This window comes from Thermanaerovibrio velox DSM 12556 (genome assembly GCF_000237825.1).
GTDB lineage: Bacteria > Synergistota > Synergistia > Synergistales > Synergistaceae > Thermanaerovibrio > Thermanaerovibrio velox.
The window spans coordinates 630,764-740,818 of sequence record NZ_CM001377.1; the positions used below are offsets into that span (position 1 = coordinate 630,764).

122 protein-coding genes, 1 tRNA gene, 1 other RNA gene, 2 pseudogenes and 1 riboswitch (2 of these 127 only partly in view) are annotated in these 110,055 nt (G+C 57.4%); of the genes and pseudogenes, 111 read left to right on the forward strand and 15 right to left on the reverse strand.

Going from position 1 to position 110,055, the window contains the following annotated elements; genetic code table 11:
- The 64 genes and pseudogenes from fusA (THEVEDRAFT_RS02900) to rd all read left to right on the forward strand — a co-directional run.
- Positions 1–836, forward strand: partial view of an elongation factor G gene (gene fusA, locus THEVEDRAFT_RS02900; protein WP_006583230.1) — the 3' portion only. The gene continues 1,231 nt to the left of window position 1, outside the view; only the last 836 of its 2,067 coding nucleotides appear in the window; its start codon lies off the left edge, out of view; its stop codon occupies positions 834–836.
- Between the two features lie 27 nt (positions 837–863).
- Positions 864–2,057, forward strand: coding sequence for an elongation factor Tu (gene tuf, locus THEVEDRAFT_RS02905; RefSeq protein ID WP_006582921.1), 1,194 nt, complete (start codon positions 864–866; stop codon positions 2,055–2,057).
- Positions 2,058–2,075: 18 nt separating this feature from the next.
- Complete coding sequence (gene rpsJ / locus THEVEDRAFT_RS02910) at positions 2,076–2,381, forward strand: 30S ribosomal protein S10 (RefSeq protein ID WP_006583231.1); 306 nt, start codon at positions 2,076–2,078, stop codon at positions 2,379–2,381.
- Positions 2,382–2,419: 38 nt separating this feature from the next.
- The gene (gene rplC, locus THEVEDRAFT_RS02915; protein WP_006583232.1) at positions 2,420–3,049 is read left to right on the forward strand and encodes a 50S ribosomal protein L3; all 630 of its coding nucleotides are present in this window, start codon (positions 2,420–2,422) and stop codon (positions 3,047–3,049) included.
- A 12-nt stretch (positions 3,050–3,061) separates the two neighbouring features.
- The gene (gene rplD / locus THEVEDRAFT_RS02920; protein WP_006583233.1) at positions 3,062–3,688 is read left to right on the forward strand and encodes a 50S ribosomal protein L4; all 627 of its coding nucleotides are present in this window, start codon (positions 3,062–3,064) and stop codon (positions 3,686–3,688) included.
- On the forward strand, positions 3,685–3,981 hold the full coding sequence (gene rplW / locus THEVEDRAFT_RS02925; protein WP_006583234.1) for a 50S ribosomal protein L23: 297 nt from the start codon (positions 3,685–3,687) through the stop codon (positions 3,979–3,981). The genes rplD and rplW overlap by 4 nt, the downstream gene beginning before the upstream one ends.
- 17 nt (positions 3,982–3,998) lie before the next feature.
- Positions 3,999–4,823, forward strand: a complete 825-nt coding sequence (rplB, locus tag THEVEDRAFT_RS02930; protein WP_006583235.1) for a 50S ribosomal protein L2 — start codon at positions 3,999–4,001, stop codon at positions 4,821–4,823.
- Between the two features lie 18 nt (positions 4,824–4,841).
- Positions 4,842–5,123 (forward strand): 30S ribosomal protein S19, encoded by a 282-nt coding sequence (gene rpsS / locus THEVEDRAFT_RS02935; protein WP_006583236.1) that lies wholly within the window; start codon positions 4,842–4,844, stop codon positions 5,121–5,123.
- 13 nt (positions 5,124–5,136) lie between these two features.
- The gene (gene rplV, locus THEVEDRAFT_RS02940) at positions 5,137–5,469 is read left to right on the forward strand and encodes a 50S ribosomal protein L22 (RefSeq protein WP_006583237.1); all 333 of its coding nucleotides are present in this window, start codon (positions 5,137–5,139) and stop codon (positions 5,467–5,469) included.
- 14 nt (positions 5,470–5,483) lie between these two features.
- Complete coding sequence (gene rpsC / locus THEVEDRAFT_RS02945) at positions 5,484–6,155, forward strand: 30S ribosomal protein S3 (RefSeq protein WP_006583238.1); 672 nt, start codon at positions 5,484–5,486, stop codon at positions 6,153–6,155.
- 7 nt (positions 6,156–6,162) lie between these two features.
- Positions 6,163–6,582 (forward strand): 50S ribosomal protein L16, encoded by a 420-nt coding sequence (gene rplP, locus THEVEDRAFT_RS02950; RefSeq protein ID WP_006583239.1) that lies wholly within the window; start codon positions 6,163–6,165, stop codon positions 6,580–6,582.
- Positions 6,583–6,584: 2 nt separating this feature from the next.
- A complete protein-coding gene (rpmC, locus tag THEVEDRAFT_RS02955; protein ID WP_006583240.1) occupies positions 6,585–6,800 on the forward strand; it encodes a 50S ribosomal protein L29 in 216 nt (71 codons plus the stop codon).
- Positions 6,801–6,806: 6 nt separating this feature from the next.
- Positions 6,807–7,100, forward strand: coding sequence for a 30S ribosomal protein S17 (rpsQ, locus tag THEVEDRAFT_RS02960; protein ID WP_006583241.1), 294 nt, complete (start codon positions 6,807–6,809; stop codon positions 7,098–7,100).
- A 3-nt stretch (positions 7,101–7,103) separates the two neighbouring features.
- Positions 7,104–7,472 (forward strand): 50S ribosomal protein L14, encoded by a 369-nt coding sequence (rplN, locus tag THEVEDRAFT_RS02965; RefSeq protein ID WP_006583242.1) that lies wholly within the window; start codon positions 7,104–7,106, stop codon positions 7,470–7,472.
- A gap of 13 nt (positions 7,473–7,485) precedes the next feature.
- Positions 7,486–7,809, forward strand: coding sequence for a 50S ribosomal protein L24 (gene rplX / locus THEVEDRAFT_RS02970; protein ID WP_006583243.1), 324 nt, complete (start codon positions 7,486–7,488; stop codon positions 7,807–7,809).
- A gap of 14 nt (positions 7,810–7,823) precedes the next feature.
- Entirely contained in the window at positions 7,824–8,366 is a 543-nt protein-coding gene (gene rplE / locus THEVEDRAFT_RS02975) for a 50S ribosomal protein L5 (RefSeq protein WP_006583244.1), read from the forward strand.
- Positions 8,367–8,384: 18 nt separating this feature from the next.
- Positions 8,385–8,570: a type Z 30S ribosomal protein S14 gene (locus THEVEDRAFT_RS02980; protein ID WP_006583245.1), complete on the forward strand. Its 186-nt coding sequence runs from the start codon at positions 8,385–8,387 to the stop codon at positions 8,568–8,570.
- A gap of 24 nt (positions 8,571–8,594) precedes the next feature.
- Positions 8,595–8,999, forward strand: coding sequence for a 30S ribosomal protein S8 (gene rpsH / locus THEVEDRAFT_RS02985; RefSeq protein ID WP_040825254.1), 405 nt, complete (start codon positions 8,595–8,597; stop codon positions 8,997–8,999).
- Positions 9,000–9,012: 13 nt separating this feature from the next.
- On the forward strand, positions 9,013–9,552 hold the full coding sequence (gene rplF / locus THEVEDRAFT_RS02990) for a 50S ribosomal protein L6 (protein WP_006583247.1): 540 nt from the start codon (positions 9,013–9,015) through the stop codon (positions 9,550–9,552).
- A 42-nt stretch (positions 9,553–9,594) separates the two neighbouring features.
- Entirely contained in the window at positions 9,595–9,936 is a 342-nt protein-coding gene (gene rplR / locus THEVEDRAFT_RS02995; protein ID WP_006583248.1) for a 50S ribosomal protein L18, read from the forward strand.
- A gap of 20 nt (positions 9,937–9,956) precedes the next feature.
- Positions 9,957–10,472, forward strand: a complete 516-nt coding sequence (gene rpsE / locus THEVEDRAFT_RS03000) for a 30S ribosomal protein S5 (protein ID WP_040825659.1) — start codon at positions 9,957–9,959, stop codon at positions 10,470–10,472.
- Between the two features lie 6 nt (positions 10,473–10,478).
- Positions 10,479–10,661 carry a 50S ribosomal protein L30 gene (gene rpmD, locus THEVEDRAFT_RS03005; RefSeq protein WP_006583250.1) on the forward strand — a complete coding sequence of 61 codons (183 nt, stop codon included), beginning with the start codon at positions 10,479–10,481 and terminating at the stop codon, positions 10,659–10,661.
- Between the two features lie 12 nt (positions 10,662–10,673).
- Positions 10,674–11,120, forward strand: a complete 447-nt coding sequence (gene rplO, locus THEVEDRAFT_RS03010) for a 50S ribosomal protein L15 (protein ID WP_006583251.1) — start codon at positions 10,674–10,676, stop codon at positions 11,118–11,120.
- Position 11,121: 1 nt separating this feature from the next.
- Positions 11,122–12,417, forward strand: coding sequence for a preprotein translocase subunit SecY (secY, locus tag THEVEDRAFT_RS03015; RefSeq protein WP_006583252.1), 1,296 nt, complete (start codon positions 11,122–11,124; stop codon positions 12,415–12,417).
- A 13-nt stretch (positions 12,418–12,430) separates the two neighbouring features.
- A complete protein-coding gene (locus THEVEDRAFT_RS03020; RefSeq protein ID WP_006583253.1) occupies positions 12,431–13,066 on the forward strand; it encodes an adenylate kinase in 636 nt (211 codons plus the stop codon).
- Positions 13,067–13,076: 10 nt separating this feature from the next.
- Complete coding sequence (map, locus tag THEVEDRAFT_RS03025; RefSeq protein ID WP_006583254.1) at positions 13,077–13,850, forward strand: type I methionyl aminopeptidase; 774 nt, start codon at positions 13,077–13,079, stop codon at positions 13,848–13,850.
- Positions 13,838–14,134 carry a KOW domain-containing RNA-binding protein gene (locus THEVEDRAFT_RS03030; RefSeq protein ID WP_006583255.1) on the forward strand — a complete coding sequence of 99 codons (297 nt, stop codon included), beginning with the start codon at positions 13,838–13,840 and terminating at the stop codon, positions 14,132–14,134. Before map ends, THEVEDRAFT_RS03030 begins: the two co-directional genes overlap by 13 nt.
- Positions 14,135–14,156: 22 nt before the next feature.
- The gene (infA, locus tag THEVEDRAFT_RS03035) at positions 14,157–14,375 is read left to right on the forward strand and encodes a translation initiation factor IF-1 (RefSeq protein ID WP_006583256.1); all 219 of its coding nucleotides are present in this window, start codon (positions 14,157–14,159) and stop codon (positions 14,373–14,375) included.
- 67 nt (positions 14,376–14,442) lie between these two features.
- The gene (gene rpmJ, locus THEVEDRAFT_RS03040; protein WP_006583257.1) at positions 14,443–14,568 is read left to right on the forward strand and encodes a 50S ribosomal protein L36; all 126 of its coding nucleotides are present in this window, start codon (positions 14,443–14,445) and stop codon (positions 14,566–14,568) included.
- Positions 14,569–14,576: 8 nt separating this feature from the next.
- On the forward strand, positions 14,577–14,954 hold the full coding sequence (rpsM, locus tag THEVEDRAFT_RS03045) for a 30S ribosomal protein S13 (protein WP_006583258.1): 378 nt from the start codon (positions 14,577–14,579) through the stop codon (positions 14,952–14,954).
- A 27-nt stretch (positions 14,955–14,981) separates the two neighbouring features.
- On the forward strand, positions 14,982–15,374 hold the full coding sequence (gene rpsK / locus THEVEDRAFT_RS03050; protein ID WP_006583259.1) for a 30S ribosomal protein S11: 393 nt from the start codon (positions 14,982–14,984) through the stop codon (positions 15,372–15,374).
- Between the two features lie 30 nt (positions 15,375–15,404).
- Entirely contained in the window at positions 15,405–16,031 is a 627-nt protein-coding gene (rpsD, locus tag THEVEDRAFT_RS03055) for a 30S ribosomal protein S4 (protein ID WP_006583260.1), read from the forward strand.
- A gap of 22 nt (positions 16,032–16,053) precedes the next feature.
- Positions 16,054–17,076, forward strand: coding sequence for a DNA-directed RNA polymerase subunit alpha (locus tag THEVEDRAFT_RS03060; RefSeq protein WP_006583261.1), 1,023 nt, complete (start codon positions 16,054–16,056; stop codon positions 17,074–17,076).
- Positions 17,077–17,102: 26 nt separating this feature from the next.
- On the forward strand, positions 17,103–17,456 hold the full coding sequence (rplQ, locus tag THEVEDRAFT_RS03065) for a 50S ribosomal protein L17 (RefSeq protein WP_006583262.1): 354 nt from the start codon (positions 17,103–17,105) through the stop codon (positions 17,454–17,456).
- A 9-nt stretch (positions 17,457–17,465) separates the two neighbouring features.
- Complete coding sequence (locus tag THEVEDRAFT_RS03070; RefSeq protein WP_006583263.1) at positions 17,466–18,299, forward strand: energy-coupling factor transporter ATPase; 834 nt, start codon at positions 17,466–17,468, stop codon at positions 18,297–18,299.
- Complete coding sequence (locus THEVEDRAFT_RS03075) at positions 18,290–19,129, forward strand: ATP-binding cassette domain-containing protein (RefSeq protein ID WP_006583264.1); 840 nt, start codon at positions 18,290–18,292, stop codon at positions 19,127–19,129. The genes THEVEDRAFT_RS03070 and THEVEDRAFT_RS03075 overlap by 10 nt, the downstream gene beginning before the upstream one ends.
- Positions 19,126–20,694, forward strand: coding sequence for a tRNA pseudouridine(38-40) synthase TruA (truA, locus tag THEVEDRAFT_RS10210; protein ID WP_006583265.1), 1,569 nt, complete (start codon positions 19,126–19,128; stop codon positions 20,692–20,694). Before THEVEDRAFT_RS03075 ends, truA begins: the two co-directional genes overlap by 4 nt.
- Before the next feature lie 107 nt (positions 20,695–20,801).
- Positions 20,802–21,836: a rod shape-determining protein gene (gene mreB / locus THEVEDRAFT_RS03090; RefSeq protein ID WP_006583266.1), complete on the forward strand. Its 1,035-nt coding sequence runs from the start codon at positions 20,802–20,804 to the stop codon at positions 21,834–21,836.
- Between the two features lie 94 nt (positions 21,837–21,930).
- Positions 21,931–22,731: a flagellar basal-body rod protein FlgF gene (gene flgF / locus THEVEDRAFT_RS03095; protein ID WP_245522713.1), complete on the forward strand. Its 801-nt coding sequence runs from the start codon at positions 21,931–21,933 to the stop codon at positions 22,729–22,731.
- A 15-nt stretch (positions 22,732–22,746) separates the two neighbouring features.
- A complete protein-coding gene (gene flgG / locus THEVEDRAFT_RS03100; protein ID WP_006583268.1) occupies positions 22,747–23,535 on the forward strand; it encodes a flagellar basal-body rod protein FlgG in 789 nt (262 codons plus the stop codon).
- 7 nt (positions 23,536–23,542) lie between these two features.
- The gene (gene flgA / locus THEVEDRAFT_RS03105; RefSeq protein WP_006583269.1) at positions 23,543–24,487 is read left to right on the forward strand and encodes a flagellar basal body P-ring formation chaperone FlgA; all 945 of its coding nucleotides are present in this window, start codon (positions 23,543–23,545) and stop codon (positions 24,485–24,487) included.
- 32 nt (positions 24,488–24,519) lie between these two features.
- A complete protein-coding gene (locus tag THEVEDRAFT_RS03110) occupies positions 24,520–25,068 on the forward strand; it encodes a flagellar basal body L-ring protein FlgH (RefSeq protein WP_425358272.1) in 549 nt (182 codons plus the stop codon).
- A 28-nt stretch (positions 25,069–25,096) separates the two neighbouring features.
- Positions 25,097–26,188: a flagellar basal body P-ring protein FlgI gene (locus THEVEDRAFT_RS03115; RefSeq protein ID WP_006583271.1), complete on the forward strand. Its 1,092-nt coding sequence runs from the start codon at positions 25,097–25,099 to the stop codon at positions 26,186–26,188.
- Positions 26,189–26,244: 56 nt separating this feature from the next.
- A complete protein-coding gene (locus THEVEDRAFT_RS03120; protein WP_006583272.1) occupies positions 26,245–26,562 on the forward strand; it encodes a hypothetical protein in 318 nt (105 codons plus the stop codon).
- On the forward strand, positions 26,549–26,974 hold the full coding sequence (locus tag THEVEDRAFT_RS03125) for a YkgJ family cysteine cluster protein (RefSeq protein ID WP_006583273.1): 426 nt from the start codon (positions 26,549–26,551) through the stop codon (positions 26,972–26,974). The genes THEVEDRAFT_RS03120 and THEVEDRAFT_RS03125 overlap by 14 nt, the downstream gene beginning before the upstream one ends.
- Before the next feature lie 223 nt (positions 26,975–27,197).
- Positions 27,198–28,555: pseudogene (gene lat, locus THEVEDRAFT_RS03130) on the forward strand (L-lysine 6-transaminase).
- Between the two features lie 126 nt (positions 28,556–28,681).
- A riboswitch (glycine riboswitch) is annotated at positions 28,682–28,788 on the forward strand.
- A 221-nt stretch (positions 28,789–29,009) separates the two neighbouring features.
- The gene (locus THEVEDRAFT_RS03135; RefSeq protein ID WP_006583275.1) at positions 29,010–29,291 is read left to right on the forward strand and encodes a GrdX family protein; all 282 of its coding nucleotides are present in this window, start codon (positions 29,010–29,012) and stop codon (positions 29,289–29,291) included.
- 47 nt (positions 29,292–29,338) lie between these two features.
- Positions 29,339–29,659, forward strand: coding sequence for a thioredoxin family protein (locus THEVEDRAFT_RS03140; protein WP_006583276.1), 321 nt, complete (start codon positions 29,339–29,341; stop codon positions 29,657–29,659).
- A gap of 45 nt (positions 29,660–29,704) precedes the next feature.
- Positions 29,705–31,003, forward strand: coding sequence for a glycine/sarcosine/betaine reductase component B subunit (locus THEVEDRAFT_RS03145; protein WP_006583277.1), 1,299 nt, complete (start codon positions 29,705–29,707; stop codon positions 31,001–31,003).
- A gap of 98 nt (positions 31,004–31,101) precedes the next feature.
- Positions 31,102–31,578 (forward strand): glycine/sarcosine/betaine reductase complex selenoprotein A, encoded by a 477-nt coding sequence (grdA, locus tag THEVEDRAFT_RS03155; protein ID WP_083830689.1) that lies wholly within the window; start codon positions 31,102–31,104, stop codon positions 31,576–31,578.
- Positions 31,579–31,614: 36 nt separating this feature from the next.
- Positions 31,615–32,922: a glycine reductase complex selenoprotein B gene (gene grdB / locus THEVEDRAFT_RS03160; RefSeq protein WP_083830690.1), complete on the forward strand. Its 1,308-nt coding sequence runs from the start codon at positions 31,615–31,617 to the stop codon at positions 32,920–32,922.
- Positions 32,923–33,031: 109 nt separating this feature from the next.
- On the forward strand, positions 33,032–34,567 hold the full coding sequence (gene grdC, locus THEVEDRAFT_RS03170) for a glycine/sarcosine/betaine reductase complex component C subunit beta (protein ID WP_006583282.1): 1,536 nt from the start codon (positions 33,032–33,034) through the stop codon (positions 34,565–34,567).
- A gap of 15 nt (positions 34,568–34,582) precedes the next feature.
- Complete coding sequence (grdD, locus tag THEVEDRAFT_RS03175; protein WP_006583283.1) at positions 34,583–35,737, forward strand: glycine/sarcosine/betaine reductase complex component C subunit alpha; 1,155 nt, start codon at positions 34,583–34,585, stop codon at positions 35,735–35,737.
- 445 nt (positions 35,738–36,182) lie between these two features.
- Entirely contained in the window at positions 36,183–37,559 is a 1,377-nt protein-coding gene (locus tag THEVEDRAFT_RS03180; protein WP_006583284.1) for an alanine/glycine:cation symporter family protein, read from the forward strand.
- A gap of 52 nt (positions 37,560–37,611) precedes the next feature.
- Entirely contained in the window at positions 37,612–38,733 is a 1,122-nt protein-coding gene (alr, locus tag THEVEDRAFT_RS03185; protein WP_006583285.1) for an alanine racemase, read from the forward strand.
- Between the two features lie 103 nt (positions 38,734–38,836).
- A complete protein-coding gene (gene ald / locus THEVEDRAFT_RS03190; RefSeq protein WP_006583286.1) occupies positions 38,837–39,949 on the forward strand; it encodes an alanine dehydrogenase in 1,113 nt (370 codons plus the stop codon).
- 133 nt (positions 39,950–40,082) lie between these two features.
- On the forward strand, positions 40,083–40,955 hold the full coding sequence (locus THEVEDRAFT_RS09840) for a thiamine pyrophosphate-dependent enzyme (protein WP_006583287.1): 873 nt from the start codon (positions 40,083–40,085) through the stop codon (positions 40,953–40,955).
- Positions 40,921–42,033 (forward strand): transketolase C-terminal domain-containing protein, encoded by a 1,113-nt coding sequence (locus THEVEDRAFT_RS09845; RefSeq protein WP_245522715.1) that lies wholly within the window; start codon positions 40,921–40,923, stop codon positions 42,031–42,033. The genes THEVEDRAFT_RS09840 and THEVEDRAFT_RS09845 overlap by 35 nt, the downstream gene beginning before the upstream one ends.
- Positions 42,026–42,877 (forward strand): tRNA (adenine-N1)-methyltransferase, encoded by an 852-nt coding sequence (locus THEVEDRAFT_RS03200; RefSeq protein ID WP_006583289.1) that lies wholly within the window; start codon positions 42,026–42,028, stop codon positions 42,875–42,877. The genes THEVEDRAFT_RS09845 and THEVEDRAFT_RS03200 overlap by 8 nt, the downstream gene beginning before the upstream one ends.
- Positions 42,878–42,888: 11 nt before the next feature.
- On the forward strand, positions 42,889–43,434 hold the full coding sequence (locus THEVEDRAFT_RS03205) for an epoxyqueuosine reductase QueH (RefSeq protein WP_006583290.1): 546 nt from the start codon (positions 42,889–42,891) through the stop codon (positions 43,432–43,434).
- 21 nt (positions 43,435–43,455) lie between these two features.
- Entirely contained in the window at positions 43,456–43,857 is a 402-nt protein-coding gene (locus tag THEVEDRAFT_RS10215; protein ID WP_342610173.1) for an AIR synthase related protein, read from the forward strand.
- Positions 43,805–44,428, forward strand: coding sequence for an AIR synthase-related protein (locus THEVEDRAFT_RS10220; protein WP_342610174.1), 624 nt, complete (start codon positions 43,805–43,807; stop codon positions 44,426–44,428). Before THEVEDRAFT_RS10215 ends, THEVEDRAFT_RS10220 begins: the two co-directional genes overlap by 53 nt.
- Positions 44,429–44,449: 21 nt before the next feature.
- The gene (locus THEVEDRAFT_RS03215; protein ID WP_245522753.1) at positions 44,450–45,565 is read left to right on the forward strand and encodes a M24 family metallopeptidase; all 1,116 of its coding nucleotides are present in this window, start codon (positions 44,450–44,452) and stop codon (positions 45,563–45,565) included.
- Between the two features lie 99 nt (positions 45,566–45,664).
- The gene (gene rd, locus THEVEDRAFT_RS03220; protein ID WP_006583293.1) at positions 45,665–45,826 is read left to right on the forward strand and encodes a rubredoxin; all 162 of its coding nucleotides are present in this window, start codon (positions 45,665–45,667) and stop codon (positions 45,824–45,826) included.
- A 152-nt stretch (positions 45,827–45,978) separates the two neighbouring features.
- Here rd and THEVEDRAFT_RS03225 read toward each other — a convergent pair whose 3' ends face one another.
- Positions 45,979–46,404 (reverse strand): hypothetical protein, encoded by a 426-nt coding sequence (locus THEVEDRAFT_RS03225; protein WP_006583294.1) that lies wholly within the window; start codon positions 46,402–46,404, stop codon positions 45,979–45,981.
- Between the two features lie 106 nt (positions 46,405–46,510).
- On the opposite strand from THEVEDRAFT_RS03225, the gene miaB reads away from it, so the two are divergent.
- From miaB to THEVEDRAFT_RS03290, 12 genes are all read left to right on the forward strand, one after another.
- Positions 46,511–47,812 (forward strand): tRNA (N6-isopentenyl adenosine(37)-C2)-methylthiotransferase MiaB, encoded by a 1,302-nt coding sequence (miaB, locus tag THEVEDRAFT_RS03230; protein ID WP_006583295.1) that lies wholly within the window; start codon positions 46,511–46,513, stop codon positions 47,810–47,812.
- A 67-nt stretch (positions 47,813–47,879) separates the two neighbouring features.
- On the forward strand, positions 47,880–48,623 hold the full coding sequence (locus tag THEVEDRAFT_RS03235; RefSeq protein WP_006583296.1) for a helix-hairpin-helix domain-containing protein: 744 nt from the start codon (positions 47,880–47,882) through the stop codon (positions 48,621–48,623).
- A gap of 52 nt (positions 48,624–48,675) precedes the next feature.
- Complete coding sequence (locus tag THEVEDRAFT_RS03240) at positions 48,676–50,088, forward strand: ComEC/Rec2 family competence protein (RefSeq protein WP_172634018.1); 1,413 nt, start codon at positions 48,676–48,678, stop codon at positions 50,086–50,088.
- Positions 50,089–50,173: 85 nt separating this feature from the next.
- On the forward strand, positions 50,174–50,935 hold the full coding sequence (locus tag THEVEDRAFT_RS03245) for a type III pantothenate kinase (RefSeq protein WP_006583299.1): 762 nt from the start codon (positions 50,174–50,176) through the stop codon (positions 50,933–50,935).
- Positions 50,932–51,894 carry a tRNA dihydrouridine synthase gene (locus THEVEDRAFT_RS03250; RefSeq protein ID WP_040825266.1) on the forward strand — a complete coding sequence of 321 codons (963 nt, stop codon included), beginning with the start codon at positions 50,932–50,934 and terminating at the stop codon, positions 51,892–51,894. Before THEVEDRAFT_RS03245 ends, THEVEDRAFT_RS03250 begins: the two co-directional genes overlap by 4 nt.
- Before the next feature lie 131 nt (positions 51,895–52,025).
- Complete coding sequence (gene lysS / locus THEVEDRAFT_RS03255) at positions 52,026–53,546, forward strand: lysine--tRNA ligase (protein ID WP_006583301.1); 1,521 nt, start codon at positions 52,026–52,028, stop codon at positions 53,544–53,546.
- 13 nt (positions 53,547–53,559) lie between these two features.
- Entirely contained in the window at positions 53,560–55,557 is a 1,998-nt protein-coding gene (ligA, locus tag THEVEDRAFT_RS03260) for an NAD-dependent DNA ligase LigA (protein WP_006583302.1), read from the forward strand.
- Between the two features lie 20 nt (positions 55,558–55,577).
- A complete protein-coding gene (gene gatC, locus THEVEDRAFT_RS03265) occupies positions 55,578–55,868 on the forward strand; it encodes an Asp-tRNA(Asn)/Glu-tRNA(Gln) amidotransferase subunit GatC (protein ID WP_006583303.1) in 291 nt (96 codons plus the stop codon).
- A 7-nt stretch (positions 55,869–55,875) separates the two neighbouring features.
- Positions 55,876–57,345: an Asp-tRNA(Asn)/Glu-tRNA(Gln) amidotransferase subunit GatA gene (gatA, locus tag THEVEDRAFT_RS03270; RefSeq protein WP_006583304.1), complete on the forward strand. Its 1,470-nt coding sequence runs from the start codon at positions 55,876–55,878 to the stop codon at positions 57,343–57,345.
- A gap of 2 nt (positions 57,346–57,347) precedes the next feature.
- The gene (gene gatB / locus THEVEDRAFT_RS03275; RefSeq protein WP_006583305.1) at positions 57,348–58,799 is read left to right on the forward strand and encodes an Asp-tRNA(Asn)/Glu-tRNA(Gln) amidotransferase subunit GatB; all 1,452 of its coding nucleotides are present in this window, start codon (positions 57,348–57,350) and stop codon (positions 58,797–58,799) included.
- Positions 58,800–58,918: 119 nt separating this feature from the next.
- Positions 58,919–61,009 (forward strand): elongation factor G, encoded by a 2,091-nt coding sequence (gene fusA, locus THEVEDRAFT_RS03280; RefSeq protein WP_006583306.1) that lies wholly within the window; start codon positions 58,919–58,921, stop codon positions 61,007–61,009.
- 590 nt (positions 61,010–61,599) lie between these two features.
- Positions 61,600–63,114, forward strand: a complete 1,515-nt coding sequence (locus THEVEDRAFT_RS03290) for an S-layer homology domain-containing protein (protein WP_006583307.1) — start codon at positions 61,600–61,602, stop codon at positions 63,112–63,114.
- 250 nt (positions 63,115–63,364) lie between these two features.
- On the opposite strand, the gene THEVEDRAFT_RS03295 is transcribed toward THEVEDRAFT_RS03290, so the two are convergent.
- Genes THEVEDRAFT_RS03295 through THEVEDRAFT_RS03305 form a run of 3 tightly spaced genes read right to left on the reverse strand, consistent with a single transcriptional unit; the run spans position 63,365 to position 65,806 of the window.
- Complete coding sequence (locus tag THEVEDRAFT_RS03295) at positions 63,365–63,568, reverse strand: hypothetical protein (RefSeq protein WP_006583309.1); 204 nt, start codon at positions 63,566–63,568, stop codon at positions 63,365–63,367.
- Positions 63,561–64,973 carry an NADPH-dependent glutamate synthase gene (gene gltA / locus THEVEDRAFT_RS03300; protein ID WP_006583310.1) on the reverse strand — a complete coding sequence of 471 codons (1,413 nt, stop codon included), beginning with the start codon at positions 64,971–64,973 and terminating at the stop codon, positions 63,561–63,563. The genes THEVEDRAFT_RS03295 and gltA overlap by 8 nt, the downstream gene beginning before the upstream one ends.
- Entirely contained in the window at positions 64,964–65,806 is an 843-nt protein-coding gene (locus tag THEVEDRAFT_RS03305; protein ID WP_006583311.1) for a sulfide/dihydroorotate dehydrogenase-like FAD/NAD-binding protein, read from the reverse strand. Before THEVEDRAFT_RS03305 ends, gltA begins: the two co-directional genes overlap by 10 nt.
- A 258-nt stretch (positions 65,807–66,064) precedes the next feature.
- Here THEVEDRAFT_RS03305 and THEVEDRAFT_RS03310 point away from each other — a divergent pair, with 258 nt between their 5' ends.
- From THEVEDRAFT_RS03310 to THEVEDRAFT_RS03335, 6 genes are all read left to right on the forward strand, one after another.
- Positions 66,065–66,307 carry a glutaredoxin domain-containing protein gene (locus tag THEVEDRAFT_RS03310; protein ID WP_006583312.1) on the forward strand — a complete coding sequence of 81 codons (243 nt, stop codon included), beginning with the start codon at positions 66,065–66,067 and terminating at the stop codon, positions 66,305–66,307.
- 156 nt (positions 66,308–66,463) lie between these two features.
- Complete coding sequence (locus tag THEVEDRAFT_RS03315; RefSeq protein WP_006583313.1) at positions 66,464–66,841, forward strand: dihydroneopterin aldolase; 378 nt, start codon at positions 66,464–66,466, stop codon at positions 66,839–66,841.
- Between the two features lie 4 nt (positions 66,842–66,845).
- Complete coding sequence (locus tag THEVEDRAFT_RS03320) at positions 66,846–68,171, forward strand: glucose-6-phosphate isomerase (protein ID WP_006583314.1); 1,326 nt, start codon at positions 66,846–66,848, stop codon at positions 68,169–68,171.
- Positions 68,171–69,142 carry a glutaminase A gene (gene glsA / locus THEVEDRAFT_RS03325; protein ID WP_006583315.1) on the forward strand — a complete coding sequence of 324 codons (972 nt, stop codon included), beginning with the start codon at positions 68,171–68,173 and terminating at the stop codon, positions 69,140–69,142. Before THEVEDRAFT_RS03320 ends, glsA begins: the two co-directional genes overlap by 1 nt.
- Before the next feature lie 48 nt (positions 69,143–69,190).
- On the forward strand, positions 69,191–69,946 hold the full coding sequence (locus THEVEDRAFT_RS03330) for an ATP-binding cassette domain-containing protein (protein ID WP_006583316.1): 756 nt from the start codon (positions 69,191–69,193) through the stop codon (positions 69,944–69,946).
- Complete coding sequence (locus THEVEDRAFT_RS03335; protein ID WP_006583317.1) at positions 69,939–70,883, forward strand: SufB/SufD family protein; 945 nt, start codon at positions 69,939–69,941, stop codon at positions 70,881–70,883. The genes THEVEDRAFT_RS03330 and THEVEDRAFT_RS03335 overlap by 8 nt, the downstream gene beginning before the upstream one ends.
- A 125-nt stretch (positions 70,884–71,008) precedes the next feature.
- Here THEVEDRAFT_RS03335 and THEVEDRAFT_RS03340 read toward each other — a convergent pair whose 3' ends face one another.
- Together THEVEDRAFT_RS03340 and THEVEDRAFT_RS03345 are read right to left on the reverse strand one after the other, a co-directional pair.
- On the reverse strand, positions 71,009–72,766 hold the full coding sequence (locus THEVEDRAFT_RS03340) for a PEP/pyruvate-binding domain-containing protein (protein WP_006583318.1): 1,758 nt from the start codon (positions 72,764–72,766) through the stop codon (positions 71,009–71,011).
- A 15-nt stretch (positions 72,767–72,781) separates the two neighbouring features.
- Complete coding sequence (locus THEVEDRAFT_RS03345) at positions 72,782–73,540, reverse strand: tRNA 2-thiocytidine(32) synthetase TtcA (protein WP_006583319.1); 759 nt, start codon at positions 73,538–73,540, stop codon at positions 72,782–72,784.
- A gap of 82 nt (positions 73,541–73,622) precedes the next feature.
- Between THEVEDRAFT_RS03345 and THEVEDRAFT_RS03350 the strand changes: the two genes are divergently transcribed.
- Together THEVEDRAFT_RS03350 and THEVEDRAFT_RS03355 are read left to right on the forward strand one after the other, a co-directional pair.
- Positions 73,623–74,801: a sensor histidine kinase gene (locus tag THEVEDRAFT_RS03350; RefSeq protein ID WP_040825669.1), complete on the forward strand. Its 1,179-nt coding sequence runs from the start codon at positions 73,623–73,625 to the stop codon at positions 74,799–74,801.
- Entirely contained in the window at positions 74,770–75,456 is a 687-nt protein-coding gene (locus tag THEVEDRAFT_RS03355) for a response regulator (protein WP_006583321.1), read from the forward strand. The genes THEVEDRAFT_RS03350 and THEVEDRAFT_RS03355 overlap by 32 nt, the downstream gene beginning before the upstream one ends.
- Before the next feature lie 212 nt (positions 75,457–75,668).
- Here THEVEDRAFT_RS03355 and thiS read toward each other — a convergent pair whose 3' ends face one another.
- The 3 genes from thiS to THEVEDRAFT_RS03370 form a co-directional block, all read right to left on the reverse strand.
- A complete protein-coding gene (gene thiS / locus THEVEDRAFT_RS03360; RefSeq protein ID WP_006583322.1) occupies positions 75,669–75,875 on the reverse strand; it encodes a sulfur carrier protein ThiS in 207 nt (68 codons plus the stop codon).
- The gene (locus THEVEDRAFT_RS03365) at positions 75,875–78,070 is read right to left on the reverse strand and encodes an aldehyde ferredoxin oxidoreductase family protein (RefSeq protein ID WP_006583323.1); all 2,196 of its coding nucleotides are present in this window, start codon (positions 78,068–78,070) and stop codon (positions 75,875–75,877) included. The genes thiS and THEVEDRAFT_RS03365 overlap by 1 nt, the downstream gene beginning before the upstream one ends.
- A 130-nt stretch (positions 78,071–78,200) precedes the next feature.
- A complete protein-coding gene (locus THEVEDRAFT_RS03370; RefSeq protein WP_006583324.1) occupies positions 78,201–78,584 on the reverse strand; it encodes a 4Fe-4S binding protein in 384 nt (127 codons plus the stop codon).
- A gap of 297 nt (positions 78,585–78,881) precedes the next feature.
- Here THEVEDRAFT_RS03370 and THEVEDRAFT_RS03375 point away from each other — a divergent pair, with 297 nt between their 5' ends.
- The 8 genes from THEVEDRAFT_RS03375 (at position 78,882) to THEVEDRAFT_RS03400 (ending at position 83,980) form a co-directional block, all read left to right on the forward strand.
- Positions 78,882–80,036, forward strand: a complete 1,155-nt coding sequence (locus tag THEVEDRAFT_RS03375) for an ABC transporter substrate-binding protein (protein WP_006583325.1) — start codon at positions 78,882–78,884, stop codon at positions 80,034–80,036.
- 79 nt (positions 80,037–80,115) lie between these two features.
- A tRNA-Pro gene (locus THEVEDRAFT_RS03380) sits at positions 80,116–80,193 on the forward strand.
- Between the two features lie 281 nt (positions 80,194–80,474).
- A complete protein-coding gene (smpB, locus tag THEVEDRAFT_RS03385; RefSeq protein WP_006583326.1) occupies positions 80,475–80,930 on the forward strand; it encodes an SsrA-binding protein SmpB in 456 nt (151 codons plus the stop codon).
- A 104-nt stretch (positions 80,931–81,034) separates the two neighbouring features.
- Positions 81,035–81,386, forward strand: a transfer-messenger RNA (tmRNA) gene (gene ssrA / locus THEVEDRAFT_RS09320).
- A gap of 175 nt (positions 81,387–81,561) precedes the next feature.
- The gene (locus tag THEVEDRAFT_RS10300; protein WP_083830692.1) at positions 81,562–81,804 is read left to right on the forward strand and encodes a M48 metallopeptidase family protein; all 243 of its coding nucleotides are present in this window, start codon (positions 81,562–81,564) and stop codon (positions 81,802–81,804) included.
- A 115-nt stretch (positions 81,805–81,919) separates the two neighbouring features.
- Positions 81,920–82,399 carry a hypothetical protein gene (locus tag THEVEDRAFT_RS03390; RefSeq protein ID WP_006583327.1) on the forward strand — a complete coding sequence of 160 codons (480 nt, stop codon included), beginning with the start codon at positions 81,920–81,922 and terminating at the stop codon, positions 82,397–82,399.
- The gene (locus THEVEDRAFT_RS03395; protein ID WP_006583328.1) at positions 82,396–82,908 is read left to right on the forward strand and encodes a permease; all 513 of its coding nucleotides are present in this window, start codon (positions 82,396–82,398) and stop codon (positions 82,906–82,908) included. Before THEVEDRAFT_RS03390 ends, THEVEDRAFT_RS03395 begins: the two co-directional genes overlap by 4 nt.
- A gap of 100 nt (positions 82,909–83,008) precedes the next feature.
- The gene (locus THEVEDRAFT_RS03400) at positions 83,009–83,980 is read left to right on the forward strand and encodes a cation diffusion facilitator family transporter (RefSeq protein ID WP_006583329.1); all 972 of its coding nucleotides are present in this window, start codon (positions 83,009–83,011) and stop codon (positions 83,978–83,980) included.
- A 180-nt stretch (positions 83,981–84,160) separates the two neighbouring features.
- Here the strand turns inward: THEVEDRAFT_RS03400 and fliD are convergent, their stop codons facing one another.
- Positions 84,161–86,659, reverse strand: coding sequence for a flagellar filament capping protein FliD (fliD, locus tag THEVEDRAFT_RS03405; protein ID WP_006583330.1), 2,499 nt, complete (start codon positions 86,657–86,659; stop codon positions 84,161–84,163).
- A gap of 264 nt (positions 86,660–86,923) precedes the next feature.
- Positions 86,924–87,502 (reverse strand): hypothetical protein, encoded by a 579-nt coding sequence (locus THEVEDRAFT_RS03410; protein ID WP_006583331.1) that lies wholly within the window; start codon positions 87,500–87,502, stop codon positions 86,924–86,926.
- Between the two features lie 181 nt (positions 87,503–87,683).
- Here THEVEDRAFT_RS03410 and THEVEDRAFT_RS03415 point away from each other — a divergent pair, with 181 nt between their 5' ends.
- Together THEVEDRAFT_RS03415 and THEVEDRAFT_RS03420 are read left to right on the forward strand one after the other, a co-directional pair.
- Positions 87,684–88,532: an MBL fold metallo-hydrolase gene (locus THEVEDRAFT_RS03415; protein WP_281054557.1), complete on the forward strand. Its 849-nt coding sequence runs from the start codon at positions 87,684–87,686 to the stop codon at positions 88,530–88,532.
- Between the two features lie 22 nt (positions 88,533–88,554).
- A complete protein-coding gene (locus THEVEDRAFT_RS03420) occupies positions 88,555–89,799 on the forward strand; it encodes an NAD(P)-dependent malic enzyme (RefSeq protein ID WP_006583333.1) in 1,245 nt (414 codons plus the stop codon).
- Between the two features lie 37 nt (positions 89,800–89,836).
- Here the strand turns inward: THEVEDRAFT_RS03420 and selD are convergent, their stop codons facing one another.
- The gene (gene selD, locus THEVEDRAFT_RS03425) at positions 89,837–90,871 is read right to left on the reverse strand and encodes a selenide, water dikinase SelD (protein WP_083830693.1); all 1,035 of its coding nucleotides are present in this window, start codon (positions 90,869–90,871) and stop codon (positions 89,837–89,839) included.
- A gap of 5 nt (positions 90,872–90,876) precedes the next feature.
- Complete coding sequence (locus THEVEDRAFT_RS03430; RefSeq protein WP_040825671.1) at positions 90,877–91,881, reverse strand: biotin--[acetyl-CoA-carboxylase] ligase; 1,005 nt, start codon at positions 91,879–91,881, stop codon at positions 90,877–90,879.
- 91 nt (positions 91,882–91,972) lie between these two features.
- Between THEVEDRAFT_RS03430 and prfB the strand changes: the two genes are divergently transcribed.
- Positions 91,973–93,098 (forward strand): peptide chain release factor 2 gene (prfB, locus tag THEVEDRAFT_RS03435; RefSeq protein ID WP_006583336.1). Its coding sequence is split into 2 segments (ribosomal slippage): positions 91,973–92,044 and positions 92,046–93,098, totalling 1,125 coding nucleotides; the frame shifts between segments, so codons are not numbered across the junction.
- Positions 93,095–94,909, forward strand: a complete 1,815-nt coding sequence (locus THEVEDRAFT_RS03440; RefSeq protein ID WP_006583337.1) for a SpoIVB peptidase S55 domain-containing protein — start codon at positions 93,095–93,097, stop codon at positions 94,907–94,909. The genes prfB and THEVEDRAFT_RS03440 overlap by 4 nt, the downstream gene beginning before the upstream one ends.
- Before the next feature lie 48 nt (positions 94,910–94,957).
- Here the strand turns inward: THEVEDRAFT_RS03440 and THEVEDRAFT_RS03445 are convergent, their stop codons facing one another.
- The gene (locus THEVEDRAFT_RS03445) at positions 94,958–95,320 is read right to left on the reverse strand and encodes a diacylglycerol kinase (protein WP_006583338.1); all 363 of its coding nucleotides are present in this window, start codon (positions 95,318–95,320) and stop codon (positions 94,958–94,960) included.
- Positions 95,321–95,502: 182 nt separating this feature from the next.
- Between THEVEDRAFT_RS03445 and THEVEDRAFT_RS03450 the strand changes: the two genes are divergently transcribed.
- A complete protein-coding gene (locus THEVEDRAFT_RS03450) occupies positions 95,503–97,170 on the forward strand; it encodes a formate--tetrahydrofolate ligase (protein WP_006583339.1) in 1,668 nt (555 codons plus the stop codon).
- Between the two features lie 189 nt (positions 97,171–97,359).
- Here the strand turns inward: THEVEDRAFT_RS03450 and THEVEDRAFT_RS03455 are convergent, their stop codons facing one another.
- On the reverse strand, positions 97,360–98,310 hold the full coding sequence (locus tag THEVEDRAFT_RS03455) for a TAXI family TRAP transporter solute-binding subunit (RefSeq protein ID WP_006583340.1): 951 nt from the start codon (positions 98,308–98,310) through the stop codon (positions 97,360–97,362).
- 262 nt (positions 98,311–98,572) lie between these two features.
- Between THEVEDRAFT_RS03455 and rpmE the strand changes: the two genes are divergently transcribed.
- The 14 genes and pseudogenes from rpmE to dnaE all read left to right on the forward strand — a co-directional run.
- The gene (gene rpmE / locus THEVEDRAFT_RS03460) at positions 98,573–98,803 is read left to right on the forward strand and encodes a 50S ribosomal protein L31 (RefSeq protein ID WP_006583341.1); all 231 of its coding nucleotides are present in this window, start codon (positions 98,573–98,575) and stop codon (positions 98,801–98,803) included.
- A gap of 154 nt (positions 98,804–98,957) precedes the next feature.
- Entirely contained in the window at positions 98,958–99,656 is a 699-nt protein-coding gene (gene thyX, locus THEVEDRAFT_RS03465) for an FAD-dependent thymidylate synthase (RefSeq protein ID WP_006583342.1), read from the forward strand.
- Positions 99,641–100,615, forward strand: coding sequence for a DUF1385 domain-containing protein (locus THEVEDRAFT_RS03470; protein ID WP_006583343.1), 975 nt, complete (start codon positions 99,641–99,643; stop codon positions 100,613–100,615). Before thyX ends, THEVEDRAFT_RS03470 begins: the two co-directional genes overlap by 16 nt.
- 6 nt (positions 100,616–100,621) lie before the next feature.
- On the forward strand, positions 100,622–101,695 hold the full coding sequence (prfA, locus tag THEVEDRAFT_RS03475) for a peptide chain release factor 1 (RefSeq protein ID WP_006583344.1): 1,074 nt from the start codon (positions 100,622–100,624) through the stop codon (positions 101,693–101,695).
- Positions 101,696–101,731: 36 nt separating this feature from the next.
- Positions 101,732–102,577 carry a N5-glutamine methyltransferase family protein gene (locus tag THEVEDRAFT_RS03480; RefSeq protein WP_006583345.1) on the forward strand — a complete coding sequence of 282 codons (846 nt, stop codon included), beginning with the start codon at positions 101,732–101,734 and terminating at the stop codon, positions 102,575–102,577.
- A gap of 80 nt (positions 102,578–102,657) precedes the next feature.
- A complete protein-coding gene (trxB, locus tag THEVEDRAFT_RS03485) occupies positions 102,658–103,845 on the forward strand; it encodes a thioredoxin-disulfide reductase (RefSeq protein ID WP_006583346.1) in 1,188 nt (395 codons plus the stop codon).
- Between the two features lie 62 nt (positions 103,846–103,907).
- Positions 103,908–104,840, forward strand: coding sequence for a 1-phosphofructokinase family hexose kinase (locus tag THEVEDRAFT_RS03490; protein WP_006583347.1), 933 nt, complete (start codon positions 103,908–103,910; stop codon positions 104,838–104,840).
- A 14-nt stretch (positions 104,841–104,854) separates the two neighbouring features.
- Positions 104,855–105,301, forward strand: coding sequence for a CBS domain-containing protein (locus THEVEDRAFT_RS03495; RefSeq protein WP_006583348.1), 447 nt, complete (start codon positions 104,855–104,857; stop codon positions 105,299–105,301).
- Positions 105,302–105,303: 2 nt separating this feature from the next.
- A complete protein-coding gene (locus tag THEVEDRAFT_RS03500; RefSeq protein ID WP_006583349.1) occupies positions 105,304–105,762 on the forward strand; it encodes an arsenate reductase/protein-tyrosine-phosphatase family protein in 459 nt (152 codons plus the stop codon).
- 48 nt (positions 105,763–105,810) lie between these two features.
- Positions 105,811–106,299 carry a flagellar export chaperone FliS gene (gene fliS, locus THEVEDRAFT_RS03505; RefSeq protein WP_006583350.1) on the forward strand — a complete coding sequence of 163 codons (489 nt, stop codon included), beginning with the start codon at positions 105,811–105,813 and terminating at the stop codon, positions 106,297–106,299.
- Positions 106,280–106,747: a flagellar protein FlgN gene (locus tag THEVEDRAFT_RS03510; protein ID WP_245522719.1), complete on the forward strand. Its 468-nt coding sequence runs from the start codon at positions 106,280–106,282 to the stop codon at positions 106,745–106,747. Before fliS ends, THEVEDRAFT_RS03510 begins: the two co-directional genes overlap by 20 nt.
- Positions 106,748–106,821: 74 nt before the next feature.
- Complete coding sequence (locus tag THEVEDRAFT_RS03515) at positions 106,822–107,895, forward strand: M48 family metalloprotease (protein ID WP_172634019.1); 1,074 nt, start codon at positions 106,822–106,824, stop codon at positions 107,893–107,895.
- A gap of 36 nt (positions 107,896–107,931) precedes the next feature.
- A complete protein-coding gene (gene dnaX / locus THEVEDRAFT_RS03520) occupies positions 107,932–109,764 on the forward strand; it encodes a DNA polymerase III subunit gamma/tau (RefSeq protein ID WP_006583353.1) in 1,833 nt (610 codons plus the stop codon).
- Positions 109,761–110,055 (forward strand): annotated as a pseudogene (gene dnaE, locus THEVEDRAFT_RS03525) (DNA polymerase III subunit alpha) (it continues 3,108 nt past the right edge of the window). Before dnaX ends, dnaE begins: the two are co-directional and overlap by 4 nt.

The window sequence follows — 110,055 nt, forward strand, 5'->3', positions numbered from 1 at the left end:
TGGAGCCCGCCAGCAAGGCGGATCAGATCAAGCTTGCCAAGGGCTTGGAGGCTCTCTCCGAGGAGGATCCCACCTTCCGGGTTCGGGTGGACGAGGAGACCGGCCAGACCATCATCCAGGGCATGGGTGAGCTTCACCTGGAGATAATAGTGGACCGGCTCAAGAGGGAGTTCGGAGTGGACGTCAAGGTTGGCCGTCCTCAGGTGGCCTACCGGGAGGCCATACGGAAGCCCGCCCGTGCTCAGGGGCGTTTTGTGCGTCAGTCCGGAGGTCGCGGTCAGTACGGTGATGTGGTCCTGGAGATCGAGCCCATGGAGGGTCACAAGGGCTATGAGTTCTTGGACAAGATCGTGGGCGGTGTGGTTCCCAAGGAGTACATCCCCGCGGCCCAGAAGGGCGTGGAGGAGGCAATGAACAACGGCGTTCTCGGGGGTTACCCGGTGATAGGTGTCAGGGTCTCCATAGTGGATGGTAGCTATCACGAGGTTGACTCTTCTGAGATGGCGTTTAAAATAGCTGGGTCGATGGCTTTCAAGGAGGCCATGAGGAAGGCAGATCCGGTGTTGATGGAACCCATCGTCAGCGTGGAGGTTGTCACCCCCGAGGAGTACATGGGGGATGTCATAGGCGACCTTTCCTCCCGGCGCGGCAAGGTGGAGGGCATGGGAGAGAGGGGCAACGCCAGGGTCGTGAAGGCCTTTGTGCCGCTGGCGGAGATGTTTGGGTATGCCACGGACCTTAGGAGCAAGACCTCGGGTCGGGCTTCCTACACCATGGTGTTCAGCCACTATGAGGAAGTGCCCCGCGAGGTGGCGGAGAAGCTTCTTAAGGGTTAACAGAGTTTTTGAGGAGGTATGGGTAAGATGGCGAAGGAGAAGTTTACCAGGTCTAAGCCGCACCTTAACATTGGCACCATAGGTCACATAGACCACGGCAAGACCACGTTGACGGCGGCGATAACGAAGACGCTGTCGAAGAAGGGTTATGCGGACTTTACGCCCTTTGATCAGATAGACAAGGCGCCGGAGGAGCGGGAGCGCGGCATAACCATCAACATAGCGCACGTGGAGTATCAGACGGACAATCGTCACTATGCGCACATTGACTGCCCTGGGCACGCGGACTACATAAAGAACATGATAACCGGTGCGGCTCAGATGGACGGTGCTATTTTGGTGGTTTCTGCGGCGGATGGTCCGATGCCTCAGACCCGTGAGCACGTGTTGTTGGCCCGCCAGGTTAACGTTCCTGCGTTGGTGGTGTTCATGAACAAGTGCGACATGGTGGACGATCCGGAGCTTTTGGATCTGGTGGAGATGGAGATCCGGGATCTTTTGAACAAGTACAACTTCCCTGGGGACGAGGTTCCCATCGTTCGGGGTTCTGCGTTGAAGGCGTTGGAGGCGGAGGGCGAGGACGAGTGGACCGACAAGATCTGGGAGTTGATGAAGGCTTGCGACGAGTACATCCCGACTCCTGTTCGTGAGACCGACAAGCCGTTCCTGATGCCCATAGAGGACGTGTTCACGATCACCGGGCGCGGCACGGTTGTTACCGGTCGTGTGGAGCGTGGCATAATCAAGCCCGGCGATGAGGTTGAGATAGTGGGTATGAGGGACACCCAGAAGACGGTGGCCACGAGCCTTGAGATGTTCCGGAAGATATTGGACGAGGCAGTGGCTGGGGACAACGTGGGTGTTCTTTTGAGGGGGACTGGGAAGGACGAGGTTGAGCGTGGTCAGGTGTTGGCGAAGCCTGGCAGCATCAAGCCGCACAAGCACTTCAAGGCGGAGGTTTACGTGTTGAAGAAGGAGGAGGGTGGTCGTCACACGCCGTTCTTCTCTGGTTACAAGCCCCAGTTCTACTTCAGGACCACGGACGTGACGGGAGAGATAAAGCTTCCGGATGGTGTTGAGATGGTCATGCCTGGGGACAACAGCCAGTTTGAGGTGAAGTTGATAGTGCCGGTGGCTCTTGAGCCGGGTCTTAGGTTTGCGGTTCGCGAGGGCGGCCGCACCGTGGGCGCCGGGGTGGTCACCGAGATACTGGACAAGTAGGCCTTAGGGGGAATCGTCGTGGCCAAGAACATCAGGATAAAGCTGAAGGCCTTTGATCACAGGGTCTTGGATGCTTCGGCGGTCCAGATTGCGGAGACGGCGGAGAGGACTGGAGCTCGGGTTTCGGGCCCCATTCCCCTCCCCACCCAGATAAGGAAGTTCACCATCCTTAAGTCTCCTCACAAGGACAAGGACGCCAGGGAGCAGTTTGAGCAGCGGGTTCACAAGCGTCTCATCGACATTTTGGATCCGACCCAGAAGACCATGGAGGCTCTTATGCAATTGAACCTTCCCTCTGGGGTCGACATTCAGATCAAATTGTAGTAAGGTGAGCGCTTGGGGGAAAGGAGTTGAAGGTTGATATGAGCATGGGGATCTTGGGCCGCAAGGTCGGAATGACCCAGGTGTTCGACGCCGAGGGTAAGGCGGTCCCCGTAACCGTGGTTGAGGCGGGTCCCTGCCAGGTGGTGGAGGTCCGTACGATGGAGAAGAACGGATACAGTGCCGTTCAGCTGGGGTTTGGGGAGGCGAATCCTCGCAAGCTCAGCAAGCCCATGAAGGGTTACTTCGCCAAGAACGGCGTGGAGCCCAAGCGTTGGCTCAGGGAGTTCCGGGTTGACGAGGGCCACGGTTATGAGAAGGGGCAGGAGGTAAGGGCGGACCTCTTCTCTGAGGGAGAGGTTGTGGACGTCATCGGCGTAAGCAAGGGTAAGGGTTACGCGGGCGTCATGAAGCGGTTCAACTTTGGTGGCGGTCCCGCCAGCCATGGTTCTTCCAAGTTCCACCGGCAGCCCGGTTCCAGCGGGGCCAACAGCTATCCGGGGCACATCTTCAAGGGGAAGACCATGCCTGGCCGCATGGGAGGGGAGAGGGTTACCGTTAAGAACCTCCGGGTGTTCGCGGTGGACGTGGAGAACAACCTCATCCTCCTGCGGGGGGCTATTCCTGGGGCCAAGGACGGACTCGTCCTCATCCGCAAGGCTTCTGTTTAAGGAGGAAGGATCATGCCTCGGGTGAAGCAGGTCAATTTCAATGGAGAAGTGATAGGGGAGGTCGAGCTCAGCGAAGCGGTCTTCGGCGCTCCCGTCCACGTGCCCGCCATGCATCAGGTTGTGGTGGCTCATCTGGCTAATTGCCGGGTTGGTACCCATGACACCAAGGACAGGGGAGATGTGAGCGGCGGTGGAAGGAAGCCCTGGCGTCAGAAGCACACCGGCAGGGCCCGTCAGGGTAGCATCAGGTCGCCTTTGTGGGTTGGTGGTGGGGTTGCTCACGGTCCTCATCCCAGGGACTATCACCAGAAGGTCAACAAGAAGGTTCGCAGGCTTGCTCTTCGCAGCGCCCTCACCTTGAAGGCCAAGGAGGATAACATGTTGGTCATCGACGCCTTCCAGATGGAGGCTCCGAAGACCAAGGTCATGTTGGAGTTCCTTAACAAGGTGCAGGCTGGCAAGAAGCCTCTTTTGGTGGTGAACGACAAGGATCCTAACGTGAGGAAGTCCGCGGGCAACATTCCCGGTGCCATGGTGCTCCACGTGGACAGCCTGAACGTCTACGACATCCTTAACCACGACCGGCTGATAGTGACCGCTGATGCGGTTAGGAAGATCGAGGAGGTGTTTGGCCGATGAACCTGGTGGCCCACGACATCATTCTTCGTCCGGTCATAACGGAGAAGAGCAGCAGGCTGATGGAGCACAACCAGTACACCTTTGAGGTGCACCGGGGGGCCAACAAGATACAGGTCCGCAAGGCGGTGGAGGAGATCTTCAAGGTGAAGGTGGTGCGGGTTAACACCATCAACGTGAAGTCGAAGCCCAAGAGGCTTGGCGCGTACTTAGGACGCTCGCGCTCGTGGAAGAAGGCCATCGTGACCCTGGCTCCAGGGGAGCGGATAGAGTTCTTCGAGGGCGCTGGAGCCTAGGGCAGGAGGGAGCAGTCATGGGAATGAAGAAGTATAAGCCCATCACCCCCGGCCGGAGGTTCATGGTGACCCCCTCTTACGAGGAGGTGACCAAGAGCACCCCGGAGAGGAGTCTTGTGAGGGTGCTCAAGAAGCACGCGGGGCGGAACAACACGGGCCGCATAACAATGAGGCACCGGGGTGGCGGGGCGAAGATAAAGTACCGCATAGTGGATTTCAAGAGGGACAAGATAGGGGTTCCCGGCAGGGTGGCGGCCATCGAGTACGATCCCAACCGTTCCGCCCGGATTGCCCTCATCAACTACGTGGACGGGGAGAAGCGTTACATCCTTTGTCCGTCCGGGCTTAACGTGGGCGACATGGTGGAGGCGGGTCCCAATGCTGACATCAAGCCGGGCAACGCGTTGAAGCTCAAGGACATCCCGGTGGGTACTGTGATTCACAACATCGAGTTGGAGCCTGGTCGTGGCGGCGTCTTGGTTCGTTCTGCCGGGGTCAGCGCCCAGCTCATGGCCAAGGAGGGCAAGTACGCCTACGTCCGGATGCCCAGTGGTGAGCTGCGGTTGGTCCTTCAGGAGTGCTGCGCCACCGTTGGTCAGGTGGGCAACGAGGAGCATGAGAACGCGGTTTCCGGTAAGGCCGGCAGGACCCGTTGGATGGGCCGCAGGCCCCACGTGCGGGGAATGGTCATGAACCCGGTGGACCATCCCATGGGTGGAGGCGAGGGTCGGAGCAAGTCTAACAAGCATCCCGTGTCCCCCTGGGGTACCCCGGCGAAGGGCTACAGGACCAGGAAGCCCAAGCCTTCCGACAAGTTCATCATTCGCCGCAGGGATAAGTAAGGTAGGAGGGAGTAAGGAATGGCTCGATCGCTGAAGAAGGGGCCCTACGTTGACGCCAAGCTCCTCCGCAGGATAGAGGAGATGAATGAGTCGGGCAAGAAGAGGGTTTTGAAGACCTGGGCCAGGAGGTCCAGCATAACCCCCGAGATGGTTGGGCACACCATAGCGGTGCACAACGGGCGGACCCACGTTCCGGTGTACATCAGCGACAACATGGTGGGCCACAAGCTTGGAGAGTTCGCTCCCACCCGCAAGTTCGGAGGACATGCGGGGCAGGAGCGGTCCACCAAGTCCAGGTAGGAGGTCGCAGGCTATGGAAGCGAAGGCCGTTGCTAGGCGGGTCAGGATCGCCGCGTCCAAAGTTCGTCAGGTCCTTCCCCTGATAAGGGGCAAGGAAGTGGGAGAGGCCCTGATGATCCTGAGGTACACCCCCAAGAAGGGTGCTCGGGTGGTGGAGAAGGTGCTTAAGAGCGCCGTTGCTAACGCGGAGCACAACTATGGCCTTGACGTGGATAAGCTGGTGGTTGTCAGGGCCAGCGCCGATCAGGGTTCTTACATGAAGAGGTTCAGGCCGGTGTCCATGGGCAGGGCTCATGCTTACCGGCACCACACCAGCCACATCACAGTGGTAGTGGCGGAACGCTAGGAGGAGGGGTGACGGTGGGCCAGAAAGTTCACCCGATAGGGTACCGGCTTGGGGTCATATACGATTGGGAGTCTCGCTGGTATGCCGATAAGAAGGCTTACGCCAAGAATCTCCACGAGGACCTGGAGCTTAGGAAGTGGATCAAGGAGCGTTGGGGTCACGCGGGCATAAGCCGCGTGGAGATAGAGCGGATAGGTAACGTTATGCGTTTTACTGTTTGGACCGCCCGGCCTGGTGTTGTTATAGGCAAGGGAGGGGCGGAGATCCAGGTGGTGAGGGACGAGCTTCAGAGGAAGACCGGAAACCGGGTGATGATCAACATACAGGAGATCAAGAACCCGGATGCGGACGCCCAGGTGGTGTCCGAGGGGATAGCCTCGGCGCTGGAGAGGCGGGTCAGCTTCCGGAGGGCGATGAAGCAGTCCATATTCCGGGCCATGAAGGCCGGTGCCAAGGGGATAAAGATTCAGTGTTCCGGCCGTCTTGGTGGGGCGGAGATAGCCAGGAGCGAGTGGTACCTGGAGGGACAGCTTCCGCTTTCTACCTTGAGGGCGGACATAAGCTACGGGTACTCTGTGGCTCGCACCATCTACGGGGTCATAGGGGTGAAGGTCTGGATATACCGAGGCGAGGTAATAGGCGGAGCCAAGGCCCAGGCCGAGGTTGCTTCCAGGGACAGGGGGTAAGCGCAAGATGCTGTCGCCTAAGAGAGTTAAGTACCGCAAGCCTCACAGGACGCCCTTGAAGGGGGTTTCCAAGGGGGCCACTTCGGTGGACTTCGGGGAGTACGGCTTGCAGGCCCTGGAGAACGGCTGGATAACCGCTCGTCAGATTGAGGCGGTTCGTGTGGCCCTCTCCAGGAAGATGAAGAAGGGCGGGAAGATATGGATTCGGGTGTTCCCGGATCGTCCCGTTACCAGGAAGCCCTTGGAGACCAGGATGGGTAAGGGTAAGGGTAACGTGGAGTATTGGACCGCAGCGGTCAAGAGGGGCCGTGTCATGTTTGAGGTGGCTGGTGTTCCCAGGGAGGTAGTGATGGAGGCCTTCCGGACCGCGTCCTACAAGCTCCCCATCAAGGTGAAGATGCTGGTGCGGGAAGGGGCAGGTGAGTAGAAATGGACGCTAAGGAACTCCGCGAGCTTTCAGTTGAGGAGCTTAGGGAGAAGCACAGGCAGTATAAGGAGGAGCTTTTCAACCTGCGGTTTCAGAACGCGGTGGGTCAGCTTTCCAACACTGCCCGCATAAGAGAGGTAAGGCGTACCATCGCGCGGGTGCTCACCGTTCTTCGTGAGAAGGAGACCGCCGGTGGTTCAGTAGGTGCGAGGAGGTAACGGTCCATGGAGGAGCGCAAGCCCTATAGGAAGGTAAGGACCGGCGTGGTGGTGAGCGACAAGATGGACAAGACCGTGGTGGTCAAGGTCTCTCGGATGTCGAAGCACGCCCTTTACGGTAAGCCGGTTTTGAGGGTCAAGAAGTACATGGCCCACGACGAGGCCAACGACTGCAGGGTGGGTGACCGGGTCAAGATAGAGGAGACCAGGCCGCTGAGCCGGCACAAGCGTTGGCGGGTTGTGGAGATTTTGGAGCGGGCGCCCATCTTTGGCGCAGCTGGCGCCTCCGAGGAGGAATAAGCCATGATTCAGCTTCGCACGGTTCTTAACGTGGCGGACAACTCCGGGGCCAAGAAGATAATGTGCATTCAGGTCCGCGGCGGCAGCTACCGTAAGGTAGGTTCCGTGGGGGATGTGATAGTGGCCTCGGTGAAGGAGGCCATCCCCAACAGCAACATAAGCAAGGGGGACGTGGTCAAGGCGGTGATCGTTAGGACTCGCAAGGAGGTTCGTCGTAAGGACGGTTCCTACGTGAGGTTCGACGACAACGCGGCGGTCATAATAGACAACAACGGAGACCCGAAGGGTACTCGTATCTTCGGACCCGTGGCCCGGGAGCTCAGGGAGAAGCGGTACATGAGGATCGTATCCCTTGCTCCGGAAGTAATATAGGAGGCGAATTCCCATGGCCATGAGGATAAAGACCGGTGACAGGGTCTACGTGATATCCGGGAAGGACCGGGGTAAGGAGGGCAAGGTTTTAAGGCGCGATCTTGGTAAGGACCTGGTGGTGGTTGAGAACGTCAACATGGTCACCAAGAGCGTCAGGCCCTCTCAGAAGAACCCCAGGGGAGGTCTTGTTAAGCAGGAGGCTCCCCTTAGGGCCTGCAAGGTTATGTTGGTCTGTCCCGCCTGTGGCAAGCCCACCAGGGTGGGGCGGGCGTTTCTGGACGACGGCCGCAAGGTAAGGGTTTGCAAGAAGTGCGGCGAGATAGTGGACAAGGTTTAGGGGGTGGAACGAAGATGGAACCTCGTCTTCTGAGCAAGTATAGGTCCGAGGCCGTCCCCCGCCTGAAGTCGCGCTTCCAGTACAGCAATGTGATGGAAGTGCCCAAGCTGGTGAAGGTGGTCATCAACATAGGGGTAAACGAGGCCAAGCAGGACATGAAGTACATGGATGCCAGCATGAACGAGCTGGCCGCCATAACCGGGCAGAGGCCGATGATGAAGAGGGCCAAGAAGTCCGTGGCGGGCTTCAAGGTTCGTGAGGGCATGCCTGTTGCCTGCTACGTGACTCTCCGGGGTGCTAAGATGTGGGAGTTTGTGGACCGGCTTATAAGCCTTGCCCTTCCCAGGATAAAGGACTTCCAGGGCGTGTCCAAGCGGGGCTTCGACGGCCGGGGGAACTACAATCTTGGCCTGAAGGAGCAGCTCATATTCCCCGAGATAGATTATGACAAGGTCATTCGCCAGAGGGGCATGAACATCTCCTTTGTTACCACTGCGAAGACCGATGAGGAAGCCCAGGCTTTGCTTTCGGAGCTTGGGATGCCGTTCGCCCGCTGAGGAGGAGGTAAGGACTGAATGTCCCGTAAGTGTTTGGAGAACAAGGCCAAGCAAGAGCCTAAGTTCAAGGTACGTCGTTACAACCGTTGCCCCATATGTGGTCGCCCCCGGGGGTTCATGCGGTTGTTCAACATGTGCCGCTGCTGTTTCAGGAGCCTGGCCCGCGAGGGGAAGATCCCCGGCGTGGTCAAGTCCAGCTGGTAGCGGTTCTGGAGGGGGGATTTGCAGATGCATTTAACTGATCCCATAGCGGACATGCTGACTCGCATAAGGAACGCCAACACGGTGTGCCACGAGATGGTTGACGTTCCCATGTCGAAGGTGAAGGTGGAGATAGCCCGGATCCTCAAGGAGGAGGGCTACATCAAGAACTACAAGACCGTTACCGAGGGGGAGGGTTCCTTCCCGGTGCTTCGGATCTTCTTGAACTACGGACCTAACCGTGAGAGGGTGATCCAGGGCATAAGGCGGATAAGCAAGCCTGGCAGGCGGGTTTACGCGGGCCGGGATGAGCTCCCCAAGGTGATGGGTGGTCTTGGGGTGGCGGTGATCTCCACGTCCAAGGGCATGATGACCGACGCGCGGGCCCGTAGAGAGGGTTTGGGCGGCGAGGTCGTCTGCTACGTATGGTAGGAGGGTTAATGGGATGTCTCGTATAGGTCGCAAGCCCATTCCCCTTCCCAAGGGGGTTACGGTTGCAGTCGAAGGGGCGGAGGTCAAGGTTAAGGGCCCCAAGGGTTCTCTTGACTTCAAGGTATTGCCCGGGATATCCGTGGAGGTCCGGGACGACCAGGTGATGGTCAGCCGCTCCAGCGATGATAAGGCCATGAGGGCTGCTCACGGCATGACCAGGGCGATAATCAACAACATGGTGGTTGGTGTCAGTCAGGGTTTTGAGAAGCAGCTGGAGATAATCGGTGTGGGTTACAGGGCTCAGATGCAGGGGAAGAACCTTGTCCTGTCCCTGGGTTTTTCCCACCCGGTAGAGGTGGTTCCCCCGGCGGGGATAGAGTTGGCCACCGATGGTCCCACTAAGATCTTCGTTCGCGGCATAGACCGCCAGAAGGTGGGCCAGGTGGCGGCGGAGATCAGGGGTCATCGTCCGCCGGAGCCTTACAAGGGTAAGGGCATTCGGTACGTGGGCGAGTACGTTATTCGCAAGGCCGGTAAGGCTGGAAGCAAGTAAGGCGAGGTGAAGGCCGTGATATCAGAACGCAGCAGGAGCACCATGCGGGAACTGCGCCACCGCCGGCTTCGCCGGGAGCTAGCCGGCACCCCTGAGCGTCCCAGGCTGGCGGTTTTCCGCAGTCTAAAGCACATATACGCTCAGATAATAGACGATCAGGCGGGGCACACCCTGGTTTCCGCCTCCACCATGGAGAGGGATCTCCGTGGGGAGCTGAAGTCCACCGGTGATCAGAACGCCGCCCGCGAGGTTGGCAAGAGGATAGCCGAGAGGGCCCTCGCCAAGGGGATAACCGAGGTGGTCTTCGACAGGGGTGGCCACATGTACCATGGCCGGGTCAAGGCCTTGGCGGAGGCCGCTCGCGAAGCGGGCCTCAAGTTCTAAGGGGGGTACTTCCTGTGGCGATGAATGGCAAGAGTTCGCTTTCTAGGGGGGCGGAGCTTCAGGAGCGCGTTGTGGCCATCAACCGGGTTAGCAAGGTTGTTAAGGGCGGTAAGCGCTTCAAGTTCAGCGTCCTCGTGGTGGTAGGTGATGGAATGGGCCGGGTTGGCATGGGTCTTGGCAAGGCCAAGGAGGTCTCCGAGGCGGTGCGCAAGGGCATAGAGCACGCCAAGAAGGAGATGGTGACCTTGAAGCAGGTGGGTCACACCATTCCCCACCCGGTTACCGGCAAGCATGGGGCCGCGGAGGTGCTTTTGAAGCCCGCTTCCCCCGGTACGGGAGTTATCGCCGGTGGTGTGGTACGGGCCATAATGGAGCTCGGCGGGGTTAAGGACGTGCTCACCAAGGTGATCGGTAGGACCTCCAATCCCATCAACGTGGCCTATGCCACCTTGGCGGGGGTTAAGGCTTTGAGGACCCCTGAGGAGATCCTCCGGCTCCGGGGCAAGGAGCGCAAGGCGGCTTCCCAGGAGGCTTGATGAGAGATGGCTAAGCTTGTGATAACTTGGAAGAAGAGCCACATAGGCAGGCACTATCGGCAGGGTTTGACCATAAAGGCCCTTGGTTTGAAGAAGCTGAACCAGACGGTGGTGCACGAGGATACCCCTCAGATTAGGGGCATGATCCGCAAGGTGGAGCACCTTGTGGAGTGGACCCTTGAGGAGTAAGGAGGGTTTTCGATGAGGCTGCACGATCTTTCTCCGGTACCGGGGTCCAACAGGAAGCCCAAGAGGATAGGTTTTGGGCTTGGCAGCGGGCACGGCAAGACCGCTTGTAAGGGTACCAAGGGGCACAAGTCCCGCGCCGGCGGTGGCGTGCGTCCCGGCTTCGAGGGTGGTCAGATGCCCTTGGTGCGCCGGATCCCCAAGAGGGGGTTCAGCAATGCCAGGCATCGGGTGGATTTTCAGGGCATTAACGTTGGGGACATCAACGATCGCTTCGAGGCCGGAGCCGTGGTTGATCCCGCTGCCCTCTTGGCGGTGGGTCTTATCCGCAGGGCCGGCATGCCCGTGAAGATCCTGGGCGATGGGGAGCTCACGAAGGCCCTTACCGTCCGGGCTCATGGCTTTAGCGCCAGCGCCGCCAAGAAGATAGAGGCCGCGGGTGGCAAGTCCGAGGTGATATAAGTTGATCGACTCCTTCCGGGACGCGTTCCGTTTGCCGGATCTGAAGAATCGCTTTCTCTTCGTCCTGGCGGCGCTGTTCGTGTATCGTCTCGGGGCTCACATCCCCACTCCGGGGATTGACCCCGAGGCGATGGCCCGGCTCTTCGAGCGAGGAGGCGTTCTGGGGTTTTTGGATCTCTTTGCTGGGGGGGCCTTGAGCAGGTTTAGCATCTTCGCGTTGGGCGTTGTGCCCTATATCAACTCCAGCATAGTAATGCAGCTTTTGACCGTCGTGGTTCCCTCCTTGGAGAAGATGCAGAAGGAGGGGGAGGACGGCCGGAAGAAGATAACCCAGTACACCCGTTACGGCACGGTGATCTTCGCCTTGGTCCAGTCCATAGGCATGGTGAGCTGGCTTAGGGGTCTTGGGGTCTTCTATGGTGGCTTCCTGGATGGTGTGTTGGCGGTAGCCACTGTTACTACCGGTTCTCTGGCGGTGATGTGGCTTGGGGAGGTCATGTCCGATCACGGCATAGGGAACGGCATCTCCATGCTGATCTTCGCTGGTATCGTGGCCAGGATTCCCGGTGCCATAGCCCAGACCTTCACCATGGTGAGGATGGGGGAGATGAACATCCTGGTGGTCCTGCTGGCGTTGGTCATAATGGTGGCGGTGGTGGCGGGTTGCGTGATGCTCCAGGAGGGGCAGCGGAAGCTCCCTGTCCAGTACGCCAAGCGGGTGGTTGGCAACCGTGTGTACGGGGGTCAGAGCACGTACATCCCCCTCAGGGTTAACACCGCCGGTGTTATCCCGATAATATTCGCCTCCTCGGTGCTGCTGTTTCCTTATACCATAGCCCGTTTCTTCTCCGGCCCTGTGGCGGAGGCGGTGCAGCGGATCTTCTCGCCGGGAAGCGTGGTGTACATGATCCTTTATGTGGCTCTGATAGTGTTCTTCTCCTTCTTTTACACCGCGGTGGTGTTCAACCCCGCGGAGCTGGCGGAGAACATGAAGAAGTATGGGGGCTTCATCCTGGGCATAAGGCCTGGCAAGCCCACCGCGGACTACATAGAGAAGGTCATGTCCAGGATAACCTTGGGTGGTGCGTTAGCGCTGGCGGCGGTGGCCATTGTTCCTACCCTGATGTCCGGGCTCCTGAACGTGAACACCTTCTACTTCGGAGGCACCTCGGTCCTCATCGTGGTGGGGGTTGCCCTTGATACGGTTCATCAGTTGGAGGGACAGCTTCTCATGAGGCATTACGAGGGTATCCTCAAGCGCCGGGGAGGAAAGTCCGGCGGACTGCTAAAGCTGTAAGGGGGTGCTTCGGATGAGGGTTATCCTTTTGGGGCCTCCCGGTGCGGGGAAGGGCACCCAGGCGGCGGCGGTGAAGGAGAGGTTTCAGATCCCCCATATCTCCACTGGTGACATGTTGAGGGAGCATGTGAAGGAGGGCACCGAGCTGGGCCGCAAGGCCAAGGAGTACATGGACGGAGGCAAGCTGGTGCCGGACGACCTCATCATTGCCATGATGGAGGATAGGCTTTCCAAGGAGGACTGTGCTGGGGGTTTTCTTTTGGATGGATTCCCCAGGACGTTGCCTCAGGCGGAGGCGCTTGACCGGTTGCTCTCCAAGATGGGCATAAAGCTCGACGGGGTGGTCCTTTTGGACGTTTCGGACGATGTTGTGGTGGAGCGTCTTTCTGGCCGTCGGGTCTGTCGTTCCTGTGGGGCCATATACCACGTTTCGTTCCACCCGTCCTCCAGGGGGGATCTTTGCGAGGCCTGTGGCGGTGAGCTCTACCAGAGGGACGACGACAGGGAAGAGGTTATTCGTCGCAGGCTTAAGGTTTATCACGAGCAGACGGCCCCCCTTGAGTCTTACTACGAGGGCAAGGGGCTTCTCCGCAGGGTGAGCGGGGAAGGGGCCACCGACGCGGTGCTCAAGGTTCTCCAGGGGAACTAGGAGGCGTTGTATGATAACCTTCAAGGGCCCGGAGGATCTGGAGCAGATGCGCAGGGCCGGTAAGTTGGTGGCGGAAGTCCTTAGAGCTTTGCGGGAGTTGATCAAACCTGGGGTAGACACCTTGACCCTTGATCGTTTTGCGGAGGATCTCATTGTGAGATCCGGTGGCATTCCGGCTTTCAAGGGTTACAAGGTTCCGGGGATTAGGCGTCCTTTCCCGGGCACCATATGCGTCTCTATAAACGAAGAGGTGGTTCATGGGATCCCGTCAAGGGATAAGGTGCTGTCGGAGGGGGATATCCTGAGCGTCGATGTGGGGGTTTCCCTGGGTGGCTGGTATGGGGATGCCGCTTGTACCTACCCGGTTGGAGAGGTGTCTTTTGAGAGGCGCAGGCTTCTTGAGGTCACCCTTGGGGGGCTTAAGGCAGCCATAGCGGTCATCCGGGACGGTGCCACCCTTGGCGATGTGGGTCATGCGGTGGAGTCGGTGGTTAAGGGTGCTGGTATGGGGCTTGTAAGGGAGTATGCGGGTCACGGCATAGGCCGGCGGCTTCATGAGTCCCCTCAGATACCAAACTACGGGCGGCCTGGGGTTGGTATAACCCTGAAGGCTGGGATGACCATCTGCGTGGAGCCCATGGTTATGACCGGCGGGGAAGCGGTTAAGAGTCTCTCGGACGGCTGGACCGTGGTTACCGCGGATGGTTCCGACTCGGCCCATTTTGAGCACACCCTTCTGGTAACTCCGGAAGGATGCGAGGTGCTGACCCCATGGGAGGATTAGATGGGGAGGTCTTCGTCCCCGGAAGGCTCGTCCTGGTCAAGCGCGGGAGCTGCGCCGGCAAGTGGTGTGTGGTCTTGGGGATTGACCGGGACGGGCGGGTTCTCGTGGCTGACGGGAGGAGCAGGTCTGCCAGGAGACCCAAGAGGAAGAACCCGAGGCACCTTCAGCCCTCGGGGGTGGTTATAGAGGAGGTGGCCCGTCTTTTGTCTCAGGGGTCGGAGCTGGACGATGGCAGGCTTTCGTTTCTCATAGCCGCTGTGATTGAAGGGATCCCGCAGGTTTGATCGAGGAGGTTGATGGGACCGCATGTCTAAGGATGACGTCATCGAGATTAAGGGCAAGGTTGTTGAGCCGTTGCCCAACGCCATGTTTCGGGTGGAGCTGGACAACGGGCACAAGATTTTGGCCCACGTCTCTGGGAAGATGAGGATGCACTTCATCCGAATCCTTCCGGGGGACAAGGTTTTGGTTCAGATATCGCCTTACGACTTGACACGGGGACGAATAGTGTATAGATATAAATAGTTTGCCCTTAGTAATACGGCCGCGGGGGCGGCTTTTATACGTGTGGTTTTGAGGAGGATGTCCGGTCATGAAGGTTAGGACTTCGGTTAAGCCGATATGTGAGTATTGCCGCATAATAAAGAGGCATGGTGTGGTTATGGTGATATGCAGCCGGAACCCTCGGCATAAGCAGCGCCAGGGAGCGAGGAGGTAGTAGGTAGAATGGCACGTATCGCAGGTGTGGACCTTCCCAGGGAGAAGCGGATAGAGATAGCGCTGACCTACATTTACGGCATAGGGCTCACCACGTCCAGGAGGATCCTTGCTGCCACCGGGGTTAACCCGGACACGAGGACCAAGGACCTCACCGACGAGGAGGCCCAGCGGATAAGGAACGAGATAGAGAACAACTACAAGGTGGAAGGTGACCTTCGTCGGGAGGTGGCCATGAACATCAAGAGGTTGATGGACATTGGCTGCTACCGGGGGCTCCGTCATCGTTTGGGCCTTCCCGTCAGGGGTCAGAGGACCAGGACCAATGCTAGGACCAGGAAGGGTCCGAAGAGGACCGTGGCGGGCAAGAAGAAGGCAGTTAAGTAGGCCTTTGATTTAGGGAGGGAAAAAGGCGTGGCCAAGCGTGTACAGCGTAGGAGTAAGCGCAGGGACAGGAAGCATGTGAGCTACGGGGTGGCCCACATATATTCCACCTTCAACAACACGATAGTTACTTTGACGGATAAGCAGGGGAATGCCCTTTCGTGGGCATCTGGAGGGAACGTTGGCTTCAAGGGGACTCGTAAGTCCACTCCCTATGCGGCCCAGATGTCCGCTGCCCAGGCGGCCAAGCTGGCTCAGGAGTACGGGGTTACGGAGATCGACGTGGTGGTGAAGGGGCCTGGCCCTGGCCGGGAGTCCGCTATCCGTTCCCTGCAGGCGGCGGGTCTTCAGGTGAACCAGATAAAGGATGCCACCCCCATACCGCACAACGGTTGCCGGCCGCCCAAGCGGCGCCGGGTGTAAGTTTCGGCACTGAAGGAGGGCCTTTGCCAGATGAGCAGATATACCGGTCCCGTTTGCAGGCTCTGCCGGGCGGAGGGGACGAAGCTATTTCTTAAGGGAGATCGTTGCTACACCGAGAAGTGCGCCATGGCCAGGCGTAACAGCAGGCCGGGTCAGCACGGGGCTCGGAAGGGCAAGATGAGCGAGTACGGGATACGTCTGAGGGAGAAGCAGAAGCTTCGCCGTTTCTACGGTCTCAACGAGTCCCAGTTCGCCAAGATGTATGAGATGGCCACCAAGATGCCTGGCCAGACCGGCCACGACTTCCTGCAGCTTTTGGAGCGGCGGTTGGACAACGTGGTGTACAGGCTGGGCTTTGCGGTGAGCCGCAAGCAGGCCAGGGAGCTGGTGCGTCACGGTCATTTCCTGGTGAACGGCCGGAAGCTGGACATCCCAAGCGCCCTTCTCAAGGCGGGGGACGTGGTGTCCGTTAGGGAGAAGAGCCGTGACGTGGAGGTGTTGAAGCAGAACGCGGAGGTGGCTTCCCAGAGGGCGGTTCCCGCCTGGCTGGAGGTCAACCCGGAGGCCATGAGCGGCAGGGTGGTAAGCCTGCCCGCCCGGGATCAGATAGAGGTGCCGGTGAACGAACAGCTCGTGGTTGAGTTCTATGCCCGATAGGGCTGTGAAAGGTGGGGGAGCCTTGGAGCACGATCGTCACGAGATAATCGTGGAGGAAGAGTCCCCATCCCATGGCCGGGTGGTTCTGGAGCCCCTTGAGAGGGGCTACGGCACCACCCTGGGCAATGCCCTAAGGCGCGTCCTTCTCTCCTCCATCCCTGGGGCTGGGATAGTGGCGGTTCGCATAGACGGGGTTTTGCACGAGTTCAGCACCATACCGGGGGTTAGGGAGGACGTAATAGAGCTTCTGGTGAACCTTAAGCACGTTCCGGTCCGCATAAATGGTCAGTGCGGCGGGGACGTTAAGGTGCTTCGCCTGGAGGCGGAGGGTCCAAAGGTTGTCAAGGCCTCGGACATTCAGGGGGACGCGGACGTGGAGTTCGTGGACCCGGAGGCGGTGATCTGCACTTTGGACGAAGGGCACCGGGTGTCGATGGACCTATACTTGGAGAGGGGGGTGGGTTACGCCCCGATAGACAGGCCCAGGCCGGCCTACCTGCCGGTGGATGCTCTGTTGATCGATGCCATCTTCTCCCCCGTCAAGAGGGTTAAGTATGAGGTCCAAGACGTTAGGAGCGGCCAGAGGACCGACTATGACCGGTTGGTGCTGGAGGTTTGGACCAACGGGGCGGTGAGTTTCAAGGATGCGGTGGCGGAGGCGTCTTCCATCCTGTCCGGTTACTTCCGCGGCCTCTCCACGTTCCTGTGGGGGCAGAGCAGTGCCGTGAGCGCCGCTGATGAGGATTTCTTCGAGGAGGAGACCGGCGAGGAGGAGTCTTCTGCGGCCTCTTCCGAGGACTCCATCCTCATGAGGCCGATCAAGGATCTTGAGCTCTCGGTGAGGAGTGAGAACTGCCTTCTGAGGGGCGGGATTCACTTAATCGGTGATCTGGTGGGTCGGCCTCGGGAGGAGTTGCTTAAGATAAGGAACCTTGGAAAGATCTCCCTTAGGGAGATAGAGGAGAAGCTTGGGAAGTTCGGTTTGAGCCTTGGCGGGGAGGTCCCTGCCGACGACGAGGTGCAGGCCGAGGATTTTCCATCCTGAAGATCCTGAAGGAGGAATAGTATCCAATGAGACATCGCATGAGCATGCGCCGTCTGGGCCGTTATGGTTCCCATCGGCGCGCCATGTTGGGCAACATGGCGGCCAGCCTTTTCCTGGAGGGCCGGATAGAGACCACCGTGACCAGGGCTAAGGAGCTTCGCCGGGTGGCGGAGAGATTGATAACCAAGGCCAAGTCCGGCACGCTGGCGGATAGGCGTCTTGTGATAGCCCGGATGCCCCACAAGGCGGCGGTGCTGAGGCTCTTTAACGACATAGCGCCGAAGTTTGCCAACCGTCCCGGCGGTTACACCAGGATAGTGAAGCTTGGTCACCGCGCCGGGGACGCCTCTCCCATGGCTGTGATAGAGCTGGTGGATTAACCGGTAGGTATGAGTTTTGCACTAGGGGCGGCGTGCTCGTTCCGAGGGGTCGGGTACGCCTATCCCGGATCCTCGGTCCCCGCCTTGGAGGACCTGACCTTCTCGGTAGGAGAGGGAGAGTGGGTGGCCCTCTTGGGGGCCAACGGTTCCGGGAAGTCTACGGTGGCCCGGATTTGCAACGCCCTGCTGATTCCTACGCAGGGCGATTGTTCTGTTTTTGGGCTCAGCACGTCTGACCCGGCCAACGCCTTTGCCATAAGGTCAATGGTGGGGTTGGTGTTCCAGAACCCGGATAATCAGATAGTTGCCTCCGTGGTGGAGGAGGACGTGGCCTTTGGGCCCGAGAACCTGGGGTTGCCTCCCCAGGAGATAGAGGCCAGGGTGAGAGGGGCCCTTGAGGCGGTTGGTCTCTGGGACCGTAGGAGGTCCGCCACCTATGCCCTTTCCGGGGGGCAGAAGCAGCGTCTAGCCCTTGCGGGGGCTTTAGCGATGAATCCCAGGATGTTGGTATTGGACGAGGCCACGGCGATGATAGACCCCCTTGGCAGGAGGAAATTCGTGTCCCTTATAGGGGAGCTTAAGCGCAGCGGCAAGGCGATCCTGCAGATAACCCACAGGCTTGAGGAGATAGTGGGAGCTGACAGGGTGTTGGTCCTCAAGGGGGGACGTAAGGTGTTTGAGGGTACCCCGCGGGAGCTCTTCTCCTCAAGGAAGGAGCTTGGGTCTCTGGGGCTGGGGGTGCCTCCGCTGGTGGAGCTCCGGCAGGAGCTGGTTGAAAGGGGGCTTGTATCCCCGCAGGTGTCCCCCACCGTTGAGGCCCTGGCGGGGGAGATATGTCCATAGAGGTCTTCGATCTGCATCATACATATCACAAGGGCACCCCCTTGGAGTTTGAGTCCCTCAAGGGGGTGTCCTTCCAGTTGTCCCCCGGGGAGTGGATATCCGTGGTGGGACATACCGGGAGCGGTAAGTCCACCTTGGCACAGCACCTCAACGGTCTTATACAGCCCCAGCGCGGGAGGGTTGAGGTGGATGGGCTTAGCACCGGGGGGTCCAAGCGAGACCTCCGGGAGGTTCGTCGCAGGGTGGGATTGGTCTTTCAGTTCCCGGAGCAGCAGCTCTTTGCCGATACGGTTTACGAGGAGATAGCCTTTGGACCCAGGAACTGGGGTTTCTCCGATGAAGAGGTTCGGAGGTCGGTGGAGGATGCGGTTGAGGCTGTTGGGCTGGACGGTTCCCTTCTGGACCGAAACCCCATGGCGTTGTCCGGTGGTCAGAGGCGCCGGGTGGCCATAGGGTCCGTCATATCCTCCAATCCCCGTTATTTGGTGCTGGACGAGCCCACCGCGGGGCTTGATGCGAAGGGAGTGGAGGAGCTTTTGGTCCTGCTGGGGCGTCTCCGGGAAAAGGGGATCGGCATATGCCACATAACCCATGACCTGGAGATGGCGCTGGAGCACAGCTCCAGGATCTTGGTCTTGTCCAAGGGGGAGGTCGTGTTTTGGGGGACCCCTCAGGAGGCGGCGGGGTTTTTGTCCGAGCGGTCCGTTGATGGCTTGGTCCTGCCGGAGGTCTTGGAGCTATGCTCGAGGTTGAGGGCCCGGGGGTTTAATGTCCCGTTGACATGGGATCCCGGCAGGCTCTCAAGGGCCATAGAGGAGATGAGGTCATGAGTTTCGTCGATAAGATAGCCTTGGGGCAGTATGTGCCTTGCGAGTCCCCGGTGCACTCCCTGGATCCAAGGGTCAAGATCCTGTCAACCTTGATCCTGCTCTTCTCCCTTTTCGGCGTCAAGGATCCCGTTTTCTTCGCCGGTTGGGCCCTCCTCCTGGCGGGGATAGTGGTCTTATCCAGGATCAGCTTCTCGATGGTGTTGAGATCCGTTAGGCCCGTGCTTTGGCTTCTCCTGTTCACCGTGGTGCTTCATGTTTTTTTTACCCCCGGCGAGGCGATTTTCACTTTCCATTGGATAAAGGTCAGCCGGGAGGGGTTACACATGGCGTCCCTCATGGGGGTAAGGTTGCTTCTGTTGGTGGCCTTTGCGGGGCTTCTCACCCTTACCACCAGTCCCATGGAGTTGGCGGATGGCATGGAGCGTTTGATGTCTCCGTTTGGCAGATTGGGTTTCCCGGCCCACGAGATGGCCATGATGATGACCATAGCTTTGCGGTTCATACCCACCCTTTTGGAGGAGACCGACAGGATACTAAAGGCCCAGGTGTCCAGGGGTGCGGATCTTGAGGGGGGGAGCATAGTAAGGCGTCTTAGGGCCTTTGTGCCTGTCCTGGTGCCGCTGTTCATCATAGTGTTCCAGCGGGCGGAGGACCTGGCTTTGGCCATGGAGTCCCGGTGTTACGGTGGGGGGGCGCGGCAGGACCCGGATGAGACCTCTTCGCTGGAGGGTGAGGGATACCGTTGCCCTTGGGGCGGTGGTCTTGTTATCGTTTGGCCTTTTGGCGATGGAGCGGGTGATTCGGTGACGTTTCGTTACGTGGCGGAGGTTTCCTACGACGGGGGGGCCTTTTTCGGTTTTCAGCGTCAGAACGGCCTCATTACCGTTCAGGGGGCCCTGGAGGATGCCCTTTCGGTGCTGGCCAAAGGGGACGTGCGCTGCGTTGGTGCGGGTCGTACCGACCGGGGGGTTCATGCGAGGGGACAGGTGGTACACTTTGACATGCCCTCCCGCTGGGACCCGCGGAGGCTTAGGTTGGCCATCAAGGGATCATTGCCGCCGGGGATTGAGGTGATCCGGGTTGCCGAAGCCCCCCCGGGGTTTCATGCCCGTTATGGGGCGGTCTTTCGGGAGTATAGGTACTTCGTGTGGAACGCCCCTTGGCGTTATCCCCACCTTGGGGGTGTTACGTGGCACGTCAGGAGGCCCTTGGACCACCGGCGTCTTAGCGGGCTTGCGGGTTTTCTGGTAGGGGAGAGGGATTTTGGGGCCTTCTGCAGGTCCGCGGACAGGCGGGACAACACGGTTCGGCACATGATGAGGGCCTCGGTTAGGAGGAAGGGGCCGCTGCTTGTGTTCACCTTTAGGGCGGACGGTTTTCTGACCAACATGGTTCGCATACTGGTGGGCACCATGGTCGAGGTTGAGTCGGGTACGATGTCAGAGGGCGAGTTCGTTGGTCTGCTTGGCGGGGGGGACAGGTCCATGTCCGGCAGGACCGCTCCGCCGGAGGGGTTGTTCTTTTGGCGGGTTCATTACGACCCATCCCCTTGGTCATGCGGTTGAGGTGGTGCCCCTGTAGGGGATAAAATACGCTACGGTTCTCTTCTGCCCCTTCGCGGGGTTCTGAGGCAATAAAAGAGCCCCATGGGGGCGTTAAGGAGGAATCCTTCGTGTGGGGAAAGGATATAGGAATTGACCTCGGCACCGCCACGGTGATCATATTCATAAGGGATAAGGGCGTGGTCTTGAGGGAGCCGTCGGTGGTAGCCATGGATCAGAACAACGGTCGTATCTTGGCGGTTGGTGAGGATGCCAAGCAGATGCTTGGCAGGACCCCTGGCAACGTGGTGGCGGTTAGGCCCCTTCGGGACGGGGTTATAGCGGACTACACCATGACTGAGGTCATGTTGAGGCAGTTCATAAAGAAGGTCACCTCTGGCTTCGAGCGTTTGGTGAGGCACCGGGTTATGATATGCGTTCCCTCCGGTGCCACCGACGTGGAGAGGCGGGCGGTTTTGGAGGCCGCCATAGAGGTGGGGGCCAAGGAGGCCTATCTGATAGAGGAGCCCATGGCGGCGGCCATAGGGGCTGGGTTGGACATAGCGGAGCCCAGGGGCAACATGGTGGTGGACATAGGCGGCGGAACCACCGACATAGCGGTGATATCGCTTGGAGGCATAGTGGTGGCGGAGTCCCTCCGGGTTGGGGGAGACAAGTTCGATGAGGGCATATCCCGGTACGTCAGGAAGCAGTTCAACCTGGCCATAGGGGAGCAGACCGCGGAGGACCTGAAGATAAGCATAGGCACCTGTTATCCCCAGGGTGAGGAGATGTCCATGGAGATTAGGGGCAGGGACCTCATCCAGGGGCTTCCGAGGCAGATAAGGATAACCAGCTCCGATGTGGCCAAGGCCATAGAGGAGTCGGTGAACGCCATAGTTGGTGGGATAAGGCGGGTTCTTGAGCTAACGCCCCCGGAGTTGGCTGCCGATATAATAGACAGGGGTATAATCCTGACCGGTGGTGGCGCTCTTCTGCGGGGTCTTCCCCAGTTGGTCACGGAGCAGACGGAGATAAACACCATCGTGGCGGATCATCCTTTGGAGTGTGTGGCGTTGGGGACTGGCAAGGCCCTTTTGGAGCTGGACAAGCTCAAGGAATCGGGCACGGTGTTGTCCGCGTTCCGGAGGGGAAGGCGGAGGTAGGTTTTCCGGTGGCCCCGCGGGGAGGGACGTTATACTCTTAAGGAGTGTTTAGCGGTTCTTGTTGCCCTTGGAGGATCTGCCCTAGCTAGGAGGGATGGAGCTCGTGTTCAGGGGGATATATGCGGGTACGTCCGCCATGTTGGTTCAGGAGAAGATGCTGGACGTGGTGGGCAACAACCTTGCCAACGTTGATACGTCTGGATTCCGGGCCAGGATAGGGGTTAACAAGTCCTTCCCGGAGGAGCTGATGGACCGGATAGAGAAGGTGATGGACCCGGTTCTGAAGGAGTCCTTTGTGCCGGGTGGGAGGATAACCATAGGGGATCTGTCCTTGGCGAACGTTCTTCACGAGACCGCCATGAGGACCGCTAAGGGTGCTTTTGAGAGGACCGGATCGGTCTTCGATTTGGCCATAGATGGGGATGGGTTCTTCGTGGTGCAGGACGGAACGGGCAATACGTTCTACACTAGGTCCGGGCACTTTCAAAGGAACGATCAGGGGCAGTTGGTCACCCATGATGGCATGTTGGTCATGGGTGATGGGGGGCCCATAGAGATAGGCGAGGGAGTTGACGTTCACATAGGTGACGACGGACAGGTCTTCGTTGACGGGGAGGCCCAGGGTAGGATAAGGGTTGTTCGGTTTGCCACCCCTTCGAGGCTTAGGCATGAGGGGAAATCCCTGCTTTCCGAGACCCAGTACTCCGGAGCTCCTGAGGACGTAGAGGACGTGAAGCTGGCGGTGGGGTTCCTTGAGAGGTCCAACGTCAACGTGGTTGAGGAGATGACCAAGATGATAGAGGCCAACAGGGCCTACGAGGCGGCGGCCAAGACGGTGACGATACAGGACGAGCTGTCCTCTCGGCTGTCCAACTCCTTCGGCAGGCCCAGTTAAAGGAGGTAGAGAGGGATGATACGTTCCCTTTGGTCCGGTGCCACCGGCATGATAGCCCAGCAGACCAACCTGGACGTGGTGAGCCATAACCTGGCTAACGTCAACACCTCGGGGTTTAAGAAGCTTCGGGCGGATTTTCAGGACCTCATGTATCAGATAGATCGTGAGCCCGGGGCGCCGGTGGAGCCCGCGTCTATGATACCCAAGGGCATTCAGGTGGGGTTGGGTTCCCGGGTGGCGGGTACCAGCAGGATAATGGGGCAGGGGAACATGCAGGTGACTGGTAATCCCACCGATGTGGCCATAGAGGGGGACGGGTTTTTCCAGGTCACCATGCCGGACGGCACCGTGGCTTACACCCGGGATGGGTCTTGGCGTATCGACGGCAACGGCCAGATAGTCACCGCTGACGGTTACCTTTTAGAGCCTGCGGTGACGGTTCCCAACAACGCCAAGGAGATAATAATAAGCCCCACTGGTCAGGTATCGGTGCTGCTTCCGGGGGATCCCAACCCTCAGGAGATAGGGCAGATTCAGCTTGCTCGCTTCGTGAACCCCGGCGGTTTGAAGGCCCTGGGGAAGAACCTGTTCATAGAGACCCCTGCGAGCGGGGCTCCGATAGTTGGGAACCCCGGGGAGGAAGGGTTAGGCAACACGATCCAGAGGACCTTGGAGATGGCCAACGTTCAGGTGGTGGAGGAGATGGTGAACATGATAGTGGCCCAGCGGGCATATGAGGCCAACTCCAAGACCATATCCACCGCGGACGAGCTTTTGAGGATAGCGAACAACTTGAGGCGGTAGCTTTGATGTGGTGGTTTTGAGGAGGTACTTCCCCTTTTCTTTTGAGATCCGGCGGTGCCCTTTTGAGGTCCGCCGGCGTTGTTTTTGTCGGGTGTTTTCCCTCTTCATCCTCGTCCTTTCGCTTTCCCGTGAGGCCCTGGGCGGGGAGGTTTTAGTAAGGCTTCCTGGGGAGGTTGAGGCCCGGGATCTGAGGTTTTACCTTGGGGAGTACGGGGTGATAGAGGGGGAGAGAAGGGACTGTCTGTTGGCCGGGGGTGTTCTCGTAGATGCTCCGGGTGGGGTCATTTTGAGGGAGCGATTGGTGAGCGTCCTTGGCAAGCTTAAGGCCTTTGGCATATCGGTTAGGGTTGACATGCCGGGGGTGGTTAGGGTGAGGCGTAAGGGGGAGGACTCCTTGGAGGTACGGCTTGCCAGGCTTGCCAAGTGGCCTTGGCGGGTTGAGGTCTTGTCGGACATCCCTTCGGGGGAGGTTGTAGTGCCGTTTGGTTTCCGGGATGGCTTCCCGTTCGTGTACGTGAAGGTTCCTGGATTGGATGAGCCTAGGAAGGTCCTCCTTAAGTGGCATCAGCCGGTGGTGGTGGCGCTTTCTCCGCTTCGGCGCGGCCAGCGGGTGGATAGGTCTTCGGTGGCCCTTGGTCTTTCGGAGAAAACGGGTTTCGGCTATCTTCCCAGTTCCATCGAGCAGGTGGAAGGACGGACGGTTCGTCTTCCGATTCGGTCCGGCGGAGTGCTTAGGGGTTCCTCTTTGGATGGGGAGGTTGCGGTATCCGGGGGTCAGCAGGTGACGTTGGTGTGTGCGGTAGGGGGAGTTGAGGTCATGGCGTCCGGCAGGAGCGTGGATAGCGGTCGGATTGGAGAGAGGGTTAGGGTCATGAACCTTGCCAGCAGGAGGGTGGTCTCCGGTGTGGTGGAGGCCCCTGGGGTTGTGCGGGTGGAAGGGGGAGACGGCTGATGTTTCCTTGGGGCAGGTTTTTGGGGATTCCTGTGCTTTTGTGCTTGTTGTTTGGTTCCCCTGGTTTTTGTGAGTCCCTTTGGCAGGATGGCAACGGTGGTCTTTTTGCGGATCGGCGGCCCTCAAGGGTGGGGGACATAGTGACCGTTCAGGTCTCTGAGACCACGGACACCAAGGACGAGGGCAAGCTCACCACCAGCAAGAGCGACAGCAGCGGAATAAAGGACGGCACGGGCATCCTGGATTTCATAAAGGCCTTTTCTATAGGGGGGTCTTCTAACTCGTCGGGGAACAGCAAGACCGAGAGGAAGCACAACCTGACCACTTCCATAAGCTGTGTGGTTACGGAGGTGCTGCCAAACGGCAACATGGTTATAGTTGGGCAGAGGGACGTGGTCACCCAGGAGGAGAAGTTGAAGGTAAGCTTCACCGGTGTGATAAGGCCCGAGGACGTGGGGACTGGTAACACGATACCCAGCAACCGGGTGGCGAACGCGGAGATAAGGGTGGAGGGGAAGGGTTCTGTTAGCAGGGTTCAGCGGCCCGGGCTCTTTACCCAGATAATACAGGCGTTGTTTTAGCTGTTTTGACGTATTGGGGGTTTATCGAATGAGGCTTAAGGCCGTAGTTCCGATTTTATTGGTGTTTTTCTCGTGCTCTGCCGCTTTGGGGGTTGATGTTAGGATAAAGGACCTGGTGGACCTTGAGGGGGCGAGACCCAACCAGCTGGTGGGGATGGGATTGGTGGTGGGGCTTTCCGGCACCGGTGACAAGGGTGACATGGCCATGAGGATGTTATCGAACATGGCCATGAACTACGGTCTCAACGTGGATCCGAAGGTGATAAAGTCTAAGAACGCGGCGGTCGTATCGGTGACTTGTGAGCTGCCTGCCTTCGTATCCCCGGGGCAGACGCTGGACGTGCTCGTAAGCGCCTTGGGGGATGCCAAGAGCCTTCAGGGGGGGGTATTGCTTCAGACCCCGCTTAAGGCCGCCAACGGCAGGGTTTATGCGGTGGCCCAGGGGCCTGTTTCGATAGGGGGGTTCAGCGCCGGGGGGCAGGGGGCCCAGACGGTGAAGAACTTCCAGACGGTGGCTCGGATACCCGGTGGAGCCATAGTCGAGCAGGGGGTTGATTCGTCGGTGGCCCCGGCGGGACGGCTGGTGTTGTTGCTTAGGCGGCCGGACTTTACAACTGCCCAGCGGATTGCGGATGCCATAAACAAGAAGTACGGTGGGGTTGCCTTTCCTGTGGATGCCGGCAGGGTTGAGGTTCAGCCCCCTGGTGGGGTAAGGGGTGGGATAACGGGTTTCATATCCTCCATAGAGGGTCTGAGGGTTGCGCCGGACGTTGTGGCCCGGGTGGTGGTTAACGAGAGAACTGGGACCGTGGTCATGGGTGGGGAGGTTAAGCTTTCCCCTGCCGCGGTGGCTCACGGGAACCTCACTGTGAAGGTCTCTGAGAGGCCCGAGGCCAGCCAGCCGAATCCGCTGTCCGGGGGGAGGACCCAGGTGCTCCCCAGGACCGATGTGAGCGCCACGGAGGGTAGTGGGCAGGTGGTGATGTTGCCGGAGGCCTCTACGGTGTCTGATTTGGTGAAGGCGTTGAACGCCGTTGGGGCAAGCCCAAGGGACCTCATCCCCATCCTTCAGGCCCTGGATCAGGCTGGGGCTCTTCAGGGGCAGTTGGTTATACAGTAGTCGGGGTTTGACCTTTCCGGTGGTGTGGAGGTTGTTTTTCTTGGGGGTGATCTTCGGTGGCTGTGGAGAGGGTGGTCTCCGGTGCGATGGGGGCGGCCAAGGATGTAGCGGGGGATAAGCTGAAGAAGCTTGAGAGGGCTTGCAAGCAGTTCGAGGGCATATTCTTGTCCCAGTTGTGGAAGGAGATGCTGGCTTCCTCCAGGAGGATAGGGGGGGATGAGCGCAAGCGTCCTTTTGGTCCTTTGGAGGACACGGCGGTGGAGATGGCGTCGGAGGCCTTGAGCGAGGCTGGTGGAGTGGGGCTTTGGAGGGTTCTGTACGAGCAGATGAAGGGTGCGGTGAAAGCGGAGGGGGAAGGGGATGGAAGGGGGTAGGTGGTACTCTCTTGGGGTGAGGTTTACCTGTCTTGGTTGTGGCAGGTGCTGTCGTGGGGAGCCCGGGGCGATTTGGATGACCCCCCAGGAGGTCTTAGCGATGGCGGAGTATCTTGGCATGTCGGAGGAGGAGTTCCGGCGTCGCTACATGACCTTTCGCTGGGGAAGGCAAAGCCTGAGGGAGCGTCCCAACGGGGACTGTATCATGTTGGATCCTGAGGGCAATCGGTGTTTGGTTTATCCGGTGCGTCCTGCTCAGTGTTCGCTTTTCCCCTTTTGGCCCTCTGTGATGTCCTCCGAGGAGAACTGGGAGCGGGAGTCCCGCCGATGTCCAGGGATGGGGGAGGGCAGGTTGTGGTGTTTGGAGGAGATAGAGGAGCTTCTCAAGTCGTCTCCGTTTCCCGATCTGTAGCTGGCTTCGTAGTGGTGTAAACCACCGCTGTCCAAAGTAAACTCTGAAACACAAAGCCCCCCTTATTGATGAAACTTAGGTCAAAATAAAATGGTTAATAAAAACTAGTTTTTATTCTGAATTGTTAGATATTTTCGTTCTTCTCTGGCTTGTGTATGGGGCATAATAGTCGTAATATTTACCCACTAAACTTGGGGGCGCTGCCCCGGGAGGGTAGAGAAGAATGGTTAAGTGCTCTGTATCTGCGGCGGAGGTCTTCAGGGAGATCGAGTCTGTGATGCTCCGGGACGGTTTTGACATAGTGATAGACATGGAGAAGTCCCAGGGGAGCCGTATAGTTAACGCCATCAACGGGGAATCTTGGCTTGATTTCTATACCTTCTTCGCATCTGCGCCGTTCGGCATGAACCACCCCAAGTTGGCGAACGACGAGTTTAAGGAGAGGATATTCAGGGCCGCCATAAACAAGGTTGCCAACTCCGTATATACACCCAGGAGATGGGGGAGTTCGTTAAGACCTTTAGGGAGGTCGCGATGCCCAGGGGGTTCAACCACCTCTTCCTCATAGATTACGGGACTTTGGCGGTGGAGAACGCCTTCAAGGTGGCCATGGACTGGAAGGTCCGCAAGCTCCTTCAGGCGGGCAAGATAGGCAAGGGGGATGCGGTGGCGGGCCGCAGGGGTACCAAGGTAATCCACTTCCATGAGGCGTTTCACGGCCGCAGCGGCTACACCCTTTCGGTTACCAACACCCACGATCCCAATAAGTATCAGTTCTTTGCCAAGTATCAGTGGCCTCGGGTTCTGAATCCCAAGATAACGTTCCCCCTGGAGGAGCACCTCGGCGAGGTGGAGTGGCTGGAGTCGGTGGCGATAAAGCAGATAAAGCAGGCCATCGCGGACAACCCGGATGACATCTGCGCCATCATAATAGAGACCATCCAGGGTGAGGGTGGGGACAACCATTTCCGTACCGAGTTCTTCAAGGCCCTTCGTGAGATAGCGGACGAGAACGACATACTCCTGATATTCGACGAGGTCCAGTGCGGCATGGGCATCACCGGCAAGATGTGGGCCTTTGAGCACCACGGTGTCATGCCCGACATCTTCAGTTTCGGGAAGAAGGCCCAGGTGTGCGGCATAGTGGCGGGGCCCAGGATAGATGAGGTTCCGGAGAACTGCTTCTCCGTGTCAAGCCGCATAAACTCCACCTGGGGTGGTTCGGTGGTGGACATGGTGAGGGCCACCAGGTACCTGGAGATATACAGGGACGACAATATCCTTGACTACGTCTCTAACACCGCGGGGCCTGCGTTGCTCAGCGGTTTGGAGGAGATAGGACGGGAGTTCCCGGATGTGGTGTCCAACGTGAGGGGCAAGGGGCTGATGTGCGCCTACGACCTTAAGGACTCCCAGCTGAGGGACAAGTTCATCAGGGCCTGCTGGGCCAAGCGCATGCTGGTCCTCCCGTGCGGTGATAGGTCCGTGAGGTTCCGCCCGGCCCTCAACGTTCCTCTGGAGGACGTAAAAGAAGGGCTTGAGACAACCCGTAGCTGTCTTAAGGAGGTTCTTGGCCGTTAGCCTGTAAGCCCTGTTCTTTGGGGTAGAGGTACTTAGGTTATACGGGCCCTGGGTTGCCGGGGCTCGTATGTTTTTTAAAACCCTCTTGACCCCTATGGGGGGAGGTGTAAAATTCTATATGGCCGGATGATCGTCGCAAGAGAGTTCCCCGGATAGGATATCCTTGAGGGGACGCCGAAGGGGCAAGACCTTGGAAGGTTGAATCTCTCAGGCTAAAGGATTGCGGCGGGACGGTCCTCTGCAGATGGCCGGTTGGGGCCACCCCGGGGGCAAACGTCAGGCATGCGATGCCTGAGTGTGAATCCCCTCATCAGGGGCGAAGCCAGAGGAGACACCTCTTATTGAGTAGTGAAGGGGGGGCGTCCTTTTGCGGGCTTCGCTTTGCATCACTAACAACCCACTGGTGATCCGAAGGGTTCCTGGAGCGCTCTGAGTTTCAGGGCATGGCGGGGAGGTGCTCCTCGCGTCCCGGGACATGGTTCACAGGGGTCACAGACTCCTTTCCCATCCCCTTTATGGAAACATGAGGCCCCACCAGCAGCCTTTCAGGACCGTGCTCCTGGATGGTTCTTTGGGGCGGTTGGATTACGATTCCCTGAATCTCATAGAGGAGGCCCTTGGGGTCTACAGGTCCTATGGGGATCTTCCTTCCCCGGAGAGTTTCCCTCACAAGGACGACTTGGCTTACGTGGATCTTAAGCTCATAGAGCATACCCTGGACATCTACGGCCTTTAGGCGGTTGATGAAGTTCTGTCATTCCCCATGGAAGGGAGGTGATATGCATGATCGAGGTTAACAAGGACAACTACGAGGCGGAGGTTCTTGGTTCTTCCCTGCCCGTGGTGGTGGATTTCTGGGGGCCCTCCTGCGGTCCGTGTCTTGCGTTGATGCCGGAGGTCACCAAGATGGCGGAGGAGTTTGAAGGACGGGTTAAGTTCTGCAAGCTCAACGCCGCGGAGAACCGGAGGCTTTGTGCGGGTTTGAAGGTTATGGGGCTCCCCACCTTCCTGTTCTACAAGAACGGCGAGCTGGTAGACAGGATAACCGGGGCGGAGGTAACCCTCGAGGCCATAAGGGAGAGGGCTGAGAAGCTCCTGGGGTGATGGTGATGCCTGCGGGTTCTTCATGCAGTGGAAGGGAGGGATAACATGAGGCTGGAGCTTAACGAATTTTGCGTTAAAGCATTGGAGTGGGGGAGCTCGACTAGGCTTGAGGGCGGCACGCTCTACGTCTCCAAGGAGGAGATCATAGAGCACCTTAAGGGTGATGAGCGCCTTAAGTCTGTTGACGTGGACCTGGCTCGTCCGGGAGAGAAGGTTAGGATAACCCCGGTCAAGGATGCGGTGGAGCCCCGGTGCAAGCTGGAGGGCCCCGGGGAGGTGTTCCCCGGTTTCATCGGTGACGTGGAAACCGTTGGGAGCGGAAGGACCTTGGTTCTCAAAGGGGCGGCGGTGCTAACCTGTGGGCGTATAGTGGGCTTCCAGGAGGGCATCGTTGACATGAGCGGTCCTGGGGCGGAGTATACCCCCTTCTCGAAGACCTTCAACGTGGTGCTCGTCTTTGAGCCCCGGGATGGCCTGGAGAAACACGATTACGAAGCTGCCTGCCGTCTAGCGGGGTTGAAGTGTGCCCACTTCCTGGCGAGGAAGGCGATGGAATCGGTCGGTGGGGTTAAGCCTGACAACGTGGAGGTGTTTGAGCTGCCTTCCCTCAGGGAGGCCATGACGTCCCATCCGGGGCTTCCCAAGGTGGCCTACCTCTACATGCTTCAGACCCAGGGTTTGCTGCACGATACCTACGTTTATGGGGTGGATGCCAAGAGGATAATCCCCACCCTTATCCATCCTAATGAGGTTATGGACGGGGCCATAGTATCCGGGAACTGCGTCTCCGCCTGCGACAAGAACAGCACCTACGTACATCTCAACAACCCGGTGATAAGGGCCCTTTACGCCAGGCACGGGGTGGATCTCAACTTCGTGGGGTGCATAATCACCAACGAGAACGTGACCCTGGCGGATAAGAAGAGGAGCTCTTCGTATGCCACCAAGCTGGCCGCCATGTTGGGGGTTGACGGGGTGGTCATAAGCGAGGAGGGCTTTGGCAACCCTGACACGGATCTCATCATGAACTGCCGCAAGGCGGAGGCCCTTGGGATCAAGACGGTGCTCATAACCGACGAGTACGCCGGAAGGGACGGGGCAAGCCAGTCCCTGGCGGACGCCGCCAAGGAGGCGGATGCGGTTGTCACCGCGGGCAACGCCAACGCCATGATAGTGCTGCCTCCCATGGAGAAGGTGATAGGCTTCACCGAGTACGTGGATGTCATAGCCGGCGGCTTCTCCGGGTCCTTGCGGGAGGATGGCTCCATAGAAGTGGAGCTTCAGGCCATAACCGGGGCCACCTGCGAACTTGGTTTCGGTAAGCTTAGCGCCACCACGTACTAGCCTGGGGATAGTGGGGTTAGAGCCCGGTATTAGGGGCGTTGCTTTTAATTCGTGAGCTCTTTAGCGAACTTAACAAACTAGAAAGGGGAGGTGAGGACATGGGGAAGCTGGCTGGTAAGAAGCTCATTCTGTTGGGTGAGCGAGATGGAGTGCCCGGGCCCGCCATGGAGGCGTGCCTTAAGGACTGCGGGGCGGAGATAGCCTTTGCGGTCACCGAGTGCTTCGTCTGAACCGCCGCTGGAGCCATGGACCTGCAGAATCAGCAGAGGGTTAAGGACATCGCCGAGAAGTTCGGTGCGGAGAACGTGGTAGTCATCTTGGGTTCCTCCGATGCGGAGGGGGCTGAGATCTACGCGGAGACCGTAACCGCTGGTGATCCCACCTATGCGGGTCCGTTGGCGGGAGTCTCGTTGGGACTTCCCGTATATCACATCTTTGATCCAGAGATAAAGGCGGAGGCTGACCCAGCCCAGTGGGAGGAGCAGGTCAGCATGATGGAGATGGTCCTCGATCCGGAGGCCTTGTCCGAGGCGGTTAGGAAGATTAGGGAGACCCACAGCAAGCATACCCTCTAATCGGCGCTTACAGGAGAGGGAAAGGAGGGAGACAGAATGGCCTATAGAATAGTTCACTACCTCAACCAGTTCTTCGCCGGCTTAGGGGGAGAGGAAAAGGCGGACACCACGCCGCTCAAGAAGGACGGCCCCGTGGGGCCTGGCATGGCCCTTAACGCGGCCTTTGGCGGCGAGGCGGAGGTTGTGGGCACCGTGATATGCGGTGACGGTTACTTTGCGGAGCACATGGATGAGGCTACGGATCAGGTCCTCGAGCTCATCTCGTCCTTCTCCCCCGACGCGGTGGTCTTGGGGCCCGCTTTCAACGCGGGGCGTTACGGGACCGCATGCGGCGCCGTGGGGGATGCGGTTTCTAAGAGGCTTGGCATACCGGTAGTGGGTGGCATGTATCCCGAGAACCCGGGCGTTGAGATGTACCGTAAGAGTTTCCCCATAGTGAGGACCTCTGACAACGCCAGGGGGATAAAGGACGCGGTGCCCGCCATGGCGGGGATAGCCCTTAAGCTGCTAAAGGGTGAGCCCCTTGGTGCTCCTGCTGAGGAGGGCTACATCGAGCGTGGGGTGCGGGTTAACCTTTTCAGGGACGTTATAGGAGCAGAGCGGGCGGTGGAAATGTTGGTCCGCAAGCTCAAGGGTGAGCCCTTTACCACCGAGTATCCCATGCCGGTTTTTGACAGGGTGCCTCCTGCAGGGGCTCTCAAGGACCTGAAGAACGCCACCATAGCCCTTGTTACCTCCGGTGGGATAGTGCCCAAGGGTAATCCGGATCACATCGAGGCGTCCAGCGCCACGAAGTACGGCGAGTACTCCATAGACGGAGTTGCGAGCCTTACCAGCGATGGTTATGCCACTGCTCACGGTGGATATGATCCGACCTACGCCAACTCCGACCCCAACCGGGTGCTCCCGGTGGACGTGCTTCGCCAGATGGAGTCCGAAGGGGTGTTCAAGAAGCTGTACCCCTACTTCTACAGCACCGTTGGCAACGGTACCCCTGTGGCCAACGCCAAGAGGTTCGGGCAGGAGATAGCCTCAAAGCTTAAGAAGGATGGGGTGGATGCGGTCATCCTCACATCCACCTGAGGAACCTGTACTCGTTGCGGTGCAACGATGGTAAAGGAGATAGAGAGAGCGGGCATTCCGGTGGTGCACGTGTGTACCATCGTGCCGATATCCTTGACCGTGGGGGCTAACCGTATAGTTCCTGCGGTTGCCATACCGCACCCCCTGGGAGATCCCAACAGGACCAGGGAGGAGGAGCTGGACATCAGGCGCCGCCTGGTGGAGAAGGCCCTTAAGGCCCTTCAGACCGAGGTCAGCGACCAGACCGTGTTTGCCGACTGAGGTCCTTTGAAAAATGGGCGGTCCTGTCGTTCTCGTCTGAGGCGGTGGGACCGCCCTTTCACACATAAAAGGGGTCCTAAGATTGCCCACGAGGGAGGTTGTTTTAAAGATGGCTAACTGTTCTGTCCTGGGGACGTCGTACTGCCTCAATCACGTCCCCAACCTGGCTTATCATTACGGAAATACACCTTGGGTGGAGAGGGAGACCGCGGGGGAGACGGATTTTCTGAAGACCCTTAGGAATGCCATGTGCAGCCATCAGTTTGCTTGTTCCTACGCCCCCAACGGGGCTTACATAGGTGCCATGGACCTGTCTGAGCTTGAGGCACACCCTAAGCCGTGGGTGGAGAACCCCATGAAGGAGCCCAAGCGCTTTGGCCGCTACGGGGAGATAATGCCCGAGGACGAGTTCCTTGGTTTGATGGACCTCTGTGATGTGTTCGACCTCATATGGCTTGAGGAGTCCTTCGCGAGGGAGGTCCGGGAGAAGCTTTCCTCCCATCCCCTGATGAAGGATCATATGATCCAGCGTCTCGAGGCTGGACATCCCCTTGATGAGATTCAGGAGGAGACCTCCAAGGGGGCCCTTCCGCTGTACCTGGGAGACCGGGTTGTGGGATGTTGCAGGAAGGGGCACGAGATAGACGAGTGTTTGTCGTCTTACGTGCTTCTTGAGAACCTGGCCTGCAAGGCCGGGGGTGTTCTAGCCCTCTTGCACCTTTTGGACAAGACCGGCCTTGCCCCTGAGGAAGTGGACTTCGTAGTGGAGTGCTCCGAGGAGGCCTGCGGGGACATGAACCAGCGGGGTGGCGGTAACTTTGCCAAGGCGGTGGCGGAGATATGCGGGTGCGTCAATGCCAGCGGTTGTGACGTGAGGGGGTTCTGCGCCGGTCCGGTTAACGCCTTGATAGTGGGTGGATCCATGGTGGCCGCTGGGGCCAGGAAGAACGTGGTGGTTTTGGCTGGAGGAGCGGTGCCCAAGCTCTACATGAACAGCCGGGACCACGTTAAGAAGGGCCTGCCCCCCCTGGAGGACTGCCTTGGGAACTTTGCGGTGTTGTTGGGTCCTGAGGACGGTAAGAACCCGGTGATCCGGCTTGATGCCCTCGGTAAGCATTCTGTTGGTGCTGGGGCATCTCCTCAGGCGGTTACCACCGTTTTGGTTTACGACCCGCTGGTCAAGCTGGGGCTTGGTTTCCTGGACGTGGACAAGTATGCCGCGGAGCTCCACATACCGGAGATAACCCTGCCCGCAGGGGCTGGGGATCCCGCCAACGGGAACCTCAAGATGATAGCTGCGCTGGCGGCCATGAAGGGTCAGATAGAGAAGGCCAAGATGAATGACTTTGTTGTGGAGCGTGGGATGCCGGGTTTTGCCCATACCCAGGGGCACATTCCCTCTGGCGTGCCGTTCCTTGGGCATGCCAGGGATTGGATCTTGGAGGGGCGCATAAAGCGGGCCATGATAATAGGCAAGGGGAGTCTTTTCCTCGCCAGGATGACCAACCTATCCGATGGGGCTTCCTTTGTGCTTGAGGGTGCTTCGGGTGCGGGTACTTCCTCTGAGGGGCTAGGGAAGGAGCAGGTCAAGGCCATCATCCTGGAGGCCCTTGAGGAGGCCCTGTCCTCCCTCCGCAAGTCTTAAGGCTGGTGATCTTCGATGCTGCGTCATAAAGAGATTGTAGCGGAGGCCCTGGAGGAGATAATAGCCCTTGCCAAGGGTGAGGGGCGGAAGCCCGTCAGGATAGCGCTCATGGCCAGGGGCAATGAGGTTGGGGTGCAGGAGCTCTTGATGGGGGCCCGACGGGCCATGAGGGAGGACAGGGCCCTCAAGGTGGTGATGGTGGGTCCCCGGGTGAGCGGTTTTGACGACCTTGAGTGGATTGAGACCGAGGACTGCGAGGAGGCGGTCTCCTCTGCCATTGAGAAGGGGCTGTCGGATCCCGCGGGTTTTGACGGTGCGGTGGCGCTTCACTATCCGTTCCCCCTGGGTGTTGCGACCGTGGGTATGGTGGTGACCCCGGGGCGAGGTCGACCAATGCTCATATCCAGCACCACCGGAACCGCTTCTGCGGACCGGGTGGAGGCCATGGTCATCAACGGTGTGCTGGGTAGGGCGGTCGCCCGGTGTCTTGGAATTGAGGACCCCACATTGGGGGTGCTTAACGTTGAAGGGGCCGCATCTGCAGTGCGAGCTCTTGGGAGGCTGAAGGATGCGGGGTATCCGCTGAGGTTCGGCTCGAGTCTTAGGTCTGACGGGGGGGCGCTCCTCAGGGGAAACGACATACTTGCCGGTGCGGTGGACGTCTGTGTGTGCGACAGCCTGACCGGCAACGTGCTCAACAAGATGTTCTCCGCCTTCACCACCGGCGGTGCCTATGAGGCGGTGGGTTGGGGATACGGCCCCTCGGTTGGCATTGGTTGGGGGCGGGTGATATCCATAATATCCCGGGCATCCGGGGAGCCGGTGGTGGCGGGAGCCATTGCATACACCGCCAAGATGGTGAGAGGTTGTCTGCCCAAGGTGGTCGAGCAGGAGGTGGCCTGGGCTAAGGGAGCCGGTTTGGAGGATGTATTGACGAGTCTTAAGGGCACCGCAACGGTGCAGCCGGATGTTCAGTGTCCCCCTAAGGAGCCCACCGATGAGGAGATATCCGGAGTGGACGTCCTCGAGGTGGAGGTGGCCACAAGGGTCCTTTGGCGGGAGGGCATATATGCGGAGTCAGCCATGGGCTGTACCGGTCCGGTGATCAAGCTCGCCTCAAGGAACCACGCAAGGGCGGTGGAGCTGTTAAGATCCGCCGGGTACATTTAAAAAAATAAGATTATCACATGGGTCCTTTGTGTTTGATTTGAATGGTGTCTCTTTTATGTGAGAGGGCCTGTGTGGGATTGAGGGCAGGGATGGCACGGGATGCCGTCCCTGCCCTGATCTTTTGTGGTTTTGAGGGAGGCGTTGATATTCTGGCCATCGATTTGATGGGTTAGTTTCGGTTGAGGGATAGAGGGGTTTGTCTAAATTTAACTAAAAGCCAATGAGATTTAACTGAGGTTATCAATTTAGGTTGATGATTAATGATATATTCCCATCTTGACGAGGCTGCCTATGTTTTGCAAGAATGAGAACGGTTAGAATATTCATAGTGAAGCTTGTAACTTTTAGGGGGGATATGGGGCATAGGGTAACGTTTGTTAGCGGTTGCTGTTGGTGCAGGCGAGAGAACAGAGAAAGGGGCCTAAGACGAGGGGAGGGTGATGTGATGGAAGCCATAATGAAACTGAATGGCATAGTGAACGGCATCGTGTGGGGGCCTTGGATGTTGGTCCTTTTCGTGGGAACCGGGGTATATCTCACGGTCATCTTGGGTTTCCCGCAGCTGAGGTACTTCGGTTTCATGTTTAAAGAGGTTTTGGGTAAGATCGGCAAGGGGGGAGAAGGGGAGGGCAGCATATCGTCCTTCGCGGCCTTGGCCACCGCTCTCTCCGCCACCGTGGGAACTGGCAACATCGCCGGAGTCGCTACGGCCCTTCATCTTGGCGGTCCCGGAGCTCTGGTGTGGATGCTGATATCTGCCGTTTTCGGCATGACCACCAAGTTCTGTGAGGTCCTGCTGGCGGTTCGCTTCAGGGAGAAGGATTCCCTGGGCAACTGGCGGGGTGGGACCATGTACATCATAGAGAAGGCCCTGGGGCTCAAGTGGTTGGCGGTGCTCTTCGCGGTGTTCACTTTCTTCGCCTCCTTCGGGATCGGCAACATGGTTCAGGCCAACTCCACCGCGGAGGGATTGTCCTTGGGCTTTGGGATCCCCCACATATACACGGCGGTGATCCTGGCGGTGCTTACCGCTTTGGTCATATGGGGCGGTCTTGGCAGCATAGCTAAGGTCACGACCTACCTCACTCCCATAATGGCCCTCATATACATAGTAGGTGGGCTCTTGGTGATATTCACCAATATATCCGCCGTACCTGCGGCCATAGCCAACGCCATAAAGTATGCCTTCTCTGATCCCAGTGCCATGCCCGGCGCCATAGCGGGCTGGTCCATCAAGATAGCCATGACCAAGGGGGTTGCTCGGGGTGTGTTTTCCAATGAGGCGGGCCTTGGCTCTGCCCCCATGGTTCATGCCACGGCGGTGGTGGATCATCCGGTCCGCCAGGGTGTTTACGGGCTGTTTGAGGTGTTTACCGACACCATCGTGATCTGCTCCATAACCGCCATAGCCATCATGTCCAGCGGTGTCCTGACTGGGCAGCCGGAGCTTACCGGTGCCAAGCTCACCCTATCGGCGTTCCATACGGTGTTGGGCAGCGTGGGGACCATGGTTTTGTCGGTGGGGCTTTCCCTCTTCGCCTTCTCCACCATATTGGGTTGGTACTGGTATGGGGAGACCGCGGGGACGTACCTGTTTGGTCCGAAGGTGATCACCCCGTTCAAAATGCTTTGGGTCATATGTGTTGTCCTTGGCGGATGGGGTGGTGCAGAGATACTGGTTAACCTCTGGGACCTGGCGGATACCCTGAACGGTTTGATGGCGATCCCCAACATAATAGCCCTGTTGCTGCTATCCGGTGAGGTGCGGCGTCTGGTTAAGGATTTTGACGAAAAGAGGAGTTCTGGTAGCCTTAAGCTTTAGTTCTTCCAGGAGGGGGGGTATCCCCCCCCTCCATCCTGAGGAGGGATTTTTGATGTTAAGGCCTACTCGGATGGAGGTAGACCTCAAGGCGATAAGGCATAACTACAGGCAGATAGCTTCTTATGTTGGTGGCCGGGCCCAGGTGATATGTGTGGTCAAGGCTAACGCCTACGGCCTTGGGGCCAGAAGGGTGGTTGAGTCCCTCAGGGCTGAAGGGGTGACCAGGTTCGCGGTGGCAACCCCCGATGAGGCGGTTCAGCTTAGGGAGTGGGGAGCGGGGGAGCCCATCCTGGTGTTGGGGCAGAGCCTGCCGTCCGCCGCGGGGGAGATGGTGGCCCGGGACGTGGCTTGCGCGGTGGGAGACATGGCCTTTGCGGAGGCGTTGAGCTTGGAGTCGAGGCGCCAGGGCCGCCAGGGTAGGGTTCACATAAAGGTCGACACCGGTATGGGGAGGATCGGTTTCCTCCCCCGAGAGGCAGAGGAAGCGGTCCCCCAGATCATGTCCATGGGTAACTTGGACGTGGAGGGGATCTTTACCCACTTCTCCACCGCTGACGAGCCCAGGCTGTCCTTTGCGGAGGAGCAGTTTACCAGGTTCGGAGACCTGTTGGATCGGATGAGGTCAAGGGGGTTCCGCTTCAGGCTAAGGCACGCTTGCAACAGTGCGGCCCTCATAAGGATGCCCCATGCACACCTTGATGCGGTGAGACCGGGCATAGTTCTCTATGGCATGAGACCGTCGCCGGTGTGCCCGGTGCCATTGGACCTCAAGGTACCCTTTCAGGTTAAGACCCAGGTGGTGGCGGTAAGGGATCTGCCTCCCATGTGGGGGGTGAGTTACGGGATGAGGTACGTCACCCGGGGTGAGGAGAGGCTTGCGGTGCTCCCCATTGGCTACAGGGACGGGTATCTAAGATGCCTTACCGGCAAGGCCCAGGTTCTCATAAGGGGCAGGCGTTTCCCGGTGGTGGGAACCATATGCATGGATCAGTGCATGGTGGATGTAACCGATGATCCCTCCGTAAGAGTTGGAGATGAGGTTGTTCTATTGGGATCTCAAGGAGAGGAGACCATAACGCCCGATGAGTTTGCCTCCTGGCTTGGCACGATAGTCTACGAGGTGCCGGGCATTTTCTCCGAGAGGGTGCCGAGGGTGTACGTGGGTGAGGACTGAGGATGTAAAAGCAGGGGGTAGGAAGGTTCCCTTTGTGGTTGAAAGTGAAAGCCGGCACAAATGGGGCTATATAGGCCCCAATAGCAGAGAGGAGGAAGTGCAGATGAAGATAGGATGTCCGAAGGAGATCAAGAACCACGAGTACCGGGTGGGGTTGATACCCGCGTCGGTAAGGGTTTACGTGTCATCGGGCCACGAGGTGTTCATCCAGAAGGGTGCGGGCCTTGGGTCCGGTATAACCGATGAGGAATACTTGGCGGCGGGAGCCAAGATACTGGAGACCGCGGAGGAAGTGTGGGCCCAGTCGGACATGATAGTGAAGGTTAAGGAGCCCCTTTCCCAGGAGTACCCCCTCATGAGGGAGGGACAGCTTGTTTACACTTACTTCCACTTTGCCTCTGATGAGGAGCTTACGAAGGCCTGTATGGAGAAGAAGATCGTGGCCTTGGCTTACGAGACCGTTCAGGAGGCAGACGGTTCTCTGCCGCTTCTTAAGCCCATGAGCGAGGTGGCGGGCCGCATGGCCCCCTTGATGGGCAGCTTCTACCTTGGGCGGGCCCATGGGGGCAGGGGGCTTTTGGTCTCTGGAGTGCCTGGGGTTGCACCGATTAACGTGCTGGTGTTAGGGGGAGGCGTGGTGGGCCGCAACGCCGCAAAGATGGCGGCGGGGCTCGGGGCGAAGGTCACCATATTGGACGTCAAGGCTAACGTTCTTGAGTATCTGGATGACACCATGCCCAGCAACGTTTTCCCCGTGTACAGCGACCCGGTTACCCTGGAGGAGGGGCTCAAGGAGGCCGACATGGTTATAGGGGCGGTGCTGATACCCGGTGCTAAGGCCCCCAAGTTGGTGCGCAAGGAGCACCTCAAGATGATGAAGCCCGGTGCTGTGCTGGTGGACGTGGCCATAGACCAGGGTGGTTGTTTTGAGACCTCCCATGCCACCACTCACAGCGATCCGATCTATGTGGTGGACGGCATAGTGCACTACTGTGTGGCCAACATGCCCGGGGCCTACGCCAGGACCTCCACCTTCGCCCTCAACAACGCCACCATCTACTACGGCAAGCAGCTGGCCAACAAGGGGTACGTGCAGGCCTGCAAGGACAACCCGGCCCTTAAGAAGGGGCTCAACATGGTGATGGGCAAGGTGACCTGTGAACCCGTGGCGGAGGCGTTCAACCTTCCCTACACCCCGGTGGACGAGGTGCTGTAGGTCCGGTTCTGACCTTTTGATATTGCAGGACCAGAATTGAATCCAGGGGCGGGGTTATCCCCGCCCTTTTCTTATGGCTTTTATGGTTTAAAATTACCCTTGACCCAAGCCAAAGGGAAGGAGATAAAGTCCTATGGAATCGCTTAAGAGGTATCTTGAGGAGATGAGGGATGCAGAGCTCCGCGGGGATTACGCGGAGCTCCTTCGTGAGGGAGCCCGCAGGGGCAGGATAGACTCGATTATGATGACTTCCTGTGCTTCCAGCGGCCATCCCGGAGGTTCCATGTCCAGCATGGAGATCTACATGACCGCCTATGGGTGCGCAAGGATCAACCGGGAAAACCTTCATGATCCCGACAGGGACCGAGTGGTCATAAGCCATGGGCACACGTCCCCTGGGGCGTACAGCGCCCTGATCTTCTGGGGGCTTTTGGATCGCCAGCAGGTGGTGCCTAACTTCAGGCGGGCGGGGAGCCCTTACCAGGGGCACGTGGAGCGGGAGGTCCCCGGAATAGATTGGGGTACTGGGAACCTGGGACAGGGGTTGTCCGCTGGGGTGGGGTTTGCGTTGGCCGCCCGGGCCAGGGGTTCCTCTGCCCACGTGTACGTCCTAATGGGGGACGGTGAGCAGGTAAAAGGGCAGGTTGCGGAGGCCAGGCGTCTAGCCTCTAAAGAGAAACTGTCCAACATAACCGTCCTGGTGGACTACAACCGGATTCAGATATGCGGCCGTATAGACGAGATAATGCCCGCGGACATAGAGGCCCTCTGGCGGGCCGATGGTTGGCGGGTCTTGAGGGCGGATGGGCACGACTTCCAGTCCCTCTACAGTGCCGTCAGGGACGCCAAGGCCTGTGATGTCCCCACGGTGATATTGTGCGACACCGTTATGGGCAAGGGCGTGTCCTTCATGGAGGGCATCCCCGATTATCATGGCAAGGCCCTTTCTGGGGATAAGCTGGAGAAGGCCCTTGAGGAGCTGGGGGGCGTCCATGGAGGAGTATGAACGGATGTTGTCCCTGCGCAGCGGACCTCTGCCGGAGGTATTGCACGTGTGTCCCCTGAAGCCCTCTCTAGACATTGGGGAGCCCTTTACCTATGACTCCTCCTCCAAGATGGATAACCGGTCCTCGTTCGGCAAGGCCTTGGCGGATGTGGGGGTAAGAAACAAAGGGGTGTGTGGCCGCACCCCGATACTTGCGTTCGACTGTGATCTCATGGGATCCGTAAAGCTGGATGGTTTTGCCAAGGCATGTCCGGAGGGATTCATCCAGGCGGGTATACAGGAGCACAACACCGCCACCGTGGCAGGGGCGGCTTCGGTGGCCGGGGTGGTCTCCGTGTGGGCGGACTTCGGCGTATTCGGCCTCGATGAGGTGTACAACCAGCAGAGGCTTAACGACATAAACGGTTCCTCTCTAAAGCTTTTCCTGACCCACGTGGGCCTCGACGTGGGGGAGGATGGCAAGACCCACCAGTGCGTGGACTACGTGGGGCTTTTCGCCAACACCTTTGGGTGGAAGGTCGTGGTCCCCGCGGATCCCAACCAGACCGATAGGGCGGTCCGCTGGGCCCTTTCCCAAGAGGGCAACGTGTGTGTGGCCATGGGGCGGAGCGTCCTTCCGGTGCTGACCTACCCTGATGGCAACCCCATATTCGCCGGTGACTACTCGTTCCGTTACGGTGCCGTAGACGTGGTAAGGGATGGGGTCCATGGAACGATCCTGGCGTTGGGACCCATGGTGGGAAGGGCTCTCAAGGGGGCGGAGATCCTGGCGGATCGGGGTATCCAAGTAAGGGTACTTTGTACCGCCTCCCCCCTTGGCATGTCCGCCGATGAGCTCTTTGACCTGGTTGGTAAGGGGCCCCTGCTTACCGTGGAGGATCACAACGTAAACACCGGTCTTGGGGCTGTGGTGGCTAACCTTATGGCCAGGAGCGGGGTCTCGATCCCCTTCATGCCCATCGGGGTATCCCGGTATGGCGACTCTGGGGCGTCTGATGATGTATACCGCAGGATGGGTCTTGATCCGGAGGGCATAGCCAAGTCCTTTTTGAGGCTCAAGGAGCGAAACGATGCTTAACTACGGGGATCTGGTCTTTCTTTGGTCTCCCAGGAAGGGGGACTGCTTCCTCTTGAGGCTCTCAAAGGGGGCGGTTCAAGGTTCCCGGCTTGGCCAGCTTCGGCACGATGACTTCGTAGGCAGGACCTACGGGGAAGTGGTGCAAAGCCACAACGGGGAGGTTTTCGCCCTTCTTAGGCCCACCCTGGGAGAGTATTTAAGACGTGTTAAGAGGAACACCCAGATAGTCTTCCCCAAGGAGGCGGGGTTTATCCTCATGCACCTTAACGTGGGTCCCGGCTCCAAGATAGTGGAGTGCGGGACCGGTTCCGGCAGCCTCACCTGCGCCTTTGCCCACTTCGTCGGGGATCATGGCCATGTTTACACCTACGACCGCCGGGAGGAGTTCTCCCAGTTGGCCCGGCGAAACGCGGAGCGTTGGGGAGTGGCGGACCGGATAACCTTTAAGGTTAGGTCCCTGGATGAGGGGTTTGACGAGAGGGATGCGGACGCGGTCTTCCTAGACCTACCAACCCCGTGGGACTACATAGACAAGGCCAGGGAGGCACTGGCGCCGGGCAACCGGATAGGCATCTTGGTCCCCACCTTCAACCAGATAGAGAGGACCCTTGATGAGCTCAGATCCCAGGGGTTTGCGGACCCTCAGGTGGTGGAGATACTGCTCAGGTATCTCAAGACCGATCCAAGGCGTCTTCGCCCCGAGGATGTGATGGTGGGGCACACTGGATACCTTATCTTCGCCAGCAAGTGCGAGCCGGGGCTGTACGATGGGCTCACGAGCAGATCCAAGGGTTCAGAGCCGGAACAGCCGTTGGAGGATATCCAGGAGGACTGTGTTGACTGAGGACTGAGGATATGTCTGACTGGTCGTCCAAACCCAAGCTTCTTTTGCACATATGCTGCGCTCCCGATGGGACGGTCCCTTGGGAGGAGCTGAGAGGGCGGTTCCACGTGACCGGGTACTTCTACGGTTCCAACGTACACCCCGAGGAGGAGTATTTAAAAAGACTCCAAGCGGTGATGACCCTTAAGGAACATATGGCGGGGGATCTAATTACGGAGCCTTACGACCCGGAAGGTTGGATGAGGCGCACCTGGGCACTCCGGGAAGAGGCGGAGGGAGGGGGCCGTTGCGGGTTGTGCTTCGCCGTTCAACTTATGGAGTGTGCCAGGAGGGCCGTTGAAGGGGGCTTTGAATGGATATGTACCACCCTTACCATAAGCCCTCACAAGGATCCTGTTAGGATAAACGCCATAGGCAGGTCCTTGGCGAAGATGAACGGCCTTATGTGGGAGGAACGGGTTTGGAGGAAGGGCGGAGGCTTTGTGAGGTCCGTTGAGATGAGCCGCAGGATGGGGCTTTACAGACAGACCTGGTGCGGGTGTCTATGGGCCCGTTAAGGGTTTGGAGGTGACTTTACCTTGACGTTGTCTTGTGAGCTCTCCGGCAAGCTTCCGCCGGAGATGCTGAAGAAGTGCGTCTTCCCTTTCACAGGCTGTCCCAGGGAGGATTTGGTGGTGGGCCCCTCGGTGGGAGAGGATGCGGCGGTGATAAGGTGGCCCCAGGGGAAATATCTGGTGTTCACCTCCGATCCCATAGTGGGTGCGAGCAAGGGGGCCGGCAAGCTTCTGGTGCGGGTGAACGCCAACGACGTGGCCTCGAAGGGCGGTGAGCCCATGTTCCTAGGGGTGACCATGATAGTTCCCCCCCCCACTGGGGCTTTCATTGGCGTCGGAGCTGATGGAGGAGATCCACAGGGAGTGTTGTGCCATGGGCATAGCGGTGGCTGGGGGTCACACGGAGATAAACGATCGGTACGATAGCCCAGTGTTGATGGGGGCCATGATAGGCTCCGCTGACAGGGTGTTAAGGGCCTCAGACGTTCGGCCTGGGCATCGGCTGATAGTTACCAAGCACCTTGGGATAGAGGGCATGAGCATCCTTGCCCAGGACCGGCGGGACCTGCTCTTGTCATGTCTGTCTGAAGAGGAGGTCCGTAGGGCCGCATCCTGGGGGGACCTCACCTCCGTCCTCCCCGAGGCCATGGCGTTGAGGGATCTGGCGGACTTCATGCACGATCCCACCGAGGGAGGCTTTTTGGGCGGTCTAAGCGAGGTGGAGAGCTTGGTGGGGCTCAAGGTGCAGTTGGACCGTTCAAAGCTCCCGGTGGATTCCATAACGGTTAAGGCCTCCTCTGCCCTGGGCTTTGATCCCCTGTGCCTCATATCCTCCGGCAGCCTAATGGCGTTCGTCAGCGATGAGAGGATCGAGGAGGCCCAGGAGAGGCTCAGCCGTACGGGTTGTCCTTTTGCGGTGGTTGGCACCGTATCGGACGAGCCTTTCGATGGGGTTGTGAGCGTTAAGGAGGAGCTTTGGGGCCTTCTTAAGAGGTGACATGGTGATTACAGGGGGTTGATGCGTTTGGTTTTCGATGCTTACGCTGCAAGGGTAGAGAGGCTTAGGGGGATTCTCGAGGACCGGGGGCTGGATGGGTTTTTCGTGATGGTTAATGAGGGGCTGAACTGGGAGAGTGCCTATTACCTAAGCGGTTACAGGGGAAGCAGTGCCGCCTTTTTGATAACCAAGGATGAGGGGATTCTCATAACCGACGGCAGGTACATGACCCAGGCTAGGTCCCAGTGCCCATTCCACGTGGAGGATCAGGGCAGCAGGTCGTTGGTGGAGGCCTTGGCGGACTTTGTACACGCCACGGGGATGAAGAGGGTTGGATTTGAGGCCTCCAGGGTTTTCCACGCCACTTACCTGGAGCTGTCTCAACGTTTCAGGGCGTCCCTAGTGGATGCCTCTGACGTAATGCCCACGATGAGGAGGTTTAAGGACAGGGCGGAGGCCAATCTGATAGCCGAGGCGTCCAGGATAGCTGCGTCGGCGTTCCTTGAGACCTTGAGCTTGGCAGGTCCTGGGATGACCGAAAAGGAGTTCGCCGCGATACTTGAGCACAAGCTTATACTGGGTGGTGCCGAGGGAGGCTGGGGCAGCCACTCGTTCATCGTGGCTTCCGGTCCCAGGAGTGCCATGCCTCATGGGGTGGCCACCGAAAGGGCTTTTGGGGTGGGTGAATGGTTCACCGTGGACTTTGGGGCCCGATACGGCGGATACGTTTGCGACGTTACCAGGAACGTGGCGGTAGGTTCCATAGATCCGTGGGCCATGGACGTTTATGAGGTCCTTATCGCTGCTCAGGATGAGGCGGTTAAGGCCTTGGCATCCGGCGAGAGACGGGCCTTTGAGGTGGACAGGAGGGCTAGATCGGTGGTGGAGGAAGCGGGTTTTGGCAGCCTCTTTACCCATGGATTGGGTCATGGTCTAGGGTTGGAGGTGCACGAAGCTCCAAGGGTATCGAAGACCAGCCCCGACGAGCTTAAGGATGGGGATGTCATAACCGTGGAGCCCGGGATTTACCTGGAGGGTCGTGGGGGACTAAGGGTTGAGGATGATTACCTCATAGGGCCCGAGGGTCCCGAATGCCTGTCCGCTCCACTACCGAAGGAGTTTTTCGTGATCCGGTAGCTGATCTAGCGAATTAAGCCTATGGTTTGTTGAAAACTCTTCTGGTTTCTCTGATATAATGGTCTACACACATAAACCCTCTGTGGGGAGGTATGATCTATGAAGAAGTACGTATGCACCGTGTGCGGTTACGTTTACGATCCCGCCAACGGGGATCCCGACTCCGGAATCGCCCCTGGAACCCCCTTTGAGGAGATCCCCGACGATTGGGTCTGCCCGGTGTGTGGGGTTGGGAAGGACATGTTTGAGGTATCTGAGTAACCGTCCTACATCGCTCTTTGGGACTTAATGCTTAAGGGCTCGACCCGGGGTGATCCCGGTCGAGCCCTTTCGTTTTGAACACGATTTGTTGGGTTGTAGAGGCGAATTGGCCAAACGTAGTACCCCTCATAGGGCTGTCTCCCCGTACGGCTTTACTGCTTGGGGTTTGGAATTAAAAGTTCTTTCGCCAGGCCCACAGCGTCCTCCATGGCATCAGGCGGAGCTTCTACGGTTATCACCGAGTTCCCCCTTTTGCCCGTCACTGATACGCCCCACATGGGATGGGTCTCAATCGCCACGGTGGTCTCTCCGTCAATGGTAAGGGTCTTGTAGGTGCTGCCGAAGCCAAGCGGTGCGTCGGTTCCTTCCTCTGGCCTTTCGGGTATCTCCCAGGATCCGAAGCTCTTGCCGTCGAGTATTTCCGCCCTTAGCTTGATCCCCGAGGGGCTCCTGTACTCCCGCCTTATCCAGCTCTCCTTCTGACCTTCCCCTCTGGAGAGTACGGTGATCACGTCTTCCCTTATCTTGGTGAACTCTTCTGCCGCCGCCAGGGAGGCGGTTAGCAACGTGCAGGTCAAGGCTGCTGCTATTTTTAACTTCAATCTGATCGTCCCCTTTCTTACGCAAGGCCACGATATGATAGACTTTTCCCCGTGGTGTAGGCAATAAGGTTGGGAGGCAGTCATGAGGACATTTAGCGTTAACGTGTTTGGATGTCAGATGAACGTTTACGACGGGGACAAGCTTAAGTCCGCGTTCCTGGAAAGGGGTTGGGTCCAGGGGGAGCCTGGGTCTTCCGATGTGGAGGTGTACGTTACCTGCAGCATAAGGGATAAGGCGGAGCAGAAGGTGATGAGTGAGATAGGCCGTTTTGGCAAGTTTAAGACTCCGCCCCTTGTGGTGTTGGTGGGGTGCATGGCCCAGCGCGTTGGTTCCGCCGTGGCGGCCCGTTTCCCCTGGGTGAAGGTGGTTGCAGGGCCAAGACATCTTGGCATGGTGCCCGAGGCGGTGGAGGAGAGCCTTACGGACAATAGGGTTCGCATGCTTCTCGACGAGGATCCCATGGAGGCGGACGATCTTTGCTGTACCCCCCACGTGGAGGAGGGGACTGTGAGGGGGTACGTCACCATAGCTCACGGGTGCGATCACTTCTGTGCCTACTGCATAGTCCCCTATGTGAGAGGTCGTTTCCGCTCCAGGGAAGGGGATGAGATCCTTCGGGAGGTGGCTGAGTTGGCCCGGAAGGGAGTAAAGGAGCTCACCCTTCTTGGGCAGAACGTCAACCGCTATGGCAAGGACCTCCCCAACGGGCCGTCTTTCCCGGAGCTCCTTAGGATGGTTGCTCGCGTGGATGGGCTTGTTCGGGTGCGTTTTGCCACTAACCACCCGGTGGACTTCTCCAGGGAGCTGGTGGAGGTAATGGCCACGGAGGATAAGGTTTGTCCCTCCATAAACCTGCCGGTCCAGTCCGGCAGCGACCGGGTGCTTCGGCTCATGGGGAGGGGGTATACCAGGGATCAATACCTCAGCATGGTGGAGATGCTGAGGGATGCGGTCCCCGATGTCGGCATAACGTCGGACCTCATCGTTGGTTTCCCAGGGGAGACCGAGGAGGACTTCCTTGCGTCTTTGGATCTGTTGGAGCGGGTTAGGTTTGATCTGGTGCATACCGCCGCGTACTCCGTGAGACCTGGTACCAGGGCGGAGAGGATGGAGGGGCACTTGGACGTGGCGGAGAAGGCCAGGAGGCTAAACAGGGTGAATCAGCTTCAGGCGGAGATATCCTTGGATATAAACCGTTCTTGGGTTGGTAAGACCTGTCCGGTTTTAGTAGAGGGGCCTGCTCCGAAGGGACAGGGGCTGTGGCACGGCAGGACCCCCCAGGATAAGGTGGTGTTGTTCCAGGGGCCATCGAAGGCGGGGGAGGTGGTGTCGGTTAAGATAACGTCTGCCTTGGCATGGTATCTGCAAGGGGAGTTGGTATAGTTTCCCGCCAGGGGGGATCTTAAGGATTCCCGGCGGGCGCGCATTTCCCGTTTGGGGGTGGTTGCCCTTGTTAGATGCGAGGAGGAAGGCGGTTTTTGCCGTTGCGGGGGCTTTGGGGTGTTTCCTCGTGGCGTTCCTTGCGGTGATGGCCTTTTCCGGGCGTTTTGACAAGAGGGAGGGGCAAAACGTTGCGGGGGACATTACAAGGCTTAACGGTTCGGTGAAGCCCTTTGAACCCAAAGGGGCGGAGGAGTCGGTTGTGCCTAGAGAGGGGGAGGTTCCGTCTCGGCCTCAAGGGTCCTCGGAGTGGGTGGTTTACGTGACCGGGGCGGTGATGAGGCCCGGGGTGGTGCGAGTCCCGGTTGGCAGCCGGGTCTATCAGGCGGTGGATGCCGCGGGGGGACCCGCATCCAGGGCGGATCTTGAGTCCATAAACCTGGCGAGCCCCTTGCAGGATGGGCAGCACGTGAGGGTGCCCTTTAAGGGGGAGCCCCTTAAGGTTAGAGCCTCTGGCGGTGGAGCTTTGACGGCGGTTCAAGGGGTTCAAGGGGCGGAAGTGGCAAGCCCCAGTGTGGCTCAGGCCGTTCCAACCCGCACGGAGATGGCTGCAAGCAACAGGGTCAACGTTAACCGTGCGGGGTTGGAGGAGCTTAAGTCCTTGCCCGGGGTGGGGGATAAGACCGCCCAGGCCATCCTGGATTACCGGGCTGCCAACGGCCCATTCAGGGATGTTAAAGACCTGCTCAAGGTCAAGGGCATAGGGCCAAAGAAGCTGGAGAAGATGGCTCCCATGGTGGAGGTTTCTCCTTAAGCCCTTGAAGACGCAAGACGAGCTCATGGGACCTTCTTCCCGCGTTCCCGCCATGCCGATGTTCATATCTGCTTTCCTGGGTGCCCTCATGGGGAGGTCTTCTATGCCTGGGTACCTTGTGGTTCTGGCGTCGTCCATGGCGGGGATCGGCTGGCTCTTGATCTCCCTTGCTGCGACGGGTTTCCCCAAGGGATCAAGGGGTGTGGCTTTGGGGTGTGCCTTCCTATCCATTGTGGGGGTTATGAGGTGCCAGCATGCGGTATCTTACAGGTTGGAGCCTCAGCGTATCTCATGCGTTGGGGAGGTCACCATGGAAAGGACGTGGGGCTCAGGGCAGAAGGGCATCGTAAGCTCCCCCTTGGGGTCGTTGGTGGTGTCCCCTGCTGTGCCCATTGAGGAGGGGCAAGAGGTAAGGCTGGAGGGTATGTCGGGGCCTTTTGATGAGGTTAGTCCCAGGACCGCTGATGGTTTTGACGAGGAGGCTTATTGGAGGTCCAAGGGGGCGGTGGGGGTTTTTAAGGGGCATGTGAGCCCCGCGGGGCCTTCCTCCGGCATCGTGGGGAGCTTCCTCAGGCTAAGGTTGGCGTTGAAAAGGCGTGCGATGTTGGGACTGCCACCCCTTTCTAGGGGTTACCTTTTGGCGTCCTGGTTTGGTGTCAAGGACCCGGAGCTGGTGGAAGATCATCGCAGGTGGGGGACGAGTCACATACTTGCGGTATCAGGGTTCCACGTGGCCCTTCTTTTAGGTGGGCTTTGGTTTGTTTTTAAGCCTCGCAGGTCAGGGCTTTTGTTGGGTTCTTTGGCCTTGTGGGTGTACGTGTTGATGGCCGGTTGTCCCCCGAGCGCGGTGAGGGCCGCCTGTATGGCCCAGTTAGGGATGCTGGGTTTCCTTTTAGGCAGAGGGGTAAGGGGCATGAACCTCCTTTTTTCCGGTGGTTGGTTGATGTTGATGTTCAACCCCTGGATGGCCTTTGACGTTGGGTTCAGGCTGTCGGTGTTAAGCGTGGCGGTCTTGCTGGGAGTAGGGGGTGCTGTGAGGGGGGCCTGGTATCCCATGGTTAGCCTTGCGGTTTGGCTTGCCACGTACCCCTTGGCGGCATCCACGTTCGGCGCGGTTCCCGTGGTTGGGATACTTTCAAACTTGGTGGCCTTGCCGTTCTTTTCCATTTACCTCGCCGCGGTGTTCATCCTTGGTGTCCCCTCCATGCTTTTTAACCTTGGGGAGGTCCTTATGTTGCCCTTGGAGTTTGTGGGCGAACTTTTTGCTTCGTTTATGGACTCGCTGTGTCGGTTTATCCCCGGCTGGGTTCCTTATGTTCCGTTTTTGGCCGCGGTTTCCGTCACGGTCATGTCTTCCTCGGTCCTTTGGGGCTGCGGGTTCCGGGGGGTGCACTTGGTAATTGGATTTCTTGCGTGGGTTGGCCTTTGGAGCCTTTGCTTTTTATCCGTTGGATTTGGGCTTTAGATGGGGGATAATCGGCCTTTAGGGTGTCTTGTTCTCATAAGGTAGTTCTCATCCCATTGAAGTTGACCGTAAGGGGTTGGTGATTTTGCTTCTTGTGGTGGACATAGGTAACACGAACACGGTCATAGGGGCCTACGAGGGTGATGACCTTTCTGGCCATTGGAGGATAATGTCCGACAGGAGGACCTCCGATGAGCTTGGCCTGATGCTCCTTAACCTGTTGGGTTTAAGCGGATCCAGGGGGTCGGTGGAAGGGGCTGTGGTGTCCAGCGTGGTGCCCAGCCTTGATGAGGTTTGGAGCGATGCCTTGAGCAGATATCTGTCCGTGCGACCCATTTTCGTAAGCCCTCAGCTTGAACTTGGCATTGGGGTGGCTTACGGGAATCCTCAGGAGGTCGGGGCGGATCGATTGGTCAACGCCGTAGCCGGGGTGGCCCTTTATGGGAAGCCTTTAGCTTTGGTGGATCTGGGTACCGCCATAACTCTTGATGTGGTGGATGGGCGGGGTACCTACCTTGGGGGAGCCATAGCCCCGGGGATGGTGCTAAGCATGGAGACCCTTTTCTCCAGGACCGCAAAGCTTCCCCAGGTAAGCCTTGAGGCCCCCAGGAGCGTCATAGGCAGGTCCACCATGGAGTCCATAAGGTCCGGAATAATCTACGGCTATGCGGGAATGATAGATGCCCTTGTGGAGCGGGTCTTTGCGGAGCTTGGGGAGTCCTTCCCGGTGGTTGCCACCGGCGGTCACGCCAAGGTCTTGGCGGAGCACTCGAAGTTCAAGGTGATCGTGGACCCGTGGCTCACCCTTAAGGGGCTCAAGATGATATACGAGAAGAACCGTCCATGAGCGGTTGGGCTTATCCGTCGTCCATAGGCGGTTTGTTGGTGGATGGTCCCCTGTGGCTGGCGCCTATGGCGGGCATTACGACCCCTTCGGTCCGCCTGTTCCAGAGGAGGCTGGGGGTATCCCTGGTTCACACCGAGATGGTGAGCGCCTTTGGCCTGATGTATGGTGGGAGGAAGAGCGCGGAGATACTGGTGCCCGCGGAGGGGGAGGAACCCATCGTGCCCCAGCTGTTTGGACCTCATGGGGATTGTCTCCTAGCCGGTGCGAGGATAGCCTTGGAGGCCTATCCGTTTAAGGTCTTGGAGGTTAACATGGCCTGTCCCATGCCCAAGGTTACGAAAAAGGGGGCAGGGGCTGCGATGATGGATAGGCCTTTGGAGGCCTTCAGAGCCGTTCGGCTGCTCAAGGGGCTTGGGCTTCCCGTGTGGGTAAAGTGCAGGGTCATGCCCGGGGGTTTTGCGGATACCGCAAGGTTTTGCGGTGGACTGCTGGACGCCGGGGCGGACCTTTTGATGGTGCACGGAAGAACCGCTTCGCAGCGGTACGAGGGGAAGGCCGACGTTGAGCAGGTGATCGGGCTTGCGAGGAGCTTTCCTGGTCTTGTGGTGGGGTCCGGTGATGTGTTCTCCGCCAGCGATGTGCTGCGCTATCTTGAGGGGGGATGCCCCGCGGTGCTTCTGGCCCGGGGTTTTCTCAGGGATCCGCTTCTTGCATGGCGTTGTTCAACGGAGTTGGGTTTGAACTCCAGTTACCCTGCGGTGAGCCCCGTGGAGGCCCTTGTGGAGCTTGGGGACATGCTGTTCGTCCGTGAGGGGGAGAGGACGTGTCTTCTGCTCGTTAAGCGCATGGCCGCGTCTGCCCTCCGGGGACATCCCGGTGATGCGGAGAGAAGAAACCGCATGATGGGGATTAAGAGCTGGATTGAACTTAAGGGTTTCATTGCGGGGTTGGAAATTTAACTAAGGTTTTCTGGGTTTGGCTTTGGTAAATTTGATAGAATCGATGCGGAAAAGCGTAAATACGCCTGCCGCATCTGATTGGTGATTTGAGCTGCGGTGAGGCGAAGATGATGTTAAGGGAGGACTAAGATATGAGTGATGGGAACGAGCGAAACCAGGCTCAGGGGTGCATGCCCGAGGAGGAGATATTTCGTCAGAGGAAGGAGAAGCTCTTTCGACTTAGGCAGGAAGAGGGGTATGACCCTTTTGCGATCGACAAGTTTGACCGCCGGCATTCGGTGGCTTGGGTAAGGGGGAAGTATGAATCGCTTAGCCAGGATGAGGAGGGCGATGAGGAGCTTTCCCTGGCGGGTCGTGTGATGACCTTAAGACGGCATGGGAAGGCTTCCTTTGCCACCATGGAGGAGGACACCGGCAGGATTCAGCTTTACTTCCAGCTGGACAACATGGGGGAGGATGCCTACGGGTTCTTCAAGAAGTGGGTGGACACCGGTGACATCCTGGGAGTTAAGGGCACCCCCTTCAGGACCCAGAGGGGTGAGCTGTCCATCAAGGTCAGGGAGTTCAAACTTCTTAGCAAGGCCCTAAGGCCCCTTCCCGAGAAGTGGCATGGTCTTAAGGACCAGGAGGTGCGCTACAGGCAGCGTTACTTGGACCTCATGGTGAACCCGGAGGTTAGGGAGACCTTCCGCAGGAGGACCAGGATAATCCAGACCGTGAGGAGGGTCTTGGATTCCCACGGCACCTTGGAGGTCACGACCCCGATATTGTCCACCCTTGCCGGGGGGGCCAACGCGAGGCCCTTCGTAACCTTCCATAACGCTTTGGGCATACCCATGTACCTCAGGATAGCCACGGAGCTTTACCTCAAGAGGCTTGTGGTGGGGATGTTCGACCGGGTTTACGAGATAGGTCCCAACTTCAGGAACGAGGGGATAGACCTTAAGCACAACCCGGAGTTTACCGCCATGGAGGTTTACTGGGCTTACGCCAACAACGAGGACATGATGAACCTCTGTGAGGAGATATTGGTGGCCTGTGCGGATGAGATGGGCTCGAGGGTGTTCACCTATCAGGGGCGTGAGATCTCCTTTGAACCACCGTTCCGCAGGGCCACTATGATGGATCTGGTTAAGGAGCATACCGGGATAGACTTCTCCACCATAAGCGATGAAGAGGCCAGGAGGATAGCCTTGGAGAGGCATGTGGTGGACGAGCTAAAGGGCTACGAGACCAGGTATCACCTCCTGCCCGAGTTCTTCGACGCCTACGTGGAGGACAAGCTGATCCAGCCCACGTTCGTTATAGGGCATCCCACGGTTATATCCCCTCTTGCGAAGCGTAACGCCGAAAATCCGGACATAACCGACAGGTTTGAGCTCTTCGTGAACGGGTCTGAGCTGGCGAACGCGTTCAGCGAGTTAAACGATCCGCTGGATCAGAGGGAGCGGTTTTTGGAGCAGGTTAAACAGAAGGAGGCCGGTGACGAAGAGGCTCACGTGTTCGACGAGGATTTTGTCAACGCCCTGGAGTATGGGCTGCCTCCCACCGGTGGAATGGGCATAGGAATAGACCGGTTGGTCATGCTGCTTACCGACTCCAAGTCCATAAGGGACGTCATACTGTTCCCCACCATGAAGCCCAAGGCTTAGGAGGTGTTGTGCTGTGGACCGCTCTGAGGCCCGGAAGCGGATGGAGGAGTTGGCGGAGCTCATACGATACCACGACCGGCTCTACTATCAGGAGGACTCGCCGGAGATCAGCGACGGTGATTACGACCGGTTGGTTCGGGAACTTTCGGCCCTGGAGCGGTCTTTCCCTGACCTTGCCCTTGAGGATTCCCCGTTAAGGCGGGTTTCCGGGGGTGTCTCCGAGGGGTTTAAACGGGTGCCTCACAGCGTTCCCATGCAGAGCTTGGATAACGTGGTGAGCCCTTTAGAGGTAGAGGAGTTTTTGTGCAGGCTGGCGGATTCTCTGGGTTTTGAGCCCCCGGTTGTGTGTGAGCCCAAGCTGGACGGTCTTGCGATAAGCCTAACTTACGAGGGAGGTCGCCTCGTAAGGGGGGCCACCAGGGGAGATGGGACCGTGGGGGAGGACGTGACTCATAACGTCATGACCATAGCGGCCATCCCCAAGGAGATAGCCTACATGGGGCATCTGGAGGTCCGAGGCGAGGTCTTCATGAGTAGGGCGGACTTCGCGGAGTTGAACGCTCTCAGGGAGGAGCAGGGGCTTAGCACCTTTGCGAACCCAAGGAACGCCGCAGCGGGGTCCTTGCGTCAGTTAGATCCCAAGGTTACCGCATCCCGAAGGCTCAACGCCTTCTTCTATCATCTGGTTAACCACCGGGAAGCGGGGATTAAGACCCAGGTGGAGCTCCTGGAGTGGCTTAAGGGGCAGGGTTTCCCGGTTCAGGAGGATTTTAGGCGGTGCGTTGGGGCGCCGGAGGTCCTGGAGTACCTGGAGTTCTGGGATCGCAGGAGGCATTCTTACCTGGCTGATACCGATGGGGTGGTCATAAAGCTCGATCCGTTGGACCTTAGAGATGCCCTTGGGAGCACCAGCCGCTCTCCCAGGTGGGCGGTGGCGTACAAGTTCCCGCCGGAGGAAAGGCCCACCAGGGTCCTTGACATCGAGGTATCGGTAGGCAGGACCGGTGTCCTCACTCCCACTGCGGTATTGGAGCCCGTGAGGCTTTCCGGCACTGAGGTCCGGAGGGCCAGCCTCCATAACTTTGATGAGCTGAGGCGAAAGGACGTCAGGGTGGGTGACACGGTATGGGTTAGGAAGGCGGGGGAGATAATTCCCGAGGTGATCCGGGTGGACCTGGATCTAAGGCCCGAATGGTCATCCTCCTTTGAGGTACCCTCGTCTTGTCCCGTATGTGGTTCTTCCGCGGTTAGGCTGGATGGTGAGGTGGCTCTTCGCTGTCCCAACAGGTCTTGTCCGGCCCAGCTTAAGGAGGGGTTGATCCACTTCGCTTCCCGGGACGGAATGGATATAAGGGGGCTTGGGGACAAGGTGGCGGAGCAGCTGGTGCAGCGGGGCTTGGTGCAGGACTTCTCAGACCTGTTCAGAATGACCGTTGAGGACTGGCTTAAGCTTGACAGGATGGGCAGGAAGTCCGCGGAGAACATGGTAAGGTCTGTTGAGATGGCCAAGGACAGGCCCCTTAGGAAGCTGCTTTATGCCTTGGGGATCCCGGGCGTGGGGGAGAGGACCGCCAGGGACTTGGCCGCCCGCTTCGGCGCCCTAGATGCGGTTATGAACGCATCTTTGGAGGAGCTCTCCTCGATCAATGGGGTTGGCCCGGTGGTGGCTAAGGGGGTTGTGGATTTCTTCCGGGACCCGGGGAACAGGAGGTTGTGTGAGAAGCTCGCTGCCGCAGGAGTTAGAACCCGGGAGGAAATGGTTCGCTCAGAGGGAGGACCTCTCAAGGGCATGAGGCTGGTTTTCACCGGGGAACTGAGGTCCATGAAGCGCAAGGAGGCCCAGGAGCTGGTTATTCAGCTTGGCGGCCAGGTATCCGATTCGGTATCCAAGAACGTCACCGCGGTGGTAGCCGGGGAGGGGGGAGGAAGTAAACTCTCCAAGGCGGCCTCATTGGGGGTTCCGGTTTGGGATGAGGATCGGTTCCTGGAGTTAGTGGGTGGAGTTCGTTAAGGACGGGGTGGTGATGGACCATGAGGATAGATGAGGAAGAGGTGCGCCGCATAGCTGATTTAGCGAGGCTTGAGCTTAGGGAGGACCAGGTATCTTCCATGGTGGAGCATTTCAGGCGCCTTGGAGAGCACTTCGAGGCCCTTCGTTCGGTTGACCTTAATGGGCTGGAGTGTTTGGTGGATGACGAGCCCCCAGGCCGCATGAGGGAGGATCAGGTACGGAGATGGAGGGATTCGGAGCTTGTGCTCTTGGGGGCTCCACGGCGGGAGGGGCATTTCTTCAAGGTCCCGAGGATAGGGGTTAAGGAGTGATTTAGGCATGGATCTGTATGAGCTCCCCGCCTGGCGGGTCGCCGAGGGGGTAATCAGAGGGGAGATGAGCTCCAGGGAGGTGGTTGAATCCTGCCTTGAGAGGATGGACTCCCTGGATGGCCGGATAAAGGCCTGTCTTGAGGTTTATGCGGAGGATGCGGTTGAGGAGGCTGCCCGGATCGATGGTCTTGTGGCATCGGGGGAACATCCTGGTCCTCTTGCGGGGGTGCCGGTGCTGCTCAAGGACAACATCTGCGTGAAGGGAAAGAGGACCACCTGCGGTTCCAGGATGCTGGAGAGTTGGGTATCCCCTTACGATGCTTCGGTGGTGGAGATGCTTCGTAGGGCCGGGGCGGTGATAATGGGCAAGACCAACATGGACGAGTTCGCGATGGGAAGCTCCACCGAGAACTCCGCCTTCTTCCCCACTTCAAACCCTTGGGATCTTGCCAGGGTGCCCGGTGGGAGCTCCGGCGGCAGTGCCGCCGCGGTGGCAGCGGGTTACGTTCCCCTTGCCCTGGGCAGCGATACTGGGGGATCCATACGGCAGCCCGCCGCCTTCTGCGGGATTCACGGTCTTAAGCCCACCTATGGGATGGTGAGCCGATACGGTCTTGTGGCCTTTGCGTCCTCCTTGGATCAGATAGGTCCCATGGCCAGGGATATGGGGGACATAGCCCTGTGCATGGAGGTGATAGGAAGGGAGGATCCATTGGACGCCACGTCCCGGTCTTTTGGATCCGGCAGCTTCCTATCAATGCTCCGCAACGACAGCCTCAAGGGGCTTAGGGTCGGCATACTGAGGGGCTTTGATGATGACGGGGTTTGTCATGAGATAGTAAAATCGGTGCTTCTCGGGGCCAGGTACTGCCAGGACGCGGGTGCTTCGTTGGAGGACGTGACGCTCCCAGTATCCATGGGTGCTGGTCTTGCCAGCTACTATGTGATAGCCCCTGCGGAGGCCAGCTCCAACCTCGCCAGGTTTGACGGGGTGAGATTTGGGCCCCTTGGGGATGCGTCTTCCCTTGAGGAGATGTATCGGGAGGTTCGTTCTACCTTTGGGGAAGAGGTGAAGCGCCGGATAATGGTGGGTACTTATGCGTTGAGCTCCGGTTATTACGACGAGTATTACGGCAGGGCCCAGCGGGTCAGAGCCGCCATACGGGAGGAGTTCAGGCGGCTTTTTGAGCGGGTGGATTTGCTCATATGTCCCTCTTCCCCGTGTCTGCCGTTCCTTAAGGGGGAGATGGCGGATGATCCGGTCAGCATGTACCTAACCGATGCCTTTACGCTTCCCGCCAACCTGGCCGGGGTGCCGGCGCTCTCGGTGTATGCGGGCATGTCGAAGGATAAACTGCCCCTTTCGGTTCAGCTAATGGCCCCTTGGGGTGAGGATAGGCGGTTGGTCATGGCGGGGGCGGTGTTGGAGAGGGCCTTTGGGGCTCCATCGGTGGCTGGATCTAAGGGGGTTCTTTGAGCATGAGGCAGGTTGTGATAGGACTGGAGGTTCACGTTCAGATATCCACCTCCACCAAGCTCTTCTGCTCCTGTCCGGTGGACTACATAGGTGCGGTACCCAACAAGAACGTGTGCCCCCTTTGCCTTGGTCTTCCTGGGGCCCTTCCGGTTCCGAACAGGGCGGCGTTGGAGGCATCGTATCTCACCGCCATGGCGCTGGGGTGTTCGGTTAACAGCAGGATTCGCTTCCACCGTAAGAACTACTTCTACCCGGATCTTCCAAAGGGTTATCAGATAAGCCAGTATGACCTGCCCATAGGGGTCAGCGGATCCATTGTGCTCCGTGACGGGAAGTCCGTGCGGATCCAGCGGCTTCACCTGGAGGAGGATGCGGGCAAGCTGGTTCACTCCGCCGAGGACGGCAGGCTTGGGGGTGCCAGCCACTCGCTGGTGGATTACAACCGTTCCGGGGTGCCCCTCATGGAGATAGTGTCCATGCCGGACATGAGCTCTCCCGGGGAGGCCAGGGAGTACGTGGAGCGGCTCAGGCGGTTGGTTCGGTACCTTGGTGTGTCCGATGGGGACATGGAGGACGGGTCATTGCGGGTGGATGCGAACGTGTCCTTGTGCGGTGAGGATGGTTCGTTGGGCACGAAGGTGGAGATAAAGAACTTGAACTCCCTCAAGGCCCTCGAGCGGGCCTTGGCCTATGAGATAGCCCGTCAGGGGGAGTTGCTGGACCGGGGAGGTCGGGTTATCCAGGAGACCCGTCACTGGGATGATGCAGAGGGGGTGACCCTGGGTACCAGGGGCAAGGAGGAGGCCCATGACTATCGTTACTTCCCGGATCCGGACCTTCCTCCCTTTGAGATGGCCGATAGGGATCTTGAGAGGATTAGGAAGCAGCTTCCGGAGCTCCCGTGGGAGAAGGAGGTTCGTTTTGCCAGGGAGTATGAGATAAGCGGGGATGACCTATCGGTGCTGTTGGAGCGAAGGGATGTGGCGGACTTCTTCGAGGCCGCGGTTGCTAAGGGGACCCGACCCAGGAGTGCCGTCAACTGGATAAGGATGGAGCTTTTGCCCATGGTTGAGGCATTGGGGGCGAGTTCCATAGGGGATCTTAGGGTTTTGCCCGAGGACCTTTGGGTCCTGGACCTTAAGGTTCTCAAGGGGGAGCTCTCTCCTGGGGCAGTGAAGTCCATATTGAAGTGCATGCTCGAGGATCGCTGTGGTCCGGAGGATGCGATAAGAAAGCTCGGTATAGGTGCCAGGTTGTCCGGGGAGCGTTTGGCGGAGCTGGTGGATGGTGTTTTAGCGGAAAATGGAGAGGTGGTAGAGGAGATCTTAGCTGGGAAGGACAAGAAGGGGGCCAAAGAGAGGTTTTTGCAGGGACAGGTTATGCGCCTGGCCAAGGGGCAGGCTGACCCCGCTGAGGTGGCCCAGTTGATAAGGGGTAAGCTTGGAGTAGATTAGGTATGTAATGCTGATAAGTTTGACTGTTCCTCAATCGTTGCCTTAAGATAAGGAATGTGTGCTGTTCCGTGCCCCGGCGGAGTCTGGGGTGAATACCGTTCCTCTAGGAGGCAGAAGCGATGGGGACAAGGAAACCTGAGGACATCCGGACCGTAGCGCTATTATCCCATGGTGGTGCAGGGAAGACCTCCCTGGCCGAGGCTATGCTCTTCGACGCGGGCTTGACAACCCGGATGGGGAAAGTGGAGGACAAGAACACGGTCTCCGACTTCGACGCGGAGGAGCACAAGCGTCAGATATCCATAGGGACCTCTCTTCTCACGGTGCCGTACAAGGGCAAGACCCTTTACGTGCTGGACACCCCAGGGTTCTCGGACTTCCAGGGTGAGCAGATTTGCGCCTTGAAGGTGGTGGACTCGGCGGTCATCCTGGTAAGCGGGGTTCACGGCGTGGAGGTTCAGACCCAGAGGTGCTGGGAAGGGGCTGAAGCGGAGGGAATACCGGTTGTCTTCTATGTGAGCAAGATGGATCGGGAGCACGCGGATTACGATAAGGTTGTGGGGGAGCTCAAGGAGTCCTTTTCGGACCGGGTAGCTCCCCTTTTTGTTCCCATAGGTCAGGAGGCGTCGTTTAAGGGTATAGTGGACGTTCTCTCCCTCAAGGCTTACACGTACAAAGGTGATGGCAGCAAGTCCTTTGAGGTTGGGGATGTCCCGGCGGACCTGAAGGACAAGGTCTCCGGTCTGAGGGATTCGTTGGTTGAGCGAGTGGTTGAGGCGGACGATGAGCTTATGATGCGCTACCTGGACGGGGAGGAGATCTCCTACGAGGAGCTGGTGCCCGCCTTGAGGAAGGCGGTCCGGGAGCGCATGGTGTTCCCGGTCATACCTGGTTCCAGCACTGTTAACGTTGGGGTTGTTCAGTTCCTGGATATCCTGGCGGATGTTTTGCCTTCTCCGCTGGAGATGTCTCCCCGGAAGATGGTAAAACCCGATGGCTCCGAGGCCTTGCTGCCCCCTGATCCGTCAGGTCCGTTCTATGCCATGTGTTTTAAGGTGATGGTGGATCCCTACGTGGGGAAGCTTTCCTTCATAAGGGTGTTTTCCGGGAGGAACACTGCGGATCACGGGGTCTTTAACGTCAACCGCGGCGAGGAGGACAGGGTTAGCGCCTTCCGTCTCATGAAGGGCAAGGAAGGGGAGGACGTTAAGGAGGTTGTCACGGGGGATATCGTGGCCATACCTAAGCTTGAGAAGGCTCAGGTTGGGGATACCCTGAGCATCAAGGGTCAGGACATGAAGTTCCCTCCCATAAGCTTCCCCAAGCCGGTTTACAGCGTGGCGGTAACCCCCAAGAGCCGGGCGGATGAGGACAAGCTTGGCAACGCCATCCATAAGATGCTGGACGAGGACAGGACCTTGAGCTTCACCAAGAACCCTGAGACTGGGGATTCCGTGCTGTCTGGCATGGGGGATTTGCACATAGACATAGTCCTTTCCAAGATAAAGGACCGTTACAAGGTTGAGTTGGACACCAAGACCCCCAAGGTGCCCTATCGGGAGGCCATAAAGAAGAGCGCCAAGGCCCAGGGTAAGTATAAGAAGCAGACCGGTGGGCGCGGGCAGTACGGGGATGTATGGTTTGAGCTTTCCCCTGGGGAGAGGGGATCTGGCATAGTGTTCCTGGACCGGATAGTCGGAGGTGTGGTTCCTAAGAACTTCATACCCGCGGCGGAGAAGGGTCTGCGGGAGGCGGCCGCGAAGGGGGTCTTGGCGGGGTATCCTGCGGTGGACTTCGTTTGTGCCCTGTACGATGGTTCCTACCACGACGTGGACTCCTCCGAAATGGCGTTTAAGATAGCGGCTTCCATGGCGTTCAAGAAGGCGTTCATGGATGCTTCCCCGGTGTTGTTGGAGCCCATCATGAACGTGGAGGTTACGGTTCCTGAGGAGTGTCTTGGTGACGTCATGGGTGACTTCAACGGCCGCAGGGGCAGGATAATGGGGATAGACAGCAACGGTAAGCTCCAGGTGGTGAAGGCCCAGTGTCCGCTGGCGGAGATGTTCCGTTACGCCATAATCCTCAGATCCATGACCAGCGGCCGGGGCACCTTTACCATGGACTTCTCCCATTACGAGGAAGTTCCTTCCGAGATCGCCAAGAAGGTCATAGCCGCAGCGGCGGCGGAGAGGAAGGAAGAGGAGGAATAGGCCATCTGTGTCTTTGATGCCTTAAGGAAGTTTGGGGTTTCTTATGGGACCTTGAAATTTGGGGGGGAGCCTTCCTCCCCTTTTTTAATCCCCTGGTGGTAAATATAGAGTGCGGTCAAGCGATGTTCTCCAACTTGGTCCTGATTTTAAGTAACGTTTTTAAATAACGGAATTAGGGTGTTGATGGTTCAAGTTTTATTGCCCCCCGGCCCGGGTTTTTATGGACTCATTGTAGGTTGGGCCCTTGAAAAATTAACGTCTCATACCCAGCGGAGCTTTAGGGTGGATAGATTTGGTGACTTAAGTTGTTGTTGATGCGCGAAGTATTTTAGATATATAATTATTGTCTAAAAAATAATGAAATGAGGTGCTGCAGTAAGCCCTGAGGGCGGGAAAGGAGGTGCGATGCCCCCAAGCCAAAAAGGGGGAGCGGAGTTCCAAGGGCGCGGGATTTTGGATTCGGCGGGCGGCCTTGGCGCGGTTATCCGTGAGGGAACTAGGGTTCTTGCGGTGTTTCGCGTTTTGGGCGGTGTCCCGTTCGGTCCTTGGGTCCCGAGTCTAAAATACAGACTCAAGGGGGTAAAAACGATATGAAGAAGAGCTTTGCGATTCTCGCTGCCGCTCTGTTGGTGGCCTTTGCGGCCCCTGCTTTCGCGGCCAACCCGTTCATGGACGTTCCTATGAACCACTGGGCTTACGATGCGGTGAGTCAGCTGGCTTCCAAGGGCGTGATCTCCGGCTATCCCGATGGTTCCTTCAAGGGCGGTCAGCCCGCCACTCGTTACGAGATGGCTTCCATCGTGGCCCGGGCGCTCGCCAAGGTTGACCTTGACAAGGCCAGCAAGCAGGACGTGGAGATGCTGAAGAAGCTGGTCGTGGAGTTCAAGGACGAGCTGGACGCCCTCGGCGTTAAGGTGGACAAGCTCGACAGCCGCGTGGCGGTGCTTGAGAAGGACCTGGGCGGCTGGAGCCTCTCCGGTGAGCTCCGTTTCGATGCCAAGTTCGCCAACGAGAACGAAACCAAGTACGATTTCGACGGCAAGAACGAGTTCGACCTGAACCGTTACCGCCTCTGGATCAAGAAGCGGATCAACGAGACCACCACCTTCACCTCCAGGCTCGGCAAGGTGGCGACGAAGAACAACACTGGCGAGTCCGAGTATGACAGCGTCGCCTGGGAACAGTACTTTGTTACCACCAAGCTGCCCTACCACATCACCATGACCGTGGGTCTCCAGAACATCGACTGGGAGGACGAGAGGGGTCTCTATGTTGATAACGAGGCCTTCGTGGGCGACTGGGATCTCAAGGGCTTCCGGTTCCAGAGGAGCTTCGGCATGGTGGACTTTGATGCCTTTGTGGCCCATCAGGACGATGACACCGCTTCCGTGGATGAGTACTTCATGTACGGTGCTCGGATGGACTTCAACTTCAACGAGCAGTTCCGGCTGGGCCTCATGGGGGTTTGGCGCAGCTATGATTTTGCGGAAGATCGAAGGGGAGATGGCCCCGGTGGGACGCTAGATAGGATTGGCCTCCAGGACGTCTATGGTGCTGACATGGAGTTCAAGTTCAATCCCTCGGTGTCCTTGAAAGGAGTCTACTACAAACAAAGCCTGTGGAAGCAACGTAATGCGACGTTGGATAACGACAGCCCCGCGGCCTACAAGGTCATCCTGGACGCCAAGCAGGATCTCCTGAAGTTCACCAGCCTGTGGCTCGAGTACGCCAAGATCGATGATGCGTTTGTGATGACCAAGGATCGCAGCAGCAGTGCTTACAGCAACTATGGGGCAGAGGTCTTGTTTAACCGGGGACCCGATTCTAGGGATGGTGACACCACCGTGTTCTTCGCCCGGGCGGATCAGAAGTGGGACGACAAGTGGAGCACCTTCCAGAGATATGTTAGAGCTAGTTTTAATGATCCTAGCACTCCTAATCTTGATGACACCAAGAACTATACGTTCGGTATAGTTTACCAGCTCAACCGGGCGGTAAAGATTGAAGCTACCTATGACAACATAGACTATGGTACCGGGGGCGGGAGTGGTAAAAACGAGGGGGACGATCATTTGGTACGATTGAGGACCCAGGTTGTTTTCTAGAAGGTCTGGTCTTGGTTGTTGCTAAGGAGGGACGAGGGATACTCGATCCCTCCTTTTTTATACTGTTGCATTTGGTTATTATAAGTCAAGTGTTGTTGGTGCTCTAGTGGATAATATATGAATGGCTGTCAAAGAGGCGTATGGTCGAAAAGCGACAAGGGAGAGAGAACGTTAGGTTCCCTCCCCCCGGTGGTTTGTGGCAGTATTCTTCGATTAAGAAAGATATGTGCCGCTTTTGCAGTTGTTGCCCTTAGCCCTTGAAGAAGCGTTTATCCTCCTCGTAGAACTGGAAGAGTCTTTCTTCCGCCTCTTGAGCCGACAGCCCTTCCTCGGTCACCACGTGGTGCCACATCCTGTCGGTGACGCCGTTGACGTAACGGATGAACTCCTGGTCATCCCGGGCTCCTGCAAGGGCGATGACCTCCGCTTTAAACCGCGCTGGGTCCTTAAGCATTGTCCTTCTTTTGGGATATGTACTTGTCCATGGCCTCTGCGGCGTCCTTGCCGGCTCCCATGGCGAGGATGACCGTGGCGGCACCGGTTACTATATCGCCCCCCGCGTATACGCCTGGCACGGAAGTGGCGCCGGTCTTGGGGTCCGCCTCTATGTAGCCCCACTTGTTAAGCTTGAGCTCCGGGAAGGTGGATAAAAGCACCTTGTTTGCTCCCTGGCCTATGGCCTCGATGGCGGTGTCAGCCTCTATGACGAACTCGCTGCCCGGTACTGGCACGGGACGCCTGCGTCCCGAGGCGTCCGGCTCCCCAAGTTCCATCCGGATGCATTTAACCCCTATAAGCTGTCCCTCGGCGTTCCCAATGTACTCCACCGGGTTGGTGAGCCAGTTGAAGATTATCCCCTCTTCCACCGCATGGTGGTACTCCTCGATCCTGGCGGGTAGCTCCTTTAGGGACCTTCTATATACCACCTGGACCTCTTCAGCGCCTAGGCGTCTTGCGGATCTGGCGGCATCCATGGCCACGTTTCCCCCTCCTACCACCACGACCCTCTTGGACCTCTTGGTTGGGGTGTCAAAGTCGGGGAACTCATAGGCGTGCATCAGGTTTATTCTGGTTAGGTATTCGCTTGCGGAGTAGACCCCGTTTAGCGTGGTGCCCGGTATCCCCTGGAAATGAGGTGCTCCGGCTCCGACGGCTATGTAGATCCCGTCGAACTGCTCAAGCAGTTCCTTGATCTCCACGCTCTTGCCCACCACCGCGTTGGTTACTATCTGGACCCCCAGGTCCTTAAGGGCTCCGATCTCCATCTCCACTATCTTCTTGGGGAGTCGGAACTCCGGTATGCCGTAGACCAGGACCCCGCCGGCGGCATGCAGGGCCTCGAAGATCACCACCTCGTATCCCCTCTTGGCCATGTCCCCTGCCAACGTAAGGCCTGACGGTCCGGATCCTATGACTGCGATTCGTCCTTTGGAAGGTCCTTTTTGGGGTTTGGGAGATGAGGGCTGGTTTTGATACTTCCAGTCCGCCACGAGCCTTTCCAGCTTGCCTATGGCAACTGGTTCGAACCCCGGGACCTTGCCCAGGGTGCAGACCCCTTCGCACTGGTTCTCCTGGGGGCATACCCTTCCGCAAACTGCGGGCAGGTTAGTGTAGCTGCATAGGATCTCCGCCGCCCTGGGCATGTCCGACTCGGCCACTGCCTTTATGAATCCTGGGATGTCTATGGCCACCGGGCAGCCTTTTATGCACGGGGCGTTCTTGCACTGGAGGCAGCGGTTGGCCTCTTCCACCCCCTCCTCCAGGGTGTATCCTAGACACACCTCCTGGAAGTTGGAGCACCGTTCCTTGGGGTCCTGTTCCTTTATGGGGGTTTTGGTCTTGGGTTTGATCAGAGCCATGATAGGTCACCTACCTCCTGCTCGTATCTCTCAATGGATATCCTTTCCTCGTCCTTGTACTGCTTGAGCCTGTTCAGGAACTCGTCCCAGTTGACCTTGGTCCCGTCGAACTCCGGGCCGTCCACGCAGGCGAAACGAATCTTGTCGTCCACGGTGACCCTGCAGCATCCGCACATGCCGGTGCCGTCCACCATCAAGGGGTTCAGGGAGACCCATATGGGGATGTTAAGGTCTTGGGCGGTGAGGGAGCAGAACTTCATCATTATGGAAGGCCCTATTGCCCAGCACTGATCTATCTTTTCCTCCCCTGCCACCAGCTTCATGGCGTCGGTAACGAGTCCCTTCATGCCCTCGGAGCCGTCGTCGGTGGTTACGATGAGCCTGTCGGACCACTGGGCGCACTCGTCCTTCATTATGACCAGATCGGAGGTCCTGCCTCCCAGTATGGTTACAGTCCTGTTGCCCGCCTTTTTAAGTGCCCTTAGTATGGGGAACAGGGCGGCTATCCCAACCCCTCCCCCCACCATCATGACGGTGCCGAAGTTGTGGATCTCGCTTGGCGTGCCTAGCGGTCCGGACACGTCCGCCAGTTTGTCTCCTTCGTTGAGGGAAGCCATGAAGGCGGTGGACTTGCCTACCACCTGGAAGATAAGCCTTACAAGCCCTTTGTCCTCGTTGAAGTCCGCTATTGTGAGAGGGATGCGCTCTCCCTTTTCGTGAGGCCTTACCACCACGAACTGCCCCGGCTTTGCGTGCCGTGCCACCATAGGCGCTTCAACCCAAACGTCGTACTCCTTGGGTGCTATGCGCCTTTTGGATACTATGGCGTACATTATCGACCCTCCCTATGGTTTTAGGGGTTGCAAACCCCGGTTCGCTGGCCGCTTACGGGGCTAATTTTAGCAGTATTTTCGGAGGTGCGAACCGTTGTTTAAAGGTTCAAGCATTAGTTATTTTTTTCTCGATGGCGTTGAGGTTGACGGTACATCAGGAGGTGGTAATATATACCCTGTAAGGGTATATGTCACAGGCCTTGTTGGGTGATAATGTGACAGGGCTTAGAGATCCAGACGTGAGAGGAGGAGTTGCTTATGGGTGTTAAGGTTTTCTCCACCAAGACTTGCCCTTGGTGTGTTAAGGCCAAGGATTACCTCAGGTCCCTTAACGTGGCCTTTGAGGATGTGGACGTAAGTGCCAATCGGGAGGCTGCCATGGAGATGGTGAAGGCCACAAAGCAAATGGGGGTTCCGGTTATACAGGTGGGGGAGAAGTACATAGTTGGATTTGACCAGGGGGCTATAGACAAGGCCCTTAGGGACGCGGGGCTTCTATAGCTTCAGCCCTGCTTAAATCTAAAGTGCGTGCATGGTTTTTGCGGTTAAGCGGGTCCGGGCCCTTGGGTTACCCGGGCCCGTGCTGTATCTGAAGCCCCTTATTTGGTATGATTTAAAAGGTGGCAACACAGTTTAATATCTCGGGAGGCGAGAGCCATGCTTACCACCATGACGATCAAGGGCATACATTTCCACGCGTTTCATGGGGCCCTGGAGGTGGAAAGGGAGCTGGGACAGGTTTTGGAGATAGACCTGAGCCTGTCATATGACGTTGAGCCCAAGGATCTTGACAGTGAGAAGGTACCTCCTGTGGCGGATGCGTCGGTTTATGAGATAGTCCAGAAGGTGGTGATGACCACCAAGTTTAAAGCGATGGAAGGGTTGGCCTTGGAGATAGCCCGCAGGCTGATCAAGGCCTACGGCGTGGTGGAGCTTGTGACGGTCGTAATAAGGCGTCGGCAGCTCTTCATCCCCGGGGACGTCCAGTCCGCTGAGGTTGAGATAACCGTAGATCGAGAGGACCTTGGGGAGTAGAGCCATGGGGTCGTCCCTTAAGTTTGCCTTAGGGGCTGTTTGGGGAAAGGACCTTCCATCCGGGGAGGTCCTTTCATCCCTTAAGTCCCGGGTGTTGTCGGCTTTTCATGATCTGGTGAACCGCAAGGACCCCTCTTGGCTCGGTTGGATGGACCTACCGGATCAGGAGGTAGACGGTGTAATGGAGGCCGCCGATTGGCTAAGGGGATTCGATGCCTTTGTCCAGGTGGGCATAGGTGGATCCGCGCTGGGTAACCTGATGCTCCATCAGGCCCTTATCGGGGATATTGAGATGAAAACGGCGAAGCCGTGCTTCTACCTGGCGGACAACCCCGATCCCATGAAGCTCCAAGAGATGTGGAAGGACCTAGAGGGGCGCCGTTTCGCCCTGGTGGGGGTGAGCAAGTCCGGTTCGACCGCGGAGACCACGTCCCAGTTCATGTGGTTCCTCGATAAGCTCAAAGGCTCCTACGATTCGGTGCTCCTGATAACCGACCCGGAGGGCGGGATCTTCAGGAAGTTCGTTAACGAGACCGGCTGTAGGAGTCTACCCTTGAGGTCCGACGTTGGAGGGCGCTATTCAGTGCTTAGCCCAGTGGGACTTTTGTCCGCCGCAGCCCTGGGGATTCCGGTAGATCAGCTGTTGGAGGGTGCTAGGGCCATGAGGGACGGCCTTATTTCCCAAGGGGACTTTGATCGTAATCCCGCCATGAGGCTCGCGGCCTGTCATCTGTACCATGAAATCTCCCAACGCCCCATGGCGGTGATGATGCCATATTCCAGCAGGCTTGAGCGTTTTTCCGAGTGGTTTGCCCAGCTGTGGGGGGAGAGCTTGGGCAAGGAGGGACGAGGTACCACTCCTATAAGGGCCCTTGGGGCGATCGATCAGCACTCCCAGGTGCAGCTGTACATGGAAGGCCCGGATGACAAGTTCTTCACCATCATCGACGTGGCTTTCCCGCAGGATGTGGCGATCCCGCAAGCTTCTTCCGAGGCCCTCAAATCCCTGGATTACCTGGCGGGCAAGGGCCTTGGCGAGATGCTTCGCAAAGAGGCCATGGCCACCGCTTCCGCCCTGGCCGGAGCGGGTCGTCCGGTCATGTGGATTCAGATGGAGCGTCTGGATCCAAGGTCCCTTGGAGAGCTCATCTTCTTCTACCAGTTCACCACCGCCATAACCGGTTTGGCCATGGGCGTAAACCCCTTTGACCAACCTGGGGTTGAGCAGGGTAAGCGATACACCTACGGTCTCATGGGGCGCCCTGGTTTTGAGGAAGAAGCCGAGAGGGCTGAAAGGGCCTTTGATGTCATAAGCTCCGAGGTGCTGTGATGAATACCGAGGTTTTAAACGGAAGGTTGGAGCCCCATGGGGATGGGGAGTTGATAAGCAAGGTCCTTGAGACCGTGGTCGAGCAGGTTCGTCCTTGCACTTCCCGCGGAAGCGTGGCCACGTATATACCGGAGCTTGGCAAGCAGGATAAAGGGCTTTTGGGGATAGCCATGGCATCGGTTCAGGGAGACGTGTGGGTGGCCGGTGACTGGGACAGCCCCTTCACCATGCAGTCCATATCCAAGGTTGTATCCCTTGGGCTTGCCCTAACCGAGATGGGGGAGGAAAGGGTGTTCTCCCGGGTGGGGGTTGATCCCACCGCCGACCCCTTCAACTCCATCATGAGGCTTGAGATGGTGGCTCCCCATAGGCCCCAGAACCCCCTTATAAACGCCGGGGCCATCGTGACGCTTTCGCTGCTCCCGTATCCAGATTCGCATTCCCGCTTTGCCGCCGTGAGGGATCTTGCAAGGCGACTCACCGGGGCTATGGATCTGGACATGGACGAAGCGGTTTACGTTTCCGAGAGGGATACCAGCGACAGGAACAGGGCTTTGGCCTATTTTCTGCGGAGCGTAGGGGCCCTTGAGGGGGATATTGAGGACATATTGGACAGCTACTTTAGACAGTGCAGCCTACGGGTTAACGCTAAGGACTTGGCGGTCATGGGGGTTACCCTGGCTTCCGGGGGCGTTAACCCCTTCTCTGGGGAGCGGGTTTTATCCTCAAAGGTTTGCAGGATCATGAGGGCCCTCATGGCCACCTGCGGGCTGTACGACGGTTCCGGAGAGTTCGCGGTTCGAGTGGGGGTGCCCGCGAAGAGCGGTGTGGGAGGGGGCATCGTGGCCTCGGTCCCCATGCGATACGGCATAGGGACCTTTGGTCCCGCCCTTGACCCCAAGGGTAACTCCCTCGGGGGGATAATGATGTTGGAGAGGATATCCAAGGAGCTCTCCCTTCGGGTCCTGTAAATTGAAGAACCCGTTCATCCTTTGCTGGCATTGAGGAGACATGAAATCATGATGATGTCCAAGAAACCCCTGCTTCAAGTGGAGGACCTTCACGTTTACCGTGAGGGCAATCAGATATTGAGCGGTGTGGATATAAACGTGTACCCCGGTGAGGTAGTTGGGGTGCTAGGGAGGAACGGGGCGGGTAAGTCCACCCTTGCCTACTCGATAATGGGGTTGCCCCAGTACCTGCCTTCAAAGGGGACAATAACATTTGATGGGCAAGATATAACCGATTGGTCCATAACCGATCGGGCCAAAGCGGGTATAACCCTGGCGTGGCAGCATCCTGCCCGTTATGAAGGTATATCGGTCCAGGAGTATCTCGGACTTTCCAAGCCCGGGGCAAGGGTTGAAGAGTTAGCGGAGGCATTGAGGCTGGTTCAGCTGGAGGAGTCGTACCTTGCGCGAAAGGTGGACAAGGCCCTTTCCGGCGGGGAGAGGAAGCGGATAGAGCTGGCCTCGGTTTACCTCATGAGGCCCAAGCTGGCCATCTTGGATGAGCCGGATTCAGGGGTAGATCTCTTGGCCCTGGTGGACATAATGGAGCTTTTCCGCCGCATGGTGCGGGAGGGAAGCTCTGTTCTAATAATAACTCATCGAGAGGACGTGGCGGCCCAGTGCAGCAGGTCCTATCTGGTTTGCAAGGGGCACGTCATCCTGGAGGGCAGCGCCGAGGCGGTAAAGCGCTACTTCATGTCCCAGTGCGAACCCTGTGCGGATACGTCCCCGGACCTGGTGGGGGAGGTGAGCTCCGGTGTTTGATGTGGCCTCTGAGTACAAGACGTTGGTGGAGATAGCGGAGAGGAGCTCCGGTGGGCACTTTGGGAACCCCGATACCGTGTCGGTGGTTGTGCACGGCAATCGCGTCCTCTCTTCCCATGTGCTGCCCGGGGTGTCCCTGGAGGCGCAGGAGACGGAGGACGGTATAAAGGCCTTCATAACCCTGGACGAGGGGGTGAGGCTGGTAAAGCCGGTTCACATCTGTTTCGGGCACTTGGGGGCTAAGGGGCGTCAAACCATAGACACGGTTATAAGGATGAAGCGTAATTCCTCTGCCATCTTCCTGGCCCACTGTGTATTCCCCAACGCCGAGGAGTTTCTTCACCAGATGGAGGGGGAGATATACCTTGAGGAGGGGGCTTCCCTGACGTACAACGAGGTGCATGTCCACGGCCCGGAGGGCAAGATCGTTGTGCGGCCCAAGACAAACGTGGTCCTGGAGGACAAGGCCCTGTACCGCGGGGACTTCACCTTGGTGGAAGGCCGGGTGGGGGATCTATCGATAGACATATACGTGGACGCAAGAGGCGTTGGCAGCTCCGTGGAGATAACCTCCAAGGTCTATGGTAAGTACGACGACCGATGCCTCGTTCAGGACGTGGTTAAGCTTTCCGGCCGTGGCAGTTCTGCCCTCGTTAAAGCCCGGGTGGTCCTCAAGGACAGGAGCGTTGGTACCTTTTACGGTACCATAGAGGGAGCCGCTCCCGGGGCAAAGGGGCACGTGGATTGCACCGAGATCGTTCAGGGGGAGGCCGTGGCGGAGGCCTCTCCGGTGGTTAGGGCATCCCACTCGGAGGCGGAGATAACCCACGAGGCTGCCATAGGACGGATAGCGGACGACAAGATAGCGGGTCTCATGGCCAAGGGGCTATCAGAGGACCAGGCGGTGGACTTCATAGTGGCGGGGCTTCTCCGGTGATTATGGCTGGCATATAAGGGGCTGGTTTCCGTGCCTTGAGCCCAAGGGGGGCCCCATTAGGGATGGGGCCCCCCTTCATTTTAGAGACCACCACGTTATCGGTGCTTTGTTCTCTTTATCGATCGTCAACAGTCGCAGGGGGGGTCGACCCGGTTTACAACCACAACACCCCGGTTCTCGGTGCCGTCCGAGTAGACCGAGAAGCTGCCCCGGTAGATCCTTATGGCCATGTGGGGGCCTTCCACGTAGGCCGCTTGGTCAAACCAGTCCTGGTCGAACAGGTTGCCCTTTTCCCCGTCGTAAACGGGCATGTACATCACGTTATCGGTCTCCAGGTCCGAGAAGAAGTGAGTCCCGTATGAAAGCTCCGGCATGTGTCCGGATCGCGGGATCCCGAGCTCCACTATGCAGGCGCACTGGGTGAGTTCGTTGTATTGAACTGGCACGCCAAGCTCCGGGTTGCTGGATCCCACCCTTCCGGGAGCGACCAGTATGTAGCGGTTCTCCCCCATGGATTGGTTTACGTAGCCTATTCCACGGGCCACCGAGTGGAAGTCCGGTCCAGAGCCGTATATCCGGTAATCCACGTAGACCAGATACTTAACATCCTCCAGCACCCCGTCGGTGACCATCCGGTCCGCCATTAGGATAACCTTTCGCCCCGTGATGTCCGGGATCTTGGCGGACCCAACGGCGCTTCCGCCTATCCATAGGGGCCTGGACTGCAGGAGCTCCAGCTGGTCTTCAGCGGGTTCGTAGGCGTACTCTATGTCAGCCGGTACCCCCATGCTCTGTTCCAAAATGGGCAGCATGGCCCGCATGCGGTCGAAGAAGACCCGGCACTTCTTGGGGAAGTCCTCGAAGGTAAAACAGACCTTAGAATAGGAGTTTGGTATCTCCGTGGAATAGTCCACCGAGGAGAAGTATCCGGTGTCTCCGTCAACGGTGTAAAGCTGCGCAAAGATCCCTAGGTTGGGATGCCACCTGAGGAGTTCCCTCCACATTTCCTTAACGTCCAGCGTTACCAGCTCGCCGGTGTTGCCGTCGATCGCTTGGAAGCGTTCTTGGGCGTGCTTCATTATCTTGTAAGGGTTAGAGCCCTCTGGGCGAAGGGCGGGATTGGTAAGGGAGAAGGTCCTGGCGTATCCCCTTTTGGTGCTCATGGTTCCAAGGCCGAAGACGAAGCGCAGGATGCCGTCCTCCATCCTTACCCTCGTGGTCCAACGGCGCACGTTCCGTGAGTACCCGACGCCTCCGGTGGTGGGGTAGTAGTAGCGTCCCCTCCAGCGGCCGGACATTCGCATTACTATTATGCCCATCATGTCGTCCCCAAGGTTATGTTTTTTGCGGTATCCGATGGCGGTGGGGAAGAACGTCCTGGCGTATATTCGGAGCATCTCCTCCTCAACGGCTCGGATACGCTCCTCCATGCTGCCCCTGTTCATCAGGAACGTGGACCTGTACTTGCCTGCAAAGGAGTGTTTTATCGAATCCTCCAGGACGCTGCTGCTTCTCACCACCACCGGATCCTCCACGGTGGCAAGAAAAGACCCTATGGCGGAGGTGACCGTAGGTGGCAGCTTGGCGGATAAGAACGCTTGTTCTACCCTAGTGCCGTCGTCCCCGACGAGCTCTTTTATGCGGTCCTGACCGCCGAGCTGGTCCACTACCTCCTGAAATACCCCGGTTCCTATGAACAGGGAAGGGGGTATCCTCACAGATGTTAAAAGCTCGTTGCCGCTCGACCATAGCCGGCGGGCGGCATAGAGGAGGGACCTCCCCTTGCCTCCAATGGATCCCTCCCCCACTATCATGGGGCGGAAATCCTCGTCCTCTCTCGGATCCCACGCGAAGTACCTCTCAAGGGCTTCCTGATCTTGCAAATGGGCCCCTCCTCTCTATGGGTTCTCATGGGGCTTGCCCCATCCAAAGGGGCTTGGTATGGACAACAAGGCGTTCAGCAGGTTCCCTCCTAGCCCCGGTGTTTGGGCCTCCAGACTGGACAGCAGATCCTTGACCTCGCTCCTCTTCGTGCCCTTTTCCACCAGTGGGCAGGCAGGGGCCATGGGCTTAAGGCCCAATCTTCGCATTTCCCCCTCTATGGCCTTCTCGCGGATCAATATCATGGGCCTTATGACCCTTATCCCGGTCCTGGACATGGTCATTGCGGGATCGAACGACTTAAATCGCCCTGCCATGAGTAGGTTCATAAAAGCGGTCTCCATGGCGTCATCCAGGTGATGCCCCAATGCTACCACGTTACATCCCACTTGCAGGGCCTTGGAAGCCAGGATCCCCCTTCGAAGGTTTGCACATAGGCTGCAGGGGTTGCTCTCCCCCCGGGCTTCTATTATGCTGAAGGTGGCGTGATTGACCACGGTGAGCGGGATGCCCAAGAGGGAGGAGAACTCCATGAAAGGGCTTAGGTTCCACTCTCCGTTGGTGGGATCTATGAAGCAGGCTTGCAGCTCAAACCTTACAGGGCTTCGCCTTTGAAGCTCCTTCAGACACAAGGAGAGGAGCAGGCTGTCCTTGCCCCCTGAAAGGCCTATCAGTATGCGATCTCCCTCGTTTATCATAGAGAAGAGGTGAACCGCTTTCCCCACCAGGTGCCTTATGCCCCTGGAGGGGGTTCGGTCCTCGCTGTCTTGGCTCATATGTACCCTCCCCGGCGTTTCAGCTTATGGACGCTCAATCCGAATTATAATGGGGCAGAGGTTCTTTTGCCGCAAGAGGGGGATGTGGGTTTTGGGTGGTGAAGTTTGGAGCGATAGGATAGACGATGCTCTGGATAAGGCGGCCAGATCACTTGACTCCAGCATAGAAACCGTGCTCGACATAAGGGACGAGATACGTTCCGGCATAAAGGAGAAACAGCGGGAGATAGAGGAGATCCGAAAGGAGCTGGAGGACGTCATAGCCGCTTCGGACTCCCTGGCGGAGGCCTATAGAAAAGCGCGGCTTAAGCTGGCCAAGGCGGCGGAGAATAGAGATGAGGCGATGCAGGCGGAGGCATATGACGAGGCCTCCCGTTTTATGAAGCTCAAGGGGAGCTTTGAGGAACGGGAGAGGGGCCTTAGGAAGAGGCGGGATGAGGCGGAGAGGGAGAAGGCCCGTCTTGAGCGGATGCTTTTAAGGACCGACGAGACCATGGGAAAGCTCAAGCTGGCGTTGGAGGTTCTAAAGAACAATACTCAAGACCTGTCCTCCGCCAAGGGAGAGAGGGACTACAAGGCGGCGGCCATGTCCCTTCGGTTGGTGGAACAAGAGAGTTTGCGCCTTGCAAGGGAGGTTCACGATGGACCGGCCCAGCACTGTTCTGGAGCCCTTCTCATCATCGACAGGATGGAGGGGCTGTTGTTAAATGGTGATCTGGATATGGCCAGGGAAGAGATAAGGTGTTTAAGGGATCAGATGGAGGATGCGGTAAAGGATTTCCGGACTTTTCTTTGGAGGCTTAAGCCGTCGGGACTTGATTTTGGGATAAAAGAGGGGTTGGAGCGACTGGCCCAAACCTTTTCCGACAGGTATTCGGTCCACGTGGAGGTGCTTATCCGAGGGGATGGGGATGCCATGAGCGGGCCTGCCAGGTCCAACGCCTATCGGATTGTCCAGGAGGCGGTGGCCAATGCCATAAGACACGGCGGGGCCAAGAAGGTTAAGATTTTAGGTTCTTTCGGTGATTCCATGGCCACGTTCAAGGTTTCCGACGATGGAAGGGGTTTTGATCCGGAGGCCGCCAGGTTAGAGGCATACAGAAGGGGTTCCCTGGGTCTCATTAACATGGAAGAGAGGGTGCGTCTTTTAGGGGGCACCATTCGCATAGAAAGCGCTCCGGGGCGAGGAACCTCGGTGATCTTCAGCATACCTCTTGGGAGGTTAGACGATGAGAAAGATTCGGATTGTGTTGGCCGATGACCACCGCCTCTTCCGGGATGGCCTAAGGCGCCTTCTGGAGATGGAGAAGGACATGGAGGTTATCGGCGAGGCGGAGGATGGAGACGGTGCGGTGGCGATGGTGTTGGAGTTAAGGCCCGATGTCCTGCTCTTCGACATTCACATGCCGAGGAAGGATGGTGTCCAGGTCGTTAAGGACCTTAAGAAGAGGGGGGATTATCTGCCGCGCTTCGTGGCCATAACTGCCTTTGACGATGATGATCACATAACGGCCCTCTCTTCGGTGGGCATAGATGCTTACGTGCTTAAGGCCTCGGGCATGACGGAGCTCCTTTCCGCCATAAGGTCCGTTTACAGGGGACATTCCTACGTGGATCCCAAGGTGGCGGGTAAGTTGCTCAGCACTTTCAACCGGCGAAGGGAGGAGCGGGACCTTCTAGGACGCCTTACGCCGAGGGAGCTTGAGGTGCTCTACTGGATAGCCCAGGGGCTTAACAACGCCGAGATAGCCAAGCGGATGGTGCTGTCGGAGAAGACCGTTAAGAACCACGTTAGCCACATTCTAAAGAAACTGGACCTGGTGGACCGGACCCAGGCGGCGGTTTTTGCCTGGAAGAGGGGGTTGGCCCAGCTGTCCAAGGATGACCTGGTTTTGGTGGGTACCGCAGTGGATTGATCTCTCTGTGGGGGGTTTTGCGCCCCCTTCCTTGCTCTAGATTGCCCTATGGTCGCGGTGTTGTTCCTTCGATGGCATTGAATCTCTTAGGGGTAATAGCGAACGAATAAAGCAAGCATGCCCCGGCGTAGATTCCCACCGGGGCCTGCTTTTTGCGGCCTTATGTCCCCTTTGTTGTAGGAGCAGGAGCGTCTCTTGCCGTGAGCTGGGATTTAGCCCCCGCTTATCATGTGGACCACTTGCACTTTAGCCCCCTCTGGTATGGGGGTTGAGGAGAAGCGATCCCGCTCAACCGGCTTATCGTTGATCCACACCGAAAGCATACGGAAGGTGTATCGTTTCTCGTCCAGCAGGTCCTGGACGGTCATGCCCTCCCGCCAGGGGTGCTTGTCTCCGTTGACTGTGATGAAGCTATCCATCAGTTGTCCCACTCATCCTCCGGACGGAGGTGCTTTTTGAGGACCTCCACCACCTCGGGGGTATCTATCCCAAGGCGCTTCACGGTTTCGAGGGTTGGTATGCCGTTCTTGTTCCAGCCCCTGCGCTTGTAGACCGCGTCAACCAACTGCTCCCACTGACCTCTCCTGTAGGCCTGGAGCTTCTCGATCTTCTCCTTGACCGAGAGTCCTTCTGGGTTTATCCCCGCTTCCCTCAGCTTGTCGTCGAAGTAGTCAGGTCTTGCCATGTACTCATCTTCGAAGACCGGGCCAAGCCCCCTGGCGGGTATGTTGTGCCACTCCCTGGTCCCCTTGCCCAGCCTTAGGTTGAAGACCCTCTCGAAGTTGTAGACCCGCTCGGACTGAGTGATGATGTCCTCCTTGGTGATGTTCTTCCCGGTGACGGCGTTGAAGATGTCCACGTAGTTCTGGACATGCTCCGGTACCTTGGCGGCCTCGATGCCCTTGTACTTAACGTGGTTGTCCGCGGGCTCGATGTCGTTCCAGGGTAGCTTGCAGAGTCCCACCAGGGAGAACCACAGCCGGAAGTTGGGGAAGTAGTACAGCGCCTCCGCCTTGTCCTCGAACGTTGGCAGCTGCTTGTTCACCATGTCCATGAATATGAGCCAAGCCTCGTCGTGCTGGGGGCCCTTAAGGGTGAGGAAGTAGCCTCCCCACTGGGCTATGGACTCCTGGCAGCGGTACTGGGAGACCTCGAGGCCCTGCCCTTCCATGCCGATGTCCTCCATGATCTTGCGGTCTGCCCCGTACTTCTCGCTGAGGAAGTCCTTGAGGTAGCGGATGCCCCGGCTGGCCGCCACGGCGAACTCATCCTTCCCCTCCGCCATCCTGTGGATGAGCTCCATCATGTGCTCCTTGTTGCCGAAGTTCAGTTTAAGCCCACCGGTATGCTCGTCGTTTATGAGTCCCAGCTCGTAGCACTCCGCCAGGAACGCGATTATGGTTCCAAGGGATATGGTGTCGAAGCCGTAGTGGTCAGCGTAGAAGTTGGCCTCTATGGTCCACTTGGGATCGAATATGCCTATTACGGAGCCCAGGGACGCGGCGGTCTCGTACTCCGGACCGTCCACGGTAACCTTGCGGCCCTTCCACGGGCCGGTTTTGAGCTCGAAATGGTCCGCCGCTTTGGCGCAGGAGAGGGAACAACCATACCAGCAGCCGTCCGGCAGGCCCTGGGTGAACAGGCTGGTGTAGACGTCCGAGTGGATGTTGTTTATGTCCGGATGCTGGCCGAACTTGTAGTTGTTCACCGGCAGCAGGTGGTAGTCGTTCATAACCTCGTTGAGGTGAGCGGTACCCACCTTGCGCATCTTGCACTGCACATCGTCGTAGTCGTGAATCTCCTTATGGAGTTTGATGCCCACCTTCTGAAGGGTTGCGAGGTCCGCGGGGTCGTTCTCCACTCCCGTGACCTTGCGCTTCTTCACCACGATGGCGTGCACGCCCTTGTGGCGCAACACGGTTCCGCCGCCCCCGCGTCCCGCCTGCTTGAGCCTTGCCACCTTGCGGCGCAGGTCATAGAAGCTGAAGTTCATCCCGCATATGTAGCTGTGGTGGGCCGCCTGACCCGTGGATACCACTGATATGGCCCGCTTACCGTTCTCCCGGTCCTCGTCCTCGGCGGAGAAGTACTCGTGGAGTTCATCGGTTATGGTGTAGGAGTTGGACTTGTCATCGAAGGGGGACTCGTAGATCTCCACCTTTCCGAGGTCTCCGTCCACGAATATTATTACGTTCTTGTCAGCTATGCCTCTGAGTTCAAAGGAGTCGAAGCCGGAGAACTTTATGAGGGGGCCGAAGTATCCGCCGGCGTTGCTGGCGTAGGTCTGCTTGGTGGCGGGGGAGAGGAAGACCGAGTAGCACTTGCCCGCCCCCGGGTACTGGGTTATTCCGCAAAGGGGGCCGCCGGATATTATTATCTCGTTCTCCGGATCGTCCCACTTGGTATTCTCGTTGACCGCTTCCCAGAGGAGGCCTAGCCCGAAGCCGCGGCCGCCGGTGAAGCGCTCCACGAACTCGTCGGACAGCGGCTTGGTCTTGAAGGAGTACTTGCCGTCCCGGTTGCCCAGGTCAACGAAGCAGACCTCCTTGGTGTAACCCCTGTGAATGGGTTTCGGGGTGTAGGTCCACTGGGCGAGAAGCTTCATCTTCTCCATCTCTTTTACCGCTCCTTTCGTGAGGGCATTGCCTTTTTAAGTATGGATCTTATGGTCCCTCTTTTTTCGACCCTGTTGGGGTTTTGTGTGCATGTTGCAGCCAATTTTCCAGGGTTTGGGCTTGTGGATTTTATCCTATTATCTCCAGAGCGCCGGTGGGACAGGCTTTGGCGCAAAGCCCGCAGGCTATGCATTTGAACGGCTGACTCTGCTTGGCGGCGTTGAAGAACATGCTGGCGGTGGGACAGTATCCTACACACATCATGCAGGAGGTGCACTTGTCTTTCCTAAGCTGGACCACCCCGTTCTTATCCCTCTCCAGGGCCTGGGTGGGGCACACCTCTATGCAGGTGCCACACTGGTTGCAGACGTTTATGTTGGGCATGCTGCCCACGTCGGTGACCCTGATCCTGGAGAGGCTAGGGTCATCCTCCTTGAAGTAGGCCTTGGAGCATGCGGCCATACAGGCGCCGCACCGAACGCACTTTTCCGCGTAGGTCTTTAGGAGCTTCAACTTCCATCCCTCCCTGTGGGGTGTTGGGGGCACGGGGCCCAACTCTTGTGTACATGATACCACATGCAAGTTTCCTCAAGGAGCCCCAGGGGCAAAAATAAACCGCAAATTTCCACTTTTAAGTCCAACTTTTAGCGGCTGCAGGGGGGGGGGGGAGACGCCGACTATCTAGCGGCTCTTAAGGGGCTGCGTTTTTATAAGGTTTATTTAATGTTTACGCTTGGTCGATGCGGATGTGTCCTAGTCATGGTAGAATTTTCAGCAGGTTTCTCATCCTCAAACGGGAGGTGTTGTGGAGTGAGGAGGTTTCTGGTTCTAGGTTTGGCCGTGGCGGTGTTGGCCATGGCGGCGGGTTGTGCCCTTGCGGGGGAGATCAAGGTTGGGTATCTGACCGCCCTTACGGGGGATTACGCGGGTTACGGCCAGACGGAGCTGCGGGCAGCCCAGCTTGCGGTGGAGGAGATCAACGCCAAGGGCGGTGTGTTGGGGCAGAAGCTGGTTTTGGTGCCCTATGACTGGCGGACCAGGACTGAGGATGCGGTGAATGCGGTGCGGCGCATGATAGACCAGGACAAGGTGGTGGCCATCATAGGGGCCAACGCATCCGGGGCTAACATCGCTACCGCCCCCATAGTGAACCGGTCCAAGGTGCCCCAGATAGGCACAGTCTCCACCAACCCCCTTGTTACGGTTGATGAGAAGGGCAAGGTTCGTCCTTACTCTTTCCGCATCTGCTTCACCGATCCCTACCAGGGCAAGGTGCTTGCGAACCTGGCGGCGGTCAAGCTGGGCAAGAAGAAGGCGGCCATGCTTTACGATGTGGCCTCTGATTACTCCCAGGGGCTCCGGGAGTTCTGCATCAAGGAGTTTGAAAAGCTTGGCGGAAAGATCGTGGCCGATGAGGCTTACAAGGGTGGCCAGGACACCGACTTCAGGGCCCAGCTCACCAACATCCGCAACTCCGGTGCGGAGGTTCTCTTCCTTCCCGGCATGGGCAAGGAGATGGCCCTCATAATAAAGCAGGCCCGGGAGCTTGGGATGAAGGACCTCATCATAATGGGCGGAGACGGCTATGCGGACTTCATGTACGAGATAGCAGGTCCCGCTCTTGTGGGAACCTATTGGGTTAACCACACCTCTCTGGAAGATCCTGGCATGCAGCCCTTCTTCAAGGCCTACAAGGATAAGTACAAGGATGAGTGCAAGGAGTTCGTGAACGGTGTCCTGGCCTACGATTCCGTCTACTGGCTGGCGGATGCCATAAAGAGGGCTGGCAAGGCTGATGGTACCGCCATCGCCAAGGCCCTTGAGGAGACCAAGAACCTTAAGCTTCACCATGGGGTGCTATCCGTGGATCCCAAGGATCACAACCCTCTTAACAAGACCGCGGTGATCCTGAAGGTTGAGAAGGACGGCAAGGCCCACTTCTTCACCAGGATACAGCCTAAGTAGTTCTTGATCGATCCCCAAGGGCGCCACGAGGTGTTGAGGTTTGACGTGGTGCCTTTGGGGTGTTAAAATCCTTCCCGTTCGGGGCGTAGCGCAGTCTGGTTAGCGCGCTTGGTTCGGGACCAAGAGGTCGGAAGTTCGAATCTTCTCGCCCCGACCAGGAGAACTCCGGAGGCCCTTAAGGGTCTCCTTTTTTATTTTTGCCTGGTTATTCTGAGGTTGGCTTGCCTTTTCCCTTCCCTGCTGTGGGAGGTAGTCTTCCCCTGCTATGTTCGTCTTTTTGTCCTTTGTCGGTCCCCCTTGGGTTTCTCGTTCTGGGTGTTTGAAGTCAGGCGATGCCAAGGCTTATGGGGCTTGGGCGATGGTTCGGCATGACGGTCCGGGTGATTGACTATAAATGACTTTTGCTGTAACATTCGCTTAGAATGGGGGTGTTGAGGGATGGAGAGGGATCGAGTCGTGGCGCAGAACCGGAAGGCCCGGTTCGACTACTTCATCTTGGACACCCTGGAGGTAGGGATTGTGCTGACCGGCACGGAGATAAAGTCGTTGCGGGAGGGCCGGGTTAACCTGAAGGATGGCTATGCCACCGTCAAGGACGGTGAGCTTTGGCTTATGGGGGTTCACATATCGCCCTACGAGAAGGGCAGCTATTACAATGTGGATCCGGAGCGCCCCAGGAAGCTTTTGGCCTCCAAGGGTGAGATTTTGAGGTTGTATCAGAAGCTGCGGGAGAAGGGGCTTACGCTGGTTCCGTTGAGGATATACATCAAGAACAACCGGTGGGCCAAGGTAGAGCTGGGGCTTGCTAAGGGCAAGGCCCTTCACGATAAGAGGGATGCCCTTGCGGAGAAGCAGGCTAAGCGGGAGATGGAGAGGGCCATGAGGTCTAGGTGAAGGCCCGTGGTGTTTGTGGTTGCGGCAGAGGGGATTTTTGTGGATCCTATTGGTTAGGTTGGGGGTTTATTCCAAGGCGTTTTTAGGATATCTTTAGGTTGAGAGGGGGCGACAGGTTTCGACGGCAAGCGGAGGGTTTAGGAGAGCGAGCCGAGGTTGGGGCAGCCTCGTAAATAAGGTCCCAAAAAGAAAAACGCCAACGATAACTACGCTCTGGCTGCTTAGTTAGCAGCCACGTTCTCCGGTGCTTAGCCGCCGTGTGCCGGAAGGACGTCAAACAGGCGGCTAGGAGATCAGCATCGTCCTCCGGCTGGTCTTCGAGACTCTAGGGGGGCTCGGGGAAGGGTATCCCGTCCGTGGGAGACCGTTTCCTTAGACTTAAAACGCGGACTACGCTCGTAGCGCTCCTAGGCTGGCCATTGTCGGACGGGGGTTCGATTCCCCCCGCCTCCACCATATTTGAACAGCACAATGATAAGGTAGGTTAAAGCCCTGATAGATCAGGGTCTTTTTTATTTTGTAGCACAAATCAACTTGGAGGCGAGGGATATTGATAAAAAATATATCAAAAAAATCAAGAAACTGGGTGTATGCGCACAATAAAGACGAATAAAGCGAATAAGGAACTGGTATAAAGGTTAAGGAGCAGAAGAAAAGGTGGGCAAGCTGTACATCAAAGGATGAATTACTGTTCAATTGGCGATGTGCAATGGCAAGGGCAGATGCCTTTGACTATATCCTTGTTCGCGAATTGTGCCATCTTTACTACAAAAACCACTCTAAAGACTTTTGGATTTTGCTTTCAAAAGTAATGCCAGACTATGAAAAAAGGAGAGAATGGCTAAGAAAGTATGGAGTAAGGATGGGTTTGTAGGGAGTGGATGGGATTAGAATTGTAGCTAAAAAAGATTATAAAGAAATATAAAGATAAAATTACAGCCAACTAAACGCAGGGGAAGGACAAACAGCCCTGGTGGTGAGGTGATCGTTTGTTTCCTTGGATCCTTTATGCTGTTGCCGGGTTTGCGCTTTGCATTTCCTACGTTAAAGACCGAGAGAGGACTAGAAAGGGGGTTCTCAAAGCCCTTAGAGCCTTTGAGGGGATACTGCCCCAGCTGTTGGGAGTGCTCCTGCTCATAGGGATTGGCATGACATTGCTTAACCCCTCCGCCATAGCTGCCCTGCTGGGGAAGCAAAGCGGCGTATCCGGCGTCCTCTTGGCCTTGCTGATAGGATCCATAACCCTTATGCCCGGCTTCGTTGCGTTTCCCCTGGCATCTGCCATGGTTAAGGCCGGGGCTGGTTATGCCCAGATGGGGGCCTTCGTATCGTCCCTCATGATGGTTGGGGTAGTCACGTTTCCCATGGAGGCCAAGATCCTAGGGGTGAGGCTGGCCCTGTGGAGAAACCTTCTTTCCTTGGTGCTTTCATTCTTTATAGCCCTGGTGTTAGGACGGGTCATGGGATGAGGGCCGTAGTCTATCGCTACCGCTTCTTCCTGTCCGTTGCACTGGTGGCTGTTGGGATATCACTTTTTAAGCCCCATCTCGGCAGGGGCATCATCGTTTTAAGCCTCTCGAACCTTAAGGAGATGCTATCGATTATACCGCCCATATTCGTTCTGCTTGGCCTGCTTGACGTTTGGGTTGATAGGTCCACCATGATGCGTTTTACGGGCCCCGGTTCTGGACTTAAGGGGGTTCTAGTGTCCTTCCTAATGGGCTCCGCCGCAGCCGGCCCGTTGTATGCCGCGTTCCCGGTTGCGGAGGTGATGATATCCAAGGGTGCCAGCATGTTTAACGTGATGGTGTTCCTTGGCGCATGGTCCACCACCAAGATCCCCCTTTTGATGTTCGAGATGGCTAACATGGGATATAGGTTTACCGTGACGAGGCTTGTCATGAGCATCGCGGGAATACTTCTCATAGCTCGCTTGCTGGACTCCTTCATCGGTCCCCCCGATAATTCTACGAACTAGCTAAATGTGACTGTTTATTGGAAATGGGCTTGACTTGGACTCAAAAGAGTGAAATTATTGTCACGTAAATAGGACACTTAAGGGCTAGGAGGTTTTTGTTTTGGCTTTCTATCGCGAGGATGAACACGTCCATCACGATTTACACGGTCATCATGGGCATCATCACCATAAGGCTTCCGATGGCACAACGGAGGGCAGACTTGTTTTATCGTTAATTTTTAATCTTTTGATAACCTTGGCCGAGGTGGTCGGTGGTGTGATGTCCAACAGCTTGGCGCTGCTGTCCGATGCGGTTCATAACCTTTCCGATGCTTCGTCCCTAGGGGTAAGCTGGTTGGCCATGAGGATAGCCCGCATGGAGAGGACCCCTTCCCACTCCTTCGGTTTCAAGCGGGCAGAGGTGCTGGCTTCACTTCTCAACACCGTGGCTTTAATTGGAGTAGGAGTGTTCCTCTTGGTGGAGGCGGTTCGTAAGTTCCTGCATCCTGACGTGATAGCCGGTGGAGTAATGCTGTCCGTGGCGGTGGTGGGCCTACTGGGGAATCTTCTAACCGCTTTGCTCCTTCATAGGGATTCCAAGGAAAACCTTAACGTGCGATCTGCTTACCTCCACATCGTGATGGATGCCCTATCATCGGTGGGGGTTATAGTGGCGGCAATCTTTGTAATGAAGTTCCGTTGGTACTGGCTGGATCCCCTGCTAACCTTCGGAGTGTCCGTTTACGTGCTTAGAGAATCCTTCCCATTGCTAAAGGAATCTCTTCACATCCTAATGCAAGGTACTCCGGAAGGAGTGGACATCAATGCCCTGGTCCAACATGTGGAGGAGATCCCAGAGGTCGTTAACATGCATCACCTTCACATTTGGACCACCGACGGAAGGGATATGTTCCTCGAGGCCCACGTGACCCTCCAGGACTCCGCCAAGGACCACACGGACATTGTGCTGTCCCAGGTGACCTCCTTGATACAGAGGCATTTTAACATATCTCATGTGACCCTTCAGATGGAGTTCTCCTGCTGTATCGGGGCTCCGCTAGACTGTGGCGGTGTAAATGCCCGGGCGGTTTAGTGCGGAATGGTACCTAGATTGTGCGCAGCGGCTCCGCATTGTGCGATGAGATGGAGGTTGCCTGGTTTTAAGACAGTTAAAACTGCGAAGTCCCCAGGGACTGGCCTGAGGACTTCGCAGGTCTGTTAGGCGGATGGGCTGAACGCTACCAGGCAATCCCCATGATGCCCCGGTTGGCGTTCACTGCTGCTTTACCCCTGACAGCTGCGCCACTATCCCCGCAAGCCACGATAACTGCTGGTTCATCTTTGATATGGTCTTCTCCATCGCCACGAACTGGTTGTAATACGACTGCTGCATTATCTTCAGCCTGTTTTCAAAGTCCGCTATGCGTTTGTCTATCGCCTTCTGCTGCTCCTTTATCGAGCTCACCCTTGCGGCGATCCGGCCTTTGACCACCACCTCGGTGCCCACCGTCACCTGGGTTGTATCAACCATGTTGCCCAAGAACTGGTCAAGCTTGTTCATGATGGAGGACATTAGGTTAGCCACTCCGTTGTTATCGTCCCTCATCCTAGCCATGAAGGTCTCCACGTTGAACTCGAGCTTGCCGCTCTTCCCGTAATTGGCCTTCTCGGTGGCTATACCTGCGTAGGTCACAGAGTTTCTCGTGCCGTCCTGGGAGAAGCCCATGGTGCTTAAGCTTCCGGTGGTGCTTATGGCCACCTTGCCGGGGTCATACGTGTACTGGACGGAGTAATTCCCCGAGGGGCGTCTCCCGCCGGAGAGCCAAACTATGCGGCTTTCAAAGGCCCCGTTGGAGTTCTCCACGGTCTGCACCGTGTAATCCACGTTCTCGGTGTACACCGTGCTGCCCTGCTTGATCACCAAAGCCCCCGATATAGGTGCGGCGACGCTAGGGGTATAGGGCAATAGATCCCAGCTGGAAGCGGTGTTCCTGCTCACCGTGTCTGACCTGGTGGTTCGGCCGTCTATGCTGTTCGACGTGGACCTTATTACCAGTTTGCCTTTTTCCACCGAGACCGATAAGGGCAGTTTCCCTCCTTTGGGGTTGCCGTTGGTGCCCGCGGTGGCATCGGTGAGACCCGTGAGCTTCGCCTTTATGTTCTCCAGGGAGTCACTTTCTGAAACCGTTATCCTTGCCCTCATGCCGCCTATGTCCAGCACCATGTCCCCCTTGATGTTGAGTGGTGTGGTGGAGGACAGATAACCCCTGGAGGAGTAGGTGTTGGGTAGGTTACTAAGGGGAAAGGATATCAACTGCCTCATCTGATCCTTTATCTGCCAAAGCAGCGAATCCCCATGAAGCAAACCGAACTTCTTGTAGAAGTCGTCGTTCTTGTTGCTCCCCGATGCTTTCTCCGTCTTGCTCTCCTCGGTGAGTCGAATGTTTATCCAATCCATAACGTCGTTGTAGGCGGCGACGAAGTTGTTAAGCCCCTCAACAGCGGATTGGGCGTCCACGGTAACGTCTAACCGCACGGTTCCCGTCCCAACCAGGTTGAGCTTCACTCCGGCGATGAGGTCCTCTACGGTGTTGCTGTCCCGTTCCACCTCCTGTCCGTCAACCTCGAACAGGGCGTTCTGGGCCCCCGTGTGCCCCGACGTCCCCATGAGGCCAAGGCCGGTCCCGGACAGCTTGTCCCCAGATACTACCGTACCGGATACGTCCTGAAGGTAGAAGACGTTGTCGTTGGAGTAGTAAAGATATTTTACGGTGTAATTTGTGCTCGTGGCGGGCTGTGATGATGATGTCCAGGTTATCTCCCCGGTGGAGGAGTTGTAGGTGAAATGCTTGCCCTCCACATACGTGTTGCTCCCCTGGGTTATGAGTATGGATGAAGGACGGGGAGAAGGCAGCGCCATGTTATCCGTGGCCCCTGTCCCCCTTGTTATGGTTTCCGTGTCCTGGGAGTAGGTTACCTTGAAGTCCGATCCACTGGCTGGTTTGTTCGTGCCAAGCCACGTTATGGTTCCCGTAGCCGCGTCATAGGAGTAGTCCGTCCCGGACGCATAGGTCACGGATCCGGATTGGATCGTTACGGAGCTTGGATACCAGCCGTTGACCTCCCTGGGCAGATAAAAGGTGTTCGAACTGCCCATCTTGAAGGTCTCTGAGGCTTTTGGCCCCGACCTGCCGAGCCCTGTGGCGGTGCTCTCTATGACTATGCGGTTGTCCACTATCTTGCTGGTTATGGCGAGGTTGCTGCCGGTGCTGTCCAAGGCCTTTTGAATCTTTAGGTTTATATCCCGCAGTGAGTCGGAGTTGGCAACCGATACCTCCGCCCATTGTTTCCCCACGTATATTCTGAAGGTCCCGGACAGGTTGAGGGCGCTGCTCACGCTGTCAAACCTATCGGAGGTTCGCCTTTCCGCTTTGGCCACCTGGTTGACCTTTATGGTCCACTGATTTATTGCGGCAGACGTGTCCGCCGTGGCGGTTAGGATGGCATTGGCGGACTTGCCGGCCTCAAGGCTTGTTAGTTCCGCCTGTTTCTTGTTGTACGTGGAAGATAGTTTGAGAGAGGTTATGCTGTTGCGGAGCTGTTTCATGCTGGCGGACAGCTCATCGTAAAGCCCCTTCTTCAGCTCCAGCTTGTCCTTCTCCTCCTGCCATATCTTCTCTGGCTTTCTAGCGTTCTCCATTATCTTGTCCAACATGGTCCCCCAGTCTATCTGGGAAGTCACGCCGGTGAACTGAAACAAGGGATCCCCCATGGGTGGAACCTCCTTTCATGACTCCTTGAGGGCTCTGAAAATCACAGGGCTCTGAAATAACATGGTTCAGCGTCTTTTTCGGATTCCGCGGCATTGAACTTTATCTAACCCTTAGCTCAAACCGCCACGCACCATTGAACCATGTGAAGTGTGATCTTTGGTTTAATATACCATGTGGCATGGATAGGGGATATCCGCTGTAAGATCATAGGGCATAAGAAATTGGGGAAGGAGATCAATGCCCCTTCCCCAATCTGACATGTTCTACTGTCTCCCGTCACTTCGGCCGTCCGTCCAGGCGGTCCTCCCTGGACAGCCCGGTTTGGTGGACCATGGGACCTCCGTCCATCCCCAGGGGGTGACGATTATGGCTCTTATTTCCACCCCCTGTTCCCTCAGGGCGTTTATGTGTCCCCCGAAGGCACAGGCCTCCCCGGTTATCCAATTGTCCGTGATAAGCCATATCCTGGAGCAGTGGCCTCGGCCGAAGATGGCTCCGTGGTCTATGGCCATCCGCAACGAATCCTCAAACATTATGGGCCCCACACCCAGAACCACCGCATCTTTATGACCCATTACCTCCCCTCCGGAAGGCATGACGTCTGCAAAGGCCTGAACCCATCCTATCTGCGGAAGGAGTGCCTCCCCATCGGATTCTCCATTGCCCCAGAAGAGATCCTCCGCCTCCATGGGATATCTGCGTTCCGACAGGTACGTCAGCCACTGCTGAACCTGCTGAAGCAGTTTCTCCAGGTATCCCGGGTAGCCTCCGTCCATGGCACTGAGTATCTGCCCCACCGTAATGGGCTTATCTGGAAGGTCGTCGGGGTGTAGCCTTTTCATATTTCTTCACCTCCCACCCCTTTTAATCCCCATGAGCATAGCACAGCAATCGATTTGAGCATATACTTTTACCACGTTCCTCTCCAGTTATGAAGGGGGTAGTTTGAAAACGTCTACTTCTGGCATGTATCCAGAAAATTTCATTCGGTTCCTTGGCACCTCTGGGGCCAGGTTTTGCACGATGCACCAAATAAGGTCCAGCGGTGGCATCTTCTTCCGTTACGCCGGCTTTACGGGGGTTATAGATCCCGGTCCTGGGTGCTTGCATCATATGTGCAGGGCGGTGCCGGAACTTGACCCCACCGAACTTGATGGGGTGCTCATAACCCATCGGCATCTGGATCACTGCGGCGATGCCAACGCAGTGGTGGAGGCCATGGTGGGAGGAGGTTACAGCTGCAGGGGGAGCCTTTTCCTGCCGTCCGACGCCCTGGGGGATGAACCGGTGATATTCCGCTACCTTATGAAAAAGGTTCGGCAAAAGATACTCCTAGAGGATCTATCTGACTATCCTTTGGGTGAGTCCGCCACGTTGCGGGCTTTCAAGCTAAAACACCACGGGGTTATGACGTTCGGTTTCCTCCTGAGGGGCAGCGGGCTTCCCAGCGTGGGCGTTGTAAGCGATACTGCCATGCTGCCGGTTGTCTATCAGGTGGCGGAGGCGAGCCAGGTGCTGATCATTAACGTAACCCTGGAGAGGAGGAGACCCAACCTGGAACACCTGTCCCTAGAGGACGTTGAGGAGCTGCTAAGGGCTTCCAATGTTCCCTTGGTGCTTGTAACCCACATGGGGAGGGGCATAATCAAGAGGGGGCCCCATCTGGTAGAGGAGTACTTCAAAGACCGCTTCCCCCATTCAAGAGTTGTTTGTGCGGATGACGGTATGGTGGTTGATTTGGCTATCCGTAGGGTTACGATGTTGGACGAGCTATCCCCCAGGGAGGGCAGTCATTCCATGAATCACCTTAAGGAGGACCTTATGGGATCTCCATTGGTAGACGGGTTTGAAGGGCATAAAAACCGTCCATGATATGCCGGGGAGGGGATTTAATATGACCATCGACAGGCTAAGGGCTTTGGATCTTCACAGGAGGGCGAAGGGGAAGATAAAGATCTACCCCACCATAAACGTCAGGAACGAGGAGGATTTGGGGCTGGCTTATGTCCCTGGAAGCGTTTATCCGTCCTTGGCCATCACCGAGGATCCCGCGTTGAGTTTTGAGTACACAGGCCGGGGGAACCGTATCGCTGTCGTAACCGATGGATCTGCGGTTCTGGGCATAGGTAACGTAGGACCGGAGGCGGCGCTTCCCGTCATGGAGGGTAAGTGCCTGTTGTTCAAGCTTTTCGGGGATATAAACGCGATACCGGTGTGCCTTGATACTTCAGATCCAGATGAGATCATCCACCACGTTAGGCTCATGGCCCCTACCCTGGGAGGGGTGAACATAGAGGACATATCAAGCCCCAATACCTTCACGGTGGTGAAGAAGCTGAGATCCGTGCTGGACATACCGGTCTTGTGCGATGACCAACACGGCACCGCTGTCCTGGTTTTAGCGGCGCTCAAAAACGCCCTTAAGGTTGTCCAAAAGAACCTTCAGGATGTCCGGATAGCTGTAATCGGCGCTGGGGCTGCCGGTATCGCTACGTCGGAGCTTTTGCTGGCCGCCGGTGCCAGGAACATAGTTTGTCTTAACAGCGCTGGCATTTTGGGGGAGGATAACCCCAAGATGGATCACATTCAGCGGGAGCTGGCTTTAAAGACAAACCCAGAGGGCATCAGGGGAGGGATAGGTGAAGCCCTTAAGGGGGCGGATGTAATGATCGGTCTATCTAAGGGCAACCTGGTGACCGGGGAGCATGTTAGATCCATGGCCTCGAGGGCCGTGGTGTTCGCCCTAGCTCTGCCGGAGCCGGAGATCCCCTATGAAGAGGCGGTGGCCGCAGGAGCTGAGGTTGTGGCCACCGGGACTGCTGAGCATCCTAATCCCCTCCTTAACCTCCAAGCGTTCCCCGGTATAATGAGGGGGGCTTTGGATGTAAGGGCTAACACCATAACCGATTCCATGCTGCTTGCCGCCGCGGATGCCTTAGCTTCGATCACCGAGGAGCACGAGCTTTCTCGCCAGAAAATCCTACCGGATCCCTTCTGTGACGAGTCAGCCCCTCGGGTTGCAGAGGCGGTGGCGCAGAAAGCCGTAGAGGAGGGCATGGCATCACTGCCGCTTTCCCCCGGTCACGTTTACAACGAGACCTGGCAGAGGCTTTATGGAAGTTCCCTGGTCAGGATATGAGGAGATGAACCCCTGGGCGGGGGAAGGTGCAGGTTTTTCAGAGGATCATTGCACTCCCCGCCCCTTCTTTAAACCTCCCGACCAGTTCTGACTTGGTAAATCCGATTTCTCTGAGGGTTTTGATGAGCTCGCCCTCCCTTAGGGGGTCCACCGCCAGCAGGAGGCCTCCGGAGGTCTGAGGGTCGTATAGAAGGTCCTGGACCTCCAGTTTAACGTGTTCTCCCATTTTTACCCGTGATGAAAAATGTTCCCTGTTTGAGTATGCGCCGGCGGGAACCATGCCCATGGCGGCCATTTCAAGGGCCCCCTCCATGGAAGGTATCTTGGAGGATAGGATCTCCACGTCCATGTCTGAAGAGCTCACCATATCCAGGCAGTGCCCTAGGAACCCGAACCCCGTAACGTCCGTGGCAGCCCTGATAGCGGTGAGGATATCCTCCGGCAGCCTTCTGGGCAGGTCGTTGAGCATGGCCATCCACGTGACCGCCCCCGTCAGCAGTTCTTCCCCCGCCATGCCGGCCTTGAACGCGGTTGTCAGTATCCCGCTGCCCAGCGGCTTGGTCAGCACAAGCCCGTCACCCGGCTTTGCCCCGGTTACCCGCCAGAGCCTATCCTCATGAACCTCCCCGTAAACTGAAAGGCCGTATTTGGGTTCATCATCCTGAACGCTGTGTCCTCCCGCAAGGCACGCCCCCGCCTCCTGGACCTTCCTGGCCCCCCCTAAGAGTATTCCCTTGAGTACCTCCAATGGCTCGCAGGAGGTGGGGAACGCCACCACGTTCAACGCCACCTTGGGCAAGCCGCCCATGGCAAAAACATCGCTTAAGGCGTTTGCCGCTGCGATCTCCCCAAAGAGCACCGGGTCGTCCACGATGGGAGTTATAAAGTCCAACGTAAGGATGGCAATCCTCCCATCCCCTAAGCTCCATAGGGCCGCATCCTCTCCGTTGTCCCAACCGGATAGAAGCCTCGGATCCCTAAGGGAGGGGATCTCCATAAGCATTTGATCCAGCTCCGCTGGACCTATCTTGGCGGCTCACCCGCTGGTCTTGGCCCGTTCCGTAAGCCTCATGATGTTCACCTCCCCTCCGCAGGCCTTATGTGCTTGATGTCACCGGCGGAGAACGCCGCTACATCACCGCCCTCCAGGCGGATTAACAGGGATCCGTCCTGGTCTAAGCCCTCCGCGGTCCCTTCGATGATATTATCCCCCCAGGTGCCCCTTATGCGCATGCCTATGGTGCAGCATCTGGAAGCATATGTTTCCATAAAATACTTGGGGGTCATGCGAAGCGTGCCAAGGTAAAAATCAAGCCTCTTTAAAAAATGTGATAAAAGGTGGTGACGGCTCGGCACCTTGCCCCCTTCTTGAGCTACCGACGTGGCTTCCGTGAGGGGGTCATTTAAGATTGGGGTTACCTTGAGGTTGACCCCAAACCCAGATATCACGTGATGGATCTGGTCCACCTCAACGGCCCCTTCGCTCAGCATCCCGCAGATCTTGCGCCCCCTCACCAGTATGTCGTTGGGCCACTTGATCTCACATCCTATCCCGCAAAGCTCTGCCAGTGCGTCCCCCATGGCCATCGCGCAGGCCAGGTTTACCGCCTGAACCATTCGGGGAAGCAGCTTGGGTCTGAGCAGTACGGACCCATATAACCCCCCCGGTGGGGATTCCCAGCGCCTGCTTTGCCTTCCCCTGCCAGACGTCTGTTCGTCCGCCACCACAACGGCCCCCTCGGGACGCCCTTGAGCTGCCATCTCCTTGAGCGGGGCTTGGGTGGACCCGATGGAGGCGTAGTGAAATATGGGATGTCCCAGCTTGGAATCTATGAGAAGCATCTCGGCCCATGACGGGGAGAAACGGTCATCTTCCGGAGGCCCCTCCAGTACGTAACCCTTTTGAGGTACCGAGGATATCCTTATCCCCTCATCTTTGAGGTTGCCTATTATCTTTGATATTCCCTGCCTTGTTATTTTAAGCTCCTTTACCAGGGCCGAGCTCGGGGTGAGCTGCCCCGGATTTTGAGCCAGTATCCAAAGAACCCTTACCCGATTGTCAACCTCACAGCGTGCATCCATGTGCAAACCTAATCCCTTCCTCCGCGGCTCTTGTCCCGGTGGTGATATAATCCTTTCTTGTTCAATATAGCAATTCTTAGGAGGGGTGTACATGGTCGTTCTGCCGGTAAGCACGGTCATGGGCAACTTGCGTTCGCGCATGCGCGAGCTGCGTGATAGCCTTTGACCTGGATGGGATTGATGTCAAGATAGCGGATCTTATGAAACAGGCCTCGGAGGAGGGTTTCTGGGAAAGGCCAGACTCCAAGGATCTGGCCAGGGAACTCGCTCAGCTCCAGCAGAGGAGAGAATCATTTTCCGCCTTGGAGAGGGAGATCCAGGACCTTGAGGTCCTGGTGGAAATGCTCCAGGAGGGGGAGGACGAGGAGCTGTCCCAGGAGTTCTACCAGAGGGCGGAGGTCTTGGAGGAGAGGCTGGAGAGAAGCCAGGTTTTGACCCTGCTGGACGAGGAGTACGACCAATCCGATGCCATATTGTCGATACATGCGGGAGCCGGCGGGTTGGACTCCCAGGACTGGGCGGAGATGCTCTACCGTATGTATGTAAGGTGGGCGGAACGAAACGGGTTCAAGGTCAAGCTTTTGGATGAGCTTCCAGACCAGGAGGCAGGGATAAAGAGCGTTACGATCCAGGTGAGCGGGGAATATGCCTACGGATATCTTAAGGGAGAGAATGGGGTGCACCGACTGGTAAGGATCTCCCCCTTTGATGCTGCCAAGAGACGGCATACCAGCTTTGCCTCGGTGGAGGTCATGCCGGTCCTGCCTGACGACGTGGAGATAGAGATAAGGCCGGAAGACCTCAAGATGGATACCTTCCGCTCCAGTGGCGCCGGGGGACAGTACGTTAACATGACGGACTCCGCGGTTAGGATAACCCACATACCCACCGGCATAGTGGTCAGCTGTCAGATCGAAAGGTCCCAGCACATGAACAGGGCCACCGCGATGCAGATGTTGAGGGCCAAGCTTTTTGAAAGGCAGCTTAGGGAAAGGCAGGAGCAGATCGAGGCCCTTCAGGGGGAAAAACGTGCAATTTCATGGGGTAGCCAGATAAGGTCTTACACGCTGCAGCCATTTCAGCTGGTGAAGGATCACCGTAGCGGCTGTGAGATAGGCAACGTCCAGGCGGTGCTGGATGGCCAGCTGGATGAACTTATCATGGCTTATCTTAGGTTTTACAAGACCGGACGGCTTTGGAGGGATTCGGAAGAGTGAGACTCGCTGGAAGGGCTTCCCCCCTGTGGACCGGGATTGGATGGCTTTTTGCCCTGTTCTTGCTGGTGATCCTACCCGGTGTTTCGGCGGGGGACCAGTTCTCAGTTAAAGAGGGGGTATTCCCTGTCAAATCCTTGAAGCCCCACATGAGGGGCACGGCCCTTACGGTCTTTCAGGGGGGCAAGATCGAGCAGTTTCCGGTGGAGATTTTGGGGGTGATCGCCCAAAGATCCGCCCCAAATCGTCTGGTCCTGATAAAGGCCGTAGGGGACAGGGTAATGAAGGCTGGTGGTGTTGCTGCGGGTATGAGCGGGTCACCGGTTTACATCGACGGTAAGCTTTTGGGGGCCATCGGCTTTGGTTGGAAGTTTGGGGACCACTCGATGGCGTTGGTAACCCCCGTGGAAGAGATGCTTAAGATCCCGCCCATGGAGGGCGCTGATGTCAAATCCAAGGGGCCTCATGACGGGTTAGGGCAAACCCCTAAGGACGCTTCCGATCATGTGGTATCCCAGGATCAGGTAGGCCAGGATGCGGCCTCTGGGGCTGTCAGCCAGGACCAGGGGCTTTCCAGTCCCCTTTTGATCGGTGGCGTAAGTCCTAGGTATGGTAGGCTCATAGGGGAGAGGCTGTCTTCCCGGGTATCGGCTCCTGGCGGGGGAGAGATTGTGGCCTCTGGCTCATCCGTTTTATCTCCCGGAGCATCCATTGGGGTCGCCCTGGTGGTGGGAGACGTCTCAGTGGGTACCTTGGGGACCGTGACGGCGGTTGATAAGGATAAGTTCCTTGCCTTTGGACATCCATTTATGGGCAGGGGATCTGTTAAATTCTTCGCCACCGAGGCTTCGGTGGTGGGGGTGATCCCCAGCCTGGAGACCCCGTTTAAACTTGGAACCCTGGGGGGTGTGATAGGCACCGTGCTCCAGGATAGGGCCCAGGGACTGTACGGAAGGATAGGGATGATGCCCCAGGGGAACGATTATGAGATTCGTTTCCATGACCTTGATAGTGGCAAGGAGGCGGTTAGGCGCTTCAAGGCCGTAGTGGACCCATTTGTTTCATCCCTGGTGGTCCCCCCTGCGGTTGCAGGTTGTGTGGAAGACCTTTGGGGCAGGACCGGTCAGGGGACCGGGGAGGTTAAGATCACCGTTGAGGGGAGAGGTATGCCAGAAGGATGGAACAGGACCAACTTCTTCCTTTCTGACTCGGACCTGCCGGAGAAGATCTTCCAGGAGTTCTCCATGATTCACTCTATGCTGCCCTTAAATCCATTCTTGCCCCTTGAACCCCTGTCCTTCCGTTTAGATGTAAAGGTAACCCAGACACCAAAGGTGCTTTACATAGAGAAGGTCCAGGTCCCAAAGGATAGGACCTTCAGCCCGGGGGAGATGATCGGGGTGGACGTATGGCTTCGTCCCTGGAGGAGCAAGGTGGAGAAGAGGACGTTTTCAGTGAAGATACCTGCGGACGCCAGGGGAGACGTGGAGGTGCTGGTACGGGGCGGAGGCGTAGGCGAGATGGAGCAGGAGTCCATCAAGGAGGGCCGGCGGAGCATTGAGAGCTTTGAAGGTCTGCTTCGGGAACTCTCTGCTGCCGAGGCCAGCAACGAGATAATCGTTGAGGTCCTATGCCGGAGGAGCAAGGATAGGGAGAGGGAGGATTCCACCAAGCTTTTGAGCGAGATCAAGGAGCAACGGGTTAAGGAAGGCTCCTTGAAGGTGCTTAAGACCAACTATTACGTTGAGGGTTTGCTAAGGGTTCCGCTTAAGATGACGGCGGAAGGAGACAAGGAGAGGGGAGAGGAGGAGTGAAGGCCTCTGGTCGTCTTCCCCTCTCTGGGTTCTGAAAATCCGGGCCAGCTATTTGCTGAAAAACAGCAACCATATCGCACCACCATAGCATGCGATGAGGCTTACAAAGACCGAGGCGGACAGCATATCCTTGGTGCGCTTGATGTCCTCCCGGTAGGTCTGACCTATGTGGCAGTCTATCATTATCTCGACCGCCGAGTTAACAAGCTCAAGGGAGAGGGGTAGCAGGGATAGGAGGAATGATGGTATGACCGCTGACGGCGGTCGCCTCATGAAAATACCTATTCCAAGCACCGCTAAAGATGCAGCGGTCTCGTAGGCCACGGCCCTTTCCATGATGAACGCTACCCTTAGACCATTACAAGAGTACATGAACTTATTGAAGAGGCTAGTGTTCTTCCACTGACCCAATTTGTTTATCCCCCTGTTCTTGTTATGGTTCGCTTGGTAGCCTTAAGGAACTGGTGACCATTCGGAGTTAGCGGGACTTTGGGATTATAGCAGACTCACAAATTTCCGTAAGGTCATATGTTTTAGACGTTTTGTTTATGTATAATAGACGCTATAGACCAGAGCCAGGGAGGGATACAGAGGTGCTTTCAGACATTGAGATAGCCCAGTCTGCCAGGTGCAAACCCATAGGTGAGATAGCTGCGGAGTTGGGGATACCGGAAGAGGCTTTGATCCCCTACGGTAAGAATAAGGCCAAGGTGGACCTTAACTTTTATCGCACCCTTTCCGACCGGAAGGATGGGAAGCTGATATTAGTGACCGCCACCACCCCTACTGCGGCGGGGGAGGGCAAGACCACGGTTACCATAGGGCTTACTCAGGGGCTCGTGAAGCGCGGCAAGAAGGCCATGCTTTGCCTTAGGGAACCTTCCTTGGGGCCCTGCTTCGGCGTTAAGGGAGGGGCTGCTGGTGGGGGATACTCGCAGGTTCTTCCCATGGAGGATATAAACCTCCATTTTACCGGTGACATCCATGCGGTGGGCGTCGCTCACAACCTGCTTGCTGCCATGATAGATAACCATATTCAGCAGGGAAACCAGCTTAACATAGATCCAAGGACGGTCACCTGGCGGCGGGTGGTTGACATGAACGACAGGGCCCTGAGACACGTGGTCATCGGCCTTGGCGGGAAGGCGGATGGGGTTCCCAGGGAGACTGGCTTCGACATAACCGTGGCCTCGGAGGTCATGGCCATACTGTGTCTTGCGGAAAGCATCTCGGACCTCAAGGAGAGGCTGAGCCGTGTGGTTGTGGCTAAGACCTACGATGGCAAGCCGATTACCGCTGGTCAGCTGAAAGCTCATGGCGCCATGGCGGCGTTGTTGAAGGAGGCCATCCAGCCCAACCTGGTTCAGACCATAGAGCACGTTCCTGCCTTTGTCCACGGCGGGCCTTTCGCTAACATCGCCCATGGGACCAACTCTATCATTGCCACGAAGATGGCCCTTAAGCTTAGGGACTACGTGGTTGTGGAGGCGGGCTTCGCATCGGATCTAGGGGCGGAGAAGTTCATGGACATAGTATCCCCCTACGGGGGTTTCAACCCCCAGGCGGTGGTGGTCGTTACCACCATCAGGGCCCTTAAGCTTCATGGCGGGGTCCCGAAGGAAAGGCTTTCCGAGGAGAACCTGGATGCCTTGCGGTCCGGCATAGCCAACCTGGAGGCTCACATAGACAACATGTCTCAGTTCGGTGTCCCGGTGGTCGTGGCCCTCAACAGGTTTGTGGCGGACACCGATGCGGAGATAGATATGGTGCGTTCCGCCGCCTCTGCCAAGGGGGCCCCGGTTGCCCTTGCGGAGGTTTGGGCCAAGGGGGGCGATGGAGGGCTGGAGTTGGCGGATCTGGTCCTAAAAGCCCTTGAGGGTGGTTCTAACTACAAGAAGCTCTACGATTGGGACCTCCCGCTTAAGGAGAAGGTGAACGTGATCGCAACCAAGGTCTACGGTGCTGATGGGGTGGACTTCAGCCCCGGGGCCTCAAAGGCCTTGACGGAGCTGGAGGAGATGGGATACGGCGGGCTTCCCGTTTGCATGGCCAAGACCCAGATGTCCCTTTCAGACCAGCCGGAGCTTAAGGGGCGCCCAAAGGGGTTCAGGATAAACGTCCGAGAGGTTCGCTTGTCCGCTGGTGCGGGCTTTGTGGTGGCCATATGTGGCTCCATAATGACCATGCCGGGGCTCCCCAAATCCCCTGCGGCGGAGAGGATAGACATAGACGACCAGGGTAGGATAACGGGGCTTTTCTAGGCTTCCCTGGTTGATACGATATCGGAAGAGAGGGGCGGTTTTATCCCGCCCCTTCTTCATGCCAGGGGGTTGGGATGTTAGTTAGTATGGTGGCTTCCCCTGGCCAATTGTCCATGCTAGAGTGCTACAGCGAAGAGGACCAGGGCCCTTGACCCTGGTCCTCTTCGCTGTCCTTCTGTGATCGATAGTCTACGGGAGCTTTAGACCCTTCTCCTTGTAGTACTTGGCAGCCCCTGGATGGAGGGGTACGGTGACGCCGTTGAGGGCGCTCTTCAGGTTTATCTCCTTGCCCTTGGCGTGGGCCTTGTGGACCACATCGATGTTCTCCCAGAGTGCCTTGGTGAACTTATAGACCACGTCCTCCGGGACCTTTTCATCCACCACCAGCAGCGCCATGACAGCTGGGGTCTGGGTCGCCTGGGTTACCCCCTTGTATGTGTTGGCGGGGATGGTGCTCTTTACGAAGTAGGGGAACTCCTTGGTTAGCTTGGCCATGGTGGCGTCGTCGAAGTTTACTAAGGTTATGTCCTTGGTGGTGGCCAGGTCCATTATGGAGGACACCGGGTATCCAGCCACCACGAAGCCGGCATCTATCTGGTTATCCTTGAAGCGCTGAGTGGTGGCGCCGAAATCGAGGAAGTCGGTCTTCATGTCCGAGTACTTGAGGCCCACGGTCTGGAAGATGGCCCTCACGTCAGCTTCGACGCCGGAACCTGGGGCTCCAACGGAAACCCTCTTGCCCTTAAGGTCCAAAATTCCCTTGACGTTGGAGTTCTTAAGGGTTATTAGGTGGACGTGCTCGGGATACAGGGCTGCTATCACCCGCACGTTCTTTATGGGGGTCTTGAACATCATCTTGCCGTTGTAGGCCCAGTAGGTGGCGTCGTTCTGGGCGAAGGCTATCTCGATGTCGTGAGCCCCTATGAGGTTGAGGTTGGCCACGGAGGCGTTCCCGGTCTCCGCGGTTACCTGAAGGTCAGGGGCTCCCTTGTTGACCGCCTGGGCTATTGCCCCACCTATCGGATAATAAGTCCCGGAGGTGCCCCCGGTGGCTATGGACAGGAACGTCTTCGCATGGGCGGCTCCGCCCATGGCCGCTACCAGAAACGCCGCAAGTACAAGCTTTGACAACCTCTTCATCCGTTCATTCCCCCTTCTACTTTTGTGTTTCTGCTTCTTCCTTGGCTACGCCTTTTGCCTTCTATTTCCACCCCCTTGGCTTTAACCCTTATACATGACATTATATTGCCCGTTTTGAGAATGCTCAATATTAATCCCATGGGGCAGAAGCATTTGCCGTTCCGGTGGAATCCACCGCAAATTGCGATTGCGCAGGGGGCGGAAGTGTGGTAAATTCAGCAGGTATGCGCGGATATGAAATCTTTTCGGAGGTGCTAAATATATGAAGAAGGATATCCATCCCAAGTACGAGGTTTGTAAGGTTGCCTGCGCTTGCGGGAACTCTTTCGAGACCCGTTCCACCATCGGTGACATAAAGGTTGCGGTCTGCAACGCCTGCCATCCTTTCTACACCGGTAAGAAGGGCGGTAGGGTGGTGGAGGCCGGCCGCCTTGAGAAGTTCCGCCAGAAGTATGCGGGTGTGGACTACGGTCAGAGGAAGGCGTCCGAGTAGTCCCTGGGAGGGGCTCGGTTAGAGTTAAGTAAAAATGGGTGCCCCATGGTGGGTGCGTTGAGGGACTGAAGCTTTCAGGGGGAGCCCGGCTCCCCCTGAATCATATGGGGTCCGTCCCGTCGGGGATGAACCGGTTGATCCCGGAGGTGTCGAGTTGTCTTTAGAGGTTAAACTGATATCCCATACGGAGGATCCAGTTAGGATTGTGGCCGCCGCTGCCAGGCTGTGTTACAGCCCGGTGGGGGCGGTTGAAATCCTTGAAAGGCTGGATGGCGGCAAGGCCAGGGAGCTCATAGGCAAGCTTACCCGGAGTGGTCACATGTCCCCGTTTGAGCATGCTTCCTTCACCTTTGCGGTGGACGGATTAAGCCGAGTGGCCTCTCATCAGCTGGTGAGGCACCGGATAGCCAGCTTTTCCCAGCAGAGCCAGCGCTATGTTGATTCCTCCGGGGGCAGCTGTGTGGTGCCTCCCTCCGTGGCGGCCTCGAAAGAGGCTTTAGACTTGTTCCAGCGGGCAGTCCAGGTGGCCGAGGAGGCCTATCGTCAGCTATGCTCCATGGGAGTGCCTAGGGAGGATGCTAGGTTCTTGTTGCCCCACGGTTTCTCCACTCGTATGGTGTTCACCATGAACGCCCGGGAGCTGCATCACTTTTTCTCCCTTCGGCTTTGCAGGAGGGCCCAGTGGGAGATAAGGCTTCTGGCGGTGAGGATGTTGGGTTTAGTGAGGGCCGCAGCCCCAGAGCTGTTTGAATTGGCGGGGCCGTCTTGTGTTACCGCCGGAAGGTGTTCCGAGGAGATGTCCTGCAACAGGCCCTTCTCCTCCGTGGAGGAACTGCTTTGCGAGTACCAGTGATCTTGTCCTCTGCCCTTAGATGGTTTGCGGGGATGACGGTATGGCTCTTGAAGTCCCCGGAGGGCCCCCTGCCGGTGGGTGGTCAGGCGGTGATCGAGGGGGTCCTCATGCGGGGGTACTCTTTCTGGGGTATTTCCATTAGGACTCCCGAAGGTTCCTTATGGAGGGATAGGTGGGGCATCTCTTCCTGGACCTCCAGGTCCCCTTGGAACTGGCCGATCATAAGGGGGTTCTGTTCCATGGTGGACATGATCAGGGGGGGTTATCGGGGGTTAAGCCTTTCGGCCTCCATAGCGTCACAGGAGGAGCCTTCCAGGTTAGAATCCCTTGTATCCATCCTCATCGCCGTTGCGGTGGTGGTGGGCCTTTTCCTGTTGTTTCCCCTTTGGCTTTCCGAAGTGCTTGGGGGTAGGGTGCATGTAAAGGGCATGGCGTTGAGGCTTATGGAGGGTCTTATCAGGGGGGCGGTTTTCGTCGCCTACTTGGCCTTGGTAGGGCTTTGGGGAGATATGAGGCAGGTCTTCGCTTATCATGGGGCGGAGCACAAGACCATAAACGCGTACGAGTCTGGGGCTCCTATGCTTGTGGACTCCATAAGATCCTTCTCCCGGATACACCCCCGCTGCGGGACGTCCTTTCTGGTGGTGGTTATCCTGGTTAGCGTTGTGGTGTTTGGGCTTATCGGGAGGGGTGGGATCGTGTGGAGGGTTTCGAGCAGGGTGGTCCTTTTACCTCTGGTTGTGGGGATATCCTACGAGATGATAAAGTGGGCGTCCCGAGGGAGTCTGCTTGGCAGGGCGTTGGTCTTCCCTGCCCTGGGGTTGCAGTTTTTGACCACCCGGGAGCCTTCGGATGATCAGATAGAGGTGGCGTTGGATGCCCTTAGGGTTGCCCTTGGGGTGGACATGGATCTTCCGCCCTCCCAGGGGGGCGTTGAAACCCAAGTTGGTCAGGGGTGAGGTCTTTTGGACTTTATAGGCAAGCTTAAAGAGATAGAGGCGGCCTTGGCGGAAATAGAGGCTCGCATGGCGGACCCCGAGGTGTCTAATAACGTGCAGGAGATGCAGTCCCTCAGCAAGAGGCACTCAGAGCTTTATCCGGTTGTTCAGGCTTTCAAAGAGTACCAAAGGGCGTCGAAAGCCCTGGAGGAGGCCAAGGAGCTCATGTCCCAAGAGGACGAGGATATGAGGGCCCTTGCAAGGGAGGAGGTCCAGCGGCTTTCTGAGCGGCTTCCAGAGCTGGAACAGGAGCTTAAGGTGTTGCTGCTTCCAAGGGATCCGAACGATCACAAGGACGTTATCATAGAGATTAGGGCTGGTGCGGGTGGTGATGAGGCGGCGCTTTTCGCTGCGGATCTCTTCCGCATGTACACCCGTTACACCGAGCGCCAGGGTTGGCGTTACGAGATAATGGAGATGAACGAGACCGGCATAGGGGGCTACAAGGAAGTGGTCTTCCTGGTAAAGGGGGATGGGGCTTACAGCAAGCTCAAGTTTGAGAGCGGCGTCCACCGGGTTCAGAGGATCCCTGCCACGGAGGCGAGCGGAAGGATTCATACCTCCACTGCCACGGTGGCGGTGTTGCCGGAGGCGGAGGACGTGGACGTCCAGGTAAGGCCAGAGGACTTGAAGATAGATACGTACAGGGCTAGTGGTGCGGGTGGACAGTATGTGAACATGACCGACTCGGCGGTTCGTATAACCCACATCCCTACCGGTCTTGTAGTTACGTGCCAGGACGAGAGGTCGCAGCTAAAGAACCGAGCCAAGGCCATGCAGCTGTTGCGGGCTAGGCTCTATGACATGGAGCTCCAACGTCAGCAGGCTCAGATGGCGGCGGAGCGAAAGGGGCAGGTTGGGACCGGTGACAGGTCCGAGAGGATCAGGACCTATAACTATCCTCAAAATCGCCTTACGGACCACCGGATAGGGTTCACCCTTTACAAACTGGATCAGGTCCTTGACGGTGATCTCTACGAGCTCATAGAGGCCTTGCGTATGGCGGATCAAGCGGAGAAGCTTAAGACCCTGGCTCTTTAGTCTTTGGTTAGTAGCGTCGTTGCGGGGAAGATCATTTTGATACTATCTGAGATAGTCCGGATGGTGGCAGGGGTCTTGGGAGTGTCGCCGCACGTTAGCCGTCCCATGTGGGAGGCGGCCCTGATAGTGGCCGCCTCCTATGGTGTTTCCAGGGAGGCGATAGTGACATCCAGGTCGGATCATTATGATCCAGCCCCATCATTAGACATGGCGGCTAGGAGGGCTGGGGGAGAACCCTTGGCTTACGTCTTAGGTTCCATGGACTTTTTGAACTGGCGGTTCTTCGTGGGGCCCGGATGCCTGATCCCTCGCCCGGAGACGGAGGTGTTGGTTATCAAGGCGGCGGAGGTCCTCCCCAGGGGAGGACGTTTCCTTGATTGGGGGACCGGAAGTGGCTGTATCGCTTGTTCCATCGCGATGATGGTTCAAGACAGCGAGGGAGTTGCTATGGACCTAAGCCCCGGTGCCCTCAAGTGGGCGTGGCGCAACATAAAAGAGAATCGCTTGCTTGGCAGGGTATTCCCTATTCACGGCGGAGGGCCGTTAGACCTGCCTTCCTCTCTCAGACCCTTCGACCTAGTGGTGGCAAACCCCCCTTATATACCATCGAATCACATTGCGACCCTGGACTTATCCGTCAGGGGTTTTGAGCCTGATCTTGCCCTTGATGGTGGCCCTGACGGGGTTGATGTCCCCTTGAGCTGGCTTTCCGCGTGTGGAGACATCCTCAAGCCCGGGGGTTACGTTTTGATGGAAACCGCAGGTCCGCACCAAGTGGGGGAGCTGGGCGAGGTTGCCTTTAGGGGGCTTGAGTTCTTAGGAGGTTTTGAGGATCAATACGGTGTGATGCGGTTTGCCTGTTGGCGTTCCTTTGAAGCGTGACGGGGACGATGTAGGGCAATTGGGGTAAAATAGCTACGTATGTTTGGCGTGATGATATCCGTTTGGAGGTGTTCTTCCCCATGGAGAAGAGGGAGCTTGTCATACTTGGAGCTGGACCTGCGGGGCTTACCGCTGCGATATACGGCAGGAGGGCCGGTCTTGATGTCCTGATCCTGGAGCGTGGCATGCCGGGAGGGCAGATAACGATAACCGATGAGATCGAAAACTGGCCTGGGGTGCAGCATGCTTCTGGTCAGGAGCTGGCGGACAGCTTCAGACGCCACGCTGAGAAGTTCTCCCCGGAGTTTAGGGATGCTACGGTTACGTCCCTGGAGGTTCGTGATGGTCGTAAGGTAGTGGTGACCGACAAGGGGGAGATTGAGGCAGAGGCGGTCATAATAGCCACCGGTGCCAACTTTAAGCGTCTAGGATGTCCTGGGGAGGCGGAGTACACCGGGCGTGGTGTCAGCTACTGCGCGGTGTGTGATGGAGCCTTCTTCGAGGGGGAAGAGGTTGCGGTGATAGGGGGAGGTAATACGGCCGTGGAGGAGGCCTGTTACCTAACCCAGTTTGCCAGCAAGGTATACATAGTGCATCGGAGGGATTCTTTCAGGGCGGACAAGGTCCCGGTGGAGAGGGCGATGAGCAACCCCAAGATAGTTCCAGTCTTCAACTCCGTGGTTGAGGCCATTGAGGGTGGGGAGATGGTTGAGCGGTTGGTCTTGAAAAACGTGAAGACCCAGGAGATCAGTCATCTGCCGGTGGCCGGGGTCTTCATATTCGTAGGCACCGCCCCCAACAGTGGTTTTGCCTCCTCCCTGGTGGAAACTGCTCCTGGGGGTTGGATAAAAACCAGCCCAAAGATGGAGACATCTGTTGAGGGCATATTCGCTGCCGGTGACGTGAGAGACACGTTCCTGCGCCAAGTGGTAACCGCTGCTGGGGACGGAGCCGTTGCTGCCATGGCTGCCTACTCCTATATAACGGAACAGCTGCACCTGCAGAAAGTGCTTTTCGAGCCAAAGCGGGTGAACGCCCTCTTTTACTCCAGCATAGATGAGGCTCAAGTGGCTTTGGTTGCCCGTGCGGAGGAGTGGGCTGAGTCCAAGGGCATCAGCCTTACGGTAGTGGATGGGTACAGGAGCCTCCGGATGATGGAGAAACTGGGGGTAAAAGAGCTCCCCACCGCCATGGTGCTTCACGAGGGGAAGGAGATTTCAAGGGCTAGGGTGTCGTCCGTGGAGGACCTTGAGATATTCTGCCGATAGATAAGAGGTAGGTAACGGTGTCCGTATAGTGCGGGATTTCTTATCCCCAGGGGGTGGTGCCGGTGATACTTACGGTTACGTTGAACCCGGCGGTGGACGAAGAGTACGTTGTCCCTGAGTTCCGCCCCGGTGGCTGGTTTAGGGCTTCTAACGTAAATAGATCCCCAGGCGGCAAGGGAATAAACGTGTCTATCCTGTTGAAACAGATGGGGTTTGACTCCGTGGCCATGGGGTTTCTGGCGGGGTACAACGGGGAGTACATAAGGGATACCCTGTCCAAGCTTCGGATAGCCACTAGCTTCGTCCACGTTAGGGGCGAGACGAGGACGAACACGTATGTGGTGGACGAGATAGGGAAACTGGAGACCGGGATAGCGGAGAGCGGGCCCTATGTTCCAGAAGAGGCCCTCGGGCGTTTCCTGAGGGCTTATGAGAGGATGCTCGGCCGCTGCAGCTCCGTGATGCTGGGAGGGTCCCTTCCCCCTGGGGTACCGCAGGACATTTACCGGGAACTGGTTCACATGGCCTCCGTGAGGGGCCTAGAAGTGTTTGTGGATGCCTCAGGGGGGGCCCTGCTCGCGGCGGTTGACGGGGGCCCGAAGGTGGTAAAGGTGGACCATCGGTTTGTCTCCATGATGATGGATGTGCCGCTGTCATCCTTGGACAACCTTAAGTCTGTGGCCTCAAGGTTTCATGATCAGGGGGTCCCATGGGTAATAACCTCCTACAGGGGATATGGCGACATGTTCTCGACCCCGAGGGGTACCTTTGTGGGGGAGGTCCCCCGCCGGGGGGTAGTCTCCCTATTTGGTGCTGGCGATGCGCTGATGGCGGGTCTTATATTGGCCTTTGAGGAAGGAATGGATGAGGAGGAGGCCATAAGGTTTGCCATGGCCTGTGCCATGGAGGACTCCCTGCACCTGGAGAAGGGAGTGAGTTCCAGGAGTGCTGTGGAATCCCACTTGGATCAGATAAAGCTTACCCGAGTGGGTTAGGGGAGGGGCTTGCCATGAAGGTTTGTGACGTTATGGAAAGGGACCTCACCGCCCTATGGGAGGACTCCACGGTCTTTGAAGCGGTTGAGGTCCTCTCAAGCCATGGTCTTTCCGGGGTTCCTGTGGTGGATGATGAGTATCATCTGATTGGATTCATAAGCGAGAAGGACATAGTCAGGGCCGCCTTGCCTGGCTATGTGGATTACCTTCAGGACTCCTTGGTTATACCCGACTTCGGTCAGTTTCAGGTGCGTCTCAAGCGGATAGGCAAGGAGAAGGTCTCCAAGTACATGGCCAGGAAGGTGATAGCATTTCAGGAGGACGATAGCGATTTTTACGTGGCCATGACCATGATAAGACACAACATAAAGAGGGCCCCTGTGGTTAACAAGCAAGTGCTGGTTGGTATGATCAACCGGGCGGACTTGATAGGCCGGCTTATGGAGGAGGCTTCTTCCTAACCATGTCGAGGGTGCTGTTTGTTTGCACCGGTAATACCTGTCGAAGTCCGATGGCGGAGGCTTTCTTCAGGGCCATTGAAGGCGGGGGTGTGGCGGTCCGTTCCGCCGGGCTTTTCACGACCAATGGCCTTAGGGCCAGCCCCCTTGCGGTGGATGCAGCGAGGGAGTTTGGGGTTGACCTTTCTGGTCACCGTTCAACTCCGCTTCGACCGGAGAGCCTTAGCATGGACACCCTTGTGGTGTGCATGTCAAGATCCCATGTGGAGGTCCTCCTTAAGTCCGGCTGTGGTGAGATGTGTGGATTGGTGAGCCTCTTTGGCGATCTGGTGGGCCATCCTGGGGTGGAGGTGCCGGATCCTTTTGGTTTTGGCATGGAGGAGTATAGAAAGGTGGCGGCCCTTTTATGGGACTGGAGTACCTTGTTAAGTCTTCGCAGACCTTGGGAGGGCCTTGGGACTTAAGTATTGGACCTCATTGGTCCGATAAACCCTGTAGAGGGGTGATGATGCATGGACTCTAACTTGGCCCGCAAGGCTCAGGATATGTACAGGGCCAATCAGGTACAGACTGCCACTAGGGAGCAGCTTCTGCTTCTGACCTACGACATAGGTATAAGGGCCTGTCATGGGGCGATAGAGGCGATGGGAAGATCCGACATCGAAGGGGCTAACGATAACCTCAAGAGGGCCCAAGCGGTTGTGAGGGAGCTCATGGTCACCCTGAACTTAGAGCAGGGGGGCGAGGTTGCCCGATCCCTGATGGGACTTTACGACTTCTTCTACAACCGTCTGGTGGAAGCTAACGTAAAGAAGGACCCTTCGTTGGTTCGAGAGGTTTTGGGTATGTTGGAAGAGCTTCGTAAAACCTGGGCAGAGGCCATCGAGAAGCTGAAGTCCGAGCAATCGCCCCCGGCTCAGGGTGGTGTTTCTCAACGCAAGGCGCCGGATAAGGTGGAGTCTTACTCCGGTGCCCCTGGGGGTGTTAACATTGCGGGCTGATCTTGGGGACCGATTGAAGGGAGAGATAGAGGGTCTCATAGATCAGGAGATTGTTATATATGCTGCGTTGGGGAAGCTGGTGGACCAGGAGGCGGACTGTGTTTCAAGGAGGGACATGGACGGCCTTATGGATGTCCTCTCGGAGAAGCAGACCTACATCTCTCGACAGGAGGCGCTCTTGGACTGCTGGAAGAATGTGGCCTTTTCCCTTGGTGTGGATGGTGGCCGGGAGAGCGCTGCCTTTTGGGCTGCCATAGCCGACAGGGTTGGCCGCAAGGGCTACGATGACCTGGTCTTGAAGGTAAACGAGGTAAGGCGAATGGCGGGAACTCTTTTGGACAGGGAGAGGGAGGTCCAACGGGAACTGGAGGCCCATATGGAGGAGATAAGGTCCAAGCTCATGCAGATGAGGACGGGCAGGCAGGTGTTAAGGGGATATGGGGGTTAGGATTACCCTTGCGGTGTTTAGCTAGGATTTATAGGAGGCCCCCCTCCGGCAGGGGGGCTGTGTTTTATGGCCTTTTGTTTGCTGCGTTCTTCCTCTATCTTGTCTTAACAGCCCCGTTGCCCGGTTTTGCCCTCCGGGAGGCTTGGGGTGCGGATTCCACCTGCCCTGGGGATGTCAAGAGGGAGATAAGATTAGGTGAAGAGCTGGCGAAAGAGGTGGAGTCCCGTTTTCATCTGTTGGCGGACCCGGTGGTTCTGTCAAGGCTTGATGCTATAAAGGCCCGCCTTGAAGGAGGGCTTGAGAGGGGTATTCACTATAGCTTCAGGGTTGTGGATGATCCTGTCCCGAATGCGTTTGCCCTGCCTGGAGGCTTTTGTTACGTCACCAGTGGTCTTTTGAAGCTGCTTGGTTCAGATTCTGAGCTGGCGGCGGTGATGGCCCATGAGATGGTTCACGTGGACCGGTGTCACGGGATGATACAGGCGGCTAGGAATCAGCGGCTATCCTTGGTGGCCTTGGGTGTGGCGCTTGCCACAAAGGGGCAGACCGCAGCCGTGGTCCTCTCCAACCTGGCACAGATAGCGGTGATGAACTCGTACAGCAGGGATTTGGAGAGGGAGGCGGATCTCAAGGGGCTGGATCTCTTGATAAGGGGAGGATACTCTCCGTCCGGAATGGTTACAGCGCTGGAGAAGCTCTGGAATTATCAGATCAGAAGGCCCTATGTGGACCCTGGCATATACATGGACCATCCGGAGATGGAGGACCGCATAGCCTATATCTTGAAGGCCATGGGATCCAAGGGGCTTAGGGTATCCCGGAAGGAGCCGCTTGGCATTCTTTCCGTTAGGTTCGTGGGTGGTGGCAATAGTTGCAAGGTGACGGTGGACAATAGGGTATGGCTTGAGGATGATCTATCTAAGGAGCAAATGCTCAAGGAGATATCGAAAAGGTTGGACCGGGCGTTGCTTTTCGAGACCATGCCCCAGGAGATAACGGTATCCAAGGAAGGGGTCCTGTCCGTTCGGGGACAAAGGATAATATCCAAGGAGGAGCTGCCCGGAGTGGACCTCGACTCCCTTAGGGCGGCTCTTGTAAAATTCCTTATGGATGCCAAGGGAATGCATCCCATCAGCAAGAGTTATTGAGTTTTTGGTCTTAAGGCGTTGGGTGGAGGCGAGGTAATGTACCTTTCTCTTTACAGGAAGTACCGGCCCAGGCGGTTCTCGGAGATCTCCGGGCAAAGACGGGTCGTGGAGGCCCTTGTGAGTTCTTTGGAGAGCGGTAAGGTCCCCCATGCATTTTTATTCTCCGGTCCCAGGGGGTGCGGCAAGACCAGCGCCGCCAGGCTTTTAGCAAAGCGGCTCAACTGTTCGTCTCCCCTTGTTGGAGGGGAGAGCTGTGGCCAGTGTCCTAGCTGTGAGTCCATCCAGCGGGGGGATCACCTTGACGTGGTGGAGATAGACGGGGCATCTAACCGTGGAATTGAGGAGATCAGGGCCCTTAAGGACCAGGTCGCTTTGGCTCCCTTTCAGGCTCCCAATAAGGTATACATAATAGACGAGGTCCACATGTTGACGGAGGCGGCGTTTAACGCTCTTTTAAAGACCCTTGAGGAGCCTCCAAGCAGGGTTTATTTCGTGTTAGCCACTACGGAGCCGCAGAAGGTGCCGGTCACCATAAGGTCAAGATGCGTCCATTTCCCGTTTCAGCGCATCCCCACGGAGGACATAAAGGATAGGTTGGTTGAGGTGTCATCTCTGGAGGGGATAGAGGCGGATGAGGAGGCCCTGTGGGAGCTGGCAAGGCATGCGGATGGAGCTCTCCGGGACGCCCTTTCCATGATGGAGCAGGCCATATCTGTGGGGGCTGGCCGGGTGACCCTAGATGCGGTATCCGGGATACTTGGAGGCTGCGGAAGAGATGTCCTTCAGGGGTGGGTGGAGAAGGTCCGTACTGACCCCAAGGGTGCTTTTTTGACCCTCATGGATATGATCCGCAGCGGCAGTAACCTGGAGAGGTTTGTGGAGGGGCTTTTTTTAATTTTTAGGGATTTGATGTTCGTGAACCGTTGGGGTTCGCAGGTGGTGGGGGCCCTTGGGGTATCCTCTCAGGAGGGGGAGTTCCTTGTTGAGGAGGCTCCTTTGTGGGACCAAGAGGTTCTGAGGGCTATCTGCTCCATGTTGGCGGATTTGATGCCAAGGGCAAGGCAGGGCATGAGGGCTGACGTGTTTGCGGGGCTTCTGCAGAGGGGGATAGATTGCGCTATCCTGGGTGCTGGCCCTCAGCTTGCGCAGGGCAAGGGGGATACTAGGGGGGCAGAAGTTCCTTCCCGTGCCCGTGGGGATGTCCCAGGAACAAGCTTTTCTAGCGCCGGTGTGATCCCATCGGGGGAGGCGGGTTCACCGGTCAAGGAGGTGCGAGGTAGGGCCTCTGCGGGGGATGGGGCTGCTCGACCTGTTGTGGTGAGCTCCGATGGCGGTGGTGGTGAAAGCCCTAGGGGGAGCCGAATTGCTGGGGATCTTAGGCTCTCCATATTTAGGCGTCTTATGGAGGAAGACCCGGCCCTTGGGTGTGCGCTTATGCATTGTGGGATATATGCGGATGCTGACGCTGCATATCTAGACGTACCCCATGATCCGTTGGTGTCGAGCTACATGGCGGGCTATCGGGCTAGGGCAGTGGTTTCCCAGGTTTTCCTGGAGGTTCTTGGGGTTCCTTTGGAGGGGGTTGACCCTGAGGGGGGCGATGAGGAGGTCCCCGCACCTTCGTTGCCACCGGTCCCGGAGCTTCAAGAAGATGATATTGTATGGGAGCGGGTGGTATCCTCGCCTCCAGGGGCTCTAGACGGGAAGCCTGATGTTAAGGGGTGTGCTGTACCGCGGGAAACGGACGCCGGGTCCGATGGGGATGGGATAAGGGATGCCCTCTCATGGCTTGACGGGGAGGTCCTTTACGTCAGGGCAAGCGATGAAACCTCTGAGGAAGATGATTTGCAGGAGGAAGAGGCTGAATGAGCGGCCAACAGTTTGTACATCTTCACGTGCACAGCGAATACAGCCTTCTGGACGGGGCCATAAGATGTGGGGACCTGGTGGAATCGGTGGTCTCCATGGGGATGGGGGCTGTGGCCCTCACTGACCATGGGGTCATGTATGGTTGTGAGGAGTTTTACGAGAAGTGCGAGGCCCGGGGGGTTAAACCCGATAATGGGGTGTGAGGTCTATGTGGACCCCAAGGGCATGGATTCCCGCGATGGGAAGGGAAGGAACAACCATCTGGTCCTTTGGGCCGAGGATACCTTGGGG

What these genes read in the sequence shown, in the direction of transcription:
- rpsS (WP_006583236.1), top strand. Translation starts at nt 4,842, where the DNA reads ATGGCTCGATCGCTGAAGAAGGGGCCCTACGTTGACGCCAAGCTCCTC.
- gatB (WP_006583305.1), top strand. Translation starts at nt 57,348, where the DNA reads ATGAGGCAGGTTGTGATAGGACTGGAGGTTCACGTTCAGATATCCACC.
- tuf (WP_006582921.1), top strand. Translation starts at nt 864, where the DNA reads ATGGCGAAGGAGAAGTTTACCAGGTCTAAGCCGCACCTTAACATTGGC.
- fliD (WP_006583330.1), bottom strand. Translation starts at nt 86,659, where the DNA reads ATGGGGGATCCCTTGTTTCAGTTCACCGGCGTGACTTCCCAGATAGAC.
- rplX (WP_006583243.1), top strand. Translation starts at nt 7,486, where the DNA reads ATGGCCATGAGGATAAAGACCGGTGACAGGGTCTACGTGATATCCGGG.
- THEVEDRAFT_RS03315 (WP_006583313.1), top strand. Translation starts at nt 66,464, where the DNA reads ATGCTTACCACCATGACGATCAAGGGCATACATTTCCACGCGTTTCAT.
- truA (WP_006583265.1), top strand. Translation starts at nt 19,126, where the DNA reads ATGAGTTTCGTCGATAAGATAGCCTTGGGGCAGTATGTGCCTTGCGAG.
- lysS (WP_006583301.1), top strand. Translation starts at nt 52,026, where the DNA reads ATGAGTGATGGGAACGAGCGAAACCAGGCTCAGGGGTGCATGCCCGAG.
- THEVEDRAFT_RS03125 (WP_006583273.1), top strand. Translation starts at nt 26,549, where the DNA reads ATGGAAGGGGGTAGGTGGTACTCTCTTGGGGTGAGGTTTACCTGTCTT.
- alr (WP_006583285.1), top strand. Translation starts at nt 37,612, where the DNA reads ATGTTAAGGCCTACTCGGATGGAGGTAGACCTCAAGGCGATAAGGCAT.
- THEVEDRAFT_RS03115 (WP_006583271.1), top strand. Translation starts at nt 25,097, where the DNA reads ATGAGGCTTAAGGCCGTAGTTCCGATTTTATTGGTGTTTTTCTCGTGC.
- rpmE (WP_006583341.1), top strand. Translation starts at nt 98,573, where the DNA reads ATGAAGAAGGATATCCATCCCAAGTACGAGGTTTGTAAGGTTGCCTGC.
- dnaX (WP_006583353.1), top strand. Translation starts at nt 107,932, where the DNA reads ATGTACCTTTCTCTTTACAGGAAGTACCGGCCCAGGCGGTTCTCGGAG.
- rpsE (WP_040825659.1), top strand. Translation starts at nt 9,957, where the DNA reads ATGAATGGCAAGAGTTCGCTTTCTAGGGGGGCGGAGCTTCAGGAGCGC.
- grdD (WP_006583283.1), top strand. Translation starts at nt 34,583, where the DNA reads ATGCTGCGTCATAAAGAGATTGTAGCGGAGGCCCTGGAGGAGATAATA.
- rplP (WP_006583239.1), top strand. Translation starts at nt 6,163, where the DNA reads ATGCTGTCGCCTAAGAGAGTTAAGTACCGCAAGCCTCACAGGACGCCC.
- THEVEDRAFT_RS03030 (WP_006583255.1), top strand. Translation starts at nt 13,838, where the DNA reads ATGGGAGGATTAGATGGGGAGGTCTTCGTCCCCGGAAGGCTCGTCCTG.
- THEVEDRAFT_RS03330 (WP_006583316.1), top strand. Translation starts at nt 69,191, where the DNA reads ATGATGATGTCCAAGAAACCCCTGCTTCAAGTGGAGGACCTTCACGTT.
- THEVEDRAFT_RS03320 (WP_006583314.1), top strand. Translation starts at nt 66,846, where the DNA reads ATGGGGTCGTCCCTTAAGTTTGCCTTAGGGGCTGTTTGGGGAAAGGAC.
- infA (WP_006583256.1), top strand. Translation starts at nt 14,157, where the DNA reads ATGTCTAAGGATGACGTCATCGAGATTAAGGGCAAGGTTGTTGAGCCG.
- rpsM (WP_006583258.1), top strand. Translation starts at nt 14,577, where the DNA reads ATGGCACGTATCGCAGGTGTGGACCTTCCCAGGGAGAAGCGGATAGAG.
- rpsH (WP_040825254.1), top strand. Translation starts at nt 8,595, where the DNA reads ATGCATTTAACTGATCCCATAGCGGACATGCTGACTCGCATAAGGAAC.
- rpsQ (WP_006583241.1), top strand. Translation starts at nt 6,807, where the DNA reads ATGGAGGAGCGCAAGCCCTATAGGAAGGTAAGGACCGGCGTGGTGGTG.
- miaB (WP_006583295.1), top strand. Translation starts at nt 46,511, where the DNA reads ATGAGGACATTTAGCGTTAACGTGTTTGGATGTCAGATGAACGTTTAC.
- THEVEDRAFT_RS03305 (WP_006583311.1), bottom strand. Translation starts at nt 65,806, where the DNA reads ATGTACGCCATAGTATCCAAAAGGCGCATAGCACCCAAGGAGTACGAC.
- THEVEDRAFT_RS10220 (WP_342610174.1), top strand. Translation starts at nt 43,805, where the DNA reads ATGGGCATAGCGGTGGCTGGGGGTCACACGGAGATAAACGATCGGTAC.
- THEVEDRAFT_RS09840 (WP_006583287.1), top strand. Translation starts at nt 40,083, where the DNA reads ATGGAATCGCTTAAGAGGTATCTTGAGGAGATGAGGGATGCAGAGCTC.
- rplE (WP_006583244.1), top strand. Translation starts at nt 7,824, where the DNA reads ATGGAACCTCGTCTTCTGAGCAAGTATAGGTCCGAGGCCGTCCCCCGC.
- THEVEDRAFT_RS03355 (WP_006583321.1), top strand. Translation starts at nt 74,770, where the DNA reads ATGAGAAAGATTCGGATTGTGTTGGCCGATGACCACCGCCTCTTCCGG.
- THEVEDRAFT_RS03250 (WP_040825266.1), top strand. Translation starts at nt 50,932, where the DNA reads ATGAGCGGTTGGGCTTATCCGTCGTCCATAGGCGGTTTGTTGGTGGAT.
- THEVEDRAFT_RS02980 (WP_006583245.1), top strand. Translation starts at nt 8,385, where the DNA reads ATGTCCCGTAAGTGTTTGGAGAACAAGGCCAAGCAAGAGCCTAAGTTC.
- trxB (WP_006583346.1), top strand. Translation starts at nt 102,658, where the DNA reads ATGGAGAAGAGGGAGCTTGTCATACTTGGAGCTGGACCTGCGGGGCTT.
- THEVEDRAFT_RS03430 (WP_040825671.1), bottom strand. Translation starts at nt 91,881, where the DNA reads ATGGATGCACGCTGTGAGGTTGACAATCGGGTAAGGGTTCTTTGGATA.
- flgG (WP_006583268.1), top strand. Translation starts at nt 22,747, where the DNA reads ATGATACGTTCCCTTTGGTCCGGTGCCACCGGCATGATAGCCCAGCAG.
- THEVEDRAFT_RS03205 (WP_006583290.1), top strand. Translation starts at nt 42,889, where the DNA reads ATGTCTGACTGGTCGTCCAAACCCAAGCTTCTTTTGCACATATGCTGC.
- rplD (WP_006583233.1), top strand. Translation starts at nt 3,062, where the DNA reads ATGCCTCGGGTGAAGCAGGTCAATTTCAATGGAGAAGTGATAGGGGAG.
- rplV (WP_006583237.1), top strand. Translation starts at nt 5,137, where the DNA reads ATGGAAGCGAAGGCCGTTGCTAGGCGGGTCAGGATCGCCGCGTCCAAA.
- THEVEDRAFT_RS03345 (WP_006583319.1), bottom strand. Translation starts at nt 73,540, where the DNA reads ATGAGCCAAGACAGCGAGGACCGAACCCCCTCCAGGGGCATAAGGCAC.
- gltA (WP_006583310.1), bottom strand. Translation starts at nt 64,973, where the DNA reads ATGGCTCTGATCAAACCCAAGACCAAAACCCCCATAAAGGAACAGGAC.
- THEVEDRAFT_RS03290 (WP_006583307.1), top strand. Translation starts at nt 61,600, where the DNA reads ATGAAGAAGAGCTTTGCGATTCTCGCTGCCGCTCTGTTGGTGGCCTTT.
- THEVEDRAFT_RS03020 (WP_006583253.1), top strand. Translation starts at nt 12,431, where the DNA reads ATGAGGGTTATCCTTTTGGGGCCTCCCGGTGCGGGGAAGGGCACCCAG.
- gatA (WP_006583304.1), top strand. Translation starts at nt 55,876, where the DNA reads ATGGATCTGTATGAGCTCCCCGCCTGGCGGGTCGCCGAGGGGGTAATC.
- THEVEDRAFT_RS03310 (WP_006583312.1), top strand. Translation starts at nt 66,065, where the DNA reads ATGGGTGTTAAGGTTTTCTCCACCAAGACTTGCCCTTGGTGTGTTAAG.
- rplW (WP_006583234.1), top strand. Translation starts at nt 3,685, where the DNA reads ATGAACCTGGTGGCCCACGACATCATTCTTCGTCCGGTCATAACGGAG.
- THEVEDRAFT_RS03455 (WP_006583340.1), bottom strand. Translation starts at nt 98,310, where the DNA reads ATGAAGAGGTTGTCAAAGCTTGTACTTGCGGCGTTTCTGGTAGCGGCC.
- rplR (WP_006583248.1), top strand. Translation starts at nt 9,595, where the DNA reads ATGCGGGAACTGCGCCACCGCCGGCTTCGCCGGGAGCTAGCCGGCACC.
- THEVEDRAFT_RS03240 (WP_172634018.1), top strand. Translation starts at nt 48,676, where the DNA reads ATGCCGATGTTCATATCTGCTTTCCTGGGTGCCCTCATGGGGAGGTCT.
- rpmJ (WP_006583257.1), top strand. Translation starts at nt 14,443, where the DNA reads ATGAAGGTTAGGACTTCGGTTAAGCCGATATGTGAGTATTGCCGCATA.
- rpmD (WP_006583250.1), top strand. Translation starts at nt 10,479, where the DNA reads ATGGCTAAGCTTGTGATAACTTGGAAGAAGAGCCACATAGGCAGGCAC.
- THEVEDRAFT_RS03140 (WP_006583276.1), top strand. Translation starts at nt 29,339, where the DNA reads ATGATCGAGGTTAACAAGGACAACTACGAGGCGGAGGTTCTTGGTTCT.
- THEVEDRAFT_RS03365 (WP_006583323.1), bottom strand. Translation starts at nt 78,070, where the DNA reads ATGGAGAAGATGAAGCTTCTCGCCCAGTGGACCTACACCCCGAAACCC.
- smpB (WP_006583326.1), top strand. Translation starts at nt 80,475, where the DNA reads ATGGAGAGGGATCGAGTCGTGGCGCAGAACCGGAAGGCCCGGTTCGAC.
- THEVEDRAFT_RS03075 (WP_006583264.1), top strand. Translation starts at nt 18,290, where the DNA reads ATGTCCATAGAGGTCTTCGATCTGCATCATACATATCACAAGGGCACC.
- glsA (WP_006583315.1), top strand. Translation starts at nt 68,171, where the DNA reads ATGAATACCGAGGTTTTAAACGGAAGGTTGGAGCCCCATGGGGATGGG.
- map (WP_006583254.1), top strand. Translation starts at nt 13,077, where the DNA reads ATGATAACCTTCAAGGGCCCGGAGGATCTGGAGCAGATGCGCAGGGCC.
- rplC (WP_006583232.1), top strand. Translation starts at nt 2,420, where the DNA reads ATGAGCATGGGGATCTTGGGCCGCAAGGTCGGAATGACCCAGGTGTTC.
- THEVEDRAFT_RS03215 (WP_245522753.1), top strand. Translation starts at nt 44,450, where the DNA reads ATGCGTTTGGTTTTCGATGCTTACGCTGCAAGGGTAGAGAGGCTTAGG.
- THEVEDRAFT_RS03070 (WP_006583263.1), top strand. Translation starts at nt 17,466, where the DNA reads ATGAGTTTTGCACTAGGGGCGGCGTGCTCGTTCCGAGGGGTCGGGTAC.
- THEVEDRAFT_RS03495 (WP_006583348.1), top strand. Translation starts at nt 104,855, where the DNA reads ATGAAGGTTTGTGACGTTATGGAAAGGGACCTCACCGCCCTATGGGAG.
- rpmC (WP_006583240.1), top strand. Translation starts at nt 6,585, where the DNA reads ATGGACGCTAAGGAACTCCGCGAGCTTTCAGTTGAGGAGCTTAGGGAG.
- thiS (WP_006583322.1), bottom strand. Translation starts at nt 75,875, where the DNA reads ATGGATAGCTTCATCACAGTCAACGGAGACAAGCACCCCTGGCGGGAG.
- rd (WP_006583293.1), top strand. Translation starts at nt 45,665, where the DNA reads ATGAAGAAGTACGTATGCACCGTGTGCGGTTACGTTTACGATCCCGCC.
- THEVEDRAFT_RS03420 (WP_006583333.1), top strand. Translation starts at nt 88,555, where the DNA reads ATGACCATCGACAGGCTAAGGGCTTTGGATCTTCACAGGAGGGCGAAG.
- THEVEDRAFT_RS03410 (WP_006583331.1), bottom strand. Translation starts at nt 87,502, where the DNA reads ATGAAAAGGCTACACCCCGACGACCTTCCAGATAAGCCCATTACGGTG.
- grdC (WP_006583282.1), top strand. Translation starts at nt 33,032, where the DNA reads ATGGCTAACTGTTCTGTCCTGGGGACGTCGTACTGCCTCAATCACGTC.
- rpsD (WP_006583260.1), top strand. Translation starts at nt 15,405, where the DNA reads ATGAGCAGATATACCGGTCCCGTTTGCAGGCTCTGCCGGGCGGAGGGG.
- gatC (WP_006583303.1), top strand. Translation starts at nt 55,578, where the DNA reads ATGAGGATAGATGAGGAAGAGGTGCGCCGCATAGCTGATTTAGCGAGG.
- THEVEDRAFT_RS03295 (WP_006583309.1), bottom strand. Translation starts at nt 63,568, where the DNA reads ATGCTTAAGGACCCAGCGCGGTTTAAAGCGGAGGTCATCGCCCTTGCA.
- THEVEDRAFT_RS03180 (WP_006583284.1), top strand. Translation starts at nt 36,183, where the DNA reads ATGGAAGCCATAATGAAACTGAATGGCATAGTGAACGGCATCGTGTGG.
- rplO (WP_006583251.1), top strand. Translation starts at nt 10,674, where the DNA reads ATGAGGCTGCACGATCTTTCTCCGGTACCGGGGTCCAACAGGAAGCCC.
- fliS (WP_006583350.1), top strand. Translation starts at nt 105,811, where the DNA reads ATGGACTCTAACTTGGCCCGCAAGGCTCAGGATATGTACAGGGCCAAT.
- THEVEDRAFT_RS03200 (WP_006583289.1), top strand. Translation starts at nt 42,026, where the DNA reads ATGCTTAACTACGGGGATCTGGTCTTTCTTTGGTCTCCCAGGAAGGGG.
- fusA (WP_006583306.1), top strand. Translation starts at nt 58,919, where the DNA reads ATGGGGACAAGGAAACCTGAGGACATCCGGACCGTAGCGCTATTATCC.
- THEVEDRAFT_RS03350 (WP_040825669.1), top strand. Translation starts at nt 73,623, where the DNA reads ATGTGGGTTTTGGGTGGTGAAGTTTGGAGCGATAGGATAGACGATGCT.
- THEVEDRAFT_RS03145 (WP_006583277.1), top strand. Translation starts at nt 29,705, where the DNA reads ATGAGGCTGGAGCTTAACGAATTTTGCGTTAAAGCATTGGAGTGGGGG.
- flgF (WP_245522713.1), top strand. Translation starts at nt 21,931, where the DNA reads ATGGAGCTCGTGTTCAGGGGGATATATGCGGGTACGTCCGCCATGTTG.
- rplB (WP_006583235.1), top strand. Translation starts at nt 3,999, where the DNA reads ATGGGAATGAAGAAGTATAAGCCCATCACCCCCGGCCGGAGGTTCATG.
- rplQ (WP_006583262.1), top strand. Translation starts at nt 17,103, where the DNA reads ATGAGACATCGCATGAGCATGCGCCGTCTGGGCCGTTATGGTTCCCAT.
- THEVEDRAFT_RS03500 (WP_006583349.1), top strand. Translation starts at nt 105,304, where the DNA reads ATGTCGAGGGTGCTGTTTGTTTGCACCGGTAATACCTGTCGAAGTCCG.
- rplF (WP_006583247.1), top strand. Translation starts at nt 9,013, where the DNA reads ATGTCTCGTATAGGTCGCAAGCCCATTCCCCTTCCCAAGGGGGTTACG.
- rplN (WP_006583242.1), top strand. Translation starts at nt 7,104, where the DNA reads ATGATTCAGCTTCGCACGGTTCTTAACGTGGCGGACAACTCCGGGGCC.
- ald (WP_006583286.1), top strand. Translation starts at nt 38,837, where the DNA reads ATGAAGATAGGATGTCCGAAGGAGATCAAGAACCACGAGTACCGGGTG.
- THEVEDRAFT_RS03415 (WP_281054557.1), top strand. Translation starts at nt 87,684, where the DNA reads ATGCACCAAATAAGGTCCAGCGGTGGCATCTTCTTCCGTTACGCCGGC.
- THEVEDRAFT_RS03395 (WP_006583328.1), top strand. Translation starts at nt 82,396, where the DNA reads ATGAGGGCCGTAGTCTATCGCTACCGCTTCTTCCTGTCCGTTGCACTG.